This is a genomic window from Deinococcus aestuarii (assembly GCF_018863415.1).
In the GTDB taxonomy this organism is placed as follows: domain Bacteria; phylum Deinococcota; class Deinococci; order Deinococcales; family Deinococcaceae; genus Deinococcus; species Deinococcus aestuarii.
Map to the genome: position 1 here is coordinate 1 of NZ_JAHKSN010000020.1, position 95,027 is coordinate 95,027.

Here is a 95,027-nt window from a genome sequence, read left to right on the forward strand (position 1 = left end):
TCTACAACCGCCGCCGACTGCACTCCAGCTTGGGATACGTCCCACCCGTCGAGTTCGCTGCCTGCTACACTGCCGCCCAGACGTGACTTGCCCCGCGGTCCGCCCGATTGGGTTCACTCCAACGTAGTCTATTCTACGGTGCTGCTTCAAACGGAACCAGCTTTTGGAGGTGGCTTCCAACTGACGGACGCTTAACACACCGCAGCCTGGACCAAGCACGAATTTGTACCAAGTTCAAAAACACAGGATTTACCGTCCTGGAGCCATATAACAGCAGTAACAGCGAAATTTTTACACTGCCGTCATGACGTTGACGGAACCTTCAAATCTGCCCCAGGTGGGGCAGGCGGAAGGCCTGCGGTTTCGGGACGGCCTCGCCATCGGTGGCGACGACGTGGTGATGGCTTTCACCTACACGCCCCTGTGTACGAATCCCTCGAACACGGACGTCTTGGAAGAGACCAGCGATTGCCTGTCCGATGTGTTCGCCGACCTGAGCCCCCACCACCGCGGCCGCGCCATCGTGGAGTTCACCGGCCAGGAGTGCCGTCACTGGCTGCTGCTGCACGTCGGACCCGCTGGGGCCCACGCGACGGCGCACATGATGGCCGCCCTGGAATTGCGCGCCGCGTTGCTGACGCGCCTTCGGGAGGCCGGGCTGAACGTGGAGATCGCGTCGGCGGAGGCCTGCAACGCTCTCGTGAACGGCTTTCCCCAACCCCACGTCGAGGACCGCCGCGTGGTGGACCATCACGGACGCACGGTGGTCACCCTAACCCTGCGCGAGAGCGGCGAGGTGACGCGGCCGGGCATCACCCGCGATCTGGTGCACTTCCTGTGCAGCGGAGACAAGCTGGCGTACCTGGTACTGGACTTTCGCAACAAGGTCAACGGGCTGTGCCGCCTCGACCTGAGCCTGGTGCTGACCGCCAACGACGAGACGGAAGGAGAGCATGCCGCCAGCCGGATGGAGGACATGGTAATGGACGGGCTGGGCGCGCTCGCCAAGCGGGACAAGACGCGGCGGGCAGTGCTGAACACGCTGCACCGCATGTCGCCCTTCGCGCGGGCCGAGGCCAAGCTCCCGGCGTGCGTGGCGAATGTCGCCCACCTGTTCCCACTCTGACCGCGTGATCGACCGTGCCAGAAGAACGCGAGTTTTTGTTGACCGTGAGGCCGCGGCCGCGCGCCAGGCTTTGCCGCCGCACCGGGGTGTGGCCCGTTTCCATCTTCGACAACTCACCGATTGGAGGGGTGAGCGGCCGTGATCCTGCTGCCTGACCTGAACCGGCGCGACGAACATGCGCACGAGCAGATCGACGCGCTGGACGGCGATCTGGAGACCCTGTACCGCACCTACGCCTACCTTCCGGTGGTCAATGCCCTGGTGTCCGGCTGGCGAGGGCTGTACGTGCAGTTCGTTCGGCCCCACCTCTCCCCTGTCCGGGTGACGACCCTCCTGGACATCGGTTGCGGCGGCGGAGACGTGACCCGCAACCTGATGAGGTGGGCGGACGCGGACGGCCTGCGCCTGGAGGCCACCGGCATTGACACCGACCCCCGGGCCATCGACTACGCCAACAGTCTGCCGCCCTACGCCGGGCTGCGCTTCTACCACGTCAGCAGCCGCACGCTGGTCGAGCAGGGACAGCGCTTCGACCTGGTGGTGTCCAACCACATGCTGCACCACCTGACCGACGACGAGATTCCGCCGCTGCTGGACGACTGCCGGAGGCTGGCCTGCCGGGAGGTGTTGCTGAGTGATCTGGACCGCAGCCGCTTCAGCTACGTGCTGTTCGCGGTCTGCACCTGGCCGTTCTTCCGAAATTCCTCGATTAAGCAAGATGGCCTGATCTCGCTGCGCCGGGCCTTTACCGCCGAGGAGCTGCGCGAGCGGCTGCCGTGCGGCTGGAGCTACCAGCCGCAGTCACGCTACCGTCATCTGGTGCGCTATTTCGCGCCCACCCCAACTGAGGTGAACCCATGAGCCGACTGTCTGATCGCATGGAGCGGGTCAACGTGTGGATTGACCGGAACGAAGAAAAAATCTACTGGCTGATGCTTCCCCTGGCCGTGTGGATGAGCCTGGCGGACTTCCGGGACTCCCGGGAGTCCCGGGAGCACCGCCGCAGGGCACATTAACCTGCTTTCTCAGGACGTGGGGCGCCGCACGAAAGGTCTCGTGGGCGCCTTCGCGTCTTCAGAACGCGGAAACTTGGGGGAGGGCCGGAACAGGGCTGGTGTAAGCTGGGCACGTGCTGGACACGGATCGCCCACGCCATGAACTGATTCAAGACCTATACCAGTGGGGTCCGGCCCTAACCAGCGATCTTCGAGCCCGTTACCCCACGGTGGTTATCCGTGAACTGACGCAGTTGTCGGTCCTCGCCAGGCGAAAATTCACGGGTTTTGAAGTCTACCTGTTGACGGGAAAGGGGCTCAGGCGCTACGGCTACACGCTGCGCTACAACTACGTCCCGGCGCGTGCGACGGTCCTAGGGGCCCTGATCCTGCGTGCCAAGGCGCAGGAGTTTCGAGAGAACGGGTACGTCGTCGAGCCCTACGAGGACTACACGAGGAAGGGTCGAGGCAACATCGTGCTGGTCACCAAGGACGGTGTAACCTCGGCGCTGATCGCACGAACTACGATTACGGTCAAAGGCTTACGCACGATTGCCGACCACCTCACCGAACACGCTCCCACGGTGAAGGACCTGAAGGTGTTCGTGCTCCCGGGCGATCATGACCCGGTGCTGGTGCATGCGCACACGGTCGGCGGCTTGCCGGTGACGCTCACGGAGGTGCCGATCTCCAGCATCACCCGGCCCAAGGGCAAAGTCGGGTCAGGCGAGGGAACCGAGGAAAGCGAGGCGGTGACAGCGGGGGGGTGAGGCGGCCGTCACGCCTGCCTCACCCGCTGTGCCGCTCCAGGTACTCCCGGAGCGCCTGATCAAGCTCGCTCTTGATGCTGACGCGCTCCTGGCCCCGCTTCCTGAGCATCTTTTTTGTGGCGACGTGAATCTGGAACCGCCGGGCAAGATCAGCGTCCAGGTACGAGGTGAACTTGACGTCCCCGGCCTCCGTGTCCTCGGGCGCCTGCACCACGGCCTGCTCGACCGGGGCGGTGACCTCGGCGGACGACTTGTGGAGGCGGTCCATCAGGCCGAACTTCGGGCCCTCGGTCTTCCCTTTAGCGGACATGGTTCAACACCTCGCGCGAGATCAGCTCATAGTCCATCCAGACCAGCTTGGCGTAGCGGTCGCCCTTCACGTCGCGGACGCAGATGCCCTCCCGCGCCGCCTTGCTGACGGCCACCGCGTGCCGGACGGAATGGTGGAACAGGGGAATGTCTGCGTTGTCCAGCTCCAGCCGCATGTCCATCCCGTCGCTGTTGGGGGCGGGGGGAACGTCGGTCAGCAGCACCCGGTAGTTGGTGGTGCCGCCCTCCAGCAGGGGTTGCAGGGTGGCCACCAGGCCGTCCGCGCTCACGCCGTCCGGCTTTGTGGGCACGATCAGCAGCGAGGAGTTGCGCGCCAGCGCCGCCAGCTCGTCGCGGTCTTCCCCGCCCTTGGTGTCCATCACGACGAACTCGTACCCCTGGCCCGGGTCAGCCCGCGCGATGAAGTCGGCGTAGAGCTGCACGTCAAACCCCCACCCCGCGTACCCCTCCTTCTTGGTGACCCAGTACCAGGCAGAGCGCAACTGCTCGTCAGCGTCCACCAGGAGCGTCCGCCCGCGTCCGGCCAGGTGCGCCGCGAGCGTCACCGCCGTGGTGGACTTCCCGACTCCACCCTTCTTCGAGGCCACACTCAAGACTTTCATGCTGCCAGCTTACCAGCAAACCGGCTTACCCGTAACCCGGCCTACCGTTTTACGGGTTTGCCGGTAAACCGGCGTCTGAGTGTCGCCCGAAGGCTCTTCGGCGCCGGGGAGGGGAGCGGCCCAGCGCCACACACCCCTAACCTCGGTGGGCTCGAACACCGGGCGTTTGCGCAGCGCGAGGCGGAAGGTGTGGTCCTGAACGTCGGGCACCCCCGGAAGGGACCGCGTGGCAGCGAACAGCAGCCGGTCCTCCCAGACGACGTGCCCAGCCTGCGCGAGCGCCCCCGCCACGGCGGTAAGCCACGCGGCCGCTCCCCAGCGCTCCTCGGGAGGCGCGTAGTGGCCGCTCCGGGTCCGCCGCACGCCCAGGCGCGGGAACGACCAGGTGAGCCGCAGCACTTCGGGCGGCACGTCCAAAACCTGCGCCGCCCCGGTCTCCGAAGAGAAGCGGGGGGCATCGAGCGCGCCTCGGGGCTTGAGGTGCCAGTGCGGACAGATGAACAGCGCCCACAGCCCGGTGTCCAGGCGAACCGTCCGCAGGTCGGGCGTGTGGCGGCTCAGGGCCGCGAGCGCGAGCACCGGCCAGGCTTCCTCGACCTCGGGCGGGATCGTCACGGCCCGCGGCTCCTGGGCCAGGTGGTGCAGCCGCCTGGCCCAACCTCGCTGGTGGGCCTGGACCGCCAACTGCTGGAGAGCCCGCAGTCCCAACTGCCGCACCCGCTCGCGGGGAAGGTCCCACCGCTTTGCCGTGACATCCAGCGGCTCGCGGTGCGTATGAAAGGCCGTCAGGGCTTCCCAGCCCCGCCGATCGCCGACACAGGCCACGGCCTCCGCCTGAAGAGGGGAGAGGTCGAAGGGGAAGGGCTCGCCCTCCGGCAACCCGTCGGTACGCAAGCCGTCCAGCACCTCGGCCCAGGCCTGGGGCAGCCGGGCAGCCGTCATGCGGCGGGCACCGCGGCCACCGCGTTCATCAAGGCACTCAGGCGCTGGCCGTCGCCAGCGGCCCGGTGGTGCCGGACGTCCAATCGGACGCCCTCCAGCAGGCACGCCACATCCAGGCCGACCCACCGGAAGCTGTCGTGGTACTCCGAATACTCGCCCCAGATCGCGGCACCCGCGTCCATCGCGCAGTGCCAGGGCAACTCCGGGAAGGTCAGGCCGTGCAGGGTGCTCGACCGCCGCAGCACGCGCCGGTCGAACGAAGCATTCCACGCCACCAGCTCGCGGCCCAAGATCAGCGGCACGAGCTGAGCGTACACTTCGGGCCAACTCGGCGCCGCCGCAAGTTCCTCGTCGGTGATGCCGTGCACTGCCCTCGCCTCCTCGCGTACCGGCCCCACTGGGCGTACCAGGGATTCAAACAGCACCTTGCCGGTAGGGGAGACCAGGGCGACCTCGACCACCTCCGCACCCTCGTCGATCCCCGTCGTCTCGGTGTCCAGGCTCAGCCAGTTGCCCCGGGCGACGATCTCCCGCAAGGCAATCCGCCCCTCCTCAGCCTGTTCGGCGAGCCAGGCCTCCCACTCCGCCTCCTCGCGCTCGACCTCGGCGGCCTCCTCGTCGCGGCGGCGCTGCTCGTTTTCTTTGCGGACCTCCTGGGCCTTCTGGAGTGCGGCGAGCTGGGCGGGAGTGGCCCCGGCACGCGGCATGGCCTGCGCGCGGTCATAGAGCACCGTTTCCTGATAGTGGTTGCGGCGGCCGTAGCGGATGGTCGCCACGGGCGGCCCGCCCGGCTTTAAGCCCTTCGACTTCAGCGCCGTCTTGGTCAACAGGCCTTCGGGCACGTCCCCCCACCAGAGGTAGTGTGGCAACTCCGGCACTGGGGGCGCAGGCGGCGGCCACCGGAGCGCCATGTTCTCCGCGAGCGGCACGGTCTTCTTGCCCTTCTGGTAGCGCAGGAAGGCGCGTGGTCCCTCGCGCGACGTGTGCGAGTCGCGCAGGTACACCACGGGCACCCACCGCCCCCGCACATGCACTTCCAGCGGCGTGCCGTTATGAACGGGGCGGCCCTCCAGCTCGTCGGTCCAGGTCTCGTCGTAAGCGTCGTGGGTCAGCGTGCGGTGAATGGTCGTGCCTTCCTGAACGGCCGTGGGCATGGGTCTCTCCTGATCCCTACAGGTAACACAGGTCCGCAAAAAAGAAAAGGGCGTGCAGGAGGAGAAAAATTGCTTCTTCCAATATAGATAGGGACAGTCCCTATCACAGAAGAAATACACCTCACGGCTCCACCGCGACCTCGAACTTCCCGACCTGGACGCCCGGCGGTAACCTGTCCTTGCGGGGCGTGCGGCGTGGGTGGACCGTCTGCACCTCGCCGAGCAGGCCACGCACCACCACCACCCCGACGCGGACGTTCTTCCTGATCTCGCCGCCCACCGTGCTCGCGTGCAGGCGGTAGGCGTCCCCAGTCCGGCGCCGGACAGTGAAGCGACGGCCGCGGCGAGCTTCCAGATGAAGAACGGGGGAGACTGGCCCACCTGGGAGTTGCTGCACCCCGCGCACCTCGGCGGTGCGGAGATCGAGGGCCTGGAGCCGGGCGATCAGCGCGCCGTGCTCGACCGTGAGGCGGGCTTGCAGGGCGGGCCAGTCGGCCGCCGACGCCAGGCCCTCCAGCGGGAAGCTGTGCTCGCGGACCCGATGGCTCTCCCAGGCCTGGTTGACGTGCAGGGCGCAGTGGTCCCACACCTCATCGAAAAACGAGGGCATCCGGCGCTCGGGCGCCCGCAGCAGCTCGGCGTCCCGGTAGGCCTGCTCGATCTCCCGGGCCTGCTGCGCCCACCGCGTCAGGACCTCCGCATCCTCAACGACCGCCAGAAACCGTTCAAACCCCCACTCTCCGGGTTCGGGCGTCTCGTTGCCTTCCGCCCACCATACGGCGTGTTCACGCAAGCGGGCCTGGAGCGCCGCGAGCTGCGGGGTGGGGTCGGGCAGGACAGGGGAGAGCGGCTTCGAGGAGACCATAGGGATAATCCCTATCGTAACCAGTCCACTCCACCCGTTTACACCGCATTTGCGCAATTCCGATGAGCGAAATCGGGCCATACTGTGATCCACATGAGTTGGAAGGCGTCCGCAAAAAAAGGTGAGGCACGCACGCCCCACATCTCCATGAGGGCCGAGCCCTCCGGCCAGGCTCTGGTGCCCACCCCTCCGGCCCGGTGCCGGTCGTGATCACCGAGGCCGACACCTGCCGCCAGTACGTCCTCCCCCACCTGTACGGGGCAGGCTGGAGCGACGAGCTGATCCGCGAACAGAAGACCTTTACCGACGGACGTATTCTGGTCCAAGGACGGAGCGCCAAGCGGGGCCGACAGAAGCGGGTGGACTACCTGCTGTACGCCAAGCGCGACTACCCCATCGCCGTCGTCGAGGCCAAGGCCGCTTACCTCGACCCGGCCCAGGGCCTCCAGCAGGGCATCGAGTACGCCACTATCCTCGACCTCCCCTTCGCCTACAGCACGAACGGCCACGGCATCGTCGAACACGACCGCCTTACCGGCCAGGAACGCGAGCTGACCGCCTTTCCTTCCCCGACTGAACTGGTCACCCGGCTGCGCGCCCACCGGGGCCTGCCCCCCGAGGCCGAGGATCGCCTGCTCATCCCCTACCACCTCGGCGACCGCATCCCCCGCTACTACCAGACCATCGCCATCCAGCGCGCCGCCGAGGCCATCCTGAGAGGGCAGAACCGCCTGCTCCTCACCCTGGCGACTGGCACCGGCAAGACCGAGATCGCCTTCCAGATCGCCTGGAAGCTGTGGCAGGGCCGCTGGAACCTGGGAGGCGAGCCCCGGCGCCCGCGCATCCTTTTCCTAGCCGACCGCAGCATCCTGGTGGACGACCCCAAGGACAAGGCCTTCGCCCCCTTCGGCGACGCCCGCCACAAGATCCAGGGCAGCGTCAACACCAGCCGTGAGCTGTACTTCGCCACCTACCAGGCCCTCGCCGAGGACGAGGCCCGCCCCGGGCTCTACCGGGGATACGCGCCCGACTTCTTCGATCTGATCATCGTGGATGAGGCGCACCGGGGCTCGGCCGGGGAGAGCAGTTCCTGGCGCGACATCCTGGAGCACTTCGCCCCCGCCACCCAGCTCGGGATGACGGCCACTCCGCTGAGAGAAGACACCCGCGACACCTACGCCTACTACGGTCAGCCCATCTACGAGTACAGCTTGGCGCAGGGCATTCAGGACGGCTTCCTGGCGCCCTACCAGGTGCGGCGGGTCATCACGGATGTGGACGCAGTGGGCTGGCGGCCCACGCCCGGAATGCGAGACGCTTACGGGCGGGAAATCCCGGACGGCGAGTACGGCACCAGGGACTTCGAGGCCACCCTGTCGCTGATTCCCAGGACGGAAGCGGTGGCGCGGCACCTCGTGGAGTACCTGAAGCAGACGGACCTGATGGCGAAGACGCTGGTGTTCTGCCACGACCAGGACCATGCCCTCCAGATGCGCACGGCCCTGGCCCGCTTGCTGCCTGACCAGATGCGCGAGTCCCCCGACTTCGTGGCCCGGGTGGTCGCGGACGAGGGCGAGATCGGCAAGGGGCACCTCGCCAACTTCCAAGACCTGGAAAAGCCCACGCCAGTGATCCTCACCTCCTCACGGCTGCTCTCGACGGGGGTGGACGCGCCGATGGTCAAGAACGTGGTGCTGTTCCGGGTGGTGGGGAGCATGGCGGAGTTCAAACAGATCATCGGGCGCGGTACCCGCGTGCGCGAGGACTACGGCAAGCTCTTCTTCACCATCATCGACTACACGGGGTCGGCCACACAGAAGTTCGCCGACCCCGAGTTCGACGGCCCGCCCATCAGCACCACGACGATCACCCTGGATCAGGACGGGGAGGTGGAAGGGGAGACGACCGTCACCGAGCCCCAGCCCGAGGACACTCCCGAGCAGCCCTGGGGCCGGGCGTCCCTCCAGAACGACGATGAGGGGGAGCCGGGCAAGCTCGTGGTGCGAGGGGGCGTGCAGGTGCGAGTGCTGCACGAGACGGTGCAGGAACTCGACGCGCACGGCAGGCAACTGAGGACAGTGGAGTTCACCTCCTACGCGGCTGAGCAGGTGCGCAGCCTGTACCTGACCGCCGAGGACTTCCGGCAGCACTGGGCGGACGCCCGGGAGCGGCGGGCCATCGTGGGGGCGCTGGAGGAGCGCGGGGTCGCCCTGGAACATCTGGAGCAGGTGATGGGCCGGGAGGACAGTGACCCCTTCGACCTGCTGTGCCACCTTGCCTTCGGGGCGCCCCTGCTGACCCGCAAGCAGCGGGCGGAGGCGGCGAAGCGGGGGAAACAGGACGTGTTCGCCACTTTCGGCGGATTGGCTCTGACCATCCTCGACCAACTGCTGGACCAGTACGCTGCACATGGCATTGACGAGCTGGGGGGGACGGCGGACGTGTTCCGGGTGCTGCCTGCCACCCGGCACATGAAGCTCGGGGAGGTCGGGCGGGTGTTCGGTGGCCTCCCCAAGCTGCGGCAGGCGCTGGACGAGCTGCCCCGGCTGATCTACGCGTAGGAGACTGACGATGGAATACGACAACTTCATTCAGGACTTTCCGAGCCGCTGTGAAAGGTTGTGGCAGGGCTGGAAGCGGGACCACCCAGGACACGGCCTCGACGATCTGTCGGTGACCGCCATGCTGTGCATTGCTATGCCAGGCCTGTTGATCCCGATGGAACGGCTTCAGGAGAACCAGAGGTACGGCTCCCACCGTGACCGCAGTCTGTTTCAACAGGCGACAGAGCGGGTGGACAACCTTACCCACCGCCCCCTGTCCACCCTGCCCTCACCCTGGGCCGACATCATTCACCAAGCCCGGTGGGCGATTCGAGAGCGGCCAAGTGAGCGAAGTGTAGTCGCCACCGGGTCCTTCCCCGACAACTACCAGCTCTGGGAGTTCTTGCGGGTTATCCGCAACGGCCTCGCCCACGGCAACATCGACACCGGCGGGGAGACCGTGATCCGGCACCTCTCCTTCGCCACGTCCACCCTTGCTGCACGGAAGCTGCCGGGGCTTCAGAACGGCTACGAGATCGTGACCCTACCGGTGTCGGCCTTCCGGGGGCTACTGGACGCTTGGTTCCAGCTCATTCACACCCTGCCGCTGCCGAGCGGGATGATTGAGGACGCCGCGGACTAACAGCCTGTCCTGACACCCCTGGCTGAGCAACCTCACGCCTAGCCCTTTCCCCAAGACAGCGAGAGCTGGCACGTCGTTCAATCTGTTCCAGATTCCAAGGAGCGTAGATGCCCGTCGAAACATCCATCTGGCGAATTGGCGAGAAGGTCGAGAAGGTCCCCTTCGTGCCCCTAGCGCTGGAGAGCAAGCTCCAGCAGGCCCTGGAGCAGAACCTCAGCATCCTCGACCCCGGCCTGATGCTGGTGGGCAAGCAGGTTCGCACCGAGAACAACAAGTTCATCGACCTCCTCGCCATCGACCCCGATGGCGAATTGCACGTCATCGAACTCAAGCGCGACCTGACGCCCCGGGACGTGGTGGCCCAGGCCCTCGACTACGCCGCCTGGGTCAGGAAGCTGGGCCGGGAGGAGATTGCGCAGCTTTACGCCGACCACCACGGGGGGCAGAGCCTCGCCGAGGGCTTTCTCCAGACCTTTGACCTGCCCCTCCCGGACGTGCTCAACGCCGCCCACAACCTGATCATCGTGGCGGCGGAGATCGACCCCGCGACGGAACGCATCGTGCAGTACCTGGTCGAGTACAGCGTGCCCATCAACGTGGTCTTCTTCCGTCACTTCAAGGTGGGGCAGGACGAGTACCTGGTGCGCTCCTGGCTCATCGACCCGGACCAGGTGGCCCAGCAGGCGGAGCAGCGCCCGAACAACAAGAAGCGGCAGCCCTGGAACAAGCAGGACTACTACGTCGCCTTCGGCGAGCGTTCCTGGCGGAGCTGGGAGAATGCCGTCCAGTACGGCTTCGTGAGCGCCGGGGGCGGGCGGAAGTACACCCGGCCCCTGGAGACCCTTCAGCCCGGGCGCCGGGTCTCGGTGTACATCCCGAAGACGGGGTACGTGGGCGTGGGCATCGTAACGACCTCCGCCACGCCGATCAAGGACTTCACCTTCGTGGTGGACGGGGTGCCCCGGACGGCCAAGGAGATGTCCTTCGTCGCCTCCGAGGCCCTGCACGACTACGACGACCCGGAGCAGTCGGAGTGGCTGGTCGGCGTGGACTGGCAGCAGGTGCGCCCCAGGACCGAGGCGCTGAGCGGCGGCCACCTCTTCAGCAACCCGACCATCGTCTGCCAACTGCGAGACGAGAGCACGCTCAAGGCCCTGGCCGAGCACTTCCCCAAAGCGTTCGGGGACGGCGAGGGCGCGGATGCGGCAGACTAGACCCCGATGACCCGCACCCGCCAACCCAAGGCTGAGCAGACTACCGCCCAGCGACTCTCCAGCGTCGTGAAGAGCGTGCGCGACACCATGCGCAAGGACAAGGGCCTGAGCGGCGACGCCGACCGCCTCCCCATGCTCACCTGGCTGATGTTCCTGAAGTTCCTCGACGACCTGGAGCACACCGCCCAGGAGGAGGCCGAGTTCGAGGGCCGCCCCTACCGCTCGGTGATCGAGGCCCCCTACCGCTGGCGGGACTGGGCGCGCAGCAACCTGACCGGGGACGACCTGATCGCCTTCGTGAACCAGGAGAAGTTCCGCCTCTCCGCGGACGACGAGATGCCCGGGCTCTTCGCCTACCTGCGCGGCCTCCAGGGCGAGGGCCAGCGCGACCGGCGCACCGTGGTCGCCGAAATCTTCCGGGGCGTGCAGAACCGCATGATCAACGGCTACCTGCTCAAGGAGGTCGTACAGAAGCTCGATACGCTGGACTTCACCTCCAGCGAGGAGAGCCACACCCTCGGCGCCCTGTACGAGGGGATGCTCAAGGAGATGCGCGACGCCGCCGGGGACGCGGGCGAGTTCTACACCCCTCGCCCAGTCGTCCGCCTGATCGTCAAGGCCCTCGATCCGCAGCTCGGTGAGACGGTTCTCGACCCGGCCTGCGGCACGGGCGGCTTCCTAGTGGAGGCCTTCGAGCACCTGCGGCTCCAGGTGAAGACCACCGAGGACGAGGAAACCTTGCAGGAACGCAGCGTGCTGGGAGGAGAGGCCAAACCGCTGCCGTACCTCCTCGCGCAGATGAACCTGACCCTGCACGGGCTGGAGACGCCGCAGATCGACCCGGGGAACAGCCTGCGGTACAACCTCAGCGACCTGGGGGACCGTGACCGGGTGGACGTGATCCTCGCCAACCCTCCCTTTGGTGGCGAGGAGGAGCGGGGCATCCAGAACAACTTCCCGGCGGACAAGCGCACCTCGGAAACCGCCCTGCTGTTCATGCAATTGATCATGCGCCGGCTTCGACGCCCGAGCGGCACTCACCGGGGGGGCCGGGCCGGGGTGGTGGTGCCGAACGGTTTTCTTTTTGCGGACGGGGTGGGGGCGCGCATCAAGCAGGAACTGATGGGGGACTTCAACCTGCACACCATCGTCCGGCTGCCCAATGGGGTCTTCGCGCCGTACACCTCCATTCCGACCAACATCCTGTTCTTCGAGCGGGGGGAACCGACGCGGGAGGTCTGGTACTACGAACACCCCCTGCCTGCCGGGAAGAAGAACTACTCCAAGACGCAGCCGGTGCAATTCGAGGAGTTCGCTCCGCTGTTGGAGTGGTGGGGGAACCGCGAGGAGAATGAGCGGGCGTGGCGGGTGGATGCCAGCGTCATTGCCGCGAGTAACTACAACCTGGACGTGAGAAACCCCACCTCCGCGCAGGACTTCGAGCACATGCCGCCCGAGCAGTTGCTGGCGGACATCGTGCAGAAGGAGAGGCGCATCCTGACCTTGCTGGAAGATTTACAGGCCGAACTGGGGCAGAAGGTGGAAGTGGTAAGCAGCAAATGAAGTTAAAAGACCCATCGCAAACACCACCAAAGACTGGTCTCCTAACTGCCGCCGCGAGGAAAGTTATTTTTGATTCCTTGATCCAAAAATTTTCTGTTGTTTCTGTAAACGATGTGATTGATGTTAACAATGGACAATCCCTTACTGCCACCGAAAGAAAGCTTGAGGGCACCTACGCTGTTTATGCGGCTGGAGGTCGAGTTGGATGGCATGACAAGGCCTTGACTACGTCCCCATTCGCTGTTATCGGACGAAAGGGGTCTGCGGGCAAAGTTACCTTTGCCCCTACCGGTGGATGGGTCATAGACACTGCGTACTACGCCGTACCCAAAGAATCCGGTGAACTTGATCCACAGTATATGGCGCACGCTTTAGCTGCTCTCGACTTCTCTGAAGACATTATTTCTACAGCGATCCCCGGCATTAACCGCACCGCGATTTATCGCCACCAGCTTCCCTTGCCTCCCCTTGAAGTTCAAAAGGTGTGTGCAGCGTTTTTAGATGCAATAGATTCCAACAGCGAAGTTCCCAGCCTGCCGCCCCTGCCTGAGCAGCGGCGCATCGTCGCCCGCGTGAAGGGAATGCTGGCAAAGGTGGAGGAGGCACGGGGGCTGGCGGCAGAACGGGACCGGGGTGCCCGGCATCTGCTAACTGGCGTCTTTTACTCCTTAACGGAGAATGCGCCCATCAAGACGTTGGCAGAAGTTGCCCCCCTTGTTCGGCGGCCCGTAGAAGTACGTGAGGGGGAGATATACCCCGAACTGGGCGTCCGTAGCTTCGGGCGCGGAACGTTCCACAAGCCTGCCCTCAGCGCCATTGAGGTTGGTGACAAGAAGCTCTTTCGCATTGAAGAGGGTGATCTTCTCTTCAACATTGTGTTCGCCTGGGAAGGTGCCGTCGCTATTGCGAAAGCGGAAGATAGGGGCCGGGTTGGGTCGCACCGCTTCCTAACCTGTGTAACAGACAAGGGACAGGCTGAAGCCAGCTTCCTGAACTTCTACTTTCAGACGGCTGAAGGACTGGCAGCGTTGGGCGAGGCGTCCCCCGGCGGTGCTGGACGCAACCGTACCCTGAGCCTCAAGAATTTGGCCGCACTTGCCGTTCCGGTTCCGCCTCTTGAAAGCCAGCGATACTTTCAGCGGCTCCTCGAGAAAGTGGAAACCGTCTACTCCCAGCAAGCCAACTTGGCCCCTGAACTCGACGCTCTTCCCGCCTCTATCCTCGCGCGGGCGTTTGCGGGGGAGTTGTAGGTAGTGACAAGAGAACATGCGTTACCTGCGGGACCGTGAGCTGCGGATCGCCGCTGTCCGCACCAAAATGGCGAGGCAGCAGGGGGCCCTCGAACGGAAAACTAAGAGGCAGCCCCGGCGTGAAACTGCTGCCCACGTTGAGCAGGCCAAGCGGGAGGCGGCGCGGTTCCTGCCCAACGCCACCAAAATTGCCGAAAAGATTCGCGCTCAGGCGGAGGGAAACCCCCACCGCCGTCAGCAATGAATCCCAAGCATCTCACCGAGGTGAAGCCATGCAGGATCAGGCAGAAGAACTGAGACGCAACATCCTGATCACCCTCCAGAACGGCTCAAGAGCCAATCCCGACAGGTGGTTCCCGGCCCAGTCGCTTGCAGAGCCGTTGGTGGCAGACCGGAGAGAGCTGTACATCCTGATGGAGGAGTTGACGAAAGAAGGCTATCTGGAGACCACCCACATCTTCGGAGAGTTGGAAGAGCGGGCGGCGTCCCAGCCCTTCCGACTATCCAGAGACGGCGTTCGGGCGGCCAATCACATCCGGCAGCATGGGACGTTTCCGCCCGTTTACACACCGCCAACTCATCAGTACAACAACACGTTCCAGGCCGACCAGATCAACGTGCAGCAGGGCGACTACAACACCATGCACGCCAGTTACGCCCCCGGCATCGACGGGGAGGCCTTTGAACGGGCGCTGAAGGGCTTCAGGGAGAGCCTGCACCACCTGCCCGACCAGGACCTCCGGGAGGAGGGGGAGCTGCGGGCGGGTCAGCTCGCCCGCGCGGTACGCCAGGGCGATGCGGAGCCGCAAAAGCAGCGCTTCATGCAGTACGCGGAAGGGCTCAGACAGTGGGCGGAAACCACAACGGCCGTCGCGGTGACCTACAACGGGGCCGTCCTCCTGTTGCGAGTGTTCGGCGTCTATCTACCGGAACTCCCGGTCGCCCTGGGCCAGTAGTTCCGCCCGCTATTCAGGCCGGGAGCGCCGCACCAGGAACACCGTCAGGATTCCGAGAGAGGCGCTTCCTAGACTGCACTCGTGTGGCGCCCCCTGCTGATGCTGGCCCTGAGTCTCACCCTTCCCCGTACCCAGGCGACAGCAAGTGACGTGGACGCGGTGGCCCGGCTCGTGCAGCAAGACTTCGCCCGCTGCGGGCAGCAAGTTACCCTCAGCCGTCCCCTGAGTCTCGCCGCCATGCAGCGGTTCCAGGGCTTCACCGTGTCCCAGGCCCTGGAGCAGCAACACTACCGGCCCTACCGGGCACGCGGCATGAGCCTCACCTACCACGGGGACCTGAAGGGCCTGGCAGGCGCCCTAAGCGGCCGCTGCGCCGACCGCCTCGGCTACACCGAGTTCGGCCTCTCCACGGACACGCAGACCGTCCACATCATCGCGGCCACCCCCGCCCGGGTAGATCTGAACCAGACTGGGCGCTGGTTGGCCGAGTTCCTGGCTGTCACGAACAAGGCCCGCTTTCAGGGCCAGAAGTGCGGGGGCAAGCTGATGAACTCGGCACCACCCCTGACCTGGGATGCCCGACTCGCCGGGGCCGCCGCGCGGCACGCCTCCGACATGGTGCGGCTCAACTTCCGTGGGCACGTCAACCCACAGGACCGTGGCCGCGCGCAGCAACGGGCCGAGCGTCTGGGTTTCCGGGGAGTCGTGGGCGAGAACATCCAGTACGGGGCCATCTCGCCCCAGGAGGCGGTGAAGCAGTTGCTGACGAGCCCCGAGCACTGCGAGAACCTGATGGACGCCCGCTGGAAGCTCTTCGGCGGGGCGGTGGCGAACGGCACGGCGGATACGCTCTTCTCGACGTACTGGATCCAAGTCTTTGGAACAGAGCGGTAGCACTGGGCGCTGCACAACCTGCACCACAAGCCGCTGATCTGCGCCTCTGCTCCCCGGCCCGATCCCTTACCTTGGAGAGACGGAGGGGGCATGACCTTACGCAAAGGGCATATCTGGACGGCCAGCAAACTGGACTTTCTTGAGGAGTACCTGCCTGCCTTTCAACTGGCCTGCCAGGCCTTCTGGCGGTCCGGGCACTCCAACACGTACTACGTGGACGGCTTCGCTGGGCCGGGCCAGAACACCATCAACAGCCAAATCCGGGCTGGTTCCCCTCTGATCGCGGCCCACATCACCCCGCCGTTCAAGCACTACTTTCTCGTCGAGGCCAAGATGGCGGCCCACGCCCAGCTCTTGCAGAATTTGGGCGAGCCCGGATTAGCGGCCGTCCGTCCCCAGATCGACGTGCGCCGGGGCAACTTCAATCAGGAGGTCGATTCGATCCTGGCGCAGTTGAGAGGCGGGCTTCCGGCGTTCTTCTTCCTTGATCCCGAGGGCCTGGAGCTGGAGTGGGAGACGGTGCGCAAGATCGGTCAACGGGCGAGGGCCGACCTCTTTATCCTGATCTCAGGCAGTGGGGTCCTGCGGTGTTCTGCACCGAGCATGCCGGGCCACCACGACAGCGTGACCCGCTTCTACGGGCACGAGCGCTGGCGGCAGGTGCTGCACGGCGAGGCGTTGGACACCGCTTCCCAGGCCGGGAAGAAGCGCTTCGAGACGGCCGTCGAACTCTACGTCGAGGGCTTGACCGGCCTCGGCTTTACCCACGTCGATCAATTTCTCATTGCCACGAACAGCCGGAACGCTGACCTGCACGCTCTGGTCTTCGCCTCGAAGAACGGCACGGCGGTCAAGATCGCCCGGCACGTCCTGAAGAAACTCGACAAGAACCGCCGCGGGGACCAGCAGCCGCTCTTCCCCGGTTAGTCCGCCGATTGCGCTAAGGACAGAACGGGCATCTCGTCCCAGGTGCGGCCGTCGAGGAGGCGACCATTGGACTTCGGCCGCGTCCCACCCCACTGTTTGTGGAAGAAGGAGACGTCCGCAGCGAGGCACTGATCGCGGATGGTCCGCACCCACTCCACCTCGATGGGCCGGTGCCCCCGCCCTGACTCGCCACCCGTGATGACCCAGTGGATGCCGTCGAGGTTCAGGTCGAGTGGCCCGAGCAGCGGCTCACAGGACAGGAACCGGACACTTGCGGGCACCTGGCGCAGCAGGTCTATCCGGGAGGCATACTTCTGGGTCTCGACACTCACGCCAACCCAGACGTTCTCCGGCCAGGGCAGCAGGGGGGCCAGTTCCTCCAGTCGGTCGGCCCGCTTAGTCAGCACCTGGAACACGTGCTGTGGACACGACTGCATGACCTCGAAGATTTGTTGCAAGTACGCCAGCGGCATGTCCTCGTGGAACAGGTCAGACATGGAGTTCACGAAGATGCGGCTGGGGGAGCGCCAGGCACGGGGTTGCTGGAGCCGCCCGGGATGCAGGGTGAACTGGAACCCGGTGGGGAAGGTGGCCTGGAAGCGGCGGGTGATCTCCTCGGCGTAGCAGTGCTTGCAGCCGGGCGAGACCTTGGTACATCCGGTGGTCGGGTTCCAGGTTTTGTCCGTCCACTCGATGCCGGTCTTCGTGCTTGCCATAAACGCCCCGCTTTCCTCGGACGGCAGCTTACAGGACCACCCCGCCACGTGCGGACGCTCGGGGTGAACAGTCAGTCGAGGATACGGCGCAGGTGCAGGTAAATCTCGTACCAGTCCCCCTTGGCTTGGGGCCGCTTGCCGCGCAACTCGATGCGGGTCAGGGTCCGCACCCAGTCCGGCGTGATCTGCACCCCCAGCACCGGGTCAGCCACCAACTCGGCCAGCCCCCTGGGCAGCGCCGCCTCGGTCGCGCCGCCGTAGAACTCGACGCCCTCCAGCAGGTCGTGGACGGTGATGCCGTAGGCCCCGGCCAGCGTCTGCAAGGTCTCCAGGCTCGGGTTGGTGCGCCCCCGCTCCAGGTCGCTGAGGTACGGCACGCTGATCCCGGCGTTCTCGGCGATGTCTTTCAGGCGCAGCCCGCGCTCACTCCGCAGCTCGCGTAGTCGTTCGTGTAATTGCATGGTGACCTCCCAAAGGTACGCCCCCAGCATATTCCGAAGAGGCCAACAAAAGGCCGGTTCGGCGGCGCCCCGTGGTTTACGGCCACCCCTGTTCCAACAGCGGCGTGGCGATCACTTCGTTCAACACGAGTTCCGCCGGAGACGCCGCGACCCACACCAGCAGACGCGCCACCTCCTGGGGCGGTAACGCCTCCCGTTGAGACTTCGCGGCGCGCTCGCCCTCCTGCCGCGCTTCCGGCGTCCACTGTCCCCAGTGGGTGTCCAGCGCCCCAGGGAAAATGACCATCGCCCGAATGCCGTGTTCCCGCCCCTCGGCTGCTAGCGCCTGCGTGAACCCGCTCAGCGCGAACTTCGAGGCACAGTACGCACTCGCGTTCGCCCACCCCCGCTTCCCGGCGGTCGAGGAAATATTCAGGATCACCCCCCGCCCCTGCCGCTGCATCAGGGGGAACACCGCCTTGCTCAGCAGGAACGGCGCACGCAAGTTCACGCCCAACACCCGATCCCAGTCCTGGGCGCTTAACTCGACCACTCGGCCCGGCACGTCCGTCCCGGCATTGTTGACGAGCACGTCCACCCGGCCGAATGTTGCCGTCACCTCCGCGGCCGCTCGCTCGATGGCCTGCTCGTCCTCCAGGTCGAGGGGCAGGATTAGGGCGCGGCGCCCGAGGGCCTCCACCTCACCGGCGACCTCCTGAAGGTCTCGGGCACTGCGGGCGATCAGCACGATGTCTGCCCCAGCCTGGGCGAACTCCACGGCGGCGGCGCGGCCCAGGCCGCTGCTGGCGCCGGTGATCAGGGCCACCTGACCCTGCAAGGAACGTGTGTCGGTCATCCCGGCACTCTAATGGGGAGGCCGAACGGGTGTTGATCGTCGTCTTGAGGCTGCGCTTGGTATTCCGACCTCAAGCCCTAAGATGAAGCGCGTGCCCTACACGACGTTGAGTGAGCAGATGAAAAACCTTTCCAACCCACAACGGAGCGACGCCTTCGTGAAACGGGTGCGGGAGGCGGTGCGAACGGGCGAGTTCGAGGCGGCGCAACTGCCTGAGCGCGTGACGCTTCCCAAGACTTTCCGCAGGCGAGGCAGCGACGAGACGGCGACCCGGGACACCCGCGAGCTGGTGATTGAGCTGACGCCCCAGTACGAGGCCTGGTTCCAGCAGGTGAACGAGGAACTGGCAGCGGCCCCCAGCCGCAGCGCCCGGGTCAAGCTGACCGTTGAGAACATCGAGTCGGGAGCGGTGGATTTCAAGACGCTCGCCGAGGAGACCAGGCGCAAAATGCAGGCCGCCTATGACAAGGGCCAGCAGCTCGGCAAGTCGCGCGCACAGAAGACTAAGGGCACCAAGGCCAAGACGACGCGAGGCCGCACGACTAAGGCCAAGAAGTAGGTCCCTGAACCCGGGTGCATAAGTTGACTTCCCGTGCATCCGACGCTAACTTAGAGAAATCAAGGCGGCCTCCGGGCCGCCTTCCCCTTTGAGTGCTGTTCAGCTCAATATCTGCGGGCGTGGACCCTCATGCGGAGGCCGCCGCGGGGCCGCAGGGTGATGGATGGACCCGGACGAACCGGCGCGGCCAGGCGCAGGCGGAACCCCGAGGCCAGGGTCGCCAGGAGCAAAGCCGCCTCCATCTGGGCGAACGCCTGGCCGATGCACACCCGTGGCCCGCCGCCGAAGGGAAAGTAGGCGTAGCGGGGCAGCGAGCGCTCGAAGTCGGGGGCGAGCCAACGCTCGGGGTGGAAAGCGTCCGGCTCCTCCCAGAACCGGGGGTCGCGGTGGGTGACGTACTGGCTCATCACGACCCGCGCCTCGGCGGGCAGCGCGTAGCCCCCCACCTCCCAGGGCTCACGGGTCACGCGCCGTACCGTCCAGGCCGGGGGATACAGCCGCAGCGTCTCCTTGATCACCGCCGAGAGGTAGGGCAGCCTCGGCAGGGCCGCGAGGCTGGCTGCCTCCGTCCCCAGCACCTCATCCAGTTCAGCGTGCAGGCGTGACTCGGCGCTCGGGTGGGTGGCGAGCAGGAAAAAGGCCCAGGACAAGGTGTTGGCGGTCGTCTCGTGCCCGGCCAGGATCAGGGTCTTGACCTCATCGAGCAGTTGCTCCGCGGACATTGGGCAACCGTCGTCGTCACGGGCCGCGAGCAGCATGGACAGGAGGTCGCCCTCGTCGCGGTCCTCCTGGCGCCTCTCGCGGATCACGTCCTCGATGGCGTGGTTGAGGTCGGCGATGGCGCCGTCGATTCGGGCGAATAGGCGGCGCCCCAGCGGGGGCACGAACCGGGGCAGGCCATGCACGAAGTGGTCGTACTCACTGAGCACGGTATCGAGCCCGGCGCTGATGGTGCGGGTCGCCGTGCTGCCCGGCTCGGCGCCAAACAGCGTCTTAGTCACCACACCGAGGGTCAGGCGCATCACGTCATCGTGGACGTCGCGCACCTCGCCGTCGCGCCACGCCTGCCGCGTCCGGGCCGCCAACGTAACTATCGTGGCCGCGTAGTTCTCAATGCGTGCCCGGTGGAAGGCAGGCTGGGCCAGGCGGCGTTGCCGCCGCCAGAAGTCCCCCTCGCTGGTCAGCAGACCGTGGCCCAACAGCGGGTCGAGCACCGGATCGCCTCTCAACCCCTTGTCGAACAGCCGTCCGGTCTGCACGTGCGCGAACTCGATATCGCGCGGATGGGTCAGCAGGTACAGTTCAACGTCCCCGGCGACCAAGCGGATCACGTCCCCCTGGGTGCGCGCGACGTGCTGGAAATAGGCCAGCAGATTCCAGGCCAGCATGGGCGTGTGGCCCAGACGCGGAAATGCAGGTGGAGACGGCGCGGCAGTCACGTGGTCATGTTACGGGGACGGCTGAATCGCTCAACGTTGTCGAATCATTCTGGCGGGCCTACCAATGCTGAGCGTGTCTCAACTCCTGTCGGGATACCCTTTGCCTCTTACGACGAACTTCATTCACCGGATGACCTGCGCCGCCACGTCCTAGTCAAGAGCCACCCACGTCCGCTCAGCAGTCAGGGCAGACAAGCCGAGGCGCGGCGCCCAGGTGAGATGGAGCGCTCACTTTCCCCCACCGCTCGCTAGCGTGGGGCGTGCCCCTCAGGCTGCACTCCGAATTAGCTCGACTCCAAAAGGAAGGTCGGGAAGGGCCGCCCAGTTCTGTTCGGCTGTCATCACGTCCGCCCCCAACGCCTCCGCCGTGCCCAGGCACAGGGCATCGCCCAGACTGAGATCGTAAGGCTTGCGCCGGGCGTAGTAGAAGCTGGCTGCCCGCTGCGCGCTGACCTCGAAGGGAATCACCGTGAGGAGCTGCCCGAGCTGGTGAATGCGGGTCCGCACCTGTTCCGGGGTGAAGGTCCCGTCACTGACGAGCTTGCCCTCGACCTCGATGAGCTGCACGGTGCTGACCAGGTGCTCGCGCCGGGCAGTCGTCAACGATTTCAGGACCCTCTCCCCTCCCGGCTCTTTACGGATAAAGGCGGTGAGGGCACTGGCATCGATCAGGAGCGGCCGGGTGCTCAAGGCTTCTCCCGCTCGGCCTCGGCACGTCGCTCGTCAAGGAGTTCCTGGGTGAAGTCGCGGCCGTCTTCCTCGGCGAGGCTCCCGTACAGCTCCTGGGCCAAGTGGTGTCTAGTGGTGAGTCGCACCTGCTTCCCCTCCACCATGTAGAGCAGAGTGTCCCCTTCAGCCACCTCTAGCGCATCTCGTACTCCTCGGGGAAGAATAGCCCGATACTTGGGGCCAAGTTGGCCGGAGTACACCTGCGGCTCTATGGGGACACTTTTCGTCATAGGGACACTTTACCAAACTCAACGCCCCTCCCTTACCCTACCCTTCCGGTAACAGGTCTTACCAGAAAGTGTTATTGTGGAGAAGACACTAAGGGACACAACCTCTTTCTGGGACATCGGCCCCCCTACAGGGTCATCCCCTCCTGACCAGGACATATTGCGTCTCCTGTGCCCCTTACACACCACCGAGGTCACCTTGAGCCCACGCCACACCCGCCACCTCGCCGCTGCCCTTCAGCAGGACCTCCACCTCCGGCCCGAACTGGCCGGTCCCACCACCTGGAGCGCCCTGGGTCAGGCCACAGTGGAGGCCCGCATCTGCACGGCTGCCGACGCCGCATCTAGGCGCCACGCCCTGCAACGCGCTCTCCGACCCGTCCTCATCGCCGTGCACGAGGCCGGCCACGCCGTCGCCCACCTCCAGGGCGAGCGGGACCTCGGCGCCCGCCTGCTGCGGCTGGAGTGGTACGGCCCCGGCCACGCTGCACGTCCAGCCCTGGGCGTCGATGCGGCGACCCTGGCCGAGAGCATCCCGTGTGCCCATCCCAGCCTGACCCGCGCCGCGCTGTTCGCCGTGCTCGCCGGACCACACGTCGTTCCGGCGGTCTTTCCCCGGGCGGCCGCCGCGGGACTCGTTCCAACCGAGGAGTGGGGTCCCGACCTGGACTTCGCCGTGGAGATTCAGAAGATGATGTGGGGCTTCTTCCAAGATGCCCGTGCCCTGCGCAAGAGCGTCCTGCGGCGGATTCGGGGGGAGGCCTTCGTCCGGGCGGTCTTGCCAGTCGCCCGGGCGTTCTTGGATTGTTACCCGAACGGCACGCTGGAGGGCGAGCAGGTCCGGGCCCTTTGCCGAAGGGCTGGAAGGAGAGTGGCGACGTGACCCTGGACCTGTACCGGCACGGACACCTTGCGCCGTCGCGCGCGTGGGTGAACCTCCAGCCGGAGGAGCGGCGGCGCCGGGCGGTGGCAGCCGTCGCGGAACAGGATATGGGGACGCTCCTCGATCTGCTCGAAGCCCATCACGTCCGCACCCACGGGCACGTCAGCAAAGAGACCTTGCGGAAATACCGGCTCGGGGCCCGCACCTGGCTGGAGTACGCCCAGGACAACGCCGTGAAGGTGCTGCACCCGGAGACTGAGCACGCCGACCTCTGGGTGCGTGAGCTGGAGGTCAAGGGGAAGTCCCCTGCATCCGTGGGTGTGCTGCTCGCGGGAGCACGGGCGCTCTACGCCGCCCTGCGCTGGGCCAGGGCCACCACCGACCACCCGTTCACCGATGTGAAGCCGCGCAAGGACAAGCGGCGCCCCTGGGATAAAAGACAGCCCTACCCGGAAGGGGACGTGGGCAAACTGCTCGCCGTCGCCCCTGTCGAGATGCGGGTGCTGCTGCGGCTTGGAGGCATCGCTGGTCTACGCGCCTCGGAAATCACGGGGCTGAAGTGGGGCGACTTGGACCTGGAAGGTGGGGCCCTCACCGTGCGGAACGGGAAGGGCGGGAAGACCCGGCGTGTCCTGTTGTCCTCTTCCTTGATTGCGGACTTACGAGAACTCGGTCCGCAAAAAGAAAACGTGGCGGTGATCGGACGGACCCCGGAAGCGGCGCGGGGGAGACTGCGGACCCTCTGCCAGCGGGAGGGTATTCCGTACCTGGGCCTGCACGCGCTGCGGCACACGGCGGGGACGCGCCTGGTCAAGGCTGGCTTTCAGCTTCAGGACGTGGCCGAGCACCTGGGGCACAGCGACGTGCAGACCGCCCGCACCTACGGCAAGTGGGCCGACGACCGGCTCAAGGAGCACATGCGGGGAAGTTGACGTTTTCCTCCGGTGGGGCAGGGGCAGACGTATGGGCGGGCCGGAGGGTCCTACCGAGGGCTGCACGCGCTGGGGCATGAGCCGGGACGCGGAGGGTACATTCCAAGCTCACCCTGCACGACATGGCCCGCCATCTCGGGCACAGCAGCATCGAGACCACCCAAGCCTCCGCCGAATGGGCTGACGACCGCCCCAAGCGCGCGCTGAGCGGTGTTTCTAGCGACAGCTCAAGAAGCATCTGCATCGCGCGTAAGGAATAGGCTTACCCGGTCTGGAGTGGGCTCGGCCATTAGCTCGCCCTAGACACCACACAGCCCCACAGATCTTTCGACGAGTCACCCCTGGCACCGTTACCATAGTTCATGTCCAACTCCAGCAGCAAGACCCGACCCAGCTTGAGAGAAGTGCTGATTCAGCGCGGTGTCATTGCTCCTGTGGAGACTTCCACTGCCGATTTATTGTCACGGAATGGAAGGACTACCCAGCCGCCCTCAAAACAGCAGCCCGCCAAATTGAAGACGGCCAGAGATCAGGCCAACGCATTCATTTACCAGTTAAGCGAAAGTCGAATTTTGCCCTCTGGCTTTCGTGCTCGATGTCGTTGGCTTCTGGATGTTCAGAGCCTCTGCTTAGAGGCTGAGAGGTTTTTTGAGCTTCAATGGCCGCAGAAGACGCACGATCACATCAATCGCGCCATACTCGCGCAACTATGGAATATAATTATTGCGTCGCGCAAGCACTGGCTTGGAGTGGCATTAAAGCTTACTTACTCACCAGACCCAGCCAGTGATTTGCAGCTTCTCAAGAGCTACAATGCTATGCGCGAAAGCTTAGAAGATGAAAACTGCTTTAGGAGTCCTCGAGTTCGCAAATACATCCTTGAATTCTTGCGAGAGCACAAGCGTGAACTCGACCGTCAGGCCAATATCAGGACTTTCTATGGAGAGGGTTATAAAAATCAAGCGGCGTCGAACAGCAATACCACTGTTCGACGCCGCGGGCGGGTTAGGTTCGTCCGCTAATTGTCACCGGAGGCGTAATTTAAGGATGCGCTGGATTAACGAGCGTCAAAAACGTCTTGAAGTGTGGTGGCTTGCACGTACTGTGCGTTTCCCGACTCGGCATCTGCAACGGCCGCAAAGTGCTCCTTGGCACAAGCAATCTTGCCCTGCTCAGTGGGCCGCAACGCTTCTGCAAACAGCGTGCCCTTGGTCTCCACCACAAAGTACAGGCGTTCTACACTGTTCTCTTCCAATACGACTGCCCAGTCGGGATTGTAGTCGCCCAGCGGTGTTGGAACCCGAAACCAATCAGGTAGCTTGGCGTAGACCTTGACGGCACTGTTTCTCTCCAAATCTTCCGCGAAGCCGCGCTCGATATTGGGAGAGTCGTAGATTACGCGGTCGTACACCGACTTGGTAGCGGCCAAGGTGTTTTTCAGGTAGGCCGAGATTTCTTGGTCCAGCAGCTCCTGGGCGTACCAGTCGCCGGTCTTCTCGTACTTCACACCGCTCACCAGCAACGCCCGCTTCCGGGTGTTGATGGCCTCGGCCGCCGCCTCCAGGAACGCTTGCGGGTTGCGCTGGAAATCATTCAGGCGGCCACTTCCACGCACAATCTCAGCCAGGGTCCGGCGGGTGAGCTGGGTACGATCTTGGAGCACGCCCAGCAGGTCAGGAAGCACGATGTCGGCTTCCCGCAAGGCGGTTGGCGCGTGGGTCTGACTCAGCGTGGCCGTCACCCCGCCCTTGTCGATGCCGATGGCCGCCACCATCGTCTGCACCTGCGTGCGCGGAACAGGAGGCATCTCGGCCAGGGCTGCCGTGCAGGTGCGGATCAGCTCGGCCGTGCTGAAGTCCACGCTGTAGCTGGTCTTGGCACAGATACGCTCCCAGAGGGCCTGAAACTCAGGGCTGTCCAGCACCGCCCGGCGCGTCCGCACCGTCACGCGCTCGTCCGCGTTCTTGATCTCCAGCTTGCCCGCCAGCTTCGTGAGGGTGGCCTCTACGCCCGCGCGGACGGCCTCGAACTCGGGCGGAAGCCGCACGGTTCCCGCCCTCAAGTCATTCCGCAAGGTGTCCTGAATCCTGCCGTCGCGGCCCACATACCCCGCCGCTCGCAGGTGGGCATGGAGTGCCTGGGAACGCTCAAATCCCAAGGGCTCGGGCTGACCATCCGAGCCCGCGACCGACAACCCCGCGAACACATGGGCTTCCACGACACCGAAGCGGATGCCGGTGTCCTGCTCGATCTCCTTTTGCAGGCCCTCGGCGAACGCCTCGTAACTCTCGGTTGCCACCACGGTCAGCACATTCACGCCGTCGTCGCGCACCCGTTCGCCCTGCTGGTTCACCGCCAGGCGCAGGCCACGTCCGATGGTCTGTCGCCGCTGGCGCTCGGTGCTCATCTCGCGCAACACGCAGATTTGGAAGATATTCGGGTTGTCCCAGCCCTCGCGCAGGGCGCTGTGCGAGAAGATGAATTTGAGCGGCGTGTTCAGGTCGAGCAACTTTTCCTTGGCCTGCATGATGAGGTGGTAGGCGTCCTCGTCGGCGGCTGTACTGCCGGAGGTGTCCTTGTAAGTCTCGACCGTCTTGCCCCCCACGCGGCGCTTGTCCACGCTGAAGTAGCCGTCATGCACGGCACTGGCCGCCTGGGTGAGGTCCACGCCCTCAAACAGGGCGTGGTACTTGGGGAGGCCCGCCAGGCGCTTGTACTCCTGCTCGAACATCTCCGCATATTTGCCGCGCTGTGGGGTGCCGTCCTCGGCGTACAGGCGGTAGTTGTCCACGCGGTCGATGAAAAAGAGACTCAGCACTTTCAGGCCACGTGGGCGCAGCCGCAGTTCCTTGTCGAGGTGCTCCTCGATGGTGCGGGCGATCATGGCGCGGACCAAATCGTCCTCGTTCACGCCACCGAACTCCTGCCCTTCCTCCAGCCACTTCGTGTCGCCGGGAAGCTGTAACTCCACCAGCTTCTCCTTCTTGGCGGCGCGAATCTCACCTACCCGCATTCCTCGGTAAAGTTCGCGTTCCGTTTCCTGCTCCAGATCAAAGCCGCTCAGCACCGTCACGTGCTTGCGGCGCACCCTGCCGCCCTCCTTGACATCCAGCTCCAACACGGCGCTGGGAGCTGTTCTGGCCCGGCCCGGCCGCACTTCCAGCACGCGGACATACGGCTTGTTGTGACCGCTGCTGACTTGCAAGGACGCCACCTCAATGCCTTTGACCAACCGGCGCTCGTAGGCATCCACGGCGTCCAGGCGGTAAAGCATTTGTGCCTTGTTGAGGTGGGTGGCGCTGTAGCGCAGCGTGCACAGGGGATTGAGGAGCCCCAGCGCCTGCTTGCCCTTGCCTTCCTCGCCCCCGTCCACGCTCTGAGGTTCGTCCACGATGACCACCGGGAGCGTGGCGCGCAGCAGGTCAATGGGCTTCTCGCCGCCGGTCTGCTCGTTGGGCCGGTGAATAACGCGCTCGGCCCTCTTGCGCCCGCGCCCACCCGTCGGTACGCCTTCGCCCTCCTCAGCAGCGTCCTGCACGCTGTACAGGCTCTGAATGGTCGCCACCATAAAGCGCAAGTGGTGACTGGTCGCAAAGTCACGCACCTGCCCCAGCCTGCTGCTGTCGTAGGTGTAAAAGTCGTATCCCCGCGCTTCCGGATACAGGCTCTGAAAGTGTTCGCGGGTCATTTCCAGCGTCTTGAGCACACCTTCCTTGATGGCGAGGCTAGGCACCACGATGACGAACTTGGTGAACCCGTAGCGCCGGTTGAGTTCAAAAGCCGTCCGCAGGTAGACGTAGGTCTTGCCGGTGCCCGTCTCCATCTCGATGGTAAAGTCGCCGCCCAACGGCGGAGCAGAGGGCGCGAGGCCGTTGCGAAGCTGTACCGCGTTTAGATTGGCCTGGAGTTCGTCGGGCAGCAGAGCCAGGCGGTTGCCCACCCCCAGGTCGGTCTCCACCAGCCCCAACGTTCCCTGATTCCCGCGCGTGCCTGCCGTCACCGTGAACTGCGTCCGGTCAATCTGCTGCCCGCTGAACAGGTCGGCCACGGCCTCAATGGCCTGCGCCTGAAAGTCCAGCGTGGACTCAAATTGAATCTTCATGTCGGTTCCACACGCTGACAAACATCCAACAATTCGCGCATCGTTCTGCCATCTTTAATTTTTAGGACGGACATTTCTCTTTCTATTCCTAGATACTCGTCGAAGCTCCGCCTAAAGCCAGCTTCGTTTAACATTCTTCTGCTCGCAATAGCCAGAAGCTTGCCGTAAGAGTAGAGTCTCTCCATATTATGCAAGGTAATAGCCTCTACTACAGCAAACTCCGCCGTGTCTCCACGCCGTGTGTTTTTGATTTCAACAAAGATACTGCCATTCTCAGCGGCATCCTCTCTCGAAGCCTTTTCACTGTCAGATAAAGTTTCCCTTGTACTCGGAAGTCTGTAGTAAGCACGCACGTTAATGTCTTTTACCTCATCTTTGGTAAAAGGAAAGTGCATTCTATCGATTATATTGGGCCAACCGTATGAATGAGAATTAGAAGACTTCACCGAACATAATAGGTCTTTACCGGACTCGTTTTTGAACCGTACGTCGTGACCCAAATCAGGCCGACCAGACATCTTGTCAACCGCCGACTCGGCAAACCTCCCATTTGATCTTAGGTACTTAATGGTTGCCAACTCAGACAGCTCACCCATGATGAGATGGTGCATTTTTTCAAGCTGTGTGCGACCAGGTAGATTTGACCGGTTGACTACGCTACCCATGAGGTTTGGGCAGACCTTCTTAATCTGATCGAAATCATCTTTGACGAAACTTAAATCGCCAAAAGAGATAGCGTCTTGAAGAGTAACAGTCATATCAAATGCTCCTCACAATCCAATTTTTCTTCAAACCTTTTGCCCGCTGCTCCAACAGCGCACTCAGGTTGGTCTTCGCCATGTCGTCTGCAAATCCGCTGTCCAAAAAGACTAGTTGGGTGCCGCCAACCGCGTCCTGTTGCTCAGCCCAGTCAGCAATCTCCTGGCCCAATTCACGGTAGTTACTCCCGTCGATACCGTACTCTAGACAGACCATCAGTGCCCCAGCGCCCACACTATGTACCTGTTTGCCCGCGATGACACGCGTCTCAAGAGGTGTCGTCAGTTCCAGGCCCAGCTTGAGCAGCAGCTCAAACAGCACGTCCTGCTGGGTACGCCCCGGCTTGACGTTCTCCACGGCCTTCAGGAGAGTGCCTTCCAAATCGACCTGTGCCGCCGCCGGGTCCCACTCATTCAGGTTGCTGCTGTCGAGTTTGAACACCCGGAAGCCGGTGTCACCCGCAAACATAGGATTCTCTGCCTTTATTTTGGCTCCGGCTCGGCGCAGGCGCTCCTTGGTCAGCTCGGCAAGAGTACGTGGCACGCCCAGGGAGTCACAGAAATCGGCAGCCGTCTTCTGGCCTGGTTTACCTGCATCGAGTAGTTCAGGAAATTGAACGAGGATGTACCGACGTTTGGCACCATCAATGGCATTCTGCTTGAGAACTGCGTGCCCCGTGGTCCCTGATCCAGCAAAAAAGTCGAGGATAAGATCCTGGTCCGCGCTGGATGTCTTTATCAGATGCGTCAGCAGGGACGTGGATTTGGGATAGTCGAACCCACCTTCTGGCATAAGCAATTGCATTTCCCTGGTCGCGTCCGTATTCATTCCAACGTCCGTCATCCAAGTTGACAAGGGATTTCTATCCGATTTCAACTCCGATGCAAACCGCTTGAGCATCGGACGTTTGGTTGTGTCCGCAGGAAAGAGAATTCTTTTCTCTTGTATTAGTCTATCCATGCTCTCTGGGATGTATGCCCATACCCTATTTGGGTTCGGCTGATAGCTTTTTCCGGTCTCCGGATCAGTAAGAATGTAAAACTGGTTGGGACGCAGGTCTTTGCCCATCCCCACAGTCAAATCCCCGGCCACCCAAGGACCTCTAGGGTCGTTATCTGGATTCGAGTAGCTGGCAAAATCCTTCTCTATACCGATAGAGAAGAAGTCTCCCCTCTGAAAAGCAACGATGTATTCATGGTCGGTTGAGATGTTCCTATCCGCCATAGCAGAGGAGGCACGCCGCCGCCACACGAACGAGCCCAAGAAATTCTCCTCGCCGAAAATCTCGTCACAGACTCGTCTCAAATTAGCAAACTCGGCATCATCGATTGAAATAAAGATGGCACCATCATCCCTAAGCAATTCTCTCGCCAACTTCAACCTTGGATACATCATGTTCAGCCAGTCGGTATGGAATCGTCCGCTGCTTTCCACGTTACTGCTGACGCGCCGACCTTCCTCAACTTGTCCGGTCAATGCCTGATAATTGGCAATGCTATCCGTGTAATCATCGGGATATACAAAATCTTTACCGGTGTTGTACGGTGGGTCGATATAGATCAACTTGACCTTACCCGCGTAGCCGCGCTGCAATAGCTTCAGTACCTCCAAGTTGTCGCCCTCAATCATTAGATTCTGCGTATTGTCCCAGTCCACACTGCCGGTTGAATCAGGACGCAAGGTGGCGCGGGTGGGTGTCAGAGCATGGCGACGGGCAGCGGACTTGCCGTGCCAGTTCAGGCCGTACTTCTCGGGTCGCTGGTCTAATTGCGCGCCGAGCAATTCCCTCAGGACTTCAAAGTTCAGATTGCCCTCGTTGAAGGCTTCGGGGAACAGTTCTCGCAGGCGCTCGACATTCAAGCTCAGTCCGTCGAGGCTGGCAGTTTCAGGGTCACGGGGAAGGATTTTTTGCATGGAGTCTCCGGTGAACAGGGTGAGCCAACAGCATCAAGCCTGAATGACCGTCAGGGCGGCGAAGTCCCTGAAGTCGTTGGTGTTTAGGGTGAGCAAGGCGCCTGTCCTGTGCAGGGCGTGGGCGCCGACAAGATGGTCGATCAGGGGCCGCTGGCTGACCGACACTTTGGCCAGTCGGCGGCGTTCGCAGAGGGCGGCGTGAACACGGCCTGCCTCGTCCCAGATGGGCAAGGACATGACCGGGTCCACCGCAATCCTCATAGCGGTCAAGGTGGCGTCCAGGTCCGCCTTGCTGATACCTGGAATGGCATGCAACTCGGCGTACACCGCGCCACAGATGCATAGCGGGTGACCGACGGTCTGAAGACGGTGCAGGGTCTGGGCGTTAAGCTGACCCTGCACGGTATTCGCCCACAGGTCCACCAGGATGTTGGTGTCCAGGGCAACGGTCACTGGCGCGTCGGTCCCCGGAGGAGCTGTACCACGCCGCCTTGCCGCCTTCACTCGGGCACCGTCAGGAAGTCTTGCAAGCTCACCACACGCGCGCCAGGGCCTCCCTGCAAGAAGACGTCCCGCTCGCCCCGAACCTGCTTCACAATCTCGGCAGTCGTCTGGCCGTCCGGCAGCGGAAAAACCCCCAGAAAGGCTGCAAAAGGGTTGTCGGCGGGACGGGCCAGGCGTACCACGATGGTCTCCCCCTCAACATGCCAGTCGATCTCGGCACCCGCATCCAGGTGCAGTCTCTCTCGAATGGCCTTGGGGATGGTGGTCTGACCTTTGCTCGTCACGGTGCTTCTCATGCCTGGTCCTCCTCCAATCCGACAGCAATTCCTTACATGTCAATTTAACACAGTAAGGAATCTGCGGGTCCTCAGAAGGTCAGCCGCGCTTTTTCGATCTCCAATGTTCGAAGCCTCAGGTTCAATTCGACCCGGCGGCCGAGTTGCTTTTCGCGCCTTGCCTCAGCACGCAGTCCAGCTATTTCTCGCTCCAGCCGGGCATGCTCTGCCAGCCTGGAGCGCAGGGCAACGCTGTCCTCGGACAGTTGGTAGCGGCCAGAAATCCGCGCGCCTGCGTGGGCCAGGCCCGCCCTGACCCACAAGTCGTACAGGGCATAGAGATGCGGTGTCGGGTGCCCACCGAGGCCCAGGTGAGTCAGGTAGACCGGATCATGTGGTGAGGGAACGGACCCCAGCAGCACGCTGACAGGAGCGTGTTCCAGTACGACTTGTCCTTCGGCAGCCTGCGAATGTCGCTTGTGGCTCACGCTGACTGCGACGCTGCGGGCCTCCGGCGCGACGCTGAGCAGCAGTAGTGGGTAGGGAATGGCCCGGTGAACCAACTCGGCGAGGCGGCCGGATTTGCCAGTGCCGAGCCCTGTCTCCCGCAGCGTGAGTGTCAGGACCGCCAGCTCGGTGTAGGTCTGGGTTTCACTGCTGTATCCGGGAATGGCGACGGTCTGCGGTTTGAGGCTGGCCTCCCACCGCAATTCGGCTACGTGAGCCTCTATCAAACGCCTGTCGGCAGCAGTCGGCGTGCCGTGTTCGAGCAGCAACTTTTTGGGAATGCGCTGGCCCACCTCGGCCGTAGGCGGCAGGTTCAGGGCAGCCAGAACGCGCTGAGAGGGGGAATCCGCGCTCAACGGCCGGACCTGCCAGCAGCTTCAGCCGCGAGCGTGGCGGAGGTGGCAACACCCGTCACAGCGGGTGCCACTGGAAGAATCGCCAGATAGGCCACCACCTCGAAGTCGTTCACGCCCGCAGAGCCCCCCTTGCCGGTGTGCGTGCCGCCCAAGTTGAAGAGGCTGGCGGCGGCACGTTCCTCAGCCTTACCCGTGATGGCTTGAACTGCGGCGGTCAGGTGCGTTTGCACGTCTTCCATGCGCTCGCCCCGGCGGGTCAGACGCTCAAAGCGCTCCACGGCACCTTCTTCGGGCTGGTCGCGGCCCGCACTCAGCTTCCGCAGGCGGTCGAGCGCCTGCTTGGCCTGGGTGTAGGGGAGCAGGGCGGCGCCGTCCTCACCCACGTGCACCAGAAAATGAGGGCTCAGGGGATAGTCCTTCTCCACCGCGCTCAGCGCCCCCGGCGTGGCAGCTCTCAGGCAGAACAGCGTGCCAGGGGGGATGGTGCCGTCCGAGACCACCGCGGCAAAAATGCCGGGGGGGAGCCTCTCAAACTCCTGGGCGGCGTCCGGGTGGGCGCCCAGATAGGTGGTCAGGTCCACCCGGAAGTCGTTGAGGGTGAGGTCTGTCAGGCTCAGGCCGCTGCCCAGGTCTTCAAGGTCCATCACCGTGTTCTGAAGCTGTTGAAGCTGCTTGCGGCGGTACTCCAGGTCGTTCATCACGTTCCCGGCCTGCGCCTCGATCAGGTTCTCCTCGCCGGTCGCGGAGATGTCGAGCAGCATCATGCGCCCCGATACCCGGCTTTCCAGGTTAATGTACTCGTCCAGTTCCATGTTCGGCCAGAAGTTCACCAATTGAATGCGGTCGTTCGGACTGCCGATCCGGTCAATCCGCCCGAAGCGCTGGATGATCCGCACCGGGTTCCAGTGGATGTCGTAGTTCACCAGCAGGTCGCAGTCTTGGAGGTTCTGGCCCTCGCTGATGCAGTCGGTGGCAATCAGCAGGTCGAGTTCGCCCTCGCCTGAGAGGTCGGCCGGACGACCCTTGCTGCGCGGGCTGAAGGCGGTCAGGATGCTGGCGAGGTCGGTCCGCAGGCCCGGCAGGGTGGTCTTGTTGCTGCCGGAGCCAGTGACCAGCGCGGTCTGCATCCCATGCACCTGGCTCGCCCATCCCGAGAGCTGGGCATACAGGTACTTGGCGGTGTCAGCGAAGGCGGTGAACACGATGACCTTGCGGTTGCCGGGGTTGAGGGGGTGGGCCAGCTTGCTCCCGATCACACGCCGCAGTTGGCTGAGCTTGTCATCCTGCGCGGGCAGCACCTCGCGGGCGCTGTGGAGCAGGGCCGCCAGCCTGTCCCGATCCTCTTCCAGGTCCTGCCGCCAGCGCACCCGGTCCACATCCGCGAGCAGCACCTTGACCTCGCGGCCGACCGCCTGCGTCTCCAGCATTGGGTCGTCCTCGGCCAGGTCCTCAATGCCCGGTTCGCTGATGTCCCCGCCCCCGTGCCCGTCATAGGCATCCAGCCGGGCCAGGGTGTGCTCGACGTCAGCGAGTTGCCGCTCCAGCGTGAGCATGAACGCGTGGACGGCACTTTCCATGCGCTTGAGCAGGTTGACCCGCAGCAGGTGGATCATGTTCTGCTCACGGTCGGACTGTCGGAAAACTTGCCCGGCCTTGGTGGACCCCAGCCGGGTGAGATAGCGGCGCTCGTACTCCTCGCGCTTGTGTGGCAGCAGGTACTTCATGGGCGCGTAGGCCGCCAGGCTCAGCCGCCGGATCTCCGTGTTGATCTCCTGAATGGCGGGGAACAGGCCGCGGCTGTCCACCTCCGCCTTCACGTTCAGGGGCGGCAGCCGTTCCGGGAATTTGCCGGTTTCGGCGGTGCCGTAGTAGCGCTGGATGTGCTTGCGCGAGCGGGCAATCGTCAGCAGGTCGAGCAGCCGGAAGTAGTCGAAGCCCAGCATGTCCGTCAGGTGGGCCGGGGTGCGTTCTTCCTCCGGGAGTCTGAGCCAGGCGTTGAACTGAAGTTGGGCCCGTCGGGTGGTGCCTTCCACACTCGGGATGCCCTGCCCGGACAGGGCGGTGTCATCCCCCTCGGTGACGAAGGCAATCTGATTTTTGAGGTCGGCCAGGCGGTTGTTCACCGGCGTGGCGCTGAGCATCAGCACGCGGGTTTTGACGCCCGATTGGATAATCTGCTCCATCAGGCGCGAGTAGCGGGTCACGCGGGTGTTGACCGCAGCCTTGTTTCTAAAGTTGTGCGACTCGTCGATGACCACCAGGTCGTAGTTGCCCCAGTTAACGTGGGCCAGGTCAAGCTCGCCGCTCAGCCCGTGGTCGCGCGAGAGGTCAGTATGGTTCAGGACGTCGTAGTGGAAGCGGTCGGCGGCCAGGGGGTTGCGGCGGTCGTTGGCCCGGTACAGCGTCCAGTTGTCGCGCAGCCGCTTGGGTGCCAGCACCAGCACTCGGTCGTTGCGGAGTTCGTAATACTTGATGACCGCCAGCGCCGTGAAGGTCTTGCCCAGACCCACGCTGTCGGCCACGATGCAGCCGCCCAGACGTTCCAGCTTGTCGATCACGCCGACCACACCGTCGCGTTGGAAGCGGAACAGCATCCTCCAAATCTCGGTGTCCTTGATGCCCGTGCCGCTACGGACGATGCGCTCCTCGTCCAGCTCGCCGCCCAGCTCCTTGAAGACGTGGTAGAGCACCGCGTGGTAGATGCGGCTTGGCGGGTTGGGGACGCTCAGGGCGCGCAGGTGTGTTAGAAGGGCGTCTTTGTCGGCCTGCCCGGCAACCTGACTGGCCCACATCTGGTCGAACCACGCGCCCAGCAGGCCCGCCTCGTCCGCCGTCTCCGTGCATTGGATCAGGCTCAGTGGGTGCCCGGGCGTGAGGCCCAGGCCCGGTGTGGTGAGCGCACACTGTCCGGCGATGACCCGCAGGGACCCCGCGTCCGCCCGGATGCCCAGCATGCCTTGGGGCACTGTTCCCGGGGTGAACCGAAGCTCGGCCCCGGCCAACCAGTCGGCCAGTTGCCGTGCCAGGGCGGGACCATTGAGGCGATTGCGGGCGGCGCGGTCCGTTTCCGTGCCGAACAGGTCCAGCACGTTCACATCCTGCGGGAGGATGAGCCTTTTGGAATGCGCCGCGAGCAACAGCTCACGCGCCTCCTGAAAGGCGAACAGCGAGAGTTGTGGCGTGGCGACATCCAGGCTGTAGGCCGGGGGAAGAGCGGACTGAAGGTGAGCCAGGACTGTATCTGCACCCTGGTTGCGGACGAGCTTCATGTCGCCGATTTTCTCATTCCTTGGGCTCTGCGTGCCGCGGGTTTGCGGGAGGGGCAGGACAGCCTGGGTGGGAGCGTCTGGGCGTTGCACAACTCCAGCTCAATCAAATGTCGCCGAGAAAGGCGAGGTGACGCTCCAGCTCCTCGCGGATAGGCCCGTACTCTGCCACCCGCCACCCCTCTTCTCACTGGGCCTGCATCTCAGCGCGTGCCCATCAAGGCTAGGGGTGGCCGAGGCACAGATGGGGTCGGACGATTCCAAAATCAGTTGTGAGTGAGAAATATGTGCTGTAGCCTCACCGTCAGCATCTTCTAGGAGGCCGACGATGATGACCTGTCCGAATTGCGAGCACCAGACAGACGCGAACCTAAACTTCTGCATGCACTGCTATCAGCAGACGAAGTGCATCAAGTGCAAGAACACTCTGGTTAAGGGCGCACCCAGATGCCTGCACTGTGGGGAATCGCTTGTTGGCAGCGGGGCGCAGGCGAGCACGCAGAACACGGTGCACCTGGAGGAGAAGTCCGAGCGCAAAGGAGAGAACTACTCCAACTATCGGAGGCTGACCATCAGCGCCAACGACGACGCCATTCCAGGATTCGCCAACGCCCTCAGCGGCAGTTTGGGCGCCGTCCACCAGCCGCAACGGACCATCACCGCCGAGACCAGGAGGCAGCAAGCCTTGCCGGTCGCACAGCAGGATGGGGCGCCTACCGCTTCTGAGGAAGCGATTGAGGAGGCTGAGGAGGTGCACGTGCCACAGGTGCTTGCGCCTACGCCTGAACTCAAGCAGATCGGAGAACTCTTCGACCGTAATTCCTCAGGGGTCATCGTTTCCAAGGAGCCAGACTTTAAGGGGAAGACGCAGAAAGAGCAGCAGGTCCGCTTCACACTGCTGTTCGCCTATGCGCACGAGCACCTCGGGGGCGGAGGTGTGTCGCGGGAGATCATCTATGCTGCCGCGAGGGCGCGCAACATCTTCGATGCAAACCTCGGCCGCTACATGCCGACTATTCTCCGCGAGCACTTCTACGAGGACTCGGAGGGCATTTACAAGCTGAACCGCGCAGGAACCGAGTCTGTGAAGGGATACATTGCTGAAATCTTCGACCCTGAGATTCCAGCAGGGCGGTCCTACTGGGAGTCCAGCTCGAAGCCACCACGGCCGCGTTCCTCCATCGGCAAGTCGGATCAGAAGCTGGTGGAGGAGTGGCTCGCAATCCCATCCAAGTTTGATGGACTGGACGTTCGGTTTATCACCAAGACGGTTGACCATGTAGTGTTTGCAATCTGGCTCATAACACGCGGCTTGGATGTCGTCAAGTCGGTTGCACCATCTGTCGCCTTTGACTACTATAAGAAGAAGTTCGAGACGATTAACATCGATTATAAGCAGTTCGGCCGCGAGATCAGCCGGGAGACCATGAGGCAACTGCTGGAGCAGACAGCCGACCGGAAGTATTACCCGAAGCAGGAAGCGGACGCACTCGTCGAAGGTTGGCTAATGGAGCGGGGCATTACGGCGCCCTATAGGGAAGGATGACGAGCTTCCAAGCAGATATTCAGACGCTGGTAACGAAGCTCTCCTCGTCGCTGCCGAAGGAGATTATTGAACGACTGATCACTGAGTACATCGAGATTAAGCATCAGTTCGTGCTCAACAAGCACCGGCCCAGCGAGCTGTCGGGGGGGCACTTTGCAGAGACGATGGTGCGCTTGCTTGAGCACATGAGGCAGGGGACATACACGCCGTTCGGAACCACAATCAGAGCGCCGAACATCCTTGGACCGTTCATGAACGATACCGCGATGCCTGCTTCTTTCCGGCAGTTCGTCACCGCGCTCCTTCCCGTCATGATGGACGTCCGCAATCGTCGCGGTGTCGCTCACCCGGGAGGAGACATCAACCCTAACTACGCCGACTCCGTGTTTGTCGTCCACTGTGCAGACTGGCTAATGACGGAGGTGGTCCGCCACTTCTACGCGTGCAGCATCCAGGAGGCCACTCGGCTGGTGGCAAGCATCAACCAGGCCAAGGTTCCGGTCGTCTTCGATTACAACGGGATCGTCCGAATTCTCGATACCAAGCTCGACTTCAAGAAGAAGACTCTATTGACGCTCTACTACAAGCGTCCGGAGGAGGTAACAGACGCCCAACTGATGACCTGGCTGAGGTACTCGTCGTTGGCTGCCTACCGCAAGAACATCCTGATCCCACTTGATAAGGAGGCGCTAATTCTACGCACAGGCGACCGCTCCATATTGACGACTACTGGGATCAAGCACGTTGAAAAAAACATCGAGTTGAACATCGAGGTCTGAACCAGTTCCCGTTGGCAGGGATGCCAATTGAGTCCTTGAATCTGAAGTTGAGGGCCAGCGCCCCTGCTCAGAGGGGCGCCGGGATGAAAACGCATCGTGCTCTCCTTACGATATAGAGTAGGAAAAGCGAGCCCCCGTCAGCCTTCCCCCTGGGCCTCCGCGCCCTCCCGAGGCAGGACTGCCTGCACCATGTAGAGCAACAGCTCGTGCAGCCGCCCCAACTGCCGGTCAAGGAAGAACAGGTGACGCTCCAAGTCCTCCTGGAGAGGTGCGTACTCGGCCCCCCGCAACCGCTCTTCCTCCTGAGCCCGCATCTCCAGCACCTGCCGCCGCCGCGCCAGCAGCAGGCGAACCCGTTCGTCGGACCCCTCTTGGGTGACGAACCGGACAGACCCGGCCATCTGCACCACGGTGGTCGCACCTGAGAGCCCTGCGCCAGCAGTCGCCGCGAAGGCCCGCACCTGCTCCTTGGAGGTCACCCTCACCCGCACGCCGCGTTCCAGCAGCGCCACCATCACGGGCAGTTCTCCACCACCCAGCGCCTGCACCAGCACCGCCGCCGGGCGCAGCTCGCCGATACGCTGGGCCAACCGCTCCACGCCTTCCAGGGAATCGTCCTCGGAGAAGACTTCACCCGTCGGGGCGACGGCCGCCCGCCAGGCCCCCCGGCTGTGCTTCAGACCGACGTACACCTCCGACATGCCCACCTCCTCAGAACGGGATCAGGAGGTTCAGCAATCGCCGCAGTTCGTCCGGCGAATCATCCGCCGTCCGGGTGGCGGCGCGGGCAGCCATCTCCCGGAACTCCTCCTCGGACGGGAGCGCCGTGGCCTCCACGGTGAGGGTATGGGGAGACCACCCGGCCTCGCTGCCGCACTCGAGAAGCACCTCATCTGGGCCGTAGCAGCGCCCGGGCTCCAGCTCGAAGCGGGCTCGCCACACCCCCTCGGGCGCCAGGACGATGAAGAGGAAGGAAGAGAGCGTCACTGCTCCCATTCTGCCCCCACAAAGGTGAAAAGCACGAACACGTCGGGAAAGTCGAGGCGTCCCAGCGGCAGAGAGGGTCCGCAAAAAACAAAGAGGGGCCCCGTCCCGCCCTGTGCCTCTTCAGAAGGCGTGTCCGGGGATGTGGCGGTGCCATCTTGATCCATCCACCTGTTCCTGGGAACGAGCACGTCTGCCGGCCAGACGCCTCAGCGCCACGCTATCGTAAGTACGTCTCACACGCTGTGAAGCGGACAGATGAGCATGAACTTTTCCTACCACTGCCGCACTGGAGGTGTGCCCGTGAGCACGCTCGTGATCGTGGAATCGCCCAGCAAGGCGAAGAAGATTCAGTCCTACCTGGGCAGCGGGTACGTGGTGCGCGCGAGCCTGGGGCACGTGCGGGACCTCCCCTCGACCAAGGCAGAGATCCCCGCGAAGTACGCGGGCGAGGCCTGGGCCCGCCTGGGCGTGCATGTCGAGGAGGGCTTCAAGCCGCTGTACATCGTGCCCGCGAGCAAGGCCAAGGTGGTCAAGGAATTGCGCGAGCTGGCGAAAGGCGCCGACCGCGTGCTCCTGGCCACCGACCCGGACCGCGAGGGGGAGGCCATCGCCTGGCACCTGGCGCGGGCGCTCGGGCTGGGGACGGACCCCGAGCGCATGACCTTCCACGAGATCACGAAGGACGCCATTCAGGCGGCGGCGCGTCGGACCCGGCCCATCGACTACGCCCTGGTGGGCGCGCAGGAATCCCGCCGCATCATTGACCGGCTGCTGGGCTACGGGGTCTCACCCCTGCTGTGGAACAGCATCTCGTCCGGCCTCTCCGCTGGGCGGGTCCAGTCCGCCGCGCTGGCTGCCCTCGCCCACCGCGAGCAGGCCCGCATGGCGCATGTGGCCGCGCCGTACTGGCGCGTGACGGCCACGGTGGGAGAACCGGCCTTCACCGCCACGGTGTTCAGCGTGAGCGGGAAGCGCCTCGCCACGCCCAAGGACTTCGACCCGGCCACCGGCCAGCTCAGAACGCCCGCGCTCGTGCTGACCCCGGAGCAGGCCGCGCAGCTCGTCGCGTTCCTCAAGGCCCGACCGGTGACGGTCGCGGCCGTCGAGCGCACGCCCTACTCGACCCGGCCCCCGGCCCCCTTCACCACCTCGACCCTCCAGCAGGAAGCCTCCAAGGGACTCAAGTTCAGCCCCAAGCAGAGCATGGACGTGGCCCAACGGCTGTACGAGGGCGGCCACATAACGTACATGCGGACGGACAGCCCCTCGCTCAGCGAGGAGGCCACCCAGGCAGCCCGTGCGGTCGCCGTGGCGGCCTTCGGCGCGTCCGCCGTGCCCGCCGCCCCCCGCGAGTACGCCGCGAAGGCCAAAAACGCCCAGGAGGCCCATGAGGCGATCCGCCCGGCGGGGCGCTCGTTCAAGGCACCGCAGGACACCGGCCTCTCGGGGGGTGAGCTGGCGCTGTACGACCTGATCTACCGCCGCACGGTCGCCTCGCAGATGCTCGACGTGCAGGGCACGAAAACGGGCCTGACCCTCAAGGCGGGCGGGGTACAGCTCGGCGCCACGGGTCGCACCGTGACCGAGCCGGGGTTCACGCGGCTGTACCAGGACGTGCCCGAAGGGGAGGGCGAGGACGCCCAAGCCCTTCCCGACGTGCAGGAAGGAACCACGCTGCCCGTGCAGGACGCCCGGGCCGAGGAGAAACACACCCCGGCGCCGGGACGTTTCACCGAGGCCTCGCTGGTGCGCGCACTGGAAAAGGTCGGCGTGGGTCGCCCCTCCACCTACGCCTCGATCCTCAGCACCCTCGACGCACGCGGGTACACGCGGGTGGTGAAGCGCCAGCTCACCGTGACCTGGCTGGGCCTGCTCGTCAGCGCCTACCTCTCGAAGTTTTTTGCGGACCTCGTAGACGTGCAGTTCACCGCACAGATGGAGGCGGACTTGGACCAGATCGCCGTGGGCGCCCTACGGCGTGAGGCGTACCTGACTCGCTTCTGGACCGAAGGCTTCGCCCGGGTCATCGCGCGGGCGCCGCAGCAGGCCCCCAGCGTGCCGGTGCCCCGCGTGCCCGGCGCGGTCGTCACCGTGAAGGCGGGGGAGGTCGTGCTGAGCCTGGACGGCCGTTCCGCTCCCCTGCCGCCCGAGCTGAGCCCGGACGAACTCACGGCGGAGGTGGCCGGTGAAGTCCTCTCCGGGACGGCCCTGGGTCCGGTGCGTCGTGCGGCGACACGTGAGGGCAAGGTTCGCAGAACAGGCGGCAGCCTGAAGAAGCGTGCAGGTGCCCCCCGGAAGAAAAAGGCCGCGTAGAACGGCAGGAGACCTGTCACTCCGTCGTTGCGGTTCTGGAACCTTTCCGCACGTTTCCACTCACGCACCTTCAGTACGCTGAAGGGGAAAGGAGGTTTGTATGCTCAACCCGTCTCCCGTCACGTCCCCTGTTTCCGCGGCCCTGCCCGGTGTCCTGGACACCATGCGCGCCGCCGATTCCCGGCTGGTGCGTCTCGTGTTCGCCCTGACCTTTGCGTTCATCGTCATGTCGGCGCTTGCGCTGCCGCTGGGTTGCACGACCGCCGGGCACCTGGTCAACTCGGCGCTCGACGACGCCACACTGCTGATGTTCGCCATGCTCCCGGTTCTGTACCTCTCCGGTCGGCAGCGCCGTTCCTGACCGCAGCGGCCAGCGGGGGCGGCGAGCCCCCGCCTTCTGTTGCACCTGGCCCGACCCGGCGACAAGGGCCGTCCGCAAAAAGTAAGGTGAGGGGTATGCCACGTCTGTCCAGTCTCGTGTTTTGCGTCATGGCCTCCTGCGCACTCGCGCAGACCGCACAGGGCATCACCGTCAAGCAGAACAGCGTCATGCTGACCTACGCGCCCGAGACGGGGTTCGTCGTGCGCGTGCAGAGTCGTCTCGCGGCCGACTTTCCCAAGGGGGAGCGGGTCGTTCAGGCCAACGTCTCGTGTGACTCGATCCAGGTCAGCAACCTGACGCGCGCCGACGAGGACGACGTGGCCGCCTGGCGCAAGCGCTTTGTGCAGGACAACATGATCGTGCTGGGGTCCACGCGCCTCTCCTGCCAGGACGGCCGCCTGGTGGTTCGCGCCGGGAACCGCGCGGCCCTCCTGCAACGCTTTCCCAACTACGCCCCTTCGTACACCCCCGAGCAGCGCGCGGAGCTGGAGGCCCTGGACCGCTATCCCGCGCTGACGCTGTATCGGGATGGCGTGGAGTTCCTGGGGTTTCGTTTTCTGTTCACAGGCGGCAAGGTGACGGCCGACAGCTCGGAGGGCCAGATGGCCGTCTCCCAGGGTGGCAAGCCGCGGCCCGTACTGTTCGACGGGAAGCTGACGCCGGTGCCGCTCAACAACCAGCGGCCCTACACCCTGCACACCTCCGTCCCGGGCAGCAAGGTGTGGTCGAACCTGCGGGTAGATTCCGTGACCGGCACCGTGACGATCTGGTCCAGCGAAACGCCCCAGCCATAGCCGGGGCGCCCCTCACCCGTGTTCCGGCGTGGTGCAGTCCTCCCGGAACACGTACTGGTCCAGCCGCTTGCGGTGGCGGCTCGACCAGTCAATCGACGGGCGGGAGATGGTCTCAGGAACGTACCCCAGACGGTACAGGGCCATCAGCGCCAGGTCGTCCGGCACCTTGAGCAGCGCCTCGATCTCCCGCCACTGCTCGGGGATTTCCATAGGGGTGCTGACGAACTGGATGCCCATGCCGAGCTGCCCGACGGTGAGCCAAATGTTCTCCATCGCCGCGCCCATGCCGAACAGGCTGTAGAAGCCGCTCAGCTCCCCGGGCACGTACTCGGTCTTGTCCAGCAGGACCGCGAGCAGAAGGGGGCTGCCCGCCACCAACTTACGGTTGTCTTCGCCGAGACGTGCGGGCACACCCAGGGTCCGCATCAGAGACAGACCCGTGTTGGTGAACACTTGGCGCGTGAAGGGACGCAACGGCGCGGGCAGGTGGTCGAAGTACATGCCGGAGCGCGTCGCCTCCATCTCCGCTTCTGAGAAGCGGAAGTACCGCCTGTACCGCTCGAAGAAGAGGCCCCGGTCCATCAGGGTCCTCATGCTGTGGCCGGAAATGCGCGCGATCTCGTCAATGGTGCCGCGCTCCTCGATCAGTACGAAGCGCCACGGCTGGCTGTTGAAGTGGCTGGGCGCGGCGCCCGCCACCCGCATCAGCAGGTGCTGGTGCTCGCGGCTGACGGGATCAGGTTTGAAGGGCCCGTTGGTGGTGCGGCGTGACAGGATGCCCTCGACCAGCACACGCGCCCGGTCGCGCAGGGCGTCGCTGTCCACTTCAATGCCGGTGGGGGCATCAGGAACAGCCGTGTTGTTGCCTTGATTCATGGCGTCCAGCCTACACGCCACGCACCAGGACGGAATTCAACGCTGGCAGCAGAGGCCAGCGGCCGCGTGATTCCCACCTGGGGCACCATCAGGTCCGGCCTGGTAGCATCCAGCCATGCGCGCGAAGCGGTACGTCCTTCAGACCGTCCGCCCACCCGGCTGGGGAGTGCTGACCCTCGCGGCGCAGCTCGCACGCCTGAAGCTGCCCCGGAAGCGGGGGTGGTATCCGCGGACACTGAACCGGGAGACCGGCCGCATGGAGTACGTGCACCGCCAGGTGGCCGCCCAGGTTCTGGGCCGTCCCCTGCTCCCCGGCGAGGTGGTTCACCACGCCAACGCCGACCGGCAGGATTTCCGGCGAGAGAATCTGCGCGTGCTGCCCTCCCAGCGGCACCATATGGCCCTGGAGCACTTGGAGCGCAAGGCCAAGGTCGGGGTGGTGCCGCTCTTCGACTACGACGAGATGCTGGGACTCGGAAGTGGCTGAGCCCTCGACCGTTCCAAAGAGTGCGCCCCGAGTCTTTACTCGGGGCGCTCGACGAGGTGCGGTTCAATCATTGCGGCTGCCTGGACCGCTGTAGTAGTAGCTGGTCCGCTGGCGGGTGGGGGGCTCGTCCTCACCCTTGAGCAGGTCGCTGCGGCTCATGGCTTTGCCCGAGCTGGACACACCGTCCAGAACCGCTCCCGCCACGTACAGCACACCCTTCATCACGGCCCAGGTCGCTCTCAGCACGATCATGGTCAGATTCCTTTCCCCAACCGGACGATGGTGCCCTCCGGCTGGCGTCCCTCGGCGATGATCTGCATGGCCTCGGTGGCCCTCATCATCTCAAGTACACCGCGCTCACGGATCAGCGCAATCCAGTAGAACACGGGTTCCGGGTGGAAGAGGGGGGCGAGGTTCTGGTTCTCGCTGACCCGCTTCACGTCGCGGCCGTGGGTGGTGCCCATCAGTCGGGCGCCGTTGCGCTGGCCGTTGGCGATGAACTCCGCCTCGGACAGACGGTTGATCTCGTCCACGATCAGCACGCGCACGTTCTGGTTCTTCACCGCCTCCTCGATCAGGGCCGCCTGCATGGCCTTCGACCGCACGGGCATCACGTCCACGTCGCCGATGCCCGGGTGCGGCACCTTCCCGTCGCCCGCCACGTCGCCGGACGTGTCCACGATGACCGTCTGCATGGGCTGGTACTCGGCAGCGATCTTCGCGGTGCCGCGCAGGATGGTCGTCTTTCCCACCCCGGCCTCGCCGATGATCAGGAGGCTGGGGTTCTCCACGATGAAGGGCCGCAGCGGCTCCGCCATGCCCTCGAAGTAGCGGCCCACACGGAAGGTGTACCCGATGGGGGAGCCCTCGGCGGTGCCGTCGGCCATCATCACGCGCGTGATGCGGTGGCCGGTGCCGTCAATCCCGCGCCGGTTGTCGTCCCGGAAGGTGCCGCACTTGGCCCCCAGGAAGGCCAGGTCCTCCAGGGAGACCGTGTGCGGGTACTTGCGGTACTGCCCGTCCACCAACACCCACACCGGGCGCTGGGCGCGCAGCTTGATCTCCTCGACGCGGGGCAGGTCGTCCTTGAGGATGGCCTGTACCCCCCGGGGCAGGAACGCCAGGAGCTTTTGCAGGTCCTCCGTGACGTTCACCGCCGTCATGTCACTGCTCACGCGGCGTCCTCGCTGCTGGAGACGTTGGGGGTGCCGATCCTGCCCGACTGGATGGACAGGCGGAGCAGCCGGTTGTTCTCCTGCTGGAGCGCGTTGCCCGCGCGCAGCTCGGCCCGGATGGTGTACAGCAGGCGGATGAAGGCCACCAGCACGGCGGCGACGACCAGCAGCGGCAGGCCCTTGGCGTCGAACCCGGTGAGCGCGACGCCCCCCAGCAGCAGCACCACGCACAGGAAGGTGTAGGGCGTGAAGAGGCCGTTCATCAGGTTGTCGCGGATTTCCGCGCGGCGGGCGGTGCGCTGGCTGCGGGCTTCCCGGGTGAGATGGGTCATTTCAGTCGTCCTCCGATCCGCATGAAGGCCTCGTAGTTCGTCACGGTGCGCCCGGCCTTGACGGCACCCGCGAACCAGGTCAGAAAGGTGTTGCTGGCCGTTCTCGGCAGCACCCGCAGGTCGCTTACGTTCGCGGTGCGCCCGAGCTGGGCACTGGAGAACAGGTCATCGTCCACGAGCACGTAGGCCGTGGTGCTGGCCACCTGCGCCTCGACTACCCCGGCGCCGGCCAGGGCCAGGCTGTTGGAGAGGCTGTCCTCCTTCGCCGCGAAAAAGGGAACGGTGAGGACCACCACCCGCACGCGGCGGGTGGAGTCCACGGTGGCGGCGCGCAGGGCGTCGGCCATCCGCGCGTCCGTGAGGTAGGGCACGTAGACCAGCACGCGCCACTGCGCGGTGCCGATCAGGTCCAGCACCTTGCCGTAGGCCACGGGGCGGCCCTCCTGGGCGGTCGCACTTCCCGCCGCGAGGGTCAACCACAGGGCAAGCCGCCTCTTCATTTGCGGACCGCCACACCGCTGAACATGGCGATGGCCGCCGTGGGCACGCCGAACATCAGCAGGCCCGCCAGCACCACGCCGATCAGGAGGCGCCCGACCATCACCCCGAACGACACGAAGGTGTCGGTGATGTCCTGGATGACGCCGGTCACGGTGTCCGCGACCTTTTGGAATGCGGTGGTTTGCAGCCAGTCCGTGAAGGTGCTCAAGGCGCCCATGTTCACGACCTTCTGGCACGGGTTGCTGTCCATGTTCGCCTGGTCAACGTCCTTGGCGTTCTTGCAGCTCGACAGCAGGTTGTCCATCTTCGAGACGGTCTGCTGGTTGGCCTGGTCCGCCATCTGCTGCTGCTTCTGCGCGGCCCAGCCCAGGTGCTCGGTGTAATACTGCATCGACTTTGTGGGCTGCACCAGCGCGGTGTCGATGGCGTTCACCAGGATCAGCGGCATGAGCATCAGCGCGATCATGACGCCGATCCAAGTCCCGAACATGGTCCACAGCACGCGCGTCTCGTCCCAGTTCAGCAGCGCGAGCCCCATCGGCACACCCACCAGGATCAGGACGGTCAGCCACCCGGCCGACGTGATCAGCGTCCCGTAGCCGGTCAGGAAATACTGCAACGCGGTGAACATGCCTCCCAGCTTGTCCATCACGAACCCGACCAGCTTGGTGCCCGCGGCCTTCAGGCCGGTACTGGCCGCGGCTGCGCTCTCCTTGGCGGCGGCGATCCGGGTGCCGTCCTTGGCAAAGGTCTTGGCGAGGGCAGCGGTTCCCGCCTTCATCGCGCCGCCCGCTTCCGGCAGGACCAGGGTGCTCCCCACCACAACCGTTGCCCCCAGCATGTCGGTAAAGCTGTCCTTGGCCTCGGTGAGCTTGCCCTTGAAGCTGCCGCCGAAGGTGGTCAACCCGAACGAGTAGGAGCCGCGCACGCTGGCGGTGGTGACGTTGGTGATGCTCCAGCTTGCCGGGCTGTACGCCGTGGCGATCAGGGCGCCGGTGATCAGGAAGCGGCCTGCCAGGCGGTTGAACTGCTTCATGGCGTCGCCGCCCTCGAATTGCAGCCGGGACACGCTCACGGCGAAGCCGTAGACCGCGATGGCTTCCGCAATCGTGATCCAGATTTTGTAGAGCGTGCTCCTGGAGATCGCGCTGCCATTTCCGAACAGCGCATCAAAGGGGTTCGCTCCCATGAAGCCCGCGAGGTACTGCTGAAGCACGTTGTCCGACTGGGCCTTGTAGTAGTTGGAGGTCGCCGTGATTTCCGGGGTGCCCGCCGCCAGCGCGAGCGCGCCGCAACACAAGGCCAGGGCCGCGAGGTACAGGACGGGGCGGCGCATCTCAGTACCCCGATCCTGCCCGCGCGTTCGCGGCGCTCGTGTTGACGGCGGCGGGGTCGAGCAGCCCATCGAACATCGCCGCGTACTGCGCGTACTGGCGCGCGGCGGCGCTACCCGCCTCTAAGTTGTCCTTGGCCGCCTCCTCCATCGCCTGCTTGATGAAGTTGTTCTGGTCGGTGAGGGCGCTGCCCACGTCGTCCAACTTGGAGATCAATTGCGTGTTCGTCATGACCTGCTGTTTGGCGATCTCGGTGAGGAGTTGGAACTCGGTGATGCGCATGGAGGCGTCCTGCTTCAGGCCCTCGCCCTGCATTTCAAGCTGGAGCTGCAACACCTCGCGCATGCTGAGGGCGGTCTGCCCCTTCTTCACCTGCTCGTCGGCGTAGCCGGGCTTGAGGGGCGTGCCCACCATGCCGGTCGCCGCGTTGATGGCCGGGGTTAGGGCGGACTCGACGGCCTTGTTGCTCTGGTCCACCACCTTCTTAGCCTGGGCGGCCCGCAGCAGCTCGCCGAAGCTGTCCACCGTCTGCTGGTAGCGCCCCGCGGTCTGGGCGGACACCAGAAACGGGTTGGCCTTGGTGGCGTAGTCCGCGAGGCCGCCCGGGGTGGTGACGGAGAGCCCGGCGTTGTCGTCCTTGTACCCCGCCGCCTGATCCCTCAGCACGCCCGTCATGGCGTCGAACAGCGTGGCCCGGAACTGGTTGTACGTCCCCTGCATGGACTCGTTGATGTTGGCGGTCACGGTGTTGAGCTTGTCGAAGCCGAGCTTCTGGCCCAGGTAGTCCACCGTCCCCGACATGTACTTGCCCATGACCTCGCTCCCGAAGGCGGTCCAGTCGCCGTTCAGGATGTTGTCGTTCAGGAAGGTGTAGCTCGACGCGATGTTGCAAATCCACTGGAGCTGCTTGCCGTTGGCCGCCATCCCCTGCCCGGCGCTGCACGCCTTGGACAGGTAGGTGCCGAGCTGCTGCCACTCGCCGCTGCTCTGGGCACCGGCCGTGCTGGCGACGAGGGCGAGAGAGAGGAACAGAACGCGCCTCATACGTGCATGACCTCCTGATCGGGAGAGATGTCTTGGGGCGGCAGGGTGTAGTCGCCGTCGTCGTCCGGGCTGACGCGCACCTCCGCCTCGTCCTCGTCCTCCGGCGGCAGATCGGGGTAGTTCCCGGCCGCCAGGTCCTCGACGGCGCCAAGAATGTCGCCCCCGCGGCGCAGGATCGCGGCCCGGCGCAGGCGCCGGTGCTCCTTTTTCGACGACTGGAGCCAGAACATCTCCCGGCTCTCCTCGACGCGCACGATCTCGCCGTCCGGGTCGCCGTCCTCGGGCCGGTACACCAGCAGCCAGTCGGCGTACTCGCCGTCCACCTTCGTGAGCCTGCCCACGGCGTCGGCGATGGTCTCGGGGAGATCCAGGTTCTCGACGGCCTTTTGCGGCTTGCCGACCTTGCCCAGCCAGATGAAGTTGAACGACTCGTTGAGTTCCGGCATGTACTTGGTGTCGCTGGGAAGCTGCATGGCGCCGCCCACCGCGAGCCCGAAGGAGCGGCCCAGACGCAGCCACTCGCTGATGTAGTTGCGGTCGGTCTCGGTCTTGATCTGCTGCGTCATCTCGTCGATGAAGCAGATTTTCCAGTCGTGCTCGGGCGCGAGCTTGGCCGTTTGCAGCACGCGGTCGGAGATGATGTGCATGGCGATTTTGCGCCGTTTTTCGTCGGTCGGGCCGATGTTGCTCAGGTCGTAGTAGACCTGGCGGGCGGGCTTCCTGGCGTTCTCGGAGGTGCGGCGGTCAATGAGCTGGCCCCAGTCCGAATCGCCCAGGAAGCGGCGCAACCGGGTGGCGAGCGAGCGGGCCATCTCCCGCTGCACGCTGCTCATCGAGCGGCCGTCGCTGTACTGCGACATGGTTTCCAGCAGGTCGCGCACGTCCGACATGATGGGCGGCTCGGACTCCTGCGAGTGGGCCATGTAGGTGAGCTTGAAGGCCTCCTCGATGATGGTGTCCTCCTCGCCGTTCACGCGCTCGTCGCGGCCTGGAGGCGCGAAGTTCCGCACCAGGGTCAGCAGGAACAGCAGCTTGCCCGCGTCGGGCATTCTCTCGCCGGGCGGCAGGTCCAGGGGGTTGAGGGTGGTGTCGCCCTTGCCGCCCATGACGATGTGCAGCCCGCCGATGCCCAGAATCCAGTCCTTCAGGTCGTTCTTGCGGTCGATGATCGTGACCCAGGGGTTGTAGTGGTCCACCAGGCCGTTGAGCTGCGAGACGACGTTGAAAGTTTTGCCCCAGCCAGTGGGGCCGATCACGATGAAGTGGCTGGCGCTGGTGCCCGCCGCAAAGGGATCGAAGACGGTGAGGCCGTCGGCGGCGTTGCGGTACACGATGGTGGGCTTGCCGATGCCCGGGAACGGCGCGATAGGCGGCATGAACCCCACGGCGTTGCTCTCGACGGCCTTGAACGGGAACTCGGTGCGCCGCCCGTTGAAGGGGGCGCACGCCTCGTACACGGCGATGCTCTGCCACCCGTGCATGACCGGGCGGCTGGCCTGGAAGCGCGCAAAGGCGCTCGTGGCCTCGTTCAGCATCTCGGTCATCTGCTCCTGGTTTTTTGCGAACAGCAGCACGCTCACACCCACGGTGTAGAAGTCGTCCTTGCTGTCGTACACGTGTTCCAGGGTCTCGTTGACTTCCTTGTGGCGCTGGAGGGCGCTGGCGCTCGGCGCGTACTTGGTGCTGTTGACGGCGCTGTACAGGCCGCGCTTGGCCCCCTCCATCCTCTCCAGCTCGCCCTGCGGGTCGAGGTGCTGGTACTCGATGCAGAACACCATGTTGCCGCTCCTGATGTTCTCGGCGACCTCCTGAAACAGCCCGAACTCGGTGTACCGGGGCAAGTCGTGCAAGCTCACCGCGTAGACGAGCGTGCTGCCGTTCACGAGGTAAGCCTTGTCCTCCACGTGCAGGGGCGATTGCATGACCTGGCGCGAGATGGTCAGGGGATCGGGGTCCCCGTCGATCACCGGCATGTTCTTCAGGCGGGCCGCCTCGTCCAGCACCACCTCGGCGCTCGGTCCGCCCATCGCGTCGGGGGTGTTGTAGTAGAAGCAGGCGTCTTTGATCTCCTGCGCGTTCATGGACTCGGCGTGATAGCCCGCGTTGCGCAGGCGGTTGATCAGGTCGCGCCTGCGGCTTTGTACCCGCTGGACGGCGGCACGCAGGTCCGCGTCGCTCGGGGGATTCTCGCGGCTGAACGGCAGGGGCGGCCGCACGGAGAGGGTGACGAAGAACTCCCAGCGCTTGAGACGTCCCTTCCTGCGGCGCTCGTCGAGCAGCGCCATCTTCTTGTCCACCAGGAAGCCCGCCACCTCGTTGCGGCGGCGCCCCACGGTCGTCACGGCGGCCAGGTCCTCGTGCCGGGCAGGGAGCTTCATGATGTAGATGCGGGCCCGCTCGCCGACCGGGACCGCGAGCTTGAGCACAGCCTTCAGGTCGAAGTGCCGCCCGTTCAGCACGTGCTCGCTCATCAGCAGCCGGGACGGCGGGCGGATGCGCACGCCGACCTCGAACGTTCCGTCATCGAGCAGCGAGGAGGCCGGGCCGGTCTTGTCGTGCGGGTCCAGCGAATCGGGGACGATCTCCCAGTACGGCTGGGTGTCATTAACGGCGGACACCGTGCCCCCGGTTCGGGGGTCACGGCTCGTCGTGGGCTTCCTGGGTTGTGTCCTGGGCTGGTCAGCTTTGGCCTTGCGCCGAAACACGCTCACCTCTTTCGTTGCCGGGCATCGCTCAGGACCGGCTTGTAGTTGCGCTCCGGTTTGACGTGGTAGTAGTCGGTGCGGTTCAGGTAGCCGTAAACGTGATTGAACAACTTCGGGTAGTTGCTCAGGGTGCGCCGCGAGAACAGCACCACCAGCAGCGTGACGCTGCCCGCGACCACCCCGTACACCATCGGTGTCGCGCCGTTGGCATTCGACAGACCGGAGCCGAAGATGCCCGCGCCGAGCACGGCCAGGAACTCCCACAGGGTGAAGGTCCCGAAAAACCCACTCTTGGTGATGGTGCTGTACCCCTTGAAGCGGCGGTCGCTCATGGTCTGTGCGCCCTCCGCCTCAGCAGGTGGTGACGACCTTGACCAGCAGGCGGATCGCGCCCAGGCCGAGGATGGCGATGATGACGCCCACGATGCCGTCGTTGTCGCGCTTACCCACAGCGCGGCCAATGAAGAAGCCGATCAGGCCGCCCACCAGGATCACGACCAGGAACTTGAGGGACGTGAACCAGCTCAGCCAGCCGTTCGTCCCGCACACCGCGCTGGAGATGACGGCATCAGGCTGGTTGCTTCCGTTGCCGGTCATCTGCGCCGCCGCGCGGTCCAACACCCCGAACAGCGCCATGAACAAGGCGGCCGTGAGGTACTGCACGCGCTGCCGCGCGTCCCGCACGCTCACCTGCGCGCGGACCACCAGGGCCACCAGCCACGCCATGTAACCGCGCAGGACCGCAGCCCCCAATGACTGGGAAAGGTTTGCTGTTTTACTCGCCATCATTCGCATTTCTCTTCCTCCCCGGGTTCGTCTCAGACGCCCTTTTATCATCCTAGTATGCAAACACTTCCCATGCAAGATACTATGGAAGGTATGGACAGGGCACTGTTTGACAAGACCCGCCGCGAGGTCCAAGACGAGCTGAAGGCCCTGGGCGAAACGGTGGTGATCCCCGACCCGGAGGACGGGGAATACCTCAGTACCTTCATGGCCATCCAGCGCAAGCACCCGCGCCTGGCCGCCCGGCTGATCGAGGCCGAACAGGCCGACCCCGCCGACCTGCTTCCTCCGCCCCCCACCCGCGCCCCCCGGCCGACCTGGCGCCACCGCGTGAACCACATCACCGAACGGCTCTGGATGCGGCGGGGCCTCGACGGCAAGCTGATCTGGGACCGCAACCGCGTCCTGCGCTCCGGCCTGCTCACGGCAGGCGTGATCGCAGGAGGCGTCCTCGTGTACAGCGTGGCCGTGCCCAAACCCAAAACGGTCACGGCGTCCACGGCCCCGGCGACGTCCACGGGTCCCGCCACAGCCAGCAGCACCGACACCAGCGGCGCTTTCCCCAAAGGCGCTCCTGACCCAAACCAGGCGGCGGACCCGGCCACCCAGGCGAAGATCGACACCCTGGAGACCGAGCAGGCCACCGGCGCCGTCACCCCCGAGCAGACGCCCAGCGACACAGCTCCCAGCCCGGTCACGGCCAGCAACACGAGCGGCGCGACGCCGCCGCCCCCTGCGGTGTTCCGGGAGGTGGACGTGCCCACCGCCGCGGCCTCCGTCTCCCCACCCGCCTCTACCCCGGCCCCCGTGCCGGACACCGCGCCCGCCCCCGTGGCGGCCTCGACCGTTCCCTTCGGCGGTCAGGACACCTCGCCGCCGGTCCAGCCGTTCACCCTCGCGGACAACGGGGCGCCCGAGCCGTCACCCGCCCCCACCCGGCCCACGCCCCTGAAGACCGTGAGCGCCCCCGAGTACACGCCGCCCACGTCCGACACCCTCTTTGGCGGGGACAGCGCGCCCGCCCAAGTGATTGCGTCTCCGGCGACTCCACCTCCCGCGACGGTGGCCGCCACTCCCACCCCCGCTCCTGCACCACAGCCCGAGGTGGCACCCCCCCCAGCGCCCGGTCAGGCGTTGATGTACCAGAAGCCCGCCGAGGCCAAGACGACCGAGCAGGTGCCCCGTTCCGCCCTGGTGTACCAGGCGTCCGCAAAAGAAAGCGGTGCGGGTGCAGACAGCACGGTCACCACCACCCGCTCGGCCCTGGTGTACCAGGCCTCCGCCCAGGCGAGCGACACCACGGCGGGCAGCGCCCTCAGCTTCCAGCAGGGGAGCGAGGGTCAGGCGGGCGTGACCGCCGCGAGCGCGCGGGGCGGCGCGATCATGTACCAGCGCAGCGCCGCTTCCCCGGGCGCCGCAGGTGCTCCTGGGGCCGCGACGGGTCCCACCGAGTTCGGCACCACGGCCGCGGCGCCCCAGGTGGACCCCGACGCCCCGAAGTTCAGCCCGACATCACAGATTCCCGCCAAGACCCTGACGGCCATTCGGACGGCCGCCGGAGTCGCCGTGCCGCTGGTGGTCGTGTCGCAGGACGGGAACTGGATCGGCACCGCGACGTACAACGCGGCGCTCGGGCGGGTGGACATGACGTTCAACAGCTTCGTCCACATGAAATCCGGCAAGACGTACCCGGTGCAGGCGCTGGGGTATCAGGCAGTGGGGGGCAACCTGACCCAGGGTGTCGCGGCCAGCGTCCACCCCATCGCGCCCACCCTGGGGCTCGATCTCGCCCGCGCGGGCCTGAACAGCCTGAACGTGTACACGCAGGCCCTCCAGGGCGCGGGCACGACCACCACCAACGGTTCGGTCACCACCATCACGCGGCAGGCTCCGGCCTTCGTGCAAGTGCTCCGGGGCGAGCTGGGCAAACTGGCGCAACTCCCGGAGGACAACCAGACCATCAGTGTGGTGGCCGACGTTCCCACGAATACCGACGTGATCATCCTCTTTGGTGTTGGAGCTTCGGAGGCCAATCGGTGAAAGCTGGAGTCGAACGCGCCATCAAGGAAATAACGAGGCGCCTGCACGCCCGGGGAATGGGTGCGAGGTCGAACTTCAAGGCTGGTAAGCGTGCCGACCAGCCGGGGTTGGCGCTCGAATTAGAAATTACCAACGACCTTTACTGGTCGCTTTCGGCGAGTGCCGCCGCGCGAGGACTGACGCTTGAAGAGCACATGCTGCGCCTGGTGGAGGAACAGTTGGCCCGTGAGTCTGGGAAGACGTTCAAACAGGTCATGCGGGCGGGGGTGCAAAAGGCCCTCTCACAACAGAAGGGAAGTTGAAGGGATCAGGACCGGGGGGCGCACCATGTTGGTGCGCCCCCTCGTTGGTCGAGCCCTTACTGATCGACGGGCAGCACGGTGGGCACGGGTGTCTTCCACTCCGCCCGTGCCGCCAGGTTCCGCCGGTCGCTCGGGCCGTAGGCGCTCACGCTCTGAGCCGCCTGGCCGGGCAGGTGGTCGGTGACGCTGTACCCGTTCTCGGTCGTCGTGTTGCCGTTCGCGTCGGTGACGACCCGCGTGCAGGTGACGGTCAACCGCACGTTGCTGACGGTCGCCAGCTCGTCGGGCGTGAGGGTCCTCGACCAGGCCTCCCCTGCCTGCACGTCGGGGCTTTGCACGTTCAGATCGCCGCCGAGGTCGCTCCCCGGAGTGGTGAGGACGAGCTGTGCCGTCATGGACGTGCAGGGCCGCGTGCTCGCGCCGGGGTTGTCCAGGCGAAAGGTCATGGCGGCGGGCTTCGTGGCCTCGGGGGGGGTGGGCTGGGGAAGGATGTTGCTCAGCTCGGCCTGCGTGCAGGAAGCGAGCAGCAGCGGCAGGGCCAGGGCGGCAAGACGGCGTGTGTTCATCTCGACCTCGGTTCAGTATTTCTTTGCGGACTTCAGATACAGGTCCATGCTGGCGCGGCCCTGCGCGCCCACCTGGGGGCCACGGACCACGTACCACTGTTGGGGACCCTGTTGCAGGATGGCCGTGTCGGCTCCGGCGAACACCACGTTGCCGCTCATGTTCACGCCCGCCACCGGCAGGTAGTACACCTGGGCACCCAGCGCCCGCAGCGGCGCGTAGGTGGCCGCGTTCTGGGCCGTGGTGAGCACGGTCAGCTTGGTGATCGCCCGGGAGCGCAGCAGGCTCAGGACGCCCTTCTGGAAAGCAACGCTGGGGAAGGTCGAGCCCACCATCATCACCTCGCCGCGCACGAGTTTGAGGACGGCCGCCGGGTCCTTGACCAGGACAGGCTTGAGGCCGCTCATCTGCGCGGCGGCGGTGGCTCCGGCCAGCAGCAGGGGAAGGATGGAGAGGAGTCTAAACTTCACGGGCTCTCCTGATCTTCGTCAGGGTCGCGGGGATCGGGCGCGACGGGTAGTTGTGGCAGGCGGGTCACCCGGCTCCTGCCTCGGCGGGTCGGACCGACAACCAGCCGGTGTCCTTGGTCCTCGGGGGTACAGGGTTGGTCTGACATGGCGGTGCTCCTTCTCAGGCGGGGATGGGGAGTTGAGGGTTCTCCGGGCGCCACCGCGCGAGCAACACCACGAGGTGCAGCCAGGAGTTGGTCAAGAAGCGGTCGTGCCCAAGCTGCGTCCACGGGAACTCCTGCCCGGAAGTGCCGAGGAAGTGCCGCAGGGTGACGCTCACCTCGTCATCCCCCACACGCTCCAGTTCCTCGCAGAACTCGCGCAGCCCCCGCCTGCTCAGCGCGCAGGCGAACGCCATTGGGGGCTGCCGAAGCACCACCGCTGCCCGGAAGGCCGCGTACAGCGCCAAGGACGCGCGCTGCTCGAAAGAGGGGTGGGTCCTCTGCGGGCACATCAGCGTTGTCGCCGCCTGCCAGCACTCCTTGGGGGTGTGGAAGACAAGGACCGGCTGAGCTGTGTTGAGATCGCCGCTTTGCTCCGGCATTGAGAACTCCTTCAACGAATCAGGGGGGCGTAGTCGAACAGCGGCTGCCCCTGCACGCGCGGCACCTGGTAACCCTCGGGCACGCTGCGCCAGTCGTAGTGCGCCTGCATCGCCGCGAACGGCAGTCCTGCCAAATAGGGCGGCACCAGCATGGGCTGGGGCAGCACCACCGTCCCCGCTGGGAAGTTCTTGACGACCCCGGTGGCGAAGTAGGTGATGGGCCGCAGCGGCTTGGCGGTGGCCGGTTCGGGCAGCGTGGCGGTGTGCAGGGTGTTGAAGGCCTGGAAGAACGTCGTGTACCCCATGCGCTCCTGGTAGGCCGGGTTGCTGGGCGGCAGGGTCCGCTTGAACTCCTCGAAGGCCCACAGGCCGGGCGGGCTGCTCAGCGCGTCGTGACGGCCGGGCGCCAGGTGGGCGCTCAGGCTGGGGCTGCGCCAGGTGGACTGGAAGTAGTAGGGGGAGCTGTTCAGGGAGTAGAGCTGCGTGCTCTTGCCCTTGAAGGCGTTTTGCACGAGCCGCGCGAGGTCGGTGAACGGCTTGGGGTTCACGTTGTAGTTCATGACCGGCGCGACGACCGCTCCGTCCCCCGGCGTGAGGGTCTTCCACGGCAGCCCGAAGAAATAGGGGTTCTTCTTGTCGAACAGCGCGGACACGACGTCTTTCTGGTAGTCCAGGAAGTAGCTGCTGTGGGCGCGCTTCACGGCCCGCTGCACCCGCTGCTGCGCCTCGCCCATGTTGAAGTAGATGGGGGCCGGTGCGGCGGGGTTGGTGGCGTAGGTGCGGTCGCCCTGGATGCAGAACGTGGGCACCCCGAAAACGGTGAAACACGTCCCGGGCAGGTACAGGAAGGGCACGTCGGGGATGAGGTTCATGCTCACGCCGCCGCAGCGGTCGGCCTTGGGCGTCTGGGGCCAGGGCAGGTAGCTGTCGAGGTGAAGGGCGTTGTCGTAGGTGCTGAGGGGCACCCGCCCCTCCAGCAGCTTGGACCCCGGCAGGTCCCCCTTTTCCACGGTGACGCGCACCGTCGCGGCGTCGGTCCTCAGTTTTGACGACAGGTCCACCACGCACTGCGTCAGGTACAGCGCGGGGTTGTTCAACTCGATCATGGCATTCCAGTAGTAGCGGTCCTCGTACCGCTGCCACGCGGCGCGCATGCTGGTGGCGGCCGTCACGCTCGCGGCCTCAGTGGAGTACGGCACGCTCCACTCGATCTTCGAGCACTTGCCGGGATCAGTCGCCTTTTTCTCCACCCGGGCCTGCTGGCACGCGGCCAGATTCTCCTTGTGTGCTCTCAGCAGCGAGGTGTCGGTGACGCTGAGGTAGGGCAGGCGTCCCTTGGGCAGGGCCCCCAGGCGGAAGTCCGGGAAGTGGAACAGGTAGCGTTGAAGGCCGGAGTAGTTGGGCCGTTCGTCACCGGCGTTCTTCTGCGCCTGCTCGACCGTGCCGGTCGCGGGCTCGGTGGGCGTGGGCAAGGCGCCCGGCTGCGCTGGAGCGGCTGGCAGGCCAGGCGTGGGAGCGGCGGAGGGGGTGGTGGGCAGGGGCGGGAGCTGGGGAAGCGCCGCGCCTCCAGTGGAGGCGAGCGCCAGCGTCATGAGCAGAAACAGCCGCCGCATGGGCATCACTGCACCGTGACCTTTCGGGAGAGGTTGAACGCCCTGGCCGGGCCGAGCGTCTGCGCGCCCAGGGACACCACGAGGTCGTTGGGCGCGTTCTTGACGCGAACCAGGCCCAGGATCGGCGCCATGCTGCTGCGGGGCAGGGTCACGGGCACCACCGCCAGCGCGTTCCGGCCATCCGTCACGCGCAACGTCTTCATGTCGGCAAACAGCACGCCACCTGTCGGCGAGGTCAACTTGTAGGCGAGCAGGGCGTCGGTGCCGTCCCGCCGCGCACTGACTTCCAGGGTGGGGGTGACCACAGGACGTGGGGCGGCGGCGGATGCTGCGGCGGGCCGTGTGGTCACCGGCGCTGCCGCGGGCCGGGCCGGGGTCGCCGCCGTCGCGGGACGAACCACCGGGGGCGTGGGGATGGCCGTCGTCGCGGGGCGTGGGGCGGTCGGCGCCGCCACAGGACGGGTCACGGGTGCGGGCGCAGGTGCGGCTGCCACTGGGGCCGGGGCCGGACGGCTGCCCGTCGGTGCCGTGGAAGGCCTGGGCGCGGGCGCTGCGGGCGCAGGAGCAGCCTGAGTCTGCGCGGCCGCTTCCTCGTCCTCCTGGGCCTGGGCGGCGGCGGTCTGGGCGGCGATGGCGTCACCCGTCATGAACTTGTAGATGCGCGTGCCGCTGGGGGCGTTCGCCACCTGGAGACGGATGGGCAGCACCGTCTCGTCGTCAAGGATCAGGTTGAGATCCGCCCCACCGGCCTTGACCAGCGAATCGAGGAAGACCATCCGCCCGTTCTCGGCGCGGGACACCGAGAAGTTGCGCTGCTTGCTCAGCTCCATGCTGATGCCGGTGATCTCGGCACCCATGACCTGCAAGGTCACCTGATACAGCGGCGAGACCACCACCAGCGCCGGACGGGTGCTGAGCACCTTATCGATGGAGACCGTCTGGTAGTAGGGCCTGCCCGTCGCGGTGGTCGCGGCCTGCGACGGCACGGCGCTTCCTACCACCAGGGCGAGGGCGAGGGCGACGGAACGCGAGGCACGGTATGCAGAAAGGTTCATGCTCATAATTACACCCTATTGCGTGCTGGATTGCGTGAAAAGAGGGTCAGGTGGTTCAGAGTGAGCGGCGCGTCGCGCGCTCGAAGGCGGCCATGTCGTCTGCGAGGTCGTCCACCTCGACCACCGGGGCGGGTGAGATCGGGGCGTCATTCTCCAGGTCAAAGTCCACGGGGGCCTCGACCACCGGGGCCTCGTCCAGGGTGAGCGCGAGCGCGGCCACCGGCCGCCTCGCGGGCGTGGGCGCCGGTGCAGGGCGCTCACCGCCTGCGGGCACCAGCTCGGGCTCAGGAACCGGCGCGGCCACCCCTTTTCCGGCGACTTCCTCGACCACGGGAACCGTGCGGCGCTTCACCTCCGGGGGCTTCATGGTGCGCGCCACCTTGGCCTGCGGCAGCGTGAAGGGCTCCATGCGGTAGCCCGCGATCATCGGGTACTCGTTTGACGCGATCAACACGTTGCCCAGGGGCACCTTCAACACCTCGTCCGTCGTGATCAGCTCGCGCGAGTTGAGCCCGGCGGTATCCGACCGTCCGCTTTCCGGGTGTTCCGAGGTGCGGGTATCGCCGAACATGTACCGCCCGGAACTCTCGCTGATGTACTTGGCGGTGCCCGGGTCCTTGGGTGTGTAAAAAACTTTCGTATGCGTGCCGCTCTTCACGGTGTCTGCGCCGTCCTCGCCGTAAATCTTGTCGAGCTGCGACAGGGCCTGCACGTACACCAGGGCGATCATGCCGCGGCCCGCCACCGTGCTGATCAGCTCGTCGAGCATCGGCACCGCGAGGCGGCCCGCCTCGTCGAGCACGAACATGATGGGCACGAATTCGTCGTCGGGATGCAGGTCGTAGTGCTTGATGATCGCCTCGATCAGGGCGAGGATCACCGCGCCGAAGCTGTGCACGGTGTACTTCAGGTCGCTCTCGCGGAACACCATGTACAGGCTCGTGCGCTGCTTCAGCAGGTCCGTTGCCTTGAAGTCCGAGCCGCTGGTCATGTCGATGATGCCCTGCGACACGAGGTACTTCATCTTGGCGATCAGGTTGATCCAACTGTTGTTGAGGAACTTGTCGTTGCCAAAGCCCTCCCAGTTGTACTCGCTCGGCTTCATGCCCACGAAAAAGGACAGGTTGCGGTGGACCTCGGGGTCCTTGCTGCTCCTCTCCAGCATCAGGGTCGCCCGTTCGCACCCCATTGCCAGACAGTCGCGGATGAACGGGAGGACCGGCTTTCCCTGCTCCTTGGCGACCATCATGGCGGCCGTCAGGACGAAGCTCGCGCGCAGGGCGAACGCCTTGTTGCTCCCGTCGCCGTCCGGGTTCAGGATCGCCTCGGCCGTGGCCTGCAACTGCTCGGGGGTATCGCGTTCGGCGAACGGGTCGTACTGGTTGGTGGGAGCGCCCGTGCTCGGGTTGAGGACAAACACGTCCTGACCCATGACCCCGCTGCGGTAGCCCGCCGTCATGTTGTAGAACTCGCCCTTAATGTCGATCACGACTACGCTGCCGCGCCAGTTCAACAGGTTCGAGGTGGCGTTCAGCCCCTTGCCCGCGCGGGTCGGACCCACGAACAGCACGTGCCCCATCTCCTTGCGTCCGGCCACCCCTGCACGTAGGCCCACCACCTCGTCATAGGCGTAGCCCAGCAGAATCTCGTCACCATTGAGTTGCTTGACCGTCGCGTCCTTGATCTCGTCAGGCCTGGCCCAGTGCGCGTTGTACATCGCGCGAAACCGGGCGTCCCGCCCATCAAAGAACCAGATGCCAAACACCAGCGCCCCCAGCGCGGGCGCCAGCAGCCACAACAGCCCGGCCAGCACCGCGTACAGTCCCAGCGCCGCCGCCAGGTAAAACGACAGCAGGCGCAACATGAACCAGTGGTAGTGAATGATCATTTTGCGGACTCCCTATCCTTTCGGCCTGACGACCTTTAAGGTCCCCCTGGGCTGTTTGCTGCTCTTGTCGCGCCACTCGTCCATGCGTCCGGCGTCCACCCGCGCCCGGCGGTAGAACCACTGCTCCGGCCGCCAGAACCGCGAGAAGCCCACAAAGGTCAGCCCCACCAGCACGTTGGTGTGCAGCAGCAGCAGCTCCCACCCGGGCACGCCCCAGGCGTTCATGTACGCGCCGCGGCAGCTCGCCTTGGTCACGCAATCCGAGATGTAGTTCAGGGGGTCCAGCTCCACGCCGTAGCGCGCGTGGTACTGGGTCTGTACGTCCTTGAACAGCCTCGTCCAGACTTCCGCCGCATCCGAGTAGCCCGTCATGAGCGAGACGGCGATCAGCGCGAGACCGAGCATGAACAGCAGCCGTGGCCGCTGGTCCACGTGCATCATGACCTCACCTCACATCTCCATGCCGAACGACGCCTGCTGCTTCCTGTCCGTTTCCTTTTCACGGTCCTCCTTTCTGGCGCCCCCACCGTCCTCGACGCCCTGCGAACTGACACCGCGCTTGGCCTCCAGCCAGCTTGCGAACGCTTCCTGCCGCTGCACCTTCCAAAGTTCCTCCTTCATGTGGCGGTCGTGACCGAACTTCAGCTCCATGACCTTGGCCTGAACGTCGCCGTACTCGCGCAGGTCCTTGAAGTCGTCCCGGGTGAGCTTGCGGTCCGTGAACACCATCGCGTGCGCGTGGGGATGCTCCGTGTGCCCCTTCTCCCCGGCGTGGGCCACCACGAAGAACTGGGTATGCCCGGCGGCCTTGAGGGTCCGTGCTGCCCACTCCTGGGTCGTCTCGCTCCCGAAGTTGCGGTCCGGGCTCATGACCATGCGGTAGGCGTAGGAGAAGCGTTTGCAACTCTCACCGACAAACTGATGCACTTCATCCGGGTTCAGGACCTGTTGCCCGTTAAAGGCCTGGCGGTGCTCCCCGTCCTCGCCGGGGCGGAACATCATGTAGTTCGCGGACGCGAACGCCTGACCCGCGCCCGCCGAACTCGATCCCCGCGCCCCACCTGTCCGCACGTAGTTCGCCTTGACGACCACCCGGGTCTTCGGTCCACCGCTGCGCCTTGCGGCGCGCATCTGAATCCGCAGCACCTGCGCCGCACGCGGGGGCGAGGAGCGGATCTCCTTGCCGCGCCCCAGACCACTACTCATCGCCCAGGTCCTCGTCCTTCACGCCCTTGCGCCGGAGGCTCTTGCCTGCCGCCCTGTATGCCTGGTCACGCAGTCCCGACAACTGGGCTACGTCGTACCCGTTGTCCTCCCGGTACTTGAACAGAGCCAACCTCGACGCGATGGTGCTCTCCAACGCCGCATGAACCATCACCAGCCGCAGGTCTCCCAGGTGCCGGTCGAACAGGGTCGTCAGGATGCCCTCCAACCTGGGCATCAGGAACGTGGACGCTAACTCCGTCTCCTGCTGCCCCAGCGCGAGCACCAGCAGTTCCTCGATCATCTGCGACCGGCTGATCCCATTCGACTTCGCCATCTGGTCGATCTGTTCAGCTACTGCTTCCTCTACCCGAGAACCGACGTGAACCCTTGTCATAACGCCACAAACTCCAATCGTGAACACAAAATCGGTTTGTGAACACCGAGACGCCGTGTAGGACGAGAAAAAACACCTGTTGTGAACGTTCCTTATCCTGCCCTAACCCCTCAGCCCCCCGTAGCGAGCGCAGCGAAGCTGGAGGGGGGCGTTCTGAGGGGTTCAGAGGCAGTCGATTCGGCTGGAGGACCCACAGAAACGGCCCAAGCCTGGGCCGATGAGCTGCCCCCGTTCCCTCCACACCCGCCCTCCACCTGGGGGGCAGCTTCGCCGTGTCAGCGGCGCCCTGGGCCTGGCCTGGTCGGAACGCCTCGTGATGGTGCGACCAGGGATGGTGCTGCTGGTGCTTACGCTGGTGAGGTGCCATGCAGGGGCTCGCGCGAAGCGGAGAGACGCACGGACAGGCTCTCCGCTCCTTTTCACGAGGCAGGTCCATCTACTTGCGCTTGCCCCTGCGGTTGCCGGTGCGACGGCGGAATTTATCGGCCAGGTCTCTCATACTGATGGTGCCCGACAGCACCGCCTCCTTTGTGACGAACTGGGACACCCGCACCGGCACCGAGGTCTGCTTCTCCAACCACGCCTGAAACTCCGGCGTCTTCTCCACGGCGTACTCGCGCTCCTTGCTCGTCTTGGTCTCGGGCTTGCTGTTCTTGCCCCGCCCGACGTACTCCATATCGAAGGTGTGGTCCACGGGGGCGCCGTCGAAGACGTTGGTGCGAATGGCGTTCTTGAGGTTGACGATGAACCGCTGACGCCGTTCCGTGGGGACATCAGTGATGAGGTCGGACAGGAAGGTCACCTGGGCAGGTCGGGGCTCGGTTCTGGCAGTCATGTGACGCATGGTACGCGGAGCCACCCGCTTTCCTCAAGTAGGATGAGCAGGAACATGTTTGCAGCTTTTCTCTACACGCTCTGTGCTGGGTGGGTGACATTTGCCGCTCTGGACAAGCTCTATTACAGTATGTGTATGGGAAACTTTCGCACACCCTTTCTCCTCATCGCCATGTGCGGACCCTCTGCACTCGCCGCCGCGCCCTCAGCCTCAAACTCCACGTCCGTCCTCTCGGTGGTCTCCCAGGTGGGCGGAAGCCTGACCCGCATGCTGGAGGCTGCGGAGGTTAATCCCGTGCCCGCGAACTCGGTCTGCACCGCCCTGGGTCCGAACACCGGCCCGAACGGTCTACCCGTCGTGCCTGCCGGGGCACGCCTGTTCAACGTGAGCATTCCTGAAGACGAGATTGCCGACACGGTGGTCGAGGCGCTGTCCCTCTCCTTCACCGGCTCGGGGTTGAAGCTCGGCCGGGACCTGGTGCTGCTTACCGGCAAGCTCACCTGGGTGCCGCAGGGGCAGGCGCAGGTCATGGTGGCGACGTTCGAGCGGGGACCTTTTGCGGGGTTCTTCGACAGCCGCACCCAGCATCGGCGCGAGCGGCTGCTGTTTGGCATCGCGGGGACCCAGGTATGCGTGGTGCCTGGCTGACCCTCTGTCTGATGGTGAGCGTGGGGCAGGGGGCAAGTGCGGCGGCGAAGTCCACTCCTTCCGTGCAGCAGGCCCGCGCGGTTTCCGGCCTCCAGCTCCGGGCGATGCCGTTCACGTACCAGACCTTCAACAACTGCGGTCCGCAATCAATAGCGAGCGTGTTGGGGTACTACGGTGTTCAGGTCGCGCAGTCGGAAGTGGCCCGGGTGACCAAGGCCACGCCGCGGGGGTACATGACGGCGCAGGCCATAGGCCAGTTCGTCGCGCCGTATGGGCTGGGGGCGCGGCGCTTCTTGGGTGGGCGCGTGGCACACCTGCGGCCGTTGATCGCGCTGGGCATCCCGGTGATCGTCTTGCAGTGGCTCAGGCCGGGTGAGACCGTGCCGCATTTCCGGGTGGTGACGGGCTTCGACGACGTGCGGCAGATGGTGCTGACGCTCGACCCGCTGCTGGGACCACGGGTGCTCATCCCCTACGGCACCTTCGAGCGGTTGTGGACGGTGGGCCACGCCGAGTTCATTCCGGTGTACCCGCTGAAGGATGAGGCCAGGGTGCTCAAGGCCCTGGGCGTCTAGCGGCGGGCGGAGAGAGGTCATGGACAGGACAGCCCCGGGGGGACAGCGAGATGCGCCGGGCACAAGCGAGCTGCTGGCCTCGACGCACGACGTCACGGTGGAGACGCGGCCGGACGGCACACTGACGATCAGCGCCAGGATGCCGCTGTACGTGAACACGGACGACATTCCAGCAGTTAGCATCGAACACGAGTTGCTGCCTGAGGGTGGTTGGCGGGACCGCTTCTACCTCGCGGACGACGCCCACGTGGACTTTCTGGTGGACGCGCACGGTGAGGTCGGCTTCTCGGCTCAGAACGTGAGCATGACGATCACGAGGGCCGGTGTGGTCACGTTCGCCCTCAAAAACCAGCACGGCATCGACACACACGGCGAGGTGGCGGATGACACAGGCGGCTGATGGAGAGAAGGCATCGAAAGGGGCGCAGGAGGCCCTGCGCACGCTGGCGGTGCTATGCACGGCCTTGAATCGCCCTGCCGACCGGGAAGAGTGGGAAGAAGCGCTGGGGGACCAGCGCACTGAGCAGAATCCCCGGGAGATCGGCGAGTTGCTGGATCAACGGCTGGTGGAGGAGTGGCGGGGTGTGTACCGGGCGTCCGCGGAGGGCATGACGCTGCTCAAGCGTGGCGGGCTAAAGGACATCGAGGCCCACGACGCCTGGATACTGGGCGACCATAAGCACCACGGGCCGTTCCACGGGGACGGCGCGCGGCGGGTGACACGGCTGGATGATCTGTTGCCCCTGGGCTACGGCGACAAACTCGTGCCGGTCTCGGATGAGCGGTATGCCCTGGTCGGCGCCCGGCCCGGCGACGTACTGGTGTTCCGGCACGCCGAGCGTGCCCAGCCGGGCGACGTGTGGCTCACCACAGGGCCACATGGAGAGCCGGTAGGTCTGGAAGAGGCCACGGGCGATACCAGCAACCTTGAGCGGTCAAGCTCACTGGTGCTGATTGCCCACATCCGGCGCATGGTCTGAGGGGGAGTGAAGGGCCAGGTGAGTCAGGAGGTCCGGTAGACGGCCTCGATCCACCCGGCCTCTCGCAGTTGCCCGAGCAGGTACGCTCCTGGGCGCCGGAGCGGCAGCTCACGCATGGAGACCAGCGTGCGGGTCATGGCAGCCTGAAGCTGGGCGTAGGCGGGCAGTCCCTGGAACTCGGCGGCCGTGGCCCGCCACAGGACGCGGTAGTAGTGACGGACACTCTGTTCGTCGCGGAAGATGCGGGCCAGGGCCTTCCCGGCGGCCTGGATGGCCTCGCGGCGGTGCTGGGGATGCTCGCCGACAATCGCGCCCAGGCTGTAGACCATCTCCTGTGGGGTGGTGGCCGCCGCGAGCGCCGCGAGGCTCGGCGTGGAAGTGCGGGTATCTACAGCCATAACGGAACTCGAAAAGGAGTCCTTGGGTAACGTCCAAGTCAATAGAAGTGCAATATCAAACTTAGTCCCTGTAAGGGCTAATGACTCCCGCACTTTGGAAGATGCCTTGGCGCAGGCATCCTTGACCATCTGCCAGGCCGTGCGCCCCGTCTTGCGGTCGGCCGTGAGGTCGCGCGGGCACTCGGGCAGCTCGTGCAGGCGGACACGGGCTTTCAGGCCGGGGGCGGGGCGCAGCAGCACGTCAACCCAGGTGCCCGCGCAGACGGGCACTTGGTGCTTCTCGCCAGTCTCCGGGTGGGTGAAGGGCGTGGTCGTCCAGGTGCCGCCCCGGTAGGTCTTCCGCGACCGCTCCTGCCCGGCCTTGTCCCTGACGGTGCGAACTTGGCCCGTAGGCATGCCGCCGGTCGTCTTGTGAATCAGCCCCAGGTCTTGCAGACGGCGGGTGGCCCGCTCGCACTGGTCGCTGCTGAGGCGGGTGACGGCGGGAAGCAGGTCGAGCACCGTGAAGAAGGTGTACGTGGTCGCCAGTGCGGAATGGCCACGGGTCTCGATCAGCGTGTAGGCCGCCTCGTACAGTGCCCGCAAGACGGTGAGCAGGACGGCCCGCGCGTCCTTGCGCCGCACGGCCGACTCGACGACGGGCCGGGCACGCTCGACGGCCTGGAGGGCGAGGGCGGCAGGGCTGCCGGGCCTGGGCGGGCGCACCTGGGCGAGGGCGGCTTCGAGACTGGCGGGGACCGTGACCGCGCCCGTGGCCCGTGAGGGGGTCTCGAACTGGCCGCGCGGACGTTGGGGGCCCTGAAGCCGCCGCCAGGGCTCCTGGGGCTGTCTGACGGTCTGCGCGCCGGGTCCCGGTCCCTCAATCAACCTGGGGTGCTCACAGGCACGCAGGGCGGCGTGGAAGGCCCGCCTGTCGTCGCGCCTGGCCCGCTCCACTTCGGCGAGCTGGACGGTCTCCGCCGCCAGGGCGGCTTGCCGGGCGCGGGTACGGGCCACCCCCTCCGCGAGCAGGTCAAGCTCCGCAGGGGTCAGGGGACGGGGTGGTGGAGAGGATGGCGCGGCAACAAAAGAGGGGCGCCCGGCGCCCCTGTCGCGTTCAGTCACGTGGTGTTCTCCCACTTGCAACACGGGGGCTTCCCCGGTAGACTGATCGCATCTCACTGGTCTCAGTCACCGAGTTCTTTCTGAGAAATCCCGCTGCCAGGCGGGGTTTTTCAGTTTTAATGCCTGTCCATCAGGTTAGGGTGTTTGGCAGTTGTCCTCCGTTGGGGCACAGCATAGCACTTTGACAATTGGCAAAGGCAAATTACGGCGCCGGGACGCGCTTTAGAAGGGTGAGTATGCAAACAGGTTCGCAGACGCTTGCCCCTGCAACGGCGGCAGCACGCGCGAAAGACGCTTTGGGAATCCGCACACCTTGAAAGTGGCATCACGTTTGACGCGAGGCCACTTGACCACCCCTGAAGTTCCGAGGGGAGAGGACTCCTGCGAGGTCACCGCCTCGCCGCAACCTTATCCGGCGCGCTGCATCCGCACTACCTCGCGCAGGATGACCGCCTGCACGCGCAGACGGGGCGAGAAGATGCCGCGCAGCTCGATGACCCAGTATTCGGGGTGCTCCTGAAGCACGCGCGTCACGACGAAGCGCGGGGTGTCATTCCCCGGGTGCATGCTGTACGGCGTGCCCGGTGGCGGCGGTACGTCCACAGGTGGACTGTACCGCCGCCCTGCCCGTTCCCCTGTGTGGTTGCTCACCCCTGGACTAGTAAGTGGATCTGACCCCTTCTCCACGCCCGATGCCTGCTCCTCCTCTGAAATGTATATATTCCTATCCCTTCCCTTGGGTGGGGAGGGTTGGTACGGAGGGAGGGGGTGGCGGCGCGCAGCGGCGCCAGGGCCTCCCTACCCGTGCCCCCGGCGCCTTTCCGGGGGCCTACCGTCCGCCAACGTGCCGCCCCACGCCCACCTGCGCCGCGCCCTGCTGGAGGCGCGGCCCCTGCCGAAGCGTCTGCCGAGCGCCGCCCCCTTCGGCGCATCACCCCAGCGCCGAATCCCGGCCCCCGGGCCGGAAGCGTGCCGCGCAGCGTCGCGCCCCCAGCGCGAGCAGTGGATCGGTTGCACCTTCCCGGCCCGTGCCCTGCGGTGGATGGCTTCCAGACGGCAACCGGGACCGGAATGCAAAAGGACCAGCGCCGGCCGACCGTGAGGGAGGTCGGTGTCGTTGCTGGTCCGGTCCGCCTCAGGCGGATTTGCATGGAGGGCCGCGCCAACGGCGCGCATCGATCTCCTGAACGGTCTCGCCCTCCACAACCCCTCGGGCACAGACCGTCACGGCGGAAACGGTCACGCCGCCTCAGGCGAGAAGGGGGCGGCCCGCCGCGACGAGCCGCCGCCTCAAGCGCCGGGCTCAGGCCACGAGCGTAAAGAAGGGCACGGCCGCGTAGATCGCCAGGGCCAGCCCCAGACCCCCGACCAGGAAGGCCGAACGGTACAGGGGGCGCACCTCCTTCGCCGGTTCCCCGTCTCGGTGCGGCTCTTGGCTGAAGATGGTCAGCATGGCGCTGCTGGCCAGGTTAAGCAGCAGGGCGACCAGCGACGGCCACACGCTGAGGGGCAAGCCGTGAGCGAAGATCACGAAGGCCAGGCACAACATGGCCACCCCCACATGGAGCGTGAGCGCCCACAGCAGCAGGCCTCCGCGGGGCAGCCGACGGAAGACGGGCAAGAAGCTCTGACGGGCGGGGAGCGACGGTTCTTTGGACTGCATCATCAGCAACATCTCCTGCCAGCAGTACGCAAAAAAGGCTGAGGGGTTCCTCGATTCTTTTGCGGACCGCCCTCCTCGACGCCGGGTCCGGCAGGTCCTGCCGCTAGGCCCGCAGGCCCGCGAGCCGGGGCAGGAGCACCACGGCGAGGTCTCCCCCGTCCACGGTGACGCCCACCCGGTCGCCGGGCAGAACCTCGCCCGGCAGTGAGGCCACGCTCCACTCCTCGACGGACGTGTCGGGGAGTTGCACCGTCGCCCGGCCGCCTTGCACCTCCAGCACCGTGATGACTTCCATGTCGGCATCGAGCACGGCGTCAGTCTTCCACGCGGTCGGGGGACTGGGCGGGCGCTCGCGTCAGGGTCTCTCCGGCGAAGTACCCGGGTCGCCGCGTCAGTTCGCGGTGGATGATCTGCTCGGCGAACAGCGGCGCCTTCTTCGTCGCCCGGCGCTCCAGGTTCTGCGTGCGCTGCCGCGCCCGGTGCTCCTGGGACCGGACCTTCACGGGCGGTTCGATGAACTGCGAACAAATGGACCAACCGCAGCCGGGGCCGCCCAGCTCGTGCCACCGCGCCATGATCTCCGGCGGTGCCCCCGGAGAACCCTTACCGGGCGGCACCTCAACGCGCACGGTGAGCTGCACACGCGCCATGCCGTCGGGGGGCTCCTTGTAGGGGGTGTAGTACCGCAGGCTGTACTCGAACACGCCGGGCGGGTCGGTGGGTTTGGCCGTTCGGGACTTCGGGCGCAGGGCGGCCACCTGTGCGCCCAGTTCGTCGGCGTCAGCGAGCACGACGTAGGACCGGCCCTTCTTGTACAGCTCCACGAGCACGTGCCCCTGTCCGGTGGAGCTAGCCTGCACGCTTTTGATCATGCGCGCCCGGACCTGCACGCGGCGGCCGTCCACCGCGCGCAGGGTGAGCAGGTCACGCGGGGGCTTGCCAGACGAGCTGGTCGTCACGAGGCCGCCCGCAGGTCGAACAGCCCGGCCTGTCCGTTGCTGGCGCGCACCCAGCGCTCGACGTCGCGGAGGCCGCGCTCGACGCCCACGTAGCTCAGGTAGGTGCCGTCGCAACTGTCCACGCCGAGCGCGGCGCAGTCCCGCATCCGGCGGGCCGAGTTGACGCGGCCGACGTGGACGCCCCAGTACCCCAGCGCGTGAGCCTGGGCGATCAGGGCGGCCCCGTGTCGCTCGCGCCAGGCGTCCCCACCGGCCAGGAACAGCCAGTTGGCGTTCTCGGGCAGGGGGTGGTGCTCCTGGCCGTCCTGGGCGATGAAGGCGGCCGGGAAGTCGTGCGCCTCGATGACGCTCCTCCAGCGTGGGAAGAGGGCGAGGGTGGCCGCCGCGTTCCTGGGAATGTCGGGGGCGGCCACGAAGAGGCAGCGGGCCGCAAGCGGCTGAAGCCGGGCGAGGTGGTGCAGAAAGGTGGGCTCGTGGAAGCGGCCGTGCAGGCTGTCGTTGTCGCTGGCCCACCACCGGCCGTCTTCGAGGGGTGCGAGGCCGCGGACGCGGGGGCCGACCATCACGCCGATCTCTGGGGACGCGCCCTGGATGCGGCTGCCGGTGGCGACGAGGTACATGGTGCTGTGGGTCATGGGGAAGGCCTCGGCAGGGGCACACGCGGACCTGCCCCGCCCCGGAGCGGAGCGGAGGGGCGCCGCCCGCAGGGCGGCCCGCGTGAAATTGAAGCGTGGGACCTGGAGGGGAGAGGCGGCCTCTCCCCTCCCCCGGCTACCAGGCGGGCGTCAGTCCGGTTTCCCGCTGCGCCTCGGGGTCCCCGTTCAGGGCCCGGTGCAGCCGGTCGTGCAGGAGCGTTTCGTCCTCCTGCCCGGTGGGCATCAGCACCACCGGCCCGAGCGCGTGCCGCATCCCCCACACCCCGAGCCCGATGCTGGCCGGGACGTTCGGGGTCCGGTCCTTGGGGTTCACGGCGTACAGGGCCGCGTAGGCACGCACCACGTGGGCCTCCGGGTGCATCCGGTAGGCGTGCCCGATTTTCTCCTCAACCCAAGTTCGCGCCGCTTCCTTGCCCTGGGGCTCGTACCGCTCGACGCGCCCGTCCGGGTGAATCAGGTACAGGTACACCCGCGGCTGGGGGCGGGTATCGATCACCGTGATCTGGTCCGGACTCTGGACGCCGAGGGCAGCCAGGGCCTCCCGGTCCCCGGCCAGCGCCAGGGCGAAGAGGTTGTCGTGCTTCCGGGCATTGCGGCGCTGGGCCTCCATCGGCGGGTCGTCCGGGTTGTGGGGCACGATCAGCACGTTGCCGTGCAGCGGGGGCTGTTGCCGCAGGTCGTACCCGATCAGGCGGGAGCCGGGCCAGTTGGGGGGCAGATCGTTCACCATGCCCTCCTCGTTCACGACGACCTCGTGGGTCTGGAGGGTGTGGGAAGCGGGCGGTACATACTCGATGTAGCCCTCGACGTGCCGCTTCATCAGCGGGAGCCGGGCGCTCTCGTCCTCGGGCCAGGGGTGGATCTCGCGGCGGCCGTCGGGGTAGACCACCATGTACTGCTCGGGCGTGAGCTGGTCAGGGGTGATCGCCTGGTCTTGAGTTCCGGTCATGGTCCTCACCCCTCCTGCACGGTCAACGGAGGCCGGAACTCGCCGTATTGGGCAGAGATCACGGTGCGCAGCTCGCACACCACCCGGGGGCCGCCCTCGGGGTCGGTCCAGATGGCGTTGTGGGTCAGGGCGACCTTGCCACCATACGGGCTCATCAGGTCCACTCCGCCGTCATCCCAGAGGCTCGCGGACGCGAGGTAGCGCCCATGCACGTTCAGGAGCACGGCGGTCTGGTAGTCCTCCGAGGTGGGCCACAGCCGCAGGCCGTGGCGCGCAAGCACCCGGTTGGCCTCCTCCAGCGTGACCTGCTGGGGCAGACGGTCATCGGCGACTGTCACGGTGCCCTCGGGCGTGATCCAGACCGTGAAGTCACCGGCCCCATAGCATCGCTCCCGGCGGAGGCCGAGGCGCAGGGCGTGAGCGATGGCGCGGCGCTCGCGGCCAAGACTCAGCCGCAGGCGGAGGTGCGCGAGCAGGGTGGGCGAGTGCTCGACCTCCAGGGCGATCACCTCGCGGCGGAAGACCGCTTCGACCAGACGACGGAGGGCAAGGGCCTGTTTCGGAGTCGTGTTCATGGGACACCTCGGACGGGGAAGCAGCGTGGGGGCAGTGCGCGGCCTGTTCCTGCGGCTGGCCCCGCCCGCTGGGGCGGGGCCGGTCGGGTCAGGCGGCGAGGTCCTGCGCGGTCGCGGTCAGGTCGTGCGCGGTCGCGTACAGGTGCGCGCGTCCGTCCTGCATGACCACCGGCAGCGCGGGCCGGTCGGGCGTGGTGTCCAGGTCCACGCGGGCGCGCAGTTCATGGCTCCAGACCACGTAGGCCGTCACGGTGCCGGGGCCGAAGCCCGAGGTGTGGACGCGCTCGCCGATGGCGGGCGGGGCGCCCTCGCCGGTCCAGTTCGACTCGATGGGCGCGGCCTCCAGGTCGGTGAACTCCTCGAAGGGATACGCGCGGCGGGTGGGGGTCTCGGTCATGCTCGCTCCTTTGCGAGGGGGGCGGGTGTGGAAGGTGCCCTCCTCTATCACTTACTATATATCTAACATACTTATATGTCAAGACTTCCCTGCTCTCACACGGTAAAAACCGTGCTTCTGGGTGCGGTCCCGCAAGGTTAAAAGGGCAAATCTTCCTCTTCGGGCGGGAGGGCGGTGAGCCGGGGCGCCCCGGACGGGTCGGGGTCGCCGCTCCCGTGCCCCCCGTCGTCCTCGGGCGGTTCGCCGGGGTCGTCCAGCTCGTTCGTGTAGTCGTTCGCCTCGTTCCAGTCCTGGCCGTGCAGGTCCTCCAGGTTCGGGCCGCTCGTGATCTCGTCGCCGTAGAACTCGTCACCGCTGTGCATCATGGTCAACCCCTCCAGAAAGGCGGCCCACCCGCTCCGGGCGGGCCGCCGGTGAATCAGTCGGCAGCCTGGGGCACGCTCGCCGCGTCCCCCTCCAGGGCTCCCAGAATCTCGGACGCCGCCCGCTGAATCCGGCCCAGGCTGGCGCGGAGCCCCTCGGCGTTGCCGCCCCAGGCGGTGATGTAGTCGGCCACCTGGGGCGCCGCCTCAATGCCGTGAAGGCTGGCGAGGACATACGCGCAGGCGTCGGCCTCCAGCTCGCGCGTCTTGCGGTCGGGCAGGTCCTCGGCGCGTTTGCCCTCGCCCTGGAAGTGCAGCGCCACATGCGCCCACTCGTGGAAGAACACCCGGACGGCGTGCGCGGGCTCTGAGGCGCACTTCTCCCGGTTGAGGACGATCTTCCCGCCATCGGTCCAGCCGTGCGCGTTTCTCCCCTGACCGTCCTCCCACTCGACAGGCACCGGGCACGCCCCGGACAGGGCGCGCAGCAGCTCGCGCGTCCGGTCGTCGCCGCCCTGCACCACCATGAAAGCGGCGCTCGGCAACGGCTCGCCCTCGGTGTCGTGGTCGGCAAAGACCGAGGCGTACTTGAACCCCACCACCTTCTGCGCGGGTCTGCCGTTCGCCTGGCGTGGGGCCTCGTGGTCGGGCACCACCAGCGGCGCCAGCACGCGCACGGCCTTGGCGCCCTTCTTGACCCGGCGGCCCAACGCCTTCCACGCATGAAACCCGGCCACGTGCTGGGCACCCGGGGCCTGCATCCAGATCAGCAGTTGGTTGTTCAGGCTGTAGGTGTGGAAGCGGGCGGAAAAGCGCATGAAGGTCAGCAGCTCGGCGCTGGCCCCGGCGGCGAGTTGCGCGGCCAGGTGCTCGACGCGCGTGTCCACCCTCGCCATGAGTTCCTGCGTGATCGCCTGGGACGCTTCGCGGGCGGCTTCCTTCTCTTCGGGCGTGCTGGGCTTCTGGTAGCTCATAGACCTCGCTCCTTCGTGTAGGAGGCGGGTGTGGAAGGTGCCCCCTACGTCCTTACTATATCTCTAACATAGTTAGTAGTCAAGAAAGGCCGGTAAACCTGTAAGCAGGTAAACCGGCGTATATCCGGGGTCACGCGCGCAGCGCCGCGCCCCCCGGGCGCGCGTCCACAGCCCGCATGGCGCGTCCCCGCAACCTCAGCCGCGCATGTCCGGGGCCGCCCTTGTCCCTTCCCCCTCCCATTTTCCCTGCGAGGGGCGGCGCGAAAAGCGCCAGGGGCGCGCGCAGCGGAGGTCAAGGCTCTTTCCCTTGACCGCAGCGAGCACGACCCTAAGCTGGAGACGCGCCCCGGAAGGGGGAACAAAAAACAGCGCGCCGTCAGGCGCCCCTCTGTCTCTTGCTCTTCCGGCCCGCGAGGCTGGGCGCCGAGCCGCCTCAAGCCCTGTCCGAGAGGGCCGCAGGGACGGATCGCGGCGGCGTCCGGCCAGGGGCACCGTGCGCCGTCAGGCGCTCCTCTTTCCTTGCCGGTGCCCTCCCGGCAACCCCGGCCGCAGGCTGGAAGCGGGCCGCGCAGCGTCGCGCGAAAGCGCGAGAGGCGGGGTTGTTGCCCTGATCAGCTCCACGCCCTGCCTTGGATGCCTTCCAGACGGAGACCCGGGACTGGAATGCGAGAGGGCTGCGTCCGGGCGACCGTGAGGAAGCCCGGTGTCGTTAGCAGCCCGGTCCCGCGCAGCGGGACTCGCATGGAAGGCCGCGCCCAACGGGCGCTTTCCTCCTCGTCGGCGATGGCTGGCGCCGGACGGTTCAACGACTGTCAGACGGAACCGGCGGCCCTGGGACGCTCGGGAACCCACCAGATTTTGAATTCCACGATGCTGGTGGGTTCATAGCCGGTCCACCGCGTCTCGTCGTGTTGCTCCCAGGCGATCTGGTCGCCGCGGCGACGGGCACATGCCGCCTGGGCATCCTCTACCGTGGCGAAGGGGCTGCCGATGACCTCCTCATCGACCCGGTTCCACTCGCCTTCCATCTGGTAGTAGTTCACGTCGGCCACAGCGACATAGGGCATGGGTGCATTCTGCACGGGACGAGGCGATCAGGGGCGGCCCGCCTCCTCGACGTGCCACCCCTAAACTTTTTGCGGACCCTACACAGGGAGACGACAAGGGCCATAGATTTTGGTACGCCTAGAGAATGCGACGTGCCGCAAGCGCTTGGGCGTCATAGCAGAGGGAGGCAGGCTCCCTCGGCCAACCCTCAACAGGGGGAGACGATGAGCAGAACTGCTTCAACCCGCCCTGTTCGTCCCGACCGCCTTCAGCAAGAGGCTTCCCAGCGCCTCAACGCCCGCAGGAGCAGGAAGGCGGCCTGCACGGGGTTGCCGCGCTCGCGGCCCAGCGCGTCGTTGAACGCTTCCCCCTCGGCCAGAGCCTTGATGGGAGCAAGCTGGAGGGCGAGGTCCAGTCCTGTGGCTCGCTCCTCCCAGGTGCGCCACGGCAGCGTGTCGAGATATGCCGCGCGCACCGCCAGCACCGTCGGCGTGCCGTCTATCCCCGTCACCGCCTGTGGGATGCCCGCCCGCTCGTCGTATTCGCGGGCGTCCTCCAGCAAGCGGTCAAGCGAAAAGAACGGCAATGCGAGTTGGGCCTCCTCCCAGTCGAGCAGCAGCACACTCCCGTCCGGCTGGACCACCCCGTTCTCGTGGTGCAGGTCCACGTGGTCTAGGGACTCCGGCCAGTTCATCGCGGCCAATTCGTCCGTCCAGGTCTGAACCCTCCCACGATGCACCTCCAGCCGCTCGGCGAGGTTAGGGGGAAGGTCGAGGTTGAACGTGCTGCGAAAGTCCTGCCGCCGCTCCTCGAAGATGGGCAGGTAACGCTCGCGGGTCAGCGTCAGGAGCTGATCGAACTGTGTGGGGATGGATGTCAGGGGGAAGTGCGGAAGACCCAGCCGGGCACTTTCGGGGAGTGTCAGCACCGCGGCCTGCACGCGGGCGAGTTCACGGGCCATCTCCACCACGGCGCCGGTGCCCTCGGCGTCCCGGACGACGTGCCCCTCGAAAGCACGGAACAGGGTCCAGGTCTGCTCGCCGTCCTGTCGGGAGGCGAGCAGCTCCGGGGTGTGGTGAGGCCGCGCGAGATGCGCCAGCTCGAAAGCGCGGGGAGCACTCCTGAAGAGGGGCAACGCGCCCACCTTGAACACGACGTCATAGGGCTCAGGGGCCAGGACATGAAAGCGCGCGACGACACCCCACGCCTTGACGTTGAGCAGGGCAGTGGGACCCTGGGCGGTGTGATGGGGTGGGAGGGCAGCCTGAATCCAGATCAGAGCGTCCTGGACGGACAGCAGGGCATCGGGCCAGCGCCGTTCTTCGGATGTGGTCATGCGGACTCCAGGGGCCACCTGGAGCCGCATGGATCAGGGTGGCCCGTTCTTGAGCAGGAGGGCGGGAGGAGACAGGCGGAATGCGGGGAAAGCCGTGGAGCCCGCGCTTGGTTGTTCGGCCATGTCACCACCCCCCTCCTGTGCTCAGGCAGCCTAACACCAGGGAGAAACGGCTGGAAGCGCATTCCCCTCTCGCTCACACGCCGGTGCGGAGCTGAGAACAGTTGGGCGACTGAAAAAGCGTCATAGCCGCTATTTTTGTTGGCGTACTGAAGTTTCTGCATCGTGTCGGCATCCCTACACCAGCTCGACCTCGACACCGAACACGCGGGCAGGATCGTTGCTCGACCGGCCCTCGCCCACCTGGCGTCGCCGTTGCCGGACGTACTTGGCGGGAGGGTCCTCCAGCTCGACCGCCAAACCCAGGAACCGCAGGCCTCCATCACCACCCTCTGCCAGGAAGTACCCGCGCACGGTGCCGAAGCCCAGGCGGTTCATCTTCACGCGGACGCGGGTGCCCACCTTGGGCACGGAGCCGGTGGCTCCACTCCAGCGGTAGCCTTCCTGCACCCTGCCGAGGTCGGTAAACACCTCGTGCTCGGCGTGTAGCCGCGACCCGAACAGGTGGGCCTCGTCGTTGGCCTTGGGGCGCTGCACCTGCTCAAGTCGGTCGTGAAGGGTGGGAACGTGTGTCTCGCTCACGGGATCGCTCCTTGAGGGTCCGCAAAAAGAAAGGGTCACGCCAGCAGCGACGCGGAAACAGACGCTAAGGCGCTGAGAGCGGGCTGCTGGTTCCTCCCCTCCGCCTCCCTCGGGGAGTTGACCCGGCAGAGGCGGCCCCGACGGCAAGCAGCGGGGGGGCGACGTACCGTCGCCGTCAGAGCGCACACCGGTCGGCGGCCTCCACCAACGCCGCGCGGGTCTGTCGGCGGGCGTTTTTCCCTTGATCACGAGCAGGAAGGGCACTGTGAGCAGCGCGCCCACCAGCCCGAACACGCTGCCACACAGCAGCACACCCATCGTGATCGGGAATGGATGTACCTGGGCGGCGCTCCCCGTCCGCAGGGGTACGATCAGGTTGTCCCCGGTCTGTGGCAGCACGATGGCGAAAATGCGGGAGCGGGCGAAGCAGTCTGGGTGGGCACCGGAGACCCCTGCCTGAAGGCCAAGGGGAGGCCACCAGCCTGTGCCAGGTGAGTGAGCCTGCTACGGCATGGCTTGAGAGAGCTTCACCATGAGTGGTCACGCTGTGAAGGACGGCTCAAGCTCAGGTTCTCCCCATGTTTCAGGAGGGCAGCCCCACCACAGCGTTCACCGGGCGCGAGCACCGACCCGTCTGAAGGCGCCTTCAGCGAAACCGGGGGTGAGCAGTCAAAACGCCCGGCCTGCCGTTGTTCTCGCTCTCAAGAAGCGAACAGGCGTCTGAGGACACAATGTTCACGCTCTCCGGCGGTCTGGTCGTTCTTTTTCTGTCTGGGAGAAGACGAGTCCTGCGGTGAGCCTTCGTGCCCTCTTCGTGTTTCCAAGGAGGTGTCCCCCTGCTGCCATTCCGTCTGGGCCGGTGGGCGGCCGTCCCTTTCATGCCATCCCAAGATCTCACGGAGGACCCCATGTTCCACTGGCCTGACGCCCTGCTGTTCCTGTCCTCTGCACTGGCCCTGCTGGTGCTCACGGTGGGGACCCGCCTGCGACGCCACGCCGTCCCCGTTCCCGTGCAAAAGGACATGAGACGGTGTGGAGCCCGCGCTTGAACGCACGTCACCGACAACCACTTCGCCTCCATCGTGGCGGGGGTCGAGGAGGGGCGCACCGCTTACGCGAACGTCCGCAAGGTCGTGTCCGTCCTGGTGTCCAGCGGCGTGGCTGAGGTGCTGCTGTTCCTCACGGCGGTGGCGCTGGGCTTCCTGATCCCGCTGACCGCCGTGCAGCTCCTGTGGCTGAACATCGTCACGAACGGCTTCCAGCCTATCGGCCTCGCGCTGGAGCCCGGCGAGCGCGGGCAGATGACGCGCCCCCCGCGCCGCCCCGACGAGGGCATCTTCGACCGGCTGATGGTCTCGCAACTCCTGCTCTCGGGGGTGGTGATGGCCGCGCTGGTGTTCGTCCCCTTCACGCTGATGTTGCAGGCGGGCGCGAGCGAGTTCGCGGCGCGAAACGTGGCCCTCTTGCTGATGGTGCTGCTCCAGAACTTCCACGCCCTGAACGCCCGCTCGGAAACCGCGAGCACCTTCGCGCTCCCCTTTTCGCGCAGCCGGGTGCTGCTGCTCGCCATCGTAGGGGCGCAGCTCGTGCATCTCGCTGCCACGCACATCCCGCTGATGCAGCGGGTGCTGGGCCTGGAGCCAGTGCCCTTCACCCAGTGGCTGCAACTCCTGCTGCTCGCGTCCCTGATCGTCGTGGCGATGGAGGCCTTCAAGTGGGCCTGGCGGCGCGGCGAACGCGCCCGGACCCGCCGCGCCCCGACGACCTGACCCCACCCGACCCCTGAGAGGTTCCCGATGAGCCAGACCCAACTCCCCGGCCAGACCCGTCCCGCCCCCCGCGCCGGGATCGGCCGCACTGCGCTCGGCGTGCTGTGGACCGCCCTGTACGTGGTGATCGCCCTGTCGCCGCTGCTCACCATCTTGATCGGGCCGGAGCCGGAGGGCCGCGACTTCTGGACCGAGTTCAGCGTGGCGCTGGGCTTCGTCGGCATGAGCGTGATGTGCCTGCAATTCCTGATCACGGCGCGGTTCCGCCGCATTGCCGCGCCGTACGGCATCGACATCCTGCTCCAGTTTCACCGGCAGATTTCTTTCGTCGCCTTCGGGCTGGTGCTCGCGCACCCGCTGATTCTCTTCCTGTCGCGGCCCGAGACGCTGGCGCTGCTCAACCCGGTGACCGCCCCGTGGCGGGCGCGGTTCGCGGTGCTCTCGGTGCTGACGCTGGTCGCGCTGGTGGGGACGAGCGTGTGGCGGCTGAACCTGAAGCTGGGGTACGAGACCTGGCGGCTGGTGCACGGCCTGCTCTCGGTCCTGGTGATCGGGCTGGCGCTCGCGCACATGCTGGGCGTGGGGCATTACCTGGATACCCCCTGGAAGGCGGCGCTGTGGACCGCGATGGCGGTGGGCGTGGCGCTGCTGGTGCTGTACGTGCGGCTGCTCAAGCCCTTCTTGCTGCGGACCCGCCCCTACCGGGTGACCGGGGTACGCCGCGAGCGCGGGGACAGCTACACCCTCAGCCTGGCCCCCGACGGGCACCGGGGGCTGCGCTTCCGGCCCGGGCAGTTCGCCTGGATCCGGGTGGGCACCTCGCCGCTGAGCGTGCGGGAAAATCCCTTCTCCTTTTCCGGCTCGGCCGAGGAGCAGGGACAGATCCACTTCACCATCAAGGAGCTGGGCGATTTCACCCGGACGGTCAGAGACGTGCCGGTGGGCACCCGCGCCTATGTGGACGGCCCCTACGGGGTGTTCACGCCCGACTACCTCCAGCGCGACCAGGGCTTCGTCTTGATCGCGGGCGGGGTGGGCATCACCCCCATGATCAGCATCCTGCGGACCCTGGCCGACCGGGGCGACGACCGCCCGGTGCTGCTCTTCGCCGCGAACAAGGACTGGGACAGCGTAACCTTCCGCGAGGAGTTGGACGAGCTGCGCGGCCGATTGAACCTGCGGGTCGTGCACGTGCTGAACGAGGCCCCGGACGAGCGTCCTGCGGGGCAGGAGATTGAGACCGGCTTCGTGTCCCCCGAGTTGCTGGAGCGGTACCTGCCGGAAGACCGCCGCACCCGCGAGTACTTCCTGTGCGGGCCGCCGCCGATGATGGACGCGGTGGCGAAGGCACTCTCTGACCTCGGCGTGCCCCTGACGCACGTGCACGCCGAGGAGTTCAACCTCGTGTAAGGAGGCCCCATGCGTTACCTGAACATGATCCGCACCGTGATCGCCATGACAGTCCTGTTCACCCTCGCGTCCGCGCTGTTCGGGCTGCTGCGGGCGGGAGTGCTGTGAGCGCCGGGCCGGGCGGCGGCGGGACGCCCCGCTCCCGCCTCCCCGCCGCCGCCTCATCGGGAGGCAGCCATGAGCAAGCGGAAGTTCCGTGAGGTCTACGCCCCCACCCCGGACGGCGGGGTTCAGTTCGCCGCCAGCGCCGACCGCTGGCACCTTTACAAGGACCACGTGCACCTCGCGCCGCACCATCAGGAGGGCGGGCTGCTGCGCTTCGAGGCGAGCCTGATGCCCTTTGTGGACAACCCCGACCGCCAGGCCCTCGTCGTCATCGACATGCAAAACGACTTCTGCTCGCCGGGCGGCTGGACCGACGTCTCGGGGCTGGACCATGAACGCTGCCGCCGGGCGATTCCCGGCGTGATCCGTGCCCTGGAGGTGGCCCGCGAGCGCCAGATGTGGGTGATCTGGGTGGACTGGCACAACCGCCCGGACCTGCGCAACCTCGGCGCCCCCACCCTCTTTTCCTTCAAGCACAGCTTGGAGCAGCGCGGCATCGGGCAGGAGCTGGAGCGCGGGCCGGTGCTCACGGCGGGGTCGTGGGGCGCCCGGATGGTGGACGAACTGCTGGTGCGGATGCGTGAGGAGGACATCCTCACCGAGAAGGTCCGCATGGACGGCTTTTTCGGCACCCACCTCGACCAGGTGCTGCGGACCCAGGGCATCGAGACCCTCCTGTTCGCGGGGGTCAACATCGACCAGGGCGTGACCTCCACGGTGGAGGAAGCGTATCTCCGCGACTATGGCGCGGTGCTGCCGGAAGACGCCTGCGCGACCTCCAGCCCCGACTCCTGCTACGACGCGGTGGTCTTCAACGCCCGCGCCTGCTGGGGCTTTTCGATAACGACCGCCCAGTTCGCGCAGGCCCGGCCCCCCGGAGCAAAGGAGGAAGGCGCATGACCCGTGTTCTGGTGCTGATGGACTTCTCGGCCGCCGCGTTGGGGGCCTTGCGGGTGGCGCGGGCGGCGTTTCCGGACGGGGCCTTTACGGTGCTGCACGTGGCATCGCCCGGCGTGGACCCCCACCCCGGGGGCTACCTTCAGGAGAGAGAACAGCTCGCGGCCCTGGGCGGCGGCGAGCTCACGCTCGGGCAGCCCGCTGAGGAGGCCCTGAGGCGGGCGGGCAAGTGCGACGTGATCGTGCTGGGGACCGCCGGACGGCGCGGCCTCCAGCGCTTCTTGCTGGGGTCGGTGGCCGAACGGGTGATCCGCGACGCCCCGGTGCCTGTGCTGAGCGTCCACTCGCCGGAGGCGGAAGACCACCTGCCGCTGCCCGCAGTCTCGCAGCGGCGCTGGCTGCGCGCCCTCCACGACCTCGGGCGGGTGGAGGACCCGGCGCCCGCCCGCGTGCTGGTCCTGACGGACTTTTCGGACAGCGCCCACCGCACCCTGGACTTCGTGCGGACGCATCTGCCGGGGGCGCAAACGGAGCTGCTGCACGTGGTCGATCCGGCCTCCCTGACGGTGCCCTTCGCGTTGCCGGGCGCCCCGGACCCCCCGCTGCGCGGCGCCAGCCGCCAGCTCCTTGCCGAGCGCAACGCCCTGTGGGCGCGGGAGGCGCGTGTCCGGCTGGCCGAACTGGGCGGCGGCGAGGTGGTGAGTGGTGAGCCCGCCGGGATCGCGCTGGACCGTGCGGCGGGCGGGGAGTATGACCTCGTGGCCGTCGGCACCTCGGGCAAGGGAAGCCTCTCGCGCCTGATGCTGGGCTCGGTGGCGTTGCGGATCGTCCGCGAGTCGCCCGTCCCGGTCCTCACCGCCCGCGCCCCGGACGGCCCGGCCGCCTGACCCCCAGCCCTCTCAGACAACCCCTCCAGGAGACCCATGATCTATCCGAGCGAGCTTGCCCGCCTCCAGTCCCTGCCCGAGGACCAGTCCGTGCTGATGGCGGTGGTTCACGTCAACCCCGCCAGCCAGGACAACCACGGCGACGCCCTGACCACCCGGGTCAAGAGCGCGCTGAACGACCTCGGCGTGCCGCCCACCCTGGGACAGCGCCTGCTCGACGACGTGGCCCGCGCCCGCGAGGCCCGGGGCAAGAGTGCCGTGTACGTGCTGGGCGAGGGCATCGACGAGCGCTTTGACGTGCAGCTCGACCTGCCCGAACGCTTCCATTTCGGGCGTCCGCTGCCCGCGCTGGTCCAGGCCGTCACCGAGGCGTACCCCCCGGTCGGCGTGCTGGCCGTGGACCGCGACTGGGCACGGATGTTTATCCTGAAGCAGGGCGAGCTGACCGAGCTGCGGCGCGAGCAGAACACCGAGCTTCAGGACGTGGACCGCGACGACCTGACCGCCTCCACCACGGCCGTTCCCGGCGCGCAGGGGGCGGCCCGTGCTCAGGACGGCAGCGGGTTCAGCGCGCAGGGCACCGGGCCGCGCAGCGACAGCGGCGTGGAACTGTTCCGGCGGCACCTCGACGCCCTGCAACAGCGCTTCTACAACGAGACCGCCCAGGAACTCGCGCGCCTGATGAAGGACCATGACCTGAACCACCTGATCCTGGTCGGGCCGGTCGCGCGTCTGGCGGAGTTTCGCGCCGAGATCCCTGATACGGCCTCCTTCGAGGTGGTCGGCGAGACGAACGTGGAGGTCGGCACCGGCAGCGCCCCCGAACAGATGCTGCTGGGGCGCCTGATCCCGCTGCTGGAGGAGTTCGCCCAGACCGAGCAGGTCCGCTTGATGGAGCAGCTTCAGGAACAGGGCGTGATGGAGATGGAGCGGGTCCTGGAGATGGTGCAGCAGGGGCGGGTGTACCTGCTCGTCATTCCGGAGGACGGCTCGCAGGTGAACCTCTTCCGCAGCCACAACCGCGAGGTCCCGTACTTCACCGCCCGCAAGGACGCACAGGAAAGCCCGCTGGACGGCAGCCCGATGGAGCGGGTGACACTGGAGGAGATGCTGCCGCAGCTTCAGGCGCTCTACGGGCTGGAGGTCCGGCGGGTCTATGGCGAGCACGCCGAGAAGCTCGTCCGGGAATACGGCGGCCTGGCCGGGCTGACCCGGTACTGAGGGGCGCCATGACCCGGCGTGTCCTCGTCCCCACCGACTTCTCCGACCGTGCCGACCGCGCCGCCGCGTGGGCGCGGCAGGCCTTCCCAGACGCCGAGGTGCGGCTGCTGCACGTCGTCGATCCCCTCACCCTGCACGCCCCCTCCGTCGCTGCGCCGGGGAGCGGCTACGTCCTGAGCGGCGAGAGGCTGGGGGTGCAGCGCGACTTCGAGACCGAGGTGCACGAGCGGCTGCGGCGGCTGGGCAGCGGCGAACTGGTGGTGGGCTCGCCGGTAGACGAGATTCTGCGCTACGCGCAGGCGGGCTCCTTCGACCTGATCGCCCTCGGCGCGACTGGCACGGGCGACCCGGGGGGCTCCGGCCTGGGCTCGACCGCCGAACGCCTCGCGCGGGAGTCGCCGGTGCCGGTCGTCATCGTGCACTGAGCCGGGGGACCGCACCCGGGGGCTCCCGCGCGTCGCCGGACCCCCCCCCGCCCCCTTCGAGCCCCACCCGGATCAGGGAGGTCGTCATGACCCAGCCGCTGGGCCCACCCCCCGCTTCACACGCCCCCGAGCCCCCACCCTGGCACGCCGCCTCCCCCGGGGACGTTCTCGCCCGGCTGGACACCACCCCGGAGGGCCTGAGGGTGGCTGGGGCCGCCCGGCGGCTGGAGCGGTACGGGCGCAACGCCCTGCCCGCGCGCGAGCCGCCGGGCGTGTGGCGCGTCATGATGCGCCAGATTCTCAACCCGCTGATCTGGCAAGGTCCCCATCTCGCGCTTGATGTTGGGCTCGGTGGCGCTGCGAATCGTCCGCGAATCGCCCATCCCGGTGCTCACGGCCCGGGCCACCGATTGAGATGCCCCACCCTTCTCCCCGGAGGACCCATGACCACCCCACGAGACCCTGACCGCATCCAGAGGCGGCCCGCCGACCAACCCCCCTCGTTCGCAGGGACCGACAGCGACCGGGGCGCGACCCCCAGCCCCGGCGCGGTGGTCCCTTCCCGGCCCTTCCCGGGGAGTGCCCTGTGACGCGCCCCCTCGTCATGATGGACTTTTCCCCGGCGGCGCTCGCCGCGCTGGGGGCCGCTCGCGCCGCCTTCCCGGACGCCTCGCCGACCGTGCTGCACGTGGTGTCGCCGGACACGGACCCCCACCCCGGGGGGTACGCCCGGGAGCACGAGGGGCTCGCGGCGCTGGGCGGCGGCGAAATCGCGCTGGGCCCGCCCGCCGAGGAGGCGCTGAGGCGCGCGGGAACGGGACAGTACGACCTGATCGTGATGGGCACCGCCGGGCGGCGGGGGGTGGGGCGGCTGCTGCTGGGGTCGGTCGCCGAGCGGTTGATCCGTGAGTCGCCCGTGCCGGTCTTCAGCGTGCACTCACCGCCGGGAGACGACCACCGCCCCCTGGAGCAGCGGGCCTGGCAGCGCGCCGTGCAGGAGGTGCGTGGCCAGGAAGCTCCGGCGGCCCGGCGCGTGCTCGTCCTGACCGACTTCTCCCCGGCTGCGCGGCGGGCCCTGAACTTCGTGCGGACCCACCTGCCCGGCGCGGAGGTCAGGCCCCTGCACGTGGTCGAGCCCGCCGCCCTGACGGTGCCCTTCGCGCTGCCCGGAGTGGGCGACCCCCCGCTGCGCGGCGCGAGCGCCCGCTTTCTGGAGCAGCGCAACGCCGAGTGGGAACAGGAGGCGGGGCGGCACCTGGCCGAGCTGGGCGGCGGCGAGGTCGTCCGGGGTGACCCGGCGCAGGTCGCGCTGGAGCGCGTGGCGGGCGGCGGGTACGACCTCGTGGCGGTCGGCACCGCCGGGCGCGGCGGCCTCGCGCGGCTCACCCTGGGGTCGGTCGCGCTGCGGCTGGTGCGCGAGTCCCCGGTGCCGGTGCTCACCGCCCGGGGGGAGGAACCATGAGCCCCGACCTCCCCCTGGCCTTCGAGACCCTCTTCCGGTACACGCCCATCCAGCACGACATCGTGCTCAACGTCATGAGCCTACGACCCGCCCGGACACGGGTACTCGCGGGCGCCGGCGGGCACGTTCCTGACGCTGGAGAGCCTCGCCGACCACCTCGCGGCGTGGCTGCGGGCGAACCGGATGGAGGGCACGCCGCTCCTCGGCCACTCGCTGGGCGGGGACGTGCTGCTGCACCTCGCGGCGCGGTCACCCTCCAGCGCGGGGTGTCTGGTGCTGTGTGCCCCGGCGACCCGGCCCGATACTCCGGGCGCGCTCGGGCAGCTTCTGCGCCTGCTGGCCGAGGGACCCAAGGTGCGCCCGGTCTTCCTCGCCCGGCTGGTGTGGTCGTACCTGCACGCGGGGCCACGCCGCGCCTGGGGGCTGCCGACCCACCTGCGCCACGCCGACGCGCGCGACTGGGCGAACCGGGTCCACGCGCCGACCCTCCTGCTGGACGGCGCGGACGACAACGTGGTGCGCTCGCGGACCCTGCGCAGGATGCTGGGCCTCCTGCCGAACGCCCGCCTGATCCGGGTGCCCGGGGCCTCCCACGCCATGATCGACGGCCAGGCGGGGAATGTGGCGCGGCTCGCCCGGGCGTTCGTCCTCGCGGGGCAGGGGCCTGCGCCTCCCCGGGGTTGTTCCCGCCGCTCCTGAACCCTGCTTCCCCACGTCGGCCCGCCTCTCCTCCGGGTCCTGTCGCGCCGAGACCGTCAGGACCGGATGCCGGTTCATCGTTCCGTTGTGACCGCGAGGCCGGACCCGCGGGCGGGACGCCGTGAAAGGAGACCTCATGACCATCCGCCCCCTGAAGGCGCCCCCGCCGCCCGCCCTCAGCGACGATCCCCCCTGGCACACGCTGGAGACCGGGGCCACCCTCGCCGCGCTGGGCACCGACCCGGGGCGCGGCCTGGGCGACGAGGAGGCCGGGGACCGCCTCGCCCGGCTGGGGCCCAACGAGCTGATCGACCGGGGAGTGAAAAGCCCCTGGAAGATCCTCTGGGAGCAGCTCACCGCCGTGATGGTCCTCATCCTGATCGCGGCGGCGGGGCTCTCCGCCTTCCTGGAGAAGTGGCTGGAGGCGGGCGCGATCCTCGCCATCTTCCTGCTCTTCGCGGGGCTCGGCTTCCTCCAGGAGTACCGGGCCGAGCGGGCCATCGCCGCCCTGAAACGGCTCGCCGTGCCCGTCGTGCGCGCCCGTCGCGGCGGGGACTGGCGTGAACTCAGCGCCCGCGACCTCGTGCCCGGGGACGTGATCGCCCTGGAGGCGGGAAACGTCGTGCCCGCCGACGTGCGGCTCCTGGAGAGCGCCAACCTGCGGGTGCAGGAGGCGGCCCTGACCGGCGAGTCCGAGCCGGTCGAGAAGGAGGTGGCCGCGCTGACCCGGGCGGACGCACCCCTGGGGGACCGCCGCAACCTGGGCTTCATGGGCACCACCGTCACCTACGGGCGCGGCACGGCGGTCGTCGTGGAGACCGGGATGCGCACCCAGCTCGGGCGCATCGCCACCCTGATTCAGGACGTGAAGGGCAGCATGACCCCCCTGCAAGCCCGCCTCGACCGGGTGGGCAAGGGCCTCGCGGCGGCGGGGGTGGTCGTCGCCGTCCTGATCCTCGCTCTCGGGCTGCTCGCCGGGGAGACCTTCGAGGACATGCTCCTGACGGCGATCAGCGTGGCGGTCGCCGTCGTGCCCGAGGGCCTGCCCGCCGTCGTGACCTTCACCCTCGCGCTGGGTGCCCAGAAGATGCTGCGGAGAAACGCCCTGATCCGCAAGCTGCCCGCCGTGGAGACGCTGGGCTCCGTCACCACCATCTGCTCGGACAAGACGGGCACCCTGACCGAGAACCGCATGACCGTCACCGTCCTCGACGTGGCGGGCGAGCGGGTGGACCTCAGCCCCACCCTGCACGCCCGGATGCCCGCCCTGGAGCGCGGGGACGCCTGGCCCGGGGTGCTGCTGGGTACCTCCCCGCTGATGCACCTCACCCTCGCGGTTGGGGCGCTGTGCAACGACGCGCGGGTGAGGCTGGGTGAGGGCGGGCGCCTGGAGACCCTGGGTGACCCCACCGAGGGCGCCCTCCTCGTGGCGGCGGCGAACGCGGGCCTCGCGCAAGACGAGATGACTCGCGCCCTACCCCGGGTGGCCGAACTGCCCTTCGACTCCGAGCGCAAGCGCATGACGACCGTCCACGCGCGGGCGGAGCATGTCCCCGACGGTCTCGGCGCGGTGCTGGGCCGGGATGGGCTGGACCCCGGCCTCGGCTTCGTGGCCTTCACGAAGGGGGCGGTGGACGGCCTGCTCGACCTCTCCACGCAGGTCTTCGACGGCTCGGGCGTGCGGCCCCTCGACTCTGGGTGGCGCCGCCGCATCGAGGGGGCGCAGGGGGCCCTGGCGCGCGACGGGATGCGGGTGCTGGGGGTGGCCTTCCGCCTGCTGGATGCCCCCCTCGCAGACGAGCGGGTGGAGCGGGACCTCGTGTTCCTGGGCCTCGTGGGCATGATCGACCCGCCGCGTCCGGAGGTCCGTGAGGCCGTCGCGCGCTGCCGGGCGGCGGGCATCCGGCCCATCATGATCACCGGGGACCACCCCCTCACGGCGAGCTTCATCGCGCGCGATCTCGGCATCTCCACCAATGAACGGGTGGTCACCGGGGTGGACCTGGCAAAGATGACCGACGCGGACCTCGAACGGGCGGTGGCGGACGTGAACGTCTTCGCCCGCGTGTCGCCCGAACACAAGCTGCGGATCGTGGAGGCCCTCCAGCGGCGCGGGCAGGTCGTCGCCATGACCGGGGACGGGGTGAACGACGCGCCCGCGCTGAAGAAGGCCGACATCGGCGTGGCGATGGGGATCACGGGCACGGACGTCTCCAAGGAGGCGGCGGACATGGTGTTGCGCGACGACAACTTCGCCACCATCGTCGCGGCGGTCGAGGAGGGGCGCACGATCTACGACAACCTGCGGAGATTCGTGCGCTTCGCCATCACCGGCAACGTGGGCAAGGTCGGCGTGATGCTGCTGTGGCCGCTGCCCTTCGCGCTGCTGGGTCTCCCGCTGGACTCGGCGGTCGCCCTGCTGCCGCTGCAACTGCTGTGGCTCAACCTGATGACCGACGGTCTGCTGGGGCTGGCGATGGGCGTGGAGAAACCCGAGCGGGGCGTGATGGCCCGTCCCCCCCAGTCCCCGCGCGAGGGCCTGTTCAGCGGCGGGATGGGCTGGCAGGTCGCGTGTGCGGGGGTGTACATCGCCGCCGTGGCGCTGGCGGTGGGATTCGCGTATTATGGTGGCTCTGGTGGTGGCGCTGCAACTCGCGGCGCTGTACGTGCCCCCCCTGCAAGGCACCTTCCTGCGCCTCGTGCCGCTGTCCCCCGCCGACCTCCTGCTCTCGGTCGGCCTGGGCTTCACGCTGCTCCTGGCCCTGGAGGTCGAGAAGGGGCTCGCTCGCCGCCGGACCCGGACCCGCCGGGCCTCCGCCCCCACCTGAGCCCCGCCGTGTCGTCCCGGGACCTGCCCCGCGCTCGCCCGTCCCGGGGCCGCCGCACCACCCGAGCGCCCTGGAGGAAAGGTATGTTCAGGCATGTCCTCGTGACGACCGACGGCAGCCCGCTGGGTGACCTCGCGCTGCCCCACGCCGGCGACCTCGCCCGCCGGTACGGGGCCACGCTGACCCTGCTGCACGTGGTGCCGCCACTCCCGGTGGGGGTCTTCGCCGAGGGTGCGGCCTATGTGGACGCCGAGGAGGTTTGGCCGTGATCAGACGAGTTCTGGTTCCCTTCGACTTCTCCGAGGGCGCGCGTGCGGCCCTGGATCTGGCGCGTTCGCGCTTTCCGGGGGCGCAGGTGGACGTGCTGCACGTCGTGGACGGCCGGCAACTCGGGCTTCGTCCGGTGTGGATGCGGGACCCGCGGGGCGGGGTGCCGGACACCCCCAGCGAGCGCGAGCGGCGCGAGGTTGCCGTGCGGCAGGCGCAGGCCCGTCTGAACGAGGAACTCGGCGGCGGCCTGGCCGTCGAGGGCTTTCCGGTCGAGACCATCGTCGAGCGTGCCCAGACCCAGGGCTATGCCTTGGTGGTGATCAGCCCCCGGGGCAAGTCGGGCCTGCACCGCGCCGTGCTGGGGTCGGTGGCCGAAGGCGTGGTCCGCCAGGCGCGGGTGCCTGTGCTGGTCCTGCACTCCAAGGTCTTTTAGGGTTCACCCGAGGAGAAGTCATGTTCCAGAACGTCCTGGCCGCCACCGATTTCTCCCCGCGCGGGAACGCCGCCGTCGCCTGGGCCCGCGAAGCCTTTCCAGAGGCCCACGTTCACGTCGTTCACGTGCTCGACACCATCGCGCTGCACGCGCCGCTGGTCGTCTCCCCCAGCGGGCCGTCGGTGCCCCTACCTATCTTCTCGAAGGTGCAGGAAAGGGCCGAGCGTGCCACCCGCGAGGCACTGGAAACCCTCGCGCAGTTGGGGGGTGGGGAACTGCGCACGGGCCGACCCCATGAGGTGGTGTTGCAACTGGCGGAGGACGGCTCCTATGACGTGGTGGTGCTGGGGGCCACCGGCAAGGGTGGGCTGGAGAAGTTCCTGCTGGGGTCCACGGCGGAACGGTTGTTGCGTCTGGCTCCCATCCCCGTCGTCATAGTCCCCTGAGGTTAGGGGCGGGAACCGCGATGCCCGGTTCCCGCCCCCGAAGGAACAGCCTTTCTCAGGACTTCACCGGGAGTTGGCCGCGCTCGGGCCGGGGGAGGCCAGCAGGTTCCCAGTCTTCCGGTCCGGGTGGGGCAGGGATGGAAGGGAGATTCACGTGACCCCAGTCAAGTCAGTTGCGAACGCTCCGGCGAGCCGGGCTGGGCCCGGATCATCCCCCCCGCCGAAGCCCTTGGTGAACGAATGTCCTCTATTTCCAGAGCGTCGGCACTCCGGCGCGGACGGTGACATCATGAAGCGAATCCTGCTGACTGCCCTGACCCTCTGGCCGCTGCTGGTCGCCCCCACGGCGGGGGCACAGACCGCCGACGTGACGTGTTCGGGAACGCTCTCGGGGCGCACCGTGAACGGGAACGTGACCGTGCGGACCGCGGCCACCTGCATCCTGGTGAACACCCGCGTGGCGGGTGACGTGCAGGTGCAACGAAACGGTCAGGTCACCATCCGCAACAGCGAGGTGCGCGGCGACGTGCAGGGCGAGGTCGGCTTCCGGGCCCTGATCCTGAGGGACAGCGTGGTGCGGGGGGACGTGGACGCCCTCCACGGCAGACACGTCATCCTGAACGACACCCGGGTGGAAGGTGACGTCGCCCTCAAGCTCAACGCCGGAACGGTGCATCTTGAACGAGTCACGGTGAATGGCGACCTCGAGTGCGAGGGCAACGCCCGCGAGCCGGTGGGTAAGAGCAACCGCGTGCAGGGACGGCGCGAGGGGCAGTGCCGTGTCCTGTGAGGGGGAGGCCGCGGACCCGGCCCCGGGTCGCCAGCTCGTTTGCCACCTGGGGGTACGCCGCGTGCAGGCGGCCTGACCCCTGTGGCGGGCGCCGCGCCGGGCCCAGCGGCTGGGCGAGCACGTGCCCGAACTCTCGGCCTCTGCGGGGCGCTCGCTCGTCCAGGTGGAGGCCGCGCCACCCACCGGTCTTCCCGTCCTTCCTGATCCAAGGGCGCCGCCAGGCGGCCTCGATGCTGGGGGCGGACGCGGGGTCAGGGCCAGCGAACCCGCAGGGAGCCCCCGCCAGGCCGGGAAATCACGGGGGTTCTTCCCGCTCCGTCCGCTCCCCCCCGCCCGGCAGCCCGCGGGCGACGGCGAGGCGCACCGCCTCCACCCGGTCGTCCGCCCCGAGCTTGCCCAGCACGTTCGACACGTGAATCTTGACCGTGCCCTCGCCCAGGTTCAGCGCCCGGGCGATGCGCTTGTTCGTGAGACCGCGCGCCAGCAGCGCCAGCACCTCCAGTTCGCGCGGCGTGAGTGGCTCGGGCGCCACGTCCCGGCGCTCGCGCTCGCGCTCGCGGGAGAGCGAGTCGGCAAGTACGTCCGCCACCCGCGGCTGCACGTACCGCTCACCCCGGGCCACCCGCAGCAGGGCGTCGCGCAGCGCCTCCACCGATACGTCCTTGAGCACGTACCCCGCCGCCCCCGCCCGCAACCCCGCGAACATGTCCTCGTCGTCCTCGAAGGTCGTGAGCAGAATCACCGGGGGACCGCCGCGCGCCCTGACCTCGCGGATGGTCCCCACGCTGCCGAGGCCCGGCATCCGTACGTCCATCAGCACCACGTCCGCCTGCCCCGTCTCCAGCCAGGCGAGGGCCGCCTCGCCGCTCTCCAGGTCGGCGACGACCCGCACGCCGTCTTCCAGATCGAGCAGCTTGGCGAGGCCGAAGCGTACCCAGGGCTGGTCGTCCACGATCAGGACCCGGACCTCGCTCACGCGGGCACCCGCAGCCGCACCATGAACTGACTGCCCTGGACCCCGGAGTGGGCCTCACCCCGCAGGACCTCGGCCCGCCGTGCGAGGGAGGCGAGGCCCTGCCCGGTGTCGTTCGCCCGGACGAGCACCCGCCCAACCAGGTTGCGCGCTTCGAGCACCACGGCGTCCTCCCCGAAGGTCACCCCGAGGGTGAGCCGCTCGCCGGGCGCGCGCCGACGGGCGTTCGTCATACACTCCTGGGCCGCGCGGTAGAGCGCGAGGTGAACGTCCTCGGGCAGGGGACGCTCCCGGCCCATGACTTCCAGGCAGATGTTCGCCTTGTCGGGCCACGCCGAGACGAGGCGGCGCAGGGAGGTAAGCAGGTCCTCGCCGCTGGGCCGGGGCTTCATCACGTTGACGGCGAGCCGCACGTCCGCGATGGCCTCCTCGTTGCGGGTCAGGGCCCGCTCCAGGGCCCCTCGCTCCTCGGCGTCCCCGGACCGGGACCACAGGGCGAACTGGAGGTCGTAGCGCTGGGCGGTGAGGTGATGCCCCAGCGTGTCGTGCAGTTCACGCGAGATGCGGGCGCGCTCGGTGAGGCTGGCGTGCTCAACCTCCAGCTCACCGAGCGACCGGACACGCTCCAGGGCGCCTTCCAGCTCGCGCTGCTTGGCCTCCACCTCGTCGTACGCCCGCGCCTCCCGCAGGGCGAACTCGAAGAGGGCCAGGACGTAGGCGCTGACCAGCAGCACGAGGAACCCACCTAGCAGCACCAGGGCGCTGAGGGTTGCGGCCCGGTTCTGGATCTCCGAGAGCGTGAACCAGGTCACCTGGGTCGCTTCCAGTGCGAGGAGCCAGGCGAAGGAGAGCCCCACGTAGGCGAGCAGACTGACCCCTGCGGCCCAGAGGAGCGAGAGCCGGGCGCGCAACAGCACTGGCAGGTACAGTAGCGGCAGCACGGGGAGCCCCCCTGCACAACGCCGCGTACACGATGCTCCGCCACCGGGTGGGCGGCCTGCCCGTGGTGAATGTCCGCCATGAGGTCGTCGGCGTTGTCACCGTGACCGACGTGCTGTGCGAGTACGTCCGCCTGACGGATGCTGGGGAGGTGGGGCCAATCTCCTGACTCCGTTCCCGCCCCTCGATGAGGTAGGGGATGACGCTGATGTCCCCACCGGGTTGCTCCACGTGGTGCCAGGCCGCGACCCCGCGTGCTGGGTCCCGGCACCGACTTCCCTCGTGAGCGGGAGGCGTTGGCGGCCCCGGGGGGCGGCAACTTGGCCTACGGCGCGGCGGTAAAGTCGGCGCCCCCGCCGCCAGCGCCGGACTTCCGCATCTGCTGTGGTGTCATTGACTTCCGCGTAGCGCAGGGTCGTCTGGATCTGCTGATGTCCCAGCCGCTTGCGAATCGTCGCCAGGCTCACTCCCCCGTTCACCAGTTCCGTCGCATGGCTGTGTCGAAGCTGGTGCGACGTGCACTTCACCCCAGCCTCTTCCGCGTATCCCTGCCAGCGTTCCTGCACGCTCTGGTAGCGCAGTGGCCCCCCGCGCCCATTCTTCGTCGCCTGGAAGAGCAGCCAGTGTGTGTAGCCCAACGTTCGCGGGTAGCGCCGCAGCAGGTTCACCAGCCTAGGGTCGTCGAGCAGCACGGTCCGTTTCCGCTCCCCCTTGCCCAACACGGTTAGGTGCTCATCGCCCCGGGTCAGGTCAAGGTCCTCCACATGTGCTCCCAATGCCTCACTGATCCGCAGCCCAGTCTCGAAGACCAGGCGAAACAGCAGGGCATCCCGCATCTGTTCTGCCGGAATTTCGGCAAAGATGCGTTCGACTTCCTCCCGGCGCAACCCGCGCGGATGGGGGGGCGGCAGGCTGGGGCGCTCCAGGTGCACGGTGGGATCACGGTCCAGCACCTCGCGTTGCACTGCCCAGCGGCAGAATTGCTCCAGCGCCGTCTGTTTGCGGTTTCGCGTCGAGGCCGCCCAGTGGATGTGGGCGGCGAAGTAGGCGCCGAGTGCTGGACCTGTCAGGTCCTGCCCGGTCGCCTTCAGCTACCCGGCTAGGTGCCCGAGATCCGCGCGGTACGCCCGGAGGGTAGCCGGACTGCGCCGCAAGTCCGCCAGAAAGTCCTCGGCCCGGCGGTGAAGGGTGGCGGCGTCCATGCAGTTCCTCGCTTCCTGCGGTAAGTGTAAAACGGGGGGCATGGGCCGTGGCACGTGGAAGAGCCGTTCATCGAGGGCGAACTGGGACGCTCCTGTGGTAACGCTATTTCCTGAAGGAATCCGTGCCCGTTGACTTCCTCAGCGATGAGCAGGCCGCCCGGTACGGCCGGTACACGGGCGACCCCTCCCCGGAACAGTTCGACCGCTATTTTCACCTCAGCGACAGCGACCACGCCCTGATCCTCCCCCGCCGCCGGGCGCACAACAAGCTCGGCTTCGCCCTCCAGCTCTGCACGCTGCGGTTCCTGGGCTGCTTCCTGACCCAGCCCCTGGACGTGCCCGGCAGCGTCATCCGTACCCTGGCGGCCCAACTTGGGGTCACCCCGGCGACCCTGCCGATGTACCTGGACCGCGAGCCCACCCGCCACGAGCACCAACGCCTCATCCGTCGCGTCCTGGGTTATCAGGACTTCGAGGGTGTGGAGGTATTCAGCTTGATCCGCTGGTTGTATGCGCAGCTTGAACTGGGTGATCCCCGGCCCAGCGTGCTGTTCGACCTCGCCACCGCGCGCTTGGTCCGACGCAAGGTCGTCCTGCCCGGCGCGAGCACCCTGGCACGTCTCATCACGCGGGTGCGGGAGCGTACGTCCACCACGCTCTGGCGTACCCTGAGCCGTCGGCTGAGTCCCGATCAGGCGACGGCCCTAGAGGCCCTGCTCGCCCGTCCCGAGGGCGACCCGCTCACCCCATTGGAGCGGCTGCGGGCCACCCCTACCCGCACCACCGCTGCCGGACTCGTGGCGGCCCTGGAGCGCCTGCAAGCCGTCCGTGTCCGTGCCCTGGGCATCGGCGACCTCGACCTCTCCCACGTGCCGCGGGCCCGGCTGGAGACCATCAGCCGGTACGTTCAAAGTGCCTGGGCACAGACCGTCGCCCGGCTGTCCCCGGAGCGCCGTGCGGCCTCCCTGCTCTCCTTCGTGCAGTATTTGGAGCGCCGCGCCACCGACGACGCCCTGGACATCCTGGACCTCCTGCTGTCGGGCCTCGCACTCCAAGGGGAGAAGACCCGGCGTGAGCAGCGTCTCCGGACGCTGCGGGACCTGGACCGGGCGGCGCTGAAGCTGCGGGAGGTCGCTCTGGTCTTGCTTAACCACGAGGTCTCGGACGATCAGGTGCGCCAGGTGGCATTCGGGCTGGTCGATCAGGCGGCGCTGCAAACGGCGGCGGCCACCGTGGCGGAGGTGGCGAGCGTGGACGACGCTCCTGAACCCGAGGCATGGCTGAGCCGCTACCACATCGTCAGACGCTTTCTGCCTACGTTTCTGCGGACGCTGAGCTTCGAGGCAACACCGGCGGGCAAGCCGGTGTTGGACGGGTTGCAGTTCCTGGCCTCTTTGGAAGGCAAGCGTCAGCCGAGCCTGAAGGGGGCACCTCAAGCGGTGGTGCCCAGGGCGTGGCGGGGGCGGGTCTTCCTCAGGCGGGGCGAGGTGGACCGACCCGCCTACACGTTGTGTGTGCTGCACGGTTTTCAGCAGGCTCTCAAGCGGCGCGAGGTGTTCGTGACCCGGAGCGAGCGCTACGGTGACCCCCGCGCGCAGCTCTTGCATGAGGACGAGTGGCAGGCGGTGAAAGACGACCTTTGCCGGGAGCTGGGCCGCTCGCATGATCCCGAGGTCGAGCTGACCCTGCTGGGGGCGGAACTCGATCTGGTGTACCGGCAGGTCGCCGGGCGACTGCCGGACAACACCTTCGTGTGGCTCGAACATGTGGATGGTCATGACCGGCTGCACGTGTCGCCCCTGGAAGCGCAGCCGGACCCGCCCAGCCTCCTGCACCTCCGGTCTCTGGTCACCGCGTCCCTACCGAACATCGACCTGCCCGAGTTGCTGCTGGAGGAACACGCCCGTACCGGGTTTCTTTCCGCCTTCACGCACCTGAGCGAGGGGAGCACCCGGATGGAGGACCTGGCTGTGAGCCTGTGTGCCGTGCTGGTGGCCCAGGCGTGCAACATTGGTGTGAAGGCAGTAGCACGCCCGCACGTTCCGGCCTTGACCCTCTCCCGCCTGTCGTGGGTGCAGCACAACTACCTGAGGGGCGAGACCATCGTGGCGGCCAACGCCCGCCTGGTGGAAGCCCAGTCCTGCATTCCGCTCGTGCAGGCCTGGGGAGGTGGGGAAGTTGCCTCCGCGGACGGACTGCGCTTCGTCGTTCCGGTCAAAACCGTCAACGCACGCCCGAACAGCAAGTACTTTGGGGCTGAGCGGGGCATCACCTACTACAACTTCACGTCGGACCAGTTCTCCGGCTTCCACGGCATCACCGTGCCGGGCACCCTGCGCGACTCGCTGCTGATTCTGGCGGGGTTGCTGGAGCAGAAGACCCACCTCGACCCCCGGGAGATCATGAGCGATACCGCCGGGTCGAGCGACGCGGTGTTCGGCCTGTTCTACCTGCTGGGGTACCGCTTCAGTCCCCGCTTGGCCGACCTTCCTGATCTGCGCTACTGGCGTCTGGACCGCGAGTCGGACTACGGTGTCCTGCAAGACCTGTCGCGGCACCGGATCGACGCGCGCCTGATCACGCGCCACTGGGACGATTTGCGGGTGACCCGATCTGGCGTAGATGGAGATAAGCCTCGAAGATAGGAGGCACCATCATGATCAATCGCCGAATCCACAGCGCCGAGTTCAAGCGAGATGCGGTCCAGCTCGCTCGCA

The 95,027-nt window shown here is 66.7% G+C and carries 98 protein-coding genes and 3 pseudogenes; 44 read left to right on the forward strand and 57 right to left on the reverse strand.

Going from position 1 to position 95,027, the window contains the following annotated elements:
* The first annotated feature begins 304 nt into the window (after positions 1-304).
* The 4 genes from IC605_RS18690 to IC605_RS18705 all read left to right on the forward strand — a co-directional run bounded on the left by IC605_RS18690 (position 305) and on the right by IC605_RS18705 (position 2,891).
* The gene (locus tag IC605_RS18690; RefSeq protein ID WP_216327725.1) at positions 305-1,126 is read left to right on the forward strand and encodes a hypothetical protein; all 822 of its coding nucleotides are present in this window, start codon (positions 305-307) and stop codon (positions 1,124-1,126) included.
* 138 nt (positions 1,127-1,264) lie between these two features.
* Positions 1,265-1,987 (forward strand): methyltransferase domain-containing protein, encoded by a 723-nt coding sequence (locus IC605_RS18695; RefSeq protein ID WP_216327727.1) that lies wholly within the window; start codon positions 1,265-1,267, stop codon positions 1,985-1,987.
* Complete coding sequence (locus tag IC605_RS18700; RefSeq protein WP_216327728.1) at positions 1,984-2,142, forward strand: hypothetical protein; 159 nt, start codon at positions 1,984-1,986, stop codon at positions 2,140-2,142. Before IC605_RS18695 ends, IC605_RS18700 begins: the two co-directional genes overlap by 4 nt.
* A 113-nt stretch (positions 2,143-2,255) precedes the next feature.
* Positions 2,256-2,891 carry a hypothetical protein gene (locus IC605_RS18705; RefSeq protein ID WP_216327730.1) on the forward strand — a complete coding sequence of 212 codons (636 nt, stop codon included), beginning with the start codon at positions 2,256-2,258 and terminating at the stop codon, positions 2,889-2,891.
* A 19-nt stretch (positions 2,892-2,910) separates the two neighbouring features.
* Here IC605_RS18705 and IC605_RS18710 read toward each other — a convergent pair whose 3' ends face one another.
* The 5 genes from IC605_RS18710 to IC605_RS18730 form a co-directional block, all read right to left on the reverse strand.
* Positions 2,911-3,201: a hypothetical protein gene (locus IC605_RS18710; RefSeq protein ID WP_216327733.1), complete on the reverse strand. Its 291-nt coding sequence runs from the start codon at positions 3,199-3,201 to the stop codon at positions 2,911-2,913.
* Positions 3,191-3,823 (reverse strand): ParA family protein, encoded by a 633-nt coding sequence (locus IC605_RS18715; protein WP_216327736.1) that lies wholly within the window; start codon positions 3,821-3,823, stop codon positions 3,191-3,193. The genes IC605_RS18710 and IC605_RS18715 overlap by 11 nt, the downstream gene beginning before the upstream one ends.
* A 9-nt stretch (positions 3,824-3,832) precedes the next feature.
* Positions 3,833-4,765 (reverse strand): hypothetical protein, encoded by a 933-nt coding sequence (locus tag IC605_RS18720; protein ID WP_216327739.1) that lies wholly within the window; start codon positions 4,763-4,765, stop codon positions 3,833-3,835.
* On the reverse strand, positions 4,762-5,919 hold the full coding sequence (locus IC605_RS24800) for a 3'-5' exonuclease (RefSeq protein ID WP_246581042.1): 1,158 nt from the start codon (positions 5,917-5,919) through the stop codon (positions 4,762-4,764). The genes IC605_RS18720 and IC605_RS24800 overlap by 4 nt, the downstream gene beginning before the upstream one ends.
* Positions 5,920-6,040: 121 nt before the next feature.
* A complete protein-coding gene (locus tag IC605_RS18730) occupies positions 6,041-6,784 on the reverse strand; it encodes a hypothetical protein (protein WP_216327742.1) in 744 nt (247 codons plus the stop codon).
* Between the two features lie 206 nt (positions 6,785-6,990).
* Here IC605_RS18730 and hsdR point away from each other — a divergent pair, with 206 nt between their 5' ends.
* From hsdR to tcmP, 9 genes are all read left to right on the forward strand, one after another.
* Positions 6,991-9,345, forward strand: a complete 2,355-nt coding sequence (gene hsdR / locus IC605_RS18735) for an EcoAI/FtnUII family type I restriction enzme subunit R (protein ID WP_216327746.1) — start codon at positions 6,991-6,993, stop codon at positions 9,343-9,345.
* A gap of 10 nt (positions 9,346-9,355) precedes the next feature.
* A complete protein-coding gene (locus IC605_RS18740) occupies positions 9,356-9,970 on the forward strand; it encodes a hypothetical protein (protein WP_216327749.1) in 615 nt (204 codons plus the stop codon).
* A 107-nt stretch (positions 9,971-10,077) separates the two neighbouring features.
* On the forward strand, positions 10,078-11,184 hold the full coding sequence (locus IC605_RS18745) for a PDDEXK family nuclease (protein WP_216327752.1): 1,107 nt from the start codon (positions 10,078-10,080) through the stop codon (positions 11,182-11,184).
* A gap of 6 nt (positions 11,185-11,190) precedes the next feature.
* Positions 11,191-12,747 (forward strand): class I SAM-dependent DNA methyltransferase, encoded by a 1,557-nt coding sequence (locus IC605_RS18750; RefSeq protein WP_216327755.1) that lies wholly within the window; start codon positions 11,191-11,193, stop codon positions 12,745-12,747.
* Positions 12,748-12,824: 77 nt separating this feature from the next.
* On the forward strand, positions 12,825-13,997 hold the full coding sequence (locus tag IC605_RS18755; protein ID WP_216327757.1) for a restriction endonuclease subunit S: 1,173 nt from the start codon (positions 12,825-12,827) through the stop codon (positions 13,995-13,997).
* 16 nt (positions 13,998-14,013) lie between these two features.
* Entirely contained in the window at positions 14,014-14,241 is a 228-nt protein-coding gene (locus tag IC605_RS18760) for a hypothetical protein (RefSeq protein WP_216327760.1), read from the forward strand.
* 28 nt (positions 14,242-14,269) lie between these two features.
* Positions 14,270-14,953 (forward strand): hypothetical protein, encoded by a 684-nt coding sequence (locus IC605_RS18765; RefSeq protein WP_216327763.1) that lies wholly within the window; start codon positions 14,270-14,272, stop codon positions 14,951-14,953.
* Positions 14,954-15,034: 81 nt separating this feature from the next.
* Complete coding sequence (locus IC605_RS25215; RefSeq protein WP_216327765.1) at positions 15,035-15,847, forward strand: CAP domain-containing protein; 813 nt, start codon at positions 15,035-15,037, stop codon at positions 15,845-15,847.
* Between the two features lie 90 nt (positions 15,848-15,937).
* A complete protein-coding gene (gene tcmP / locus IC605_RS18775; protein ID WP_216327768.1) occupies positions 15,938-16,774 on the forward strand; it encodes a three-Cys-motif partner protein TcmP in 837 nt (278 codons plus the stop codon).
* On the opposite strand, the gene IC605_RS18780 is transcribed toward tcmP, so the two are convergent.
* From IC605_RS18780 to IC605_RS18790, 3 genes are all read right to left on the reverse strand, one after another.
* Positions 16,771-17,490, reverse strand: a complete 720-nt coding sequence (locus IC605_RS18780) for a DUF5131 family protein (RefSeq protein WP_216327771.1) — start codon at positions 17,488-17,490, stop codon at positions 16,771-16,773. The genes tcmP and IC605_RS18780 overlap by 4 nt on opposite strands.
* A 71-nt stretch (positions 17,491-17,561) precedes the next feature.
* Complete coding sequence (locus IC605_RS18785) at positions 17,562-17,951, reverse strand: helix-turn-helix domain-containing protein (protein ID WP_216327773.1); 390 nt, start codon at positions 17,949-17,951, stop codon at positions 17,562-17,564.
* 76 nt (positions 17,952-18,027) lie between these two features.
* A complete protein-coding gene (locus IC605_RS18790) occupies positions 18,028-18,786 on the reverse strand; it encodes an SDR family oxidoreductase (protein ID WP_216327775.1) in 759 nt (252 codons plus the stop codon).
* Positions 18,787-18,868: 82 nt separating this feature from the next.
* On the opposite strand from IC605_RS18790, the gene IC605_RS18795 reads away from it, so the two are divergent.
* Positions 18,869-19,345: a hypothetical protein gene (locus IC605_RS18795; RefSeq protein ID WP_246581043.1), complete on the forward strand. Its 477-nt coding sequence runs from the start codon at positions 18,869-18,871 to the stop codon at positions 19,343-19,345.
* Positions 19,346-19,449: 104 nt separating this feature from the next.
* Here IC605_RS18795 and IC605_RS18800 read toward each other — a convergent pair whose 3' ends face one another.
* The 3 genes from IC605_RS18800 to IC605_RS25220 all read right to left on the reverse strand — a co-directional run bounded on the left by IC605_RS18800 (position 19,450) and on the right by IC605_RS25220 (position 21,599).
* Positions 19,450-20,784 carry a cytochrome P450 gene (locus IC605_RS18800; protein ID WP_216327779.1) on the reverse strand — a complete coding sequence of 445 codons (1,335 nt, stop codon included), beginning with the start codon at positions 20,782-20,784 and terminating at the stop codon, positions 19,450-19,452.
* Positions 20,785-21,051: 267 nt separating this feature from the next.
* The gene (locus tag IC605_RS18805) at positions 21,052-21,474 is read right to left on the reverse strand and encodes a PIN domain-containing protein (protein WP_216327781.1); all 423 of its coding nucleotides are present in this window, start codon (positions 21,472-21,474) and stop codon (positions 21,052-21,054) included.
* Positions 21,471-21,599, reverse strand: a complete 129-nt coding sequence (locus IC605_RS25220) for a hypothetical protein (protein WP_281416414.1) — start codon at positions 21,597-21,599, stop codon at positions 21,471-21,473. Before IC605_RS25220 ends, IC605_RS18805 begins: the two co-directional genes overlap by 4 nt.
* Before the next feature lie 340 nt (positions 21,600-21,939).
* Between IC605_RS25220 and IC605_RS18815 the strand changes: the two genes are divergently transcribed.
* The 3 genes from IC605_RS18815 to IC605_RS18825 all read left to right on the forward strand — a co-directional run bounded on the left by IC605_RS18815 (position 21,940) and on the right by IC605_RS18825 (position 24,577).
* Positions 21,940-22,623, forward strand: a complete 684-nt coding sequence (locus tag IC605_RS18815) for a hypothetical protein (RefSeq protein WP_216327783.1) — start codon at positions 21,940-21,942, stop codon at positions 22,621-22,623.
* Positions 22,620-23,555 carry a tyrosine-type recombinase/integrase gene (locus IC605_RS18820; RefSeq protein WP_216327786.1) on the forward strand — a complete coding sequence of 312 codons (936 nt, stop codon included), beginning with the start codon at positions 22,620-22,622 and terminating at the stop codon, positions 23,553-23,555. The genes IC605_RS18815 and IC605_RS18820 overlap by 4 nt, the downstream gene beginning before the upstream one ends.
* Positions 23,556-23,917: 362 nt before the next feature.
* On the forward strand, positions 23,918-24,577 hold the full coding sequence (locus IC605_RS18825) for a hypothetical protein (RefSeq protein WP_216327789.1): 660 nt from the start codon (positions 23,918-23,920) through the stop codon (positions 24,575-24,577).
* Between the two features lie 35 nt (positions 24,578-24,612).
* Here IC605_RS18825 and IC605_RS18830 read toward each other — a convergent pair whose 3' ends face one another.
* From IC605_RS18830 to IC605_RS18860, 7 genes are all read right to left on the reverse strand, one after another.
* Positions 24,613-27,657: a type III restriction-modification system endonuclease gene (locus IC605_RS18830; RefSeq protein ID WP_216327791.1), complete on the reverse strand. Its 3,045-nt coding sequence runs from the start codon at positions 27,655-27,657 to the stop codon at positions 24,613-24,615.
* Entirely contained in the window at positions 27,654-28,415 is a 762-nt protein-coding gene (locus tag IC605_RS18835; protein ID WP_216327794.1) for a hypothetical protein, read from the reverse strand. Before IC605_RS18835 ends, IC605_RS18830 begins: the two co-directional genes overlap by 4 nt.
* Position 28,416: 1 nt before the next feature.
* Positions 28,417-30,330: a site-specific DNA-methyltransferase gene (locus IC605_RS18840; RefSeq protein ID WP_216327798.1), complete on the reverse strand. Its 1,914-nt coding sequence runs from the start codon at positions 30,328-30,330 to the stop codon at positions 28,417-28,419.
* A gap of 33 nt (positions 30,331-30,363) precedes the next feature.
* On the reverse strand, positions 30,364-30,783 hold the full coding sequence (locus IC605_RS18845; RefSeq protein WP_216327801.1) for a type II toxin-antitoxin system VapC family toxin: 420 nt from the start codon (positions 30,781-30,783) through the stop codon (positions 30,364-30,366).
* Positions 30,784-30,830: 47 nt separating this feature from the next.
* On the reverse strand, positions 30,831-31,130 hold the full coding sequence (locus tag IC605_RS18850) for an AbrB/MazE/SpoVT family DNA-binding domain-containing protein (RefSeq protein WP_216327803.1): 300 nt from the start codon (positions 31,128-31,130) through the stop codon (positions 30,831-30,833).
* Between the two features lie 71 nt (positions 31,131-31,201).
* Positions 31,202-31,972, reverse strand: a complete 771-nt coding sequence (locus tag IC605_RS18855; protein ID WP_216327804.1) for a DUF4391 domain-containing protein — start codon at positions 31,970-31,972, stop codon at positions 31,202-31,204.
* Positions 31,969-35,241, reverse strand: coding sequence for a helicase-related protein (locus IC605_RS18860; RefSeq protein ID WP_216327806.1), 3,273 nt, complete (start codon positions 35,239-35,241; stop codon positions 31,969-31,971). The genes IC605_RS18855 and IC605_RS18860 overlap by 4 nt, the downstream gene beginning before the upstream one ends.
* Before the next feature lie 325 nt (positions 35,242-35,566).
* Here IC605_RS18860 and IC605_RS18865 point away from each other — a divergent pair, with 325 nt between their 5' ends.
* The gene (locus tag IC605_RS18865) at positions 35,567-36,784 is read left to right on the forward strand and encodes a zinc ribbon domain-containing protein (RefSeq protein WP_216327808.1); all 1,218 of its coding nucleotides are present in this window, start codon (positions 35,567-35,569) and stop codon (positions 36,782-36,784) included.
* Positions 36,781-37,563 (forward strand): hypothetical protein, encoded by a 783-nt coding sequence (locus IC605_RS18870; protein WP_216327810.1) that lies wholly within the window; start codon positions 36,781-36,783, stop codon positions 37,561-37,563. The genes IC605_RS18865 and IC605_RS18870 overlap by 4 nt, the downstream gene beginning before the upstream one ends.
* A gap of 137 nt (positions 37,564-37,700) precedes the next feature.
* Here IC605_RS18870 and IC605_RS18875 read toward each other — a convergent pair whose 3' ends face one another.
* Positions 37,701-38,264: a hypothetical protein gene (locus tag IC605_RS18875; protein WP_216327812.1), complete on the reverse strand. Its 564-nt coding sequence runs from the start codon at positions 38,262-38,264 to the stop codon at positions 37,701-37,703.
* A 10-nt stretch (positions 38,265-38,274) separates the two neighbouring features.
* On the reverse strand, positions 38,275-38,550 hold the full coding sequence (locus IC605_RS18880) for a hypothetical protein (protein ID WP_343216672.1): 276 nt from the start codon (positions 38,548-38,550) through the stop codon (positions 38,275-38,277).
* A 300-nt stretch (positions 38,551-38,850) separates the two neighbouring features.
* On the opposite strand from IC605_RS18880, the gene topA reads away from it, so the two are divergent.
* From topA to IC605_RS18895, 3 genes are all read left to right on the forward strand, one after another.
* The gene (topA, locus tag IC605_RS18885; protein WP_216327818.1) at positions 38,851-40,863 is read left to right on the forward strand and encodes a type I DNA topoisomerase; all 2,013 of its coding nucleotides are present in this window, start codon (positions 38,851-38,853) and stop codon (positions 40,861-40,863) included.
* A gap of 100 nt (positions 40,864-40,963) precedes the next feature.
* Entirely contained in the window at positions 40,964-41,224 is a 261-nt protein-coding gene (locus IC605_RS18890) for a hypothetical protein (RefSeq protein WP_216327820.1), read from the forward strand.
* A 95-nt stretch (positions 41,225-41,319) separates the two neighbouring features.
* Positions 41,320-42,039 carry a hypothetical protein gene (locus tag IC605_RS18895; RefSeq protein WP_216327822.1) on the forward strand — a complete coding sequence of 240 codons (720 nt, stop codon included), beginning with the start codon at positions 41,320-41,322 and terminating at the stop codon, positions 42,037-42,039.
* A gap of 12 nt (positions 42,040-42,051) precedes the next feature.
* Here IC605_RS18895 and IC605_RS18900 read toward each other — a convergent pair whose 3' ends face one another.
* Positions 42,052-42,915 carry a nitroreductase family protein gene (locus IC605_RS18900; protein WP_216327825.1) on the reverse strand — a complete coding sequence of 288 codons (864 nt, stop codon included), beginning with the start codon at positions 42,913-42,915 and terminating at the stop codon, positions 42,052-42,054.
* Between the two features lie 115 nt (positions 42,916-43,030).
* On the opposite strand from IC605_RS18900, the gene IC605_RS24810 reads away from it, so the two are divergent.
* Positions 43,031-43,402 (forward strand): HNH endonuclease signature motif containing protein, encoded by a 372-nt coding sequence (locus IC605_RS24810; RefSeq protein ID WP_246581044.1) that lies wholly within the window; start codon positions 43,031-43,033, stop codon positions 43,400-43,402.
* A 63-nt stretch (positions 43,403-43,465) separates the two neighbouring features.
* Here IC605_RS24810 and IC605_RS18910 read toward each other — a convergent pair whose 3' ends face one another.
* From IC605_RS18910 to IC605_RS18950, 9 genes are all read right to left on the reverse strand, one after another.
* Positions 43,466-43,654, reverse strand: a complete 189-nt coding sequence (locus tag IC605_RS18910; RefSeq protein ID WP_216327828.1) for a hypothetical protein — start codon at positions 43,652-43,654, stop codon at positions 43,466-43,468.
* Between the two features lie 2 nt (positions 43,655-43,656).
* The gene (locus IC605_RS25440; RefSeq protein ID WP_216327829.1) at positions 43,657-44,577 is read right to left on the reverse strand and encodes an AAA family ATPase; all 921 of its coding nucleotides are present in this window, start codon (positions 44,575-44,577) and stop codon (positions 43,657-43,659) included.
* Positions 44,574-44,909 carry a hypothetical protein gene (locus IC605_RS18920; protein ID WP_216327833.1) on the reverse strand — a complete coding sequence of 112 codons (336 nt, stop codon included), beginning with the start codon at positions 44,907-44,909 and terminating at the stop codon, positions 44,574-44,576. The genes IC605_RS25440 and IC605_RS18920 overlap by 4 nt, the downstream gene beginning before the upstream one ends.
* A complete protein-coding gene (locus IC605_RS18925; protein WP_216327835.1) occupies positions 44,906-45,409 on the reverse strand; it encodes a hypothetical protein in 504 nt (167 codons plus the stop codon). The genes IC605_RS18920 and IC605_RS18925 overlap by 4 nt, the downstream gene beginning before the upstream one ends.
* The gene (locus IC605_RS18930) at positions 45,406-46,746 is read right to left on the reverse strand and encodes a hypothetical protein (RefSeq protein WP_216327837.1); all 1,341 of its coding nucleotides are present in this window, start codon (positions 46,744-46,746) and stop codon (positions 45,406-45,408) included. Before IC605_RS18930 ends, IC605_RS18925 begins: the two co-directional genes overlap by 4 nt.
* A 1-nt stretch (position 46,747) precedes the next feature.
* Positions 46,748-47,788, reverse strand: coding sequence for a hypothetical protein (locus tag IC605_RS18935; protein ID WP_216327839.1), 1,041 nt, complete (start codon positions 47,786-47,788; stop codon positions 46,748-46,750).
* The gene (locus tag IC605_RS18940; protein ID WP_216327841.1) at positions 47,785-50,406 is read right to left on the reverse strand and encodes a VirB4 family type IV secretion system protein; all 2,622 of its coding nucleotides are present in this window, start codon (positions 50,404-50,406) and stop codon (positions 47,785-47,787) included. The genes IC605_RS18935 and IC605_RS18940 overlap by 4 nt, the downstream gene beginning before the upstream one ends.
* Positions 50,407-50,495: 89 nt before the next feature.
* On the reverse strand, positions 50,496-50,825 hold the full coding sequence (locus IC605_RS18945; protein WP_216327843.1) for a hypothetical protein: 330 nt from the start codon (positions 50,823-50,825) through the stop codon (positions 50,496-50,498).
* A gap of 19 nt (positions 50,826-50,844) precedes the next feature.
* Positions 50,845-51,219, reverse strand: coding sequence for a hypothetical protein (locus tag IC605_RS18950; RefSeq protein WP_216327845.1), 375 nt, complete (start codon positions 51,217-51,219; stop codon positions 50,845-50,847).
* A 153-nt stretch (positions 51,220-51,372) separates the two neighbouring features.
* On the opposite strand from IC605_RS18950, the gene IC605_RS18955 reads away from it, so the two are divergent.
* Together IC605_RS18955 and IC605_RS18960 are read left to right on the forward strand one after the other, a co-directional pair.
* Complete coding sequence (locus IC605_RS18955) at positions 51,373-53,319, forward strand: hypothetical protein (RefSeq protein WP_216327847.1); 1,947 nt, start codon at positions 51,373-51,375, stop codon at positions 53,317-53,319.
* Entirely contained in the window at positions 53,316-53,621 is a 306-nt protein-coding gene (locus IC605_RS18960; protein WP_216327850.1) for a hypothetical protein, read from the forward strand. Before IC605_RS18955 ends, IC605_RS18960 begins: the two co-directional genes overlap by 4 nt.
* Positions 53,622-53,677: 56 nt before the next feature.
* Here IC605_RS18960 and IC605_RS18965 read toward each other — a convergent pair whose 3' ends face one another.
* The 10 genes from IC605_RS18965 to IC605_RS19010 all read right to left on the reverse strand — a co-directional run bounded on the left by IC605_RS18965 (position 53,678) and on the right by IC605_RS19010 (position 62,229).
* Positions 53,678-54,187 (reverse strand): hypothetical protein, encoded by a 510-nt coding sequence (locus IC605_RS18965; protein WP_216327853.1) that lies wholly within the window; start codon positions 54,185-54,187, stop codon positions 53,678-53,680.
* A 12-nt stretch (positions 54,188-54,199) separates the two neighbouring features.
* Positions 54,200-54,655, reverse strand: coding sequence for a hypothetical protein (locus IC605_RS18970; protein WP_216327856.1), 456 nt, complete (start codon positions 54,653-54,655; stop codon positions 54,200-54,202).
* Between the two features lie 160 nt (positions 54,656-54,815).
* On the reverse strand, positions 54,816-55,238 hold the full coding sequence (locus tag IC605_RS18975) for a hypothetical protein (protein ID WP_216327859.1): 423 nt from the start codon (positions 55,236-55,238) through the stop codon (positions 54,816-54,818).
* Between the two features lie 11 nt (positions 55,239-55,249).
* On the reverse strand, positions 55,250-56,851 hold the full coding sequence (locus tag IC605_RS18980; RefSeq protein WP_216327863.1) for a hypothetical protein: 1,602 nt from the start codon (positions 56,849-56,851) through the stop codon (positions 55,250-55,252).
* 5 nt (positions 56,852-56,856) lie between these two features.
* Positions 56,857-57,906, reverse strand: a complete 1,050-nt coding sequence (locus IC605_RS18985; RefSeq protein ID WP_216327866.1) for a hypothetical protein — start codon at positions 57,904-57,906, stop codon at positions 56,857-56,859.
* A gap of 55 nt (positions 57,907-57,961) precedes the next feature.
* On the reverse strand, positions 57,962-59,794 hold the full coding sequence (locus IC605_RS18990; RefSeq protein ID WP_216327869.1) for a type IV secretory system conjugative DNA transfer family protein: 1,833 nt from the start codon (positions 59,792-59,794) through the stop codon (positions 57,962-57,964).
* 12 nt (positions 59,795-59,806) lie between these two features.
* Complete coding sequence (locus IC605_RS18995) at positions 59,807-60,235, reverse strand: hypothetical protein (RefSeq protein ID WP_216327872.1); 429 nt, start codon at positions 60,233-60,235, stop codon at positions 59,807-59,809.
* A gap of 9 nt (positions 60,236-60,244) precedes the next feature.
* A complete protein-coding gene (locus IC605_RS19000; RefSeq protein WP_216327875.1) occupies positions 60,245-61,000 on the reverse strand; it encodes a hypothetical protein in 756 nt (251 codons plus the stop codon).
* The gene (locus IC605_RS19005) at positions 60,993-61,394 is read right to left on the reverse strand and encodes a ribbon-helix-helix protein, CopG family (RefSeq protein WP_281416418.1); all 402 of its coding nucleotides are present in this window, start codon (positions 61,392-61,394) and stop codon (positions 60,993-60,995) included. Before IC605_RS19005 ends, IC605_RS19000 begins: the two co-directional genes overlap by 8 nt.
* 436 nt (positions 61,395-61,830) lie before the next feature.
* Positions 61,831-62,229, reverse strand: coding sequence for a hypothetical protein (locus tag IC605_RS19010; protein WP_216327881.1), 399 nt, complete (start codon positions 62,227-62,229; stop codon positions 61,831-61,833).
* 267 nt (positions 62,230-62,496) lie between these two features.
* On the opposite strand from IC605_RS19010, the gene IC605_RS19015 reads away from it, so the two are divergent.
* The 4 genes from IC605_RS19015 to IC605_RS19030 all read left to right on the forward strand — a co-directional run bounded on the left by IC605_RS19015 (position 62,497) and on the right by IC605_RS19030 (position 64,432).
* Positions 62,497-62,877 carry a hypothetical protein gene (locus IC605_RS19015; RefSeq protein WP_216327884.1) on the forward strand — a complete coding sequence of 127 codons (381 nt, stop codon included), beginning with the start codon at positions 62,497-62,499 and terminating at the stop codon, positions 62,875-62,877.
* Positions 62,859-63,452 carry a C39 family peptidase gene (locus IC605_RS19020; RefSeq protein WP_216327887.1) on the forward strand — a complete coding sequence of 198 codons (594 nt, stop codon included), beginning with the start codon at positions 62,859-62,861 and terminating at the stop codon, positions 63,450-63,452. Before IC605_RS19015 ends, IC605_RS19020 begins: the two co-directional genes overlap by 19 nt.
* A gap of 19 nt (positions 63,453-63,471) precedes the next feature.
* Positions 63,472-63,852 carry a hypothetical protein gene (locus tag IC605_RS19025; protein ID WP_216327891.1) on the forward strand — a complete coding sequence of 127 codons (381 nt, stop codon included), beginning with the start codon at positions 63,472-63,474 and terminating at the stop codon, positions 63,850-63,852.
* Between the two features lie 64 nt (positions 63,853-63,916).
* Positions 63,917-64,432: a hypothetical protein gene (locus IC605_RS19030; protein ID WP_216327894.1), complete on the forward strand. Its 516-nt coding sequence runs from the start codon at positions 63,917-63,919 to the stop codon at positions 64,430-64,432.
* A gap of 23 nt (positions 64,433-64,455) precedes the next feature.
* Here the strand turns inward: IC605_RS19030 and IC605_RS19035 are convergent, their stop codons facing one another.
* From IC605_RS19035 to IC605_RS19100, 14 genes are all read right to left on the reverse strand, one after another.
* Complete coding sequence (locus IC605_RS19035; RefSeq protein ID WP_216327898.1) at positions 64,456-65,826, reverse strand: hypothetical protein; 1,371 nt, start codon at positions 65,824-65,826, stop codon at positions 64,456-64,458.
* Between the two features lie 516 nt (positions 65,827-66,342).
* On the reverse strand, positions 66,343-66,537 hold the full coding sequence (locus IC605_RS19040) for a hypothetical protein (protein WP_216327901.1): 195 nt from the start codon (positions 66,535-66,537) through the stop codon (positions 66,343-66,345).
* A gap of 700 nt (positions 66,538-67,237) precedes the next feature.
* Positions 67,238-67,600, reverse strand: coding sequence for a hypothetical protein (locus IC605_RS19045; protein ID WP_216327904.1), 363 nt, complete (start codon positions 67,598-67,600; stop codon positions 67,238-67,240).
* A gap of 100 nt (positions 67,601-67,700) precedes the next feature.
* A complete protein-coding gene (locus IC605_RS19050) occupies positions 67,701-67,907 on the reverse strand; it encodes a hypothetical protein (RefSeq protein WP_216327907.1) in 207 nt (68 codons plus the stop codon).
* A 4-nt stretch (positions 67,908-67,911) separates the two neighbouring features.
* Entirely contained in the window at positions 67,912-68,556 is a 645-nt protein-coding gene (locus tag IC605_RS19055) for a hypothetical protein (protein WP_216327911.1), read from the reverse strand.
* The gene (locus tag IC605_RS19060) at positions 68,553-69,191 is read right to left on the reverse strand and encodes a hypothetical protein (protein ID WP_216327914.1); all 639 of its coding nucleotides are present in this window, start codon (positions 69,189-69,191) and stop codon (positions 68,553-68,555) included. The genes IC605_RS19055 and IC605_RS19060 overlap by 4 nt, the downstream gene beginning before the upstream one ends.
* Positions 69,192-69,327: 136 nt before the next feature.
* The gene (locus tag IC605_RS19065) at positions 69,328-70,161 is read right to left on the reverse strand and encodes a DUF3846 domain-containing protein (protein WP_216327916.1); all 834 of its coding nucleotides are present in this window, start codon (positions 70,159-70,161) and stop codon (positions 69,328-69,330) included.
* 5 nt (positions 70,162-70,166) lie between these two features.
* Positions 70,167-70,736 carry a hypothetical protein gene (locus IC605_RS19070; protein ID WP_216327919.1) on the reverse strand — a complete coding sequence of 190 codons (570 nt, stop codon included), beginning with the start codon at positions 70,734-70,736 and terminating at the stop codon, positions 70,167-70,169.
* A gap of 88 nt (positions 70,737-70,824) precedes the next feature.
* Positions 70,825-71,133: a hypothetical protein gene (locus IC605_RS19075; protein WP_216327922.1), complete on the reverse strand. Its 309-nt coding sequence runs from the start codon at positions 71,131-71,133 to the stop codon at positions 70,825-70,827.
* A 137-nt stretch (positions 71,134-71,270) separates the two neighbouring features.
* A complete protein-coding gene (locus tag IC605_RS19080; protein WP_216327924.1) occupies positions 71,271-71,498 on the reverse strand; it encodes a hypothetical protein in 228 nt (75 codons plus the stop codon).
* Between the two features lie 53 nt (positions 71,499-71,551).
* Positions 71,552-72,469: an ArdC family protein gene (locus IC605_RS19085; RefSeq protein ID WP_216327926.1), complete on the reverse strand. Its 918-nt coding sequence runs from the start codon at positions 72,467-72,469 to the stop codon at positions 71,552-71,554.
* 812 nt (positions 72,470-73,281) lie between these two features.
* The gene (locus IC605_RS19090) at positions 73,282-73,536 is read right to left on the reverse strand and encodes a hypothetical protein (protein WP_216327928.1); all 255 of its coding nucleotides are present in this window, start codon (positions 73,534-73,536) and stop codon (positions 73,282-73,284) included.
* A gap of 248 nt (positions 73,537-73,784) precedes the next feature.
* Entirely contained in the window at positions 73,785-74,852 is a 1,068-nt protein-coding gene (locus IC605_RS19095) for a phosphotransferase (RefSeq protein WP_216327930.1), read from the reverse strand.
* A gap of 297 nt (positions 74,853-75,149) precedes the next feature.
* Entirely contained in the window at positions 75,150-75,554 is a 405-nt protein-coding gene (locus IC605_RS19100) for a hypothetical protein (RefSeq protein WP_216327932.1), read from the reverse strand.
* A gap of 1,082 nt (positions 75,555-76,636) precedes the next feature.
* Between IC605_RS19100 and IC605_RS19105 the strand changes: the two genes are divergently transcribed.
* From IC605_RS19105 to IC605_RS19165, 13 genes and pseudogenes are all read left to right on the forward strand, one after another.
* The gene (locus tag IC605_RS19105) at positions 76,637-77,323 is read left to right on the forward strand and encodes a cation transporting ATPase C-terminal domain-containing protein (RefSeq protein WP_216327934.1); all 687 of its coding nucleotides are present in this window, start codon (positions 76,637-76,639) and stop codon (positions 77,321-77,323) included.
* A 27-nt stretch (positions 77,324-77,350) separates the two neighbouring features.
* Positions 77,351-78,733 carry a ferredoxin reductase family protein gene (locus tag IC605_RS19110; protein ID WP_216327937.1) on the forward strand — a complete coding sequence of 461 codons (1,383 nt, stop codon included), beginning with the start codon at positions 77,351-77,353 and terminating at the stop codon, positions 78,731-78,733.
* A 177-nt stretch (positions 78,734-78,910) separates the two neighbouring features.
* A complete protein-coding gene (locus IC605_RS19115; RefSeq protein WP_216327940.1) occupies positions 78,911-79,738 on the forward strand; it encodes a cysteine hydrolase family protein in 828 nt (275 codons plus the stop codon).
* Positions 79,735-80,622, forward strand: coding sequence for a universal stress protein (locus IC605_RS19120; RefSeq protein WP_216327943.1), 888 nt, complete (start codon positions 79,735-79,737; stop codon positions 80,620-80,622). Before IC605_RS19115 ends, IC605_RS19120 begins: the two co-directional genes overlap by 4 nt.
* Before the next feature lie 36 nt (positions 80,623-80,658).
* Positions 80,659-81,843, forward strand: a complete 1,185-nt coding sequence (locus IC605_RS25225) for a VLRF1 family aeRF1-type release factor (RefSeq protein ID WP_216327946.1) — start codon at positions 80,659-80,661, stop codon at positions 81,841-81,843.
* 8 nt (positions 81,844-81,851) lie between these two features.
* Complete coding sequence (locus IC605_RS19130; RefSeq protein ID WP_216327949.1) at positions 81,852-82,268, forward strand: universal stress protein; 417 nt, start codon at positions 81,852-81,854, stop codon at positions 82,266-82,268.
* An 86-nt stretch (positions 82,269-82,354) separates the two neighbouring features.
* On the forward strand, positions 82,355-82,858 hold the full coding sequence (locus tag IC605_RS19135; protein WP_216327952.1) for a cation-transporting P-type ATPase: 504 nt from the start codon (positions 82,355-82,357) through the stop codon (positions 82,856-82,858).
* Positions 82,855-83,730, forward strand: a complete 876-nt coding sequence (locus tag IC605_RS19140; RefSeq protein ID WP_216327955.1) for a universal stress protein — start codon at positions 82,855-82,857, stop codon at positions 83,728-83,730. Before IC605_RS19135 ends, IC605_RS19140 begins: the two co-directional genes overlap by 4 nt.
* Positions 83,731-83,820: 90 nt before the next feature.
* Positions 83,821-84,429 (forward strand): annotated as a pseudogene (locus IC605_RS25445) (alpha/beta fold hydrolase); the annotation flags it as partial.
* Positions 84,430-84,565: 136 nt separating this feature from the next.
* Complete coding sequence (locus IC605_RS19150) at positions 84,566-87,526, forward strand: HAD-IC family P-type ATPase (protein WP_216327961.1); 2,961 nt, start codon at positions 84,566-84,568, stop codon at positions 87,524-87,526.
* Positions 87,523-87,960 carry a universal stress protein gene (locus tag IC605_RS19155; RefSeq protein WP_216327964.1) on the forward strand — a complete coding sequence of 146 codons (438 nt, stop codon included), beginning with the start codon at positions 87,523-87,525 and terminating at the stop codon, positions 87,958-87,960. Before IC605_RS19150 ends, IC605_RS19155 begins: the two co-directional genes overlap by 4 nt.
* 20 nt (positions 87,961-87,980) lie before the next feature.
* Positions 87,981-88,406 carry a universal stress protein gene (locus tag IC605_RS19160; protein WP_216327966.1) on the forward strand — a complete coding sequence of 142 codons (426 nt, stop codon included), beginning with the start codon at positions 87,981-87,983 and terminating at the stop codon, positions 88,404-88,406.
* A gap of 289 nt (positions 88,407-88,695) precedes the next feature.
* Positions 88,696-89,196, forward strand: a complete 501-nt coding sequence (locus tag IC605_RS19165) for a hypothetical protein (RefSeq protein ID WP_216327969.1) — start codon at positions 88,696-88,698, stop codon at positions 89,194-89,196.
* A gap of 295 nt (positions 89,197-89,491) precedes the next feature.
* Here IC605_RS19165 and IC605_RS19170 read toward each other — a convergent pair whose 3' ends face one another.
* Together IC605_RS19170 and IC605_RS19175 are read right to left on the reverse strand one after the other, a co-directional pair.
* Positions 89,492-90,172 carry a response regulator gene (locus IC605_RS19170; RefSeq protein WP_216327972.1) on the reverse strand — a complete coding sequence of 227 codons (681 nt, stop codon included), beginning with the start codon at positions 90,170-90,172 and terminating at the stop codon, positions 89,492-89,494.
* Positions 90,169-91,110, reverse strand: coding sequence for a sensor histidine kinase (locus IC605_RS19175; protein WP_216327975.1), 942 nt, complete (start codon positions 91,108-91,110; stop codon positions 90,169-90,171). The genes IC605_RS19170 and IC605_RS19175 overlap by 4 nt, the downstream gene beginning before the upstream one ends.
* Positions 91,111-91,142: 32 nt before the next feature.
* Between IC605_RS19175 and IC605_RS19180 the strand changes: the two genes are divergently transcribed.
* Positions 91,143-91,277: a CBS domain-containing protein gene (locus IC605_RS19180; RefSeq protein WP_216327978.1), complete on the forward strand. Its 135-nt coding sequence runs from the start codon at positions 91,143-91,145 to the stop codon at positions 91,275-91,277.
* A gap of 232 nt (positions 91,278-91,509) precedes the next feature.
* Here IC605_RS19180 and IC605_RS24825 read toward each other — a convergent pair.
* A pseudogene (locus tag IC605_RS24825) lies at positions 91,510-92,073 on the reverse strand (tyrosine-type recombinase/integrase); the annotation flags it as partial.
* 359 nt (positions 92,074-92,432) lie between these two features.
* On the opposite strand from IC605_RS24825, the pseudogene IC605_RS19190 reads away from it, so the two are divergent.
* A pseudogene (locus IC605_RS19190) lies at positions 92,433-94,910 on the forward strand (Tn3 family transposase); the annotation flags it as partial.
* Positions 94,911-95,027: the final 117 nt, after the last annotated feature.

What these genes read in the sequence shown, in the direction of transcription:
- IC605_RS19095 (WP_216327930.1), bottom strand. Translation starts at nt 74,852, where the DNA reads ATGACCACATCCGAAGAACGGCGCTGGCCCGATGCCCTGCTGTCCGTC.
- IC605_RS18910 (WP_216327828.1), bottom strand. Translation starts at nt 43,654, where the DNA reads ATGATCGTGCTGAGAGCGACCTGGGCCGTGATGAAGGGTGTGCTGTAC.
- IC605_RS18840 (WP_216327798.1), bottom strand. Translation starts at nt 30,330, where the DNA reads ATGCAAAAAATCCTTCCCCGTGACCCTGAAACTGCCAGCCTCGACGGA.
- IC605_RS19065 (WP_216327916.1), bottom strand. Translation starts at nt 70,161, where the DNA reads ATGACCGGAACTCAAGACCAGGCGATCACCCCTGACCAGCTCACGCCC.
- IC605_RS18690 (WP_216327725.1), top strand. Translation starts at nt 305, where the DNA reads ATGACGTTGACGGAACCTTCAAATCTGCCCCAGGTGGGGCAGGCGGAA.
- IC605_RS19020 (WP_216327887.1), top strand. Translation starts at nt 62,859, where the DNA reads ATGCGTGGTGCCTGGCTGACCCTCTGTCTGATGGTGAGCGTGGGGCAG.
- IC605_RS19000 (WP_216327875.1), bottom strand. Translation starts at nt 61,000, where the DNA reads ATGAGTAGTGGTCTGGGGCGCGGCAAGGAGATCCGCTCCTCGCCCCCG.
- IC605_RS18865 (WP_216327808.1), top strand. Translation starts at nt 35,567, where the DNA reads ATGATGACCTGTCCGAATTGCGAGCACCAGACAGACGCGAACCTAAAC.
- IC605_RS18990 (WP_216327869.1), bottom strand. Translation starts at nt 59,794, where the DNA reads ATGATCATTCACTACCACTGGTTCATGTTGCGCCTGCTGTCGTTTTAC.
- IC605_RS19060 (WP_216327914.1), bottom strand. Translation starts at nt 69,191, where the DNA reads ATGACCCACAGCACCATGTACCTCGTCGCCACCGGCAGCCGCATCCAG.
- IC605_RS19130 (WP_216327949.1), top strand. Translation starts at nt 81,852, where the DNA reads ATGACCCGGCGTGTCCTCGTCCCCACCGACTTCTCCGACCGTGCCGAC.
- IC605_RS18750 (WP_216327755.1), top strand. Translation starts at nt 11,191, where the DNA reads ATGACCCGCACCCGCCAACCCAAGGCTGAGCAGACTACCGCCCAGCGA.
- IC605_RS24800 (WP_246581042.1), bottom strand. Translation starts at nt 5,919, where the DNA reads ATGCCCACGGCCGTTCAGGAAGGCACGACCATTCACCGCACGCTGACC.
- IC605_RS18835 (WP_216327794.1), bottom strand. Translation starts at nt 28,415, where the DNA reads ATGACTGTTACTCTTCAAGACGCTATCTCTTTTGGCGATTTAAGTTTC.
- IC605_RS19010 (WP_216327881.1), bottom strand. Translation starts at nt 62,229, where the DNA reads ATGACTGCCAGAACCGAGCCCCGACCTGCCCAGGTGACCTTCCTGTCC.
- IC605_RS18830 (WP_216327791.1), bottom strand. Translation starts at nt 27,657, where the DNA reads ATGAAGATTCAATTTGAGTCCACGCTGGACTTTCAGGCGCAGGCCATT.
- IC605_RS18935 (WP_216327839.1), bottom strand. Translation starts at nt 47,788, where the DNA reads ATGAGGCGCGTTCTGTTCCTCTCTCTCGCCCTCGTCGCCAGCACGGCC.
- IC605_RS18965 (WP_216327853.1), bottom strand. Translation starts at nt 54,187, where the DNA reads ATGAACACACGCCGTCTTGCCGCCCTGGCCCTGCCGCTGCTGCTCGCT.
- IC605_RS19090 (WP_216327928.1), bottom strand. Translation starts at nt 73,536, where the DNA reads ATGCCCTATGTCGCTGTGGCCGACGTGAACTACTACCAGATGGAAGGC.
- IC605_RS18975 (WP_216327859.1), bottom strand. Translation starts at nt 55,238, where the DNA reads ATGCCGGAGCAAAGCGGCGATCTCAACACAGCTCAGCCGGTCCTTGTC.
- IC605_RS18850 (WP_216327803.1), bottom strand. Translation starts at nt 31,130, where the DNA reads ATGAGAAGCACCGTGACGAGCAAAGGTCAGACCACCATCCCCAAGGCC.
- IC605_RS19120 (WP_216327943.1), top strand. Translation starts at nt 79,735, where the DNA reads ATGACCCGTGTTCTGGTGCTGATGGACTTCTCGGCCGCCGCGTTGGGG.
- IC605_RS19025 (WP_216327891.1), top strand. Translation starts at nt 63,472, where the DNA reads ATGGACAGGACAGCCCCGGGGGGACAGCGAGATGCGCCGGGCACAAGC.
- IC605_RS19150 (WP_216327961.1), top strand. Translation starts at nt 84,566, where the DNA reads ATGACCATCCGCCCCCTGAAGGCGCCCCCGCCGCCCGCCCTCAGCGAC.
- IC605_RS19135 (WP_216327952.1), top strand. Translation starts at nt 82,355, where the DNA reads ATGACCCAGCCGCTGGGCCCACCCCCCGCTTCACACGCCCCCGAGCCC.
- IC605_RS24810 (WP_246581044.1), top strand. Translation starts at nt 43,031, where the DNA reads ATGCGCGCGAAGCGGTACGTCCTTCAGACCGTCCGCCCACCCGGCTGG.
- IC605_RS19015 (WP_216327884.1), top strand. Translation starts at nt 62,497, where the DNA reads ATGCTGGAGGCTGCGGAGGTTAATCCCGTGCCCGCGAACTCGGTCTGC.
- IC605_RS25225 (WP_216327946.1), top strand. Translation starts at nt 80,659, where the DNA reads ATGATCTATCCGAGCGAGCTTGCCCGCCTCCAGTCCCTGCCCGAGGAC.
- IC605_RS18715 (WP_216327736.1), bottom strand. Translation starts at nt 3,823, where the DNA reads ATGAAAGTCTTGAGTGTGGCCTCGAAGAAGGGTGGAGTCGGGAAGTCC.
- IC605_RS18780 (WP_216327771.1), bottom strand. Translation starts at nt 17,490, where the DNA reads ATGGCAAGCACGAAGACCGGCATCGAGTGGACGGACAAAACCTGGAAC.
- IC605_RS18920 (WP_216327833.1), bottom strand. Translation starts at nt 44,909, where the DNA reads ATGACCCATCTCACCCGGGAAGCCCGCAGCCAGCGCACCGCCCGCCGC.
- IC605_RS18760 (WP_216327760.1), top strand. Translation starts at nt 14,014, where the DNA reads ATGCGTTACCTGCGGGACCGTGAGCTGCGGATCGCCGCTGTCCGCACC.
- IC605_RS18825 (WP_216327789.1), top strand. Translation starts at nt 23,918, where the DNA reads ATGTCCAACTCCAGCAGCAAGACCCGACCCAGCTTGAGAGAAGTGCTG.
- IC605_RS18930 (WP_216327837.1), bottom strand. Translation starts at nt 46,746, where the DNA reads ATGCGCCGCCCCGTCCTGTACCTCGCGGCCCTGGCCTTGTGTTGCGGC.
- IC605_RS18925 (WP_216327835.1), bottom strand. Translation starts at nt 45,409, where the DNA reads ATGAAGAGGCGGCTTGCCCTGTGGTTGACCCTCGCGGCGGGAAGTGCG.
- IC605_RS18980 (WP_216327863.1), bottom strand. Translation starts at nt 56,851, where the DNA reads ATGCGGCGGCTGTTTCTGCTCATGACGCTGGCGCTCGCCTCCACTGGA.
- IC605_RS18700 (WP_216327728.1), top strand. Translation starts at nt 1,984, where the DNA reads ATGAGCCGACTGTCTGATCGCATGGAGCGGGTCAACGTGTGGATTGAC.
- IC605_RS18740 (WP_216327749.1), top strand. Translation starts at nt 9,356, where the DNA reads ATGGAATACGACAACTTCATTCAGGACTTTCCGAGCCGCTGTGAAAGG.
- IC605_RS18860 (WP_216327806.1), bottom strand. Translation starts at nt 35,241, where the DNA reads ATGAAGCTCGTCCGCAACCAGGGTGCAGATACAGTCCTGGCTCACCTT.
- IC605_RS18985 (WP_216327866.1), bottom strand. Translation starts at nt 57,906, where the DNA reads ATGAACCTTTCTGCATACCGTGCCTCGCGTTCCGTCGCCCTCGCCCTC.
- IC605_RS19045 (WP_216327904.1), bottom strand. Translation starts at nt 67,600, where the DNA reads ATGATGCAGTCCAAAGAACCGTCGCTCCCCGCCCGTCAGAGCTTCTTG.
- IC605_RS19080 (WP_216327924.1), bottom strand. Translation starts at nt 71,498, where the DNA reads ATGATGCACAGCGGTGACGAGTTCTACGGCGACGAGATCACGAGCGGC.
- IC605_RS18995 (WP_216327872.1), bottom strand. Translation starts at nt 60,235, where the DNA reads ATGATGCACGTGGACCAGCGGCCACGGCTGCTGTTCATGCTCGGTCTC.
- IC605_RS19110 (WP_216327937.1), top strand. Translation starts at nt 77,351, where the DNA reads ATGAGCCAGACCCAACTCCCCGGCCAGACCCGTCCCGCCCCCCGCGCC.
- IC605_RS18765 (WP_216327763.1), top strand. Translation starts at nt 14,270, where the DNA reads ATGCAGGATCAGGCAGAAGAACTGAGACGCAACATCCTGATCACCCTC.
- IC605_RS18870 (WP_216327810.1), top strand. Translation starts at nt 36,781, where the DNA reads ATGACGAGCTTCCAAGCAGATATTCAGACGCTGGTAACGAAGCTCTCC.
- IC605_RS19005 (WP_281416418.1), bottom strand. Translation starts at nt 61,394, where the DNA reads ATGACAAGGGTTCACGTCGGTTCTCGGGTAGAGGAAGCAGTAGCTGAA.
- IC605_RS19160 (WP_216327966.1), top strand. Translation starts at nt 87,981, where the DNA reads ATGTTCCAGAACGTCCTGGCCGCCACCGATTTCTCCCCGCGCGGGAAC.
- IC605_RS18950 (WP_216327845.1), bottom strand. Translation starts at nt 51,219, where the DNA reads ATGGCGTGGCTGGTGGCCCTGGTGGTCCGCGCGCAGGTGAGCGTGCGG.
- IC605_RS18955 (WP_216327847.1), top strand. Translation starts at nt 51,373, where the DNA reads ATGGACAGGGCACTGTTTGACAAGACCCGCCGCGAGGTCCAAGACGAG.
- IC605_RS18785 (WP_216327773.1), bottom strand. Translation starts at nt 17,951, where the DNA reads ATGCAATTACACGAACGACTACGCGAGCTGCGGAGTGAGCGCGGGCTG.
- IC605_RS18945 (WP_216327843.1), bottom strand. Translation starts at nt 50,825, where the DNA reads ATGAGCGACCGCCGCTTCAAGGGGTACAGCACCATCACCAAGAGTGGG.
- IC605_RS18720 (WP_216327739.1), bottom strand. Translation starts at nt 4,765, where the DNA reads ATGACGGCTGCCCGGCTGCCCCAGGCCTGGGCCGAGGTGCTGGACGGC.
- IC605_RS19165 (WP_216327969.1), top strand. Translation starts at nt 88,696, where the DNA reads ATGAAGCGAATCCTGCTGACTGCCCTGACCCTCTGGCCGCTGCTGGTC.
- IC605_RS18895 (WP_216327822.1), top strand. Translation starts at nt 41,320, where the DNA reads ATGCCACGTCTGTCCAGTCTCGTGTTTTGCGTCATGGCCTCCTGCGCA.
- IC605_RS18900 (WP_216327825.1), bottom strand. Translation starts at nt 42,915, where the DNA reads ATGAATCAAGGCAACAACACGGCTGTTCCTGATGCCCCCACCGGCATT.
- IC605_RS18745 (WP_216327752.1), top strand. Translation starts at nt 10,078, where the DNA reads ATGCCCGTCGAAACATCCATCTGGCGAATTGGCGAGAAGGTCGAGAAG.
- IC605_RS18730 (WP_216327742.1), bottom strand. Translation starts at nt 6,784, where the DNA reads ATGGTCTCCTCGAAGCCGCTCTCCCCTGTCCTGCCCGACCCCACCCCG.
- IC605_RS18710 (WP_216327733.1), bottom strand. Translation starts at nt 3,201, where the DNA reads ATGTCCGCTAAAGGGAAGACCGAGGGCCCGAAGTTCGGCCTGATGGAC.
- IC605_RS18875 (WP_216327812.1), bottom strand. Translation starts at nt 38,264, where the DNA reads ATGTCGGAGGTGTACGTCGGTCTGAAGCACAGCCGGGGGGCCTGGCGG.
- IC605_RS19180 (WP_216327978.1), top strand. Translation starts at nt 91,143, where the DNA reads ATGCTCCGCCACCGGGTGGGCGGCCTGCCCGTGGTGAATGTCCGCCAT.
- IC605_RS19070 (WP_216327919.1), bottom strand. Translation starts at nt 70,736, where the DNA reads ATGAACACGACTCCGAAACAGGCCCTTGCCCTCCGTCGTCTGGTCGAA.
- IC605_RS18890 (WP_216327820.1), top strand. Translation starts at nt 40,964, where the DNA reads ATGCTCAACCCGTCTCCCGTCACGTCCCCTGTTTCCGCGGCCCTGCCC.
- IC605_RS19085 (WP_216327926.1), bottom strand. Translation starts at nt 72,469, where the DNA reads ATGAGCTACCAGAAGCCCAGCACGCCCGAAGAGAAGGAAGCCGCCCGC.
- tcmP (WP_216327768.1), top strand. Translation starts at nt 15,938, where the DNA reads ATGACCTTACGCAAAGGGCATATCTGGACGGCCAGCAAACTGGACTTT.
- IC605_RS18790 (WP_216327775.1), bottom strand. Translation starts at nt 18,786, where the DNA reads ATGACCGACACACGTTCCTTGCAGGGTCAGGTGGCCCTGATCACCGGC.
- IC605_RS18795 (WP_246581043.1), top strand. Translation starts at nt 18,869, where the DNA reads ATGAAGCGCGTGCCCTACACGACGTTGAGTGAGCAGATGAAAAACCTT.
- IC605_RS19075 (WP_216327922.1), bottom strand. Translation starts at nt 71,133, where the DNA reads ATGACCGAGACCCCCACCCGCCGCGCGTATCCCTTCGAGGAGTTCACC.
- IC605_RS19115 (WP_216327940.1), top strand. Translation starts at nt 78,911, where the DNA reads ATGAGCAAGCGGAAGTTCCGTGAGGTCTACGCCCCCACCCCGGACGGC.